The organism is Collinsella sp. LCP19S3_A7 (assembly GCF_052121995.1).
Taxonomy (GTDB): Bacteria; Actinomycetota; Coriobacteriia; order Coriobacteriales; family Coriobacteriaceae; genus Collinsella.
In genome coordinates, this window is record NZ_JBQKDE010000009.1 from 1 (window position 1) to 86,373 (window position 86,373).

The following is an 86,373-nucleotide window of genomic DNA, read 5'->3' on the forward strand; positions in this document are numbered from 1 at the left end:
ACATGCCGGGGGCGGACCGGGACGGGTTCAACGGCAGGCCCCGCCGACCGATTGCAAGCGGTCGGCGGGGCCATTGTGGCTCTTGACAGCGGATTGGGTCATATGAGCGAAAACCCGCCAGAGCGAGCAGGGTGCCTTGAAACGAGGCGGCATTGACCTTTTGGTCATGCCGCCGAAGTTGAAAGGCAGATTGCCGCTCTGGCGGGCTTGCAGCGTCGGCCCGTTACGGCGTTTGGTAAAACGTCGTAACTAAAAGCGGTTGCCGCGGAAGCCGCCGCCGTTGCGGCCGCCACGGTCGCCGCCTCGACCGCCGCGGTCGCCGCCACGGTTGCCGCCGAAGCCGCCACGGTTGCCACCGCGGTCGCCATAGCCACCACGGTTGCCGCCAAAGCCGCCGCGACCGCCACGATCGCCGCCACGGTCACCAAAGCCGCCACGGCCACCGCGACCACCACGGTCGCCGCCACGGCCACCGCGGTCGCCAAAGCCGCCGCGACCGCCACGGTCGCCGCCACGGCCACCACGGTCGTCACGGCCGCCGCGAGGACCGCGATCCTCGTCCAGACCCATGGCGACGAGCGGAGCGATAACCTTATCGAGCGCGGCCATCAGCTCGGTGGCCTCCTCGTAAGAAAGCTCGGGCAGGAGCTTCTCCTTCTTGTTGGCAAGCTCGACCAGGCCCTCAGCGGCATCCTCGGCAGCGAAGACGACGATCTTGCGCATATCGCCCTCGGCGTTGTCGATGCGGCCGACCAGATCGGCAGCCTCGGCCTCGGCCATCAGGCCATCGAGCTCACGAAGGCGCATGCCCAGCAGATCGGACATTTCCTTCTGCTCCATCTTGGGCTTGAGGTCAAGGAGCTTGATGGCGCGCTCGATGTTCGCCATACGCTCGGCCTTGGCCTCCTCCTCCTTGGAAATAGCAAAGCGACGGCTACGCAGCAGGCGGGCGGCCTTCTGCATCTTGTCCATCAGCTCTTCGTCATCGTAATCAACGGCGGCCTCGACAACCTCGGCCTCCTCCTCGGCGGAAACCTCGTCAGCAGCCTCAACCTCGGTAGCTTCGGTCTCCACGGTCTCGACTGCCTCGACCTCGGCAGCCATGGTCTCGTTCTCGGTCTCGTTCATGATCTCTTCGTTCTCGGACATGAGACTCCTTCTTGGCCCTCTCGGGCATCATCGCCCCATTCGCGGGGCCCGTCGCGCACTCTTTGCGCTTTAAACATTCATGCCTCTCGGCAAAACGTCCATTAGTTTATGGTGTCGCCATCCAATCTAGCTGCAGAATCTATATGCACACATTAATGCGACATGTCGCGGTATCATGGCCTGAACCAAACGTGTCCACCTTAAGGAGCCCGCCATGATTAAGCCCATCATGAAATCCGAGTTCTTTTTGCGCCTGCCTTCCGAAGACGCAGGGCCCGACGATGCCGTGATCGGGCAGGACCTCCTGGATACGCTCCACGAGCATGAGCACGAGTGCGTGGGGCTCGCCGCCAACATGATCGGCGTGCGCAAACGCATCATCTGCGTAAAGGACGGCAACAGGACGCTCCTGATGTACAACCCTCAAATTCTTGAGCAGGTCAATGCCTATCAGACCTGCGAAGGATGCCTCTCGCTGATCGGCGAGCGTCCCTGTACCCGCTATCGTCGCATTAAGGTGGAGTATTTGGACGGGAACTTCGTCCATCGCATCAAAAACTTCTCGGGCTACACCGCCGAGATCATCCAGCACGAAATCGACCACTGCAACGGCGTCGTTATATAGTTCCGCGAGTCAAGGAAAATGATCTGTTTTCCTCCGTCCCCTTTGGATCATGGTAACGACGCAGGCTGAGCACACGACAACGAGCGAGCCGCATTTGCGCCAAGGTGACGTGAAATGAGAGGGCGCTGACCTTCTGGTCGCGCCCTCGAAATTGAACGTCAGATTGGCGTGAATGCGGCTCGCGTAGCGTCAAGCGGTCCGCCGTTCGGTAGAACGGCGGAACCAATTAGGACTGGCGGTAGTGATCAAAGAAATCGGCGAGGTCTTCGAGCGACTCTTTGAGCACTTCCATGCGCGGCAGGTACACGATGCGGAAGTGATCGGGCTCAGCCCAGTTGAAGCCGCCGCCACGCGTGATGAGGATCTTCTTCTCGTGCAGCAGGTCGAGGGCAAACTGCTCGTCATCGGTAATGTTGAACTTTTTAACATCCATCTTGGGGAAGATATAAAACGCCGCGCGCGGCTTGACCACCGAGATGCCGTCGATCTTGCTGAGCGCCTCATACACAAAGTTGCGCTGCTCGTAGACACGACCACCGGGGCGGATGTAGTCGTTGACCGACTGATGGCCGCCAAGCGCCGTCTGGACGATCGACTGGGCCGGCACGTTGGAGCACAGGCGCATGTTGGAGAGCATGTTGATGCCCATGATGAAGTCGCTCATGCAGCGCTGGTTGCCCGAAAGCACCATCCAGCCGATGCGATAGCCCGCGATCATATGCGACTTGGACAGGCCGCTAAACGTAATGCAGGGCAGGTCGGGGGCGAGCGATGCAATGGAGACGTGCTCGTAGCCGTCCATGCACAGGCGGTCATAGATCTCGTCGGCAAAAATCATGAGCTGGTGCCTGCGCGCGATCTCTACGATGCCCTCGAGCACCTCGCGCGGATAGACCGAGCCCGTGGGGTTGTTGGGGTTGATGATGACGAGGGCCTTGGTCGCGCTCGTGACCTTGGACTCCATATCCTGCAGATCGGGATACCAATCGGCCTGTTCATCACACAGATAGTGCACGGGATGTCCACCGGCAAGAGTTGCGCACGCCGTCCACAGCGGATAATCGGGGCTGGGAATCAGAATCTCATCGCCATTGTCGAGCAGCGCGTTCATCGAAAGCTGAATGAGCTCGGACACGCCGTTGCCCGTGTAGATATGTTCCATCTGAACATTGGGCAGGCCCTTGATCTGCGAATACTGCATGATCGCCTTGCGCGCAGAGAACAGACCGCGCGAGTTGGAATAGCCTTCGCAGTCGGGCAGCTGCTGGCGCATGTCCTTAATGACCTCATCGGGCGTGCGGAAACCAAAGGGCGCCGGATTACCGATGTTGAGCTTGAGGATGCACTCGCCTTCGTCCTCCATACGGGCTGCCTCGTCGACAACGGGGCCGCGCACGTCATACAGAACGTTCTCGAGTTTGGTGGATTTAGAAAAAGTACGCATGGTGGTGCTCCTTGCAATTTGATCTGAGGGATGGGGTTCGGGCTTGGAAACGTTGTGGGTCGATGATGTCTCGCCTTGATCGGCGTCACCGGCGAGCAGCCAGGTAACATCGACCTCCAAAATGCGGGCAAGCAGCTCTGCCACATCGCGCCGCGGAATCGTCTTGCCGCTCACATATTGGCTCATCTGACTCTTGCCGAGTTTTTTGCCGAGCATCTCCGATGCGCGGATTACGTCCGACTGGCGAACGTCGCGATCGGACATAGCCTGTCGCAGGCGATCGCTAAACGTCTCTTGGGTCACAGGAACCTCCTTGCTGGCAAAGTTCAATTTATAGAACACGAATTGAACCAAGGTTCAATTTAGCAAGCAGTATAGCGCCGTGCTATTTCTAAAAGTTCAATTTCAAAAATAACATGACCCAAACCTCAAGATTTACCCCAAGGCGGTAACGACGTGCGCCCATTTAGAGGTATTCGAGAAAACGGGCGGCGGCAAGCGAAACATCGGCCGTTCGATATATGGCGTTGATCTGCCGATGGGGATGCCCTTCGAGCGGACGCACGGCAACATCGAACTGACAGCGGCGCATGATGAGCGCGGGAAGAATGCTCACACCCAGGCCGTCCTCGACCATAGCCATAATCGCATAGTCATCCCAGGTCGACAGTTTTGAGTGCACTGCCAGTCCCGCCCGACGAAACAGCGGCGTAATCTCGTCATCGGTGCCGCGTTCTAGCAGAATAAACTGCTCGTTGGCCAAGTCGGCAAGAGAGACGACCTCCGCCGTAGCAAACAACGAGCCTGACGGCACTACCGCCATTAACTCGTCGCGCACCAAAGGCAGCGATGTCATGCCGTTTTCTCGGGGCTCACGAGGGATAAAGCCCAGATCGCAGCGACCCTCTGCCACCCATTGTTCAATCTCTGAATAGTCGCCCATCAGCAACTCGTAATCGACGTCTGGATGATCAGCACGAAAACGCGCAATCACCGGCGGCAGCACGTGGGTCGCCACGCTCGAAAACGTACCGATGCAGATTTTGCCGCGCATGAGCCCGCGCATCTCATCCACCCGTCGCTGCAAGCGAACGAATTCCTCGCAGAGCGCCTCGACAGCCGGCATGACCTGCCGCCCGTCGGCAGAAAGAGCAACACCTTCACGACTGCGGTCGAGTACCTTAAAGCCCCAATCGGCCTCAAGATCGGCCACCATGCGGCTCACGCCCGATTGCGAGTAGCTCAGGCGCTCGGCAGCACGCGTAAAGCTTCCAGCGCGCACGGTCTCCAGCAGCACCTGCATCTTTTGAATATTCGTTTCCACGACATGCCTCCACCTTTGCATGAGTTTTTGTCATGTTTTCCATGCATTATATTCGCTTTTCTTCTAAAGCCAGTTCACCCATAGTGAACATGCACAGATATAGAGGGGACGGCAGCGCATGAACAACGGATTGATTACGTATTTAGCAGCATTGTTGTTGTTTGGCTCCAACGGCATCATCGCTGCGGCCATCGCACTCCCGAGCTCCGATATCGTGCTGCTACGCACTTTTCTGGGAGCCCTTTCGCTTGTCGCCATCCTCGCCATTACCCAGCGCCATAAGCTGCAGGCGCCTTCTCGCCCCCGCGAAGCCGCAGCCCTCCTCCTCTCGGGAGCCGCGCTGGGCGCCAGCTGGATTTTTCTGTTCCGCGCTTATCAGACGATCGGCGTCGGCGTTTCTTCGCTGCTGTACTACTGCGGCCCCATCATCGTCATGGCCCTCTCGCCGTTTATCTTTGGCGAAAAACTAACCGGTGGCAAAATCGCCGGGTTTATCGCAGTCGCCTGCGGCGCTTTTCTCATTGCAGCGCAAGGTCTAGGCGGCACTATGTCCATTGCGGGCATCGTCTGCGGAATCGCCTCGGCCTTCTGTTATGCATTGATGGTCATCGCCAGCAAGGGCGCGCCGCACATCGAAGGCCTCGAGAACTCCGCGCTCCAGGTGAGCGCCGCCTTTGTGACCGCGCTGGTCCTTACGCTCGTCACCCAAGGCACCCCCTCATTCCTGTCCGCCAGTATCGCCGCAACCATCGATTGGCGCGCCGTCGCTATGCTCGGCGTCGTCAACACCGGCATCGGTTGTCTGCTCTACTTTAGCGCCGTCGCCAAACTGCCCGTGCAGACCGTCGCTGTCGTCGGCTACCTCGAGCCGCTTTCGGCCGTCGTGTTCTCGTCCGCCCTTTTGGGCGAAGTCATAACACCGGTCCGCCTGATGGGCGCCGTGCTTATCATCGGCGGCGCGATCTTTTGCGAACTCGCCGGTAAACGCTCAGGCGCCAAGACCGGTATCGCTCAGGCAGCACGCGTCTAAAAGTTCCCTCTTCAGTTTCAAAGCAGGAGCGCGTCCGCGGTTATTACATTGCAGCAAAGCCATACAGCGGATGCGCCCCTGTTTTGAAATGCTACCTGCGTACATAAATAATCCCCAGCTGGGGATTATTGTCTAAAATTACCCGATGTGCCAAACAACTCTTCTATGTATAAAGACGGCATAAAAGTTATCTGTCCGAGACAGATAACCGGATGTCCAAGGGAGTCCACGTGGCGCACGCCAAACTGGAGGCAAACCTCCAAGACCAGCACGGTCAAGTACGTGGTAATCGCCATGAAGGCCGACAACCACAACGAGAGCGGCATCTTCGCCCTGTTTAGCCTGGTGCGCAAAGTGGCGCCGTGGCTGATCCTACCTGCCATGATCGGCGGCGCGGCGTTGCTCGCCAATAACTCCAGCTCGAAGTTCAGATCGAGGAAGCCGAGGAAATGGATGTCGATATCTTCTCGGACGAGCTTGGCAACGGCAACGAAGCCGGTAGGGACATGAACGTCGACCCCACCGAGCTGCTCGGGAGCGTCGCCGATACGCCCGAACAGCAACAGCTCGACGGCCTCGAGAGCGAACAACTCAACGACGCCAACTTCTAACGACGTCGCGCGTCGACGACAGCGGCCCTGCGCCTCACAGGAGGCGCAGGGCCGCTTTGCATTGCAGTAAAACCGCCGGCTACGAACGACGCGGCTCGGGAACCACGAGCCTATCGGGGCTCGCGCCCTCGGCATCCATCAGGCTCACGTAGCGAATCGACGGATCCTCATACGTTGAGTAATAGTAATTGCCCGTGCGCGCGCTAAAGCATCCGGTGTAGATAGTCTTCTCGAACTTGCCGTCACCCATCTTGGACGCACCCTCGATCATCGCCACCCCCTCGAGCGAGCGGAACATGCGAATGACGTTCTCGACCTCGTTGTCTTTTTGCGGGTAATTGGCATTGAGGTACGCCGCCTTTACAAAACGGCTCGGCGAATAGCAGTCACCCGGAATACCGCGCATGCCGGCACCCGCGCCATAGGGCTTGAGCTCGGCGCCACGCCATGTCGCCGTCTGAGGAAAATCGCTTGTGGCAGTGATATAGGTGCGCAGGTTTTCCATGTGCCACGGGAAAGTCGGCTGATTGGCAAGGGTGTCGACCGGATCGTCGTATACATGCAGACCGTCAGCCATCATCTCGACCACGATGCTGCGTCGGCTGTCGCCGATAATCCAATGGAGCAGCGACACACCCAGCCCCTCTCCGGCAGATTTGGCAACAATCACCGTGTCGCGCAGCGCAGCCTCGACCTCGTCGACCGTCGAGAACGTCGCTGCCACCCACAGGGGAAACTCATAGGCCGCGATATTGGTCTTGCCATCAACCGGGTCCTCGGCATACTCGGCATAACCGGGAAAGTTGAGCCCTGCCACAGCCAGACCCGCATCGTTACCACAGTCGAAAAACATAGGATAGTTCTTGTAATCGATGCACATGCCGATTACCGCGTGTGCCGCCGACGCATCGTCGATAAACGAATACGGGATATGGAACCCGCGGGGCATCACGCGAACCTGTTGACCGTAGCTAAAGCTCCAGTCGAGGTTGCGACCCAGATACATGTTGCCGGAATTATCGGTAAATCGAATGCTCGTGCACATGGCGCCTCCTAGCCATACGTCCTTGTTAAGCTCATTGTTACCAAACAAATAGGCGCTAAACACAAAAGCCCGGACATGACAATAACGTCACGCCCGGACCACACAAGCAAGATAAACTCAACCAAGTCAACCTCGCAGATCGTCTAAGGGGTCAAAGCACCGCAGGTTGCCACGAAAGAGGAGCGAAGCGTACTTAAGGTACGCGAGCGACGATTGAGCGGCAAGGTGCGGTACTTTGGTCCCCTTAGACCAACTTTCCAAGACAGTGATCGATCATATGCTGGATCATCTGTGCCTCAAAGCCCGTGTAGTCGCGGCGGCACTCCTTCATCTTGCCGTCGACGATCTGGTCAAAGGCAACCTTGCACTTGATATAGCGCGTGGACTTGGTGATTTCGTCGTGCGTCAGGCAGCTCTCCTCCATCTTGCTGGCGCCCAGGCCAAACACCAGACGGGGGTTGTAGAGCACGTGGGGCTCGCCGGCGTCGTCCAGATAGACGCAGACCTTCTTGGTGACGCCAATCTGGTTGGCGGCAAGGCAGCCGGCGTCCTCGAGCGACTTGATGGTATCGATCAGGTCCTGTGCGACCGACTCGTCCTCGACAGTCGCAACCTCGCAACGCTGGGACAGGATAGCCTCGTCGCGGCAGAGCCCTTTAATCATACGTTCCTCCAAAGAGTTTAATGTAACTGCTTAAGTATACGGTACCTACACATTTTCATGCGAAAAATACCGTCCGCCTGTTACAAAGCGCCGAACTTCAACATGCGAGAAGCATCGACCTTCCAAAGGCGATATAGTAGGTAAGTTCGTGTCAATCGGCCTAAACTCGGGGCCGAACAAGGAAAGGGTATGCATGGACGAACTTTTTCACGTCAGCGAGCGCAAGTCCACAATCGGGACCGAACTTCGCGCTGGACTGACAACATTCCTGGCGATGGCCTACATCATCGCCGTCAACCCTGCGGTGCTCTCGGGCGCTGGCATCGATGCGGGAGCGCTCGCCTGCGCCACCTGTCTGGGCGCCGGCATCATGACCATCTGCATGGGCATCTTCGCCAACCGCCCGCTCGCCTGTGCGTCGGGCCTGGGCATCAACGCCATGATTGCGGGTATCACCGCCACCATGTGCGGCGGTGACTGGCACGTTGCCATGAGTGTTATCTTCCTCGAAGGTATCATCATCTTGCTACTCGTCCTTTGCGGCCTGCGCGAGGCCATCATGGACGCCATCCCCGTGGTCCTGCGCCACGCCATCTCGGTGGGTCTGGGCCTGTTTATCGCCATGATCGGCCTGTGCGACGCCGGCATCATCACCGCTGGCGCCGGTACGCTCGTCGGCCTGGGCGATATCGCCTCCCCCACCTTTATCGTCGGCATCATCTCCATCGTCGTGACGGTTGCCCTTGCTTCCCGCAACGTGCCGGGCTCGCTGCTCATCGGCATCATCGTCGCCGTTATCGCCGGTATCCCGCTGGGCGTCACCCATGCGCCCGAGGGTCTCATCGCACCGCTCGACTTCTCGACCTTTGGCGCCCCGTTTGCCAGCACTGCTGATGGCAACATGGCCATCGTGAAGGTCCTGACCGACCCGATGCTGCTCGTCGTTGCCTTCTCGCTGCTCATGAGTGACTTCTTCGACACCATGGGCACTGCGATGGCCGTCGCCAAGCAGGGCGAGTTCTTGACCGAGGACGGCAATGTCGAGGACATCCGTCCCATCCTGGTCGTCGACTCCGTGGCCGCCGCTGCCGGTGGCTTTATGGGCGTCTCCTCCATCACCACCTTCGTCGAGTCCACCTCTGGCGCTGCCGACGGTGGCCGCACCGGCCTCACCTCCGTCACCACCGGTGTGCTGTTCATTCTCGCCGCGTTCTTCTCCCCCATCGTCACCATCGTTTCCAGCGCCGCCACCTGCGGTGCTCTGGTCTACGTCGGCTACCTCATGATGAGCGAGGCCTCCGAGATCGACTGGTCCGACGTGTCGCAGGGTTTCCCAGCGTTCATGATTGTCGCCGGCGTGCCCTTCACCTACTCCATCTCTGCCGGCATCGGTCTGGGCTTTATCGCCTACGTGGTCGTCGCGCTCTTTAAGGGCGAGGCCTCCAAGATCAAGCCGCTCATGTGGATCGCAGCACTCGCCTTCCTCGTCTACTTCTTTGTAGCGTAAGGGCAAAGCTGCCAAAGCAAAACCTCAAGGCGCAGAGTCGCATCAAGCGGCTCTGCGCCTTTCTTTTAGCGACGGTCCCTACGCCGACGTGCGACAATCGTATTTGTAGATGTCGAAATGCAGAGAGAAGCTTGTCATGGAAGCGCGTCAAAAGCAGATAACCATTCATTCAAAGCATGTCGAAAGCGCCCGTCATTTACCTTCCCGCGGTCATGGGTGATGGCACCGAGGTCTATAGCCGTTGTCTTGAGCTTGATTGCCCGCCATTCACCCTGGTCGCCATTGGCGAGCTCGATTGGAATCGCGAGCTGAGCCCTTGGGAATGCGACGGAACCGTGCGCGATGCCGAGCCCTTTGGTGGACAGGCGTCCGAGTTTCTCGATGAACTGCTGAATCGGATAATCCCAGAGGTCGAGCCATCACTTCCCTGCCCGCCTACCTGGCGCGGCATTGCCGGTTACTCATTGGCGGGCCTCTTTTCGCTTTGGTCGCTCTGGCAGACCGATGCCTTTAACCGTGCCGCAAGCGCATCGGGGTCCCTATGGTTTCCCGGATTTGTCGATTACGCACACGGGCACACGATGCCAGCCGCGCCCAACGCCGTCTATCTATCACTCGGCAAAAAGGAGACCAAGACGCCCAACCGCATGATGCGGCACGTACTCGACGACACACGCGCAATGAAAAAACTACTCAGCGACCGAGGCATCCCCGCGACCTTCGAGCTCAACCCCGGTAACCACTTTGCCCAAACCGATGTGCGCATGGCCCGCGGCATACACTGGATACTGACGCATTAAAAATGGCGCCCACGCGTACGCACGGGCGCCATTTTTTTGATTTAGCTGAACACAACTACTACTCGACAGTCTCCTCGAGTTCAGAAACGGCGAACTCAAAGTCGTTGCCAGGCAGAATCGCGTTGAGCACGATGCCCACCAGCGAGCCCACGGCAAGGCCCGAAAGCGAAATCGTCACGCCGCCCAGCTCCAGCACGATGGCACCGGCGGCGCTGTAGGCAATGCCGAGTGAAAGCACGAGCACCAGAGCGGCCACCAGCACGTTGCGGTTGTTCTGGAAATCGACCTGGTTCTCGATGAGGTTACGGACGCCCACGGCGCTGATCATGCCATAGAGCACGAGCGACACGCCGCCGATAACGCATGCCGGCATGGCGGCGATCACGGCAGCGAACTTGGGGCAGAACGAAAGCACGATGGCGCAGCACGCGGCAATGCGAATCACGCGCGGGTCAAACACGCGCGTCAGGGCGAGCACGCCGGTGTTCTCGCCATACGTGGTGTTGGCCGGAGCGCCAAAGAGCGAAGCCAGAATCGTGGCGAGACCATCACCGAGCAGCGTGCGATGCAAGCCGGGATCGGCGATGTAGTTGCGCTCGCAGGTGGAGCCAATAGCGGATATATCGCCGATATGCTCGATCATGGTTGCAAAGGCCAGCGGCATGATGGTGATGATGGCCGTCGTGGCAAGGCCGCTATCGAACTGCGGCCCAAAGAGTGCAAACACCGTGTTGTCCCACACGACAGGCAAGCCAAGCCAGGGAGCGGCTGCGACGCCGGAGAAATCGACCTCGCCCAGCGCAGCCGCAACGGCATAGCTCACCACGACGCCCAGTAAAATCGGCACGATCTTGACCATGCCGCGACCCCAAATATTGCAGATGACGATTACGGCGACGGCAACCACGGCAACGAGCCAGTTAGTCTGGCAGTTGGCAATAGCGGAACTCGCCAGGATCAGACCGATCGAAATGACAATGGGGCCAGTCACCACCGGCGGGAAGAAGCGCATGACGCGCTTGGCGCCAAACGAGCGGAAGAGCGCCGCAAGCACCGGGTAGAGCAAACCGGCGCAGGCAACGCCCAGGCAAGCGTAGGGCAAGAGCTCGGCCTCGCCGTTGGGCGCGATTGCGGCATAACCGGCAATAAAGGCAAACGATGAGCCCAAAAATGCGGGGACCTTACCGCGTGACAGGAAGTGGAATAGCAGCGTGCCCAAGCCAGCAAACAAAAGCGTTGCCGATACCGAAAGGCCGGTGAGCACGGGCACCAGCACCGTGGCACCAAACATGGCAAACAGGTGCTGCAGACCGAGCAGGAACATGCGCGGGCGGCCGAGCGACGAAGCGTCGTAGATGGCATCGGTGACGGCGGGCGTCGAGGACTGGGACATGGATGTCCTTTCGAATGGAAGGGCGCTCGGGCATAGCGGATAACCTGCCCGAACGATACGGTCCGAACCATTGTACGCGATACGCCATGTCTCGCACGCGCCGTCACTTGCAAACGGTACCGCTATTTCCAAACACGCTCGGCAATACGCTTGACCAGCGCGATCTTTGCCCACTGCTCGCCTTCGGTCAGCTTGTTGCCAATCTCGCAGCTGGCAAAGCCACACTGCGGAGACAGATACAGATTCTCAAGCGGCACGTACTTTGCCGCCTCATGAATACGCTCGACGGTCGCGTCCTCGTCCTCGAGCTCGGCTGCCTTGGTGGTCACCAGGCCCAACACGACCTTCTTACCGGGCGCAACATACTTGAGCGGCTCAAAACCACCGGCGCGCGGAGTGTCGAACTCCAGATAGAACGCGTCGACGTCCTCATGCGCAAACAGGTACGGGGCAATGGGATCATAGCCGCCCTCAAAGGCATAAGTAGAGTGGTAGTTGCCACGGCATACATGCGTATTGATCACCAAGTCGTCAGGCTTGCCCGCGATGGCAGCATTGTTGAGCGCCACGCCCAGCTCGCTCACCTTTTGCAGGTCAACCGGGCTCATGCCGGTCTTGGACACAAAGTCAGTATCGCAATAGATGCCCCAGGTGCAGTCATCAAATTGGATGTTGCGGCAACCCGCGGCATACAGATCGGCAATCACGGTGCGGTATGCTGCGGTGATGGCATCGGCGAGCTCTTCGTCGGTCTTGTAGACGGCGCGCAGGCTCTCCTGCTGGCCATCGCAGCGGTCGAGCGTGACTTCGGAGAACGTCTGGATCGGCGCCGGAATGGTTTGCCGCGCAACCTGGCCCTCGCCCTCAAGCGCCTTGACAAACTTGAAGTGCTCGACGAACGGATGGTTCTCGCCGCTAATAGGCCCGGTCACCACGGCGGTGTCGGCGGTAGTCTCCTCATCGTGGAACATATAGCCCGTACGCGAGGTGCGGCGCTCGATGCCGTTGAGACCCCACATAAAATCGAGGTGCCAGTAGCTGCGGCGGAACTCGCCGTCGGTGATGACTTGCAGGCCGGCGGCCTTTTGCTTTGCCACCAAATCGCGAATGGCCTCGTCCTCGACTGCCTTAAGTCCCTCGGCATCAAGCGCGCCTGCCGCATAGGCAGCGCGGGCGTCCTTTACGGCCTGCGGACGAAGAAAACTGCCGACGATATCGGCGCGAAACGGCGCTTTGAGCTGGGTGGAATTGCTCATAGGAATCTCCTTTTGCATGGAATGCTTTGGCGAGAAAGAGTATGAGCGCACTCCTGGTTATCGTAAAATATGCGTTTATATATGTTTGCCATATAGTTTTCCTATAGCCATTTCGACAGCTCAAGACAGCAACATCAAACGCTACCGGTTAGATATGCCTCCGGATGGCCTCGACATAAGCCTGTCCATAGCGCGTGAGCGTCGTATTCTTGCGCGTGATAATGCCGATCTCCATGTATTCATCCACATCGAGCGGAATCGAGATAATACCGGGGCCATTAAGCTCGTGGCTAATCACGCCCGAACACACCGTGTAGCCGTTGAGACCCATGGCTAGGTTGAACAAGGTCGCACGGTCGCGCACGCGGATATTCTTGCGGCGCTCAAACGTCGAGGTCAGTTCCTCGGAATAGTAAAACGAGTTGTAGCTGCCTTGCTCGTAGGATAGGAACGGATAGTCTTCCAAGTCCTCGAGCGTCACGCTGGCGTGGTCCGCCAGTGGATGGTCGGCGCATACAAAGACGTGCGGCGTGGCGCAGAAGAGTCCTTCGAATACGAGCTCGTTGGCCGCCAGCATGCGCTCGATAACCTCGCGGTTATGTTCGGATAAGTACAGAATGCCCAGTTCACTCTTCATGTGCGCGACATCTTCGATGATCTCGTGAGTCTGTTCCTCGCGCAGGGTAAAGTCGTAGCGCGCGGCATCGAACTCACGGATCACGTCGACAAACGCATTAACGGCAAAGGAATAATGTTGACAGCTCACACTAAAGTGCGGCACTTGCTCGGATGCGCCCTTGTACTTGCCCTCGAGCAGGTCGGCCTGATCGAGTACCTGGCGCGCGTAGCCCAAGAATGTCTCGCCTTCCTCGGACACAATGACGCCCTTGTTGGTGCGCTCAAAGATGTGCACACCCATCTCGTTTTCGAGATCGCGAATCGACGCGGTAATCGAAGGCTGCGACACAAAGAGCCGGCGCGAGGCCTCGGTAATGCTGCCGCATTCGGCAACCTTAACAACATACCTGAGCTGCTGAAGCTTCATGACTTTCTCCCTAGACGTTCGTGACGCCAAGACCCGTCGCGTCCATCTGGCGCATAAACGACGGCATCTCCCCCGTCACAGCGCAGGCGGCAATCTGATGCAGAGCCCCGGCAACCGCATCGTCTGCCGCAGCGCCGATATGCCAACGCGCGGCAGCCGTGACGGCCTCATTGGCATTGGCGACTGCAACGGAGTTGGGAACGGCATTAATCATGGGCAGATCGTTATCGGAATCGCCGAACACCGCCACCTCGTCGGGCGTTAGGCCCAAAGCACGTGCCAGCTCCAGCGTGGCACAGCCCTTGTCCCAACCAGCCGGAAGGATGTCAAACAGGCGCACTCGGTTGTTGGGAAACACAAGCGAGAGTTCCGGCACCTCGGCGGCAACACGCTCGCGTAACTCCGCGAGCCCCTCACGCGAACGGGCACTCCAGATATTCGCCTTGAACACCGGCGCGTCACCGACAACGGGACGGCACGGGGCCTCTTCGCCTTTGAGCCACGCGTTGCCGCCCGACTCCATAGCGCGACGCACGCGCTCGGGGTCGCTCGTCACGCAATAGGCGTCATTGTCCCAAAAGTCATCACCCAAGCTGTAGACCTTCAGATAGGTATCATCGGTCTCTTGCTCCAAGTAGTCAGCCAAGCGAATAAGGGCGGCGTTATCGGTCGCATGCGAGGCTACCACCTCGCCGTCGACAAACATGACCTGGCCGTTGCAGAACGCACCGGTCGAGAAGCACTCGGAACGATTACGAAACATCCAGCCCATCGCGGAAGGCTGACGGCCCGAAACCGGGCCAAAGTGCAGGCCCGCCGCCTGCATGGCATGAATGCCCTCGATGGCGTAGTCGCTGGCGCCGTCATGCCCGGCTGGAATCAGCGTATCGTCCATATCGGTCAGCACAAGTTTGATCATAGAGTCCCCCAGTCATTTTCACCGTATCCATTGTAGCGACCTGCCAATAAGGGACAGGTTTATTTTGGCAGGTTTTATCTGGGAAAATGCGACGCCCCAGTTACCACCTACCAAAATAAACCTGTCCCTTTTTGGCAGGTGCGCTAGTATAGGGAACAACAGATTCGATGCGGGAGTGCCGGCGGTGCAAACCACAAGGCTGAGAGGGCATGGGGCCCAATCCTTTGAACCTGTCAGTTAATGCTGGCGTAGGGAGCATGCCGCCTTTACAGGGGCGCTGTCTATGCACAGCGCCCCTTTTCTATGCCAAGGAGGCATGTGCAGTGATTGATTCGAAACAGCTTAAACAAAATGTGGTCAAGGCCGTGGAGGAGATTCGTGCCACCAACCCGATGGCCGGCTCCATCACCAACACGGTGACGATCGACTTTGTCGCCAACGCGCAGCTCGCCGTAGGCGGTTCGGCCGCCATGGTCTATCTGCCCGACGAGGGCGAGGCGCTCGTTGCCGGCGGCGGCGCCATCTATCTCAACATGGGCACGCTCTTCCCCATCTACGAGCAGACGATTCCCCGTGCGGCCAAAGCGGCGCACGACGCCGGCAAACCCTGGGTGCTCGATCCGGTGGGCCTGGGCATCGGTAGCCTGCGCACCCAGCTGGTAAACGAGCTCAAGCAGTACAAGCCCGCCATCGTGCGCGGCAACGCCTCCGAGATCATCGCGCTCGCCGGCCTGTGGGGTCTTGAAGGCGAGGCGGCTGACCTGAGCCGCGTGCGCGGTGTCGATACCACCGATACGGTCGACGCCGCCCGCGGCGCTGCCGTGGCACTCGCCCGCTACACCGGCGGCGCCGTAGTGGTCTCGGGCGAAGTCGACCTGATTACCGACGGCACGACCGTGGCCAAGTCCCACGGCGGCAGCCCGCTCATGTCCAAGATTACCGGCTGTGGCTGCTCGCAGGGCGGCGTCCTGGCCGTGTACGCTTGCGCCGCCGATCCGTTTACGGCAGCCATCTGCGGTACCGCTGTCTACAACGTTGCCGGCACGCGTGCCGCCGCTGTCGCTGATGCCCCGGCAAGCTTTAAGGTCGCCTTTATCGACGAACTCTACCGCGCGACCGCTCAGGATATTGCGAATAACCACCTCGAGCTCGAGGAGGCATAAGCCATGTCCGAACCCGCAACCGCTGCCGACATGAACACGCTCGTCGCCGTAGCTATCGCCCCGTGCGGCACAGGCGACGAGCTGTCCGCCGAGGTCGCCGAGGTCGTGCGCGTCATTCGCGAGAGCGGCCTTCCCAACCGCACCACCTCGATGTTCACCGAGATCGAGGGCGACTGGGACGAGGTCATGCAGGTCGTACGCGATGCAACCTTTGTGTTGGCAAGCAAGGGCATCCGCACCGAAATCGTGCTCAAAGCCGATATTCGACCCGGTTTTACCGACACCATGACCGGCAAACTCGAGCGCATGGAAGCGCAGATCAAAAAGCAGGAGGAAGCACGATGAGCATCCGCGACAACCTTGATATCTCGGCCTATCTGGTACTCGGCCCCGAAAACACGCTGGGACGTCCCGTGGGCGATGTGGTAGCGCAGGCGCTCGATGCCGGCTTTACCTGCATCCAGGTGCGCTCCAAGGTGGCAAGTGCCCGCGAGATCATCGCGCTGACGGGCGACGCCGCGCAGGCTATCGCTCGCGCCGGCAAGACCGGCAAGGTCGCCCTGCTTATCGACGACCGTCTGGACTGCGTACTCGCCGCACGCGAACAGGGTATCGCCGTCGACGGCGTGCATGTGGGCCAGAGCGATATTCCCGTCGAGGTCTGCCGCAAGCTTCTGGGCCCCGATGCCATCGTGGGCCTTTCGGCCCGTTGCGAGGAAATGCTCGAGTACGTCAAGACCGCCGACATGAGCCTAGTCGACTACCTGGGCATCGGCCCGCTCCACGAGACCGAGACCAAGCGCGACTGTGGACGCGCGGCAGATGGCTCCATCATCACCAAGAGCTTTGAGGACCTGGCCGCGCTCCATGCGGCAAGCCCCGTTCCCATCGTGGTCGGCGGCGGCGTCAAAAAAGCCGATCTGCCGCAGCTCAAGGCCACCGGCGTCGACGGCTTCTTTGTGGTGAGCGCCGTCTGCAGCGCTGACGACCCCCACGCCGCAGCCAAGGAGCTTGTCGACACCTGGCAGCAGGCATAGGCATAGGCCGAGCAGCTGATTCGCAGCCTCATATCTTCAATAGCGGAAAGCGCATCCCAGTTTGGACCTCCATTCTGGGATGCGTTTTCCATATAGAGAGTCAGCGGGAAACTGTGTCCCAGTCTAGACGTAGATTCCGGGATGCACTTTCCGGAATCCGCCGTCTGGGAAACTGTATCCCGTTCTGGGCGCAAATTCCGGGACACGCTTTCCGAAATCCGCCCAACGGGAAACTGTGTCCCAAACTACGGCCGAAAAGTGGGGCACGCTTTCCCGAGCGGTCTCCATGGGAAACTATGCCCCATTTCGAAGGCTCATTCTGAGATGCACTTTCCGCCGAGTCAGCGACCGTGGCTCTACCCTGCCAGATACACCTCTAGTGCGGGCAACGTGGCCTCCGCATCACGCCGACCGACCTGGTAGATACGTTCGAGCTCCTCTGGCTCACGACACAGCGATGGCACCTTCACCGATTCGCTCGGACGCACCACAAAAACCTCGTCGCCGGCCTCGCGACGCGTCAGGTCATCGAGCGTGGCGTTATAAACCTCGTGCCGGTGCTCAAGCGCCGCGACAAACTCTGGATAGCGGCGAAATACGCGGCGCAGCATAGGCATCAAGCTATTGGGTTGTTTCACAAAGCCCGCCGGCTGCGTCAGCACCACGATGTTACGGTCATACCCCTGCGCAAACAGCCATGCGCTGGGAATAGAATCGGCCACACCGCCATCCAGATATCGATGTCCATCAATCCAGACGGGCTTGGTCGCCACGGGAATCGCCGACGATGCCCGAATCCACTCGATATCGCGCTCGTCGCCATACGGCAGATCGTGATAGACGGCCTTGCCCGTCTCGATATCGGTACACACGCACGTAAATCGCATGGGGCAGGCGCGATACGCCTCCAAGTCGATGGGATCGCGCTCGATAGGCACCTCGTGATAGGCAAAATCGGCATTGAACATATCGCCGGTTCGCAGCCAGCTGGTCACGCTCGCATAGCGCTTGTCGGCACAATAGGCTTTGTTGTAGCGAATGGCGCGGCCGATCTGGCGCGACTTAAAATTGTACCCAAACGCCGCGCCCGCCGAGACACCCACCATATGATCGCAGGTCAAACCGTGCTCCATCCAAACGTCGAGCACGCCCGCCGTATACATACCGCGGTAGCCGCCTCCCTCGAGCGCAAGCCCCACTGTGTGTGATGTCTCCGGCTGTGCCATGCAACCATCTCCGTTCCCATGCTTTTGAACTCAACAAGTATATCTGTCAACGTATGCCGTCAAAAACGTGTTTATAAGCATTTATCGAACGTTTCCCAATGCATTCCCCATGCCGTACCGCAATGCCCCTAGATGGCCTTAGGCATGAACGCCCTTAAGAACGTTGCGGGATAAACATCGCCCGCACCATGCCAACGTCATCGCACGCAACGTGAGATAATTCTCAGCAGAATTCACCGATAGCAGAGGGAGTTTGTGATGAAGGTTCTTTTGGTCAATGGCAGTCCCAAGGCAAACGGCAACACCGCCCGCGCACTCGCCGAAGTCGCCGAGCAGCTCAATGCCGAAGGCATTGATACCGAGGTGTTTCAGCTGGGCGCCAAGCCCATTCGCGATTGTATCGGTTGCGGCCAGTGCGGCAAGCTTGGGGGTCGCTGCACCTTTGACGACGACGTGGTGAACGAGCTCATCGCTGCCGCTGAGCAGGCAGACGGCTTTGTCTTTGGCTCACCCGTCTACTATGCGCACCCCAGCGGACGCATCCTTTCGGCCCTCGACCGCGCCTTCTATGCGGGCGGGCACGCCTTTGCGCACAAACCCGGCGCCGCGGTCGCTGTCGCCCGTCGCGGTGGCACGTCGACCACCTTCGATGTGCTCAACAAGTACTTCACCATCAACCAGATGCCCGTGGTCGCCTCCACGTACTGGAACAACGTCTTTGGTCGCGTACCCGGCGACGCCGATGGGGATGCCGAGGGCCTTGCCACCATGCGCAACATCGGCAAGAACATGGCCTGGCTCCTGCAATGTATCGAAGCAGGACAGGCCGCCGGCATCAGCGCGCCCGAAGCCGATCGCGAGCGCACCAACTTCATTCGATAAGTCCAGCGGTGGTCACCTCGATGTTCTATCAATGTCAGCGAAAAGCCAGCTGATGAGGCAAGGTGCCTTGAAAGAGGAGGGCGCTGGGCTGTTGCCCGCGCCCGACGATTGAAAGGCAGATTGCCCATCAGATGGCTTTGCAGCGTCGAGGTGACCGCCGTTCGTTAGAACGGCGGAACATGCTATGAACGTGCAAATCTTCGGCACCAAAAAGTCCTTCGATACCAAGAAGGCCCAGCGCTATTTTAAGGAGCGCCGCATTAAGGTGCAGTTTATTGACCTTAAGGAAAAGGAGATGAGCAAAGGCGAGCTCACGAGCGTGATGCAGGCGGTCGGCGGCATCGACAAGCTGCTCAACCCCAAAGCCAAGGACGAGGAGACACTCGCACTTATCCAGCACCTCACTTCCAGCCAGCGCTTTGATAAGCTGCTCGAGAATCAGCAGGTACTGGCCGAGCCCATCGTGCGCAACGGCAAAAAGGCCACCGTCGGTTATTGCCCCGATGTATGGGGAGCCTGGGAGTAGCCTGTGTTATTTGCCGGCGCGTGGGTATAAGAGCAGGCGTTTGGCATAAGATTCAGCTGTAAGCCATATCTAACAAAGGAGGGCACATGCCCAACAAACCCGTGAAGATCATCATGCTTACCGGATACCTTGGTGCCGGCAAGACCACGCTGCTCAACCATATCCTCGCCAACGACGGCGGCATCCGCGCCGCCGTGATCGTCAACGATATCGGCGAGATCAACGTCGACGCCAGCCTTATCGCCGACGGTGGCCTTTCCGAGACCGACGACCTCATCCCGCTCACCAACGGCTGCATCTGCTGCACGCTTTCGGACGACCTGGCCAACCAGCTGCAGGGCATTGCCGATTCGGGCAATTTCGACTACATCATCATCGAGGCCTCCGGTATTTGCGAGCCTATCCCCATCGCCTACACCATCTCGAGCTTCTGCGACGAGGCCAAAGTGGGCGGCGAACCCAAGCTCGCGCTCGACAACATCGTTGCCGTGGTCGACTGTGCCCGCATGTACGACGAGTTCAACGGCGGTCGCGACCTGCTGGCCGAGGATATCGACGAGGACGACATCGAGAGCCTGCTCATCCAGCAGATCGAGTTTTGCTCCACGCTGATCCTCAACAAGACCGATACCGTGAGCCCTGAGCAGATCGCCGAGCTCAAGGCCATCGTGCGCAGTCTGCAGAAGGACGCCGTGATTGTCGAGGCTCAAAACGGCGAGGTCCCCATGGAGGAGCTGCTCGATACCGATCGCTTCGACTTTATGCGCGCCTACAACTCCGCCGCCTGGATCGAGGCCATGGAGCATCCCGAGGAGCACGACGACCCCGAGGTGCTCGAGTACGACATCGAGACCTTTGTGTACTCGCGCCGTAAGCCGTTTGACCTGCAGAAGTTCACCGATTTTGTTGAGCAGGAGTGGCCCGACGAGGTCATTCGCGTCAAGGGTCCGCTGTGGCAGACCGGCGATCCGGACATGTGCTACATGTTCGAGCAGGCCGGCCGCCAGATGCGCCTGATGGAGAACGGCTTGTTCGTTGACTCGGCGCCCGAGGGCGAGAAGCAGAAGATCATCGACGAGAACCCCGAGATCATGCAGATTTGGGACGACGAGACGGGCGACCGCATGACGAGCCTGTGCATCATCGGCCGTCACATGGACAAGGATGCGCTCATCGCCGCCCTTGATGCCTGCCTGACCGACTGGCACCGCGCTTAGGTTATCCAAGTGGGCGTTTTCCGCCCACGTAACCATCAAACCACCACGAAGGTACCCTTCGTGGTGGTTTTTCGTTCAATGCCAAGGAGATTCATGTTCAATATCGTGCTGTATGCTCCCGAGATTCCGGCCAATACGGGTAATATCGGCCGTACCTGCGTGGTCACCGGCGCCCGCCTGCATCTGGTGGAGCCACTGGGCTTTTCGCTCGATGACAAAACGGTGCGTCGCGCCGGCCTGGGCTACTGGCAAAACTTGGACGTGACGACCTATGCCAGCTGGGAGGATTTCCTTGCGCGCAATGACCTCTCCCCCGCCGACGACCGCTTGCATCTGCTGACCAAAAAGGCACGCCGAACCTATGCGCAAAGCACTTACCGTGACGGCGACTATTTGGTCTTTGGCAGCGAAAGCTCGGGGATTCCCGAAGGGCTGCTCGCCGCAGCGCCCGAGCGCTGCGAGCGCATCCCCATGCTGCGCGATTGTGACTCACTCGACAACGCCGAGGCCTGGGAAGCCCACGAGGAATCGCTCGGACATACCGAGGACGGCCATGAGGCCATCCTTCGGCAGGATATCTGCGGCAACTTCGTCAATCCGGACGACTACCGCATCAGTGCACTCAACCTCTCCAACAGCGCCGCCATCGTCCTCTACGAAGCCCTGCGCCAGACAGGCTTTCCGGGAATGTGACAAAGGAACTGCCCCTTTGTCACATTCAAGCGCTACGCCGATGGCACACACGCCTAATTGACGCTCTTGATAAAGAGCCCTTACTTTTAATCAGAATTAACTAAAGTAAAATGAAGTTAAACGGCGGTGTGAAAGGATGCTGAGGGAATCGATAGAGCCGTTCGCTCGATCTCTGGTTTTCCCTTCCTATTGCAACTCGTAGGCTACCGTGCCTGGGATCTCACAAGCGATTCGAAGGAAATCTCGTCACGCGACTTTGGCCTGGGAATCAAAATCGCGCGCGACGAGATGGACGACCGAATCCTCGCGGCAACCTATCGGGAACTCACGGCAGAGGACAAGCGATTCCTCATCGCCATGCTCGATGACGAGGAAGAATCCACCACCGCTGACCTTGTCGAGCGCCTTAAGCGTTCGCCGCAGCAGGTCTCCCGCTACCGACGCCGCATGATAGATGCCGGCATCATTGGAGAACGCGGGCGCGGAATCGTCGCTTTTGAATTGCCATTCTTCCGCGACTATCTCGCCGCTCAATGCGTGAAATAGGCATCAATGAGGCAAAGGGACTGTCCCTTTGCCTCATTGTCTATAGGTAGCGGCCAGTAATGCTCTTGGAGCAAGCAGCGATATCCGCCGGAGTGCCGGCGCAGACGACTTGCCCGCCCGCATCGCCACCGCCCGGCCCCATGTCGATCACATAATCGGCATTGCGGATAAGGTCGAGATCGTGCTCGATCACGATAACCGTGGCGCCCTTGGCGACGAGGCCGTCAAACACGTTCAGCAGCACCTGAACATCGAGCGGATGCAGGCCGATCGTGGGCTCGTCGAATACGAATACGGCATCGTCCTGCACACGGCCCATCTCGCTCGCAAGCTTTAAACGCTGTGCCTCGCCTCCCGAAAGCGCCGGCGTGGGCTCACCGAGTGTAAGATAGCCCAAGCCCAGGTCGTGCAAGGTCAGCAAACGCGCCTGAACCTTCTTGAGCCCCACCGTGGCGTCGAGAGCCTCGTCCACGCTCATGTCCATGAGCTGCGGCAACGTAAGCTTGCTCCCGTCCTTGCCCTCGCGATGGATATGCGAAGCCGTGTCTGCATAACGCGAGCCTCGACATGCTGGGCAGATGATCTCGACGTCGGGCAAAAATTGCACGTCGAGCGATATCGAGCCCGTGCCATCGCATGTAGGGCAGCGCAAGGCGCCAGTGTTGTAGCTAAAGGCACCCGCCTTGTAGCCGGCTGCCTTGGCCTCGGGCGTACGGGCGAAAGCGCGACGCAGCTCATCATGGATGTCGGCATAGGTCGCTACCGTCGAGCGCACGTTGGCGCCGATAGGTGTAGCGTCAATCAGGTTTGCGCGTGCGATGCCCTCGGCGTCGACCCAGCGCACATGGCTTGGCAGGCGCTCGCCAGCTGCCTGGGCCTTAAGCGCCGGGATGAGTGTCTCGAGCACCAACGTCGTCTTACCCGAACCCGAAACGCCCGTCACCGCGACAAGGCGACCGCGCGGTATATCGACTTCGAGCGGTTTGACGGTATGGATGGCATCGGTTGCCATGCGGATGTGGCCCTGGTCGAACATTTCGTCGTCAGTCACCTGCGGACGCATACGCTTGGGGTCTGCGCTCAAAAACGGGGCGATGCGGCTGCCCTTCGATTGTTCGACCTCGTCCACCGTGCCAGCGGCAATCACATTACCGCCGCCTGCTCCGGCAACGGGGCCCATCTCGACCAGATAGTCGGCTTCCACCAGCACACGTGTATCGTGGTCGACAACAACCAAGGTGTTGCCGTCATCAACCAGATCGCGCATCACGCCCACCAAGCCGTCGACATTGGCGGGATGCAAGCCGATTGAAGGCTCGTCCAACACATAGAGCACGCCCGTCGATCGGTTGCGCACCACGCGGGCGAGCTGCACGCGCTGACGCTCGCCCGTGGAGAGCGTGGCACCGGCGCGATCGAGCGAAAGGTAGTCGAGACCCAGATCGACCAGGCGACGGGCCGCGCTCAAAAACGAATCGCAGATATCCATCGCCATGGGCCGCATCTCGGCCGGCAAGGATGCGGGCACCCCGTGCACCCACTCAATCGCCTCGCCCAGCGTCATGGCCGCGGCCTGCGCCAGATTGATACCGCGCACCTGGGGCTGGCGCGCAGCCTCGGAGAGGCGCGTGCCGCCACAGTCACGACATGGCCCCTCGCGCAAAAAGCGCGCCACGCGTTTTAAGCCCTTATCGTCTTTGACCTTGGCGAGCGCGTTCTCGACGGTATAGACGGCATTGTAATAGGTAAAGTCGAGCGGCGTGGCGCCCTCGCCGTTTTTGGGAACGTAGAGAATGTGCTTCTTAACCGCCGGACCGTGAAACACAATGTCGCGCTCTTGAGGCGTGAGCTGGTTAAACGGCACGTCGGTGCGCACACCCATCTCGCCTGCCACCTGCTTCATCAGATCCCACATGAGCGTGCCCCAAGGAAGCACCGCGCCTTCGTTGATGGTCTTGGACTCGTCGGGCACCAGGCTCGCCTCGTCCACCTCGCGCATGACACCGGTGCCGCCGCAGGTGGGACACGCGCCGCCGCTGTTAAAGGCAAGGTCCTCGGCACCCGGCGCGTAGAACTCACGGCCGCACTCGGGGCACGTGAGCGACAGGCCCGCGGCCACGTTAAGGCTCGGCTCCACGCGCGCCCCGCAGTGCGGACACACGTGATGGGCGCAACGGCTAAAGAGCAGACGCAGGCTATTGTTGAGCTCGGTCATGGTACCAAAGGTCGAGCGCACACCCGGCACGCTGGGGCGCTGATGCAATGCGAGCGCCGCCGGTACGTGCAGCACCTCGTCCACCTGGGCATGTTCGGCCTGCGTCAGACGGCGGCGGGTATAGGTGCTAAGCGTCTCCAGGTAGCGACGCGAGCCCTCGGCGTAAAGAACGCCCAGTGCCAGCGAACTCTTGCCCGAACCCGATACGCCAGCAATACCCACGAGCTTTCCCAGCGGAATATCGATATCGATGTCCTTGAGGTTGTGCACACGCGCGCCACGTACCTCTATAGCCTGCGGGCTCATCTTCTGTTCCGTCACCTTTATCACCCTACTCATGCCATAAAACGCGGTCGCGAATGTATTCGCCCAGCATGGGCACGGTAAACCGGACGAGGCCGTATCCGGCAGCCTCGATGACGCGCTCGCGAATCAGGCTTGCGCGATATTTACTCGCCCAGCTTTGGGTGCGGTCGCAGCGCTCAATGATGTCAGCCATGCGCGTCGGCTTGCCCCCATCAGCCGCCATGGCCTCGATAAAGAGGCGCTGCGGACTGCGCAACCCGTAATACAAAGGAGCGTCCACTGCTTCATAGAACTCGGAGATGGCATCGGCGTAGCCAGCCTCGACATCGCACACTTCAATGACCCGCGAGTCACGCCGGACAGCAGACCTCCACATGTAATATCCCACCAGCTGAACCATATAGGGATGCCCCATGCTCTTACGCGCCGCAAGGTCCGCCGTCTCCGCATCAACGCAAAGACCAGTGCCTTTGACCGTCTGGATATATGAATCGCGCACTTTGGGCAAAGAAATCGCCCCCAGCGTACGCTGCTGGGCGCGGCGCAAAAACGTTACGCTCGGCTCTTCGAGCAAGTCATCAACCATGCTGGGCAAGCCGGCAAAAACCAGCGCAAGACCGTGCTGGTCTCTATCGGGCAAGCCCGTAGCATCCTGGTCTCCGAGCTGCTGCTGATAGAGAACGGCCAGCGCCGCCAGCTCCTCGATAGATGCCGATTGGGCCTCGTCAATCGCAAACAGTAAGCCCTTTCCCGGCCCGAGTTTCTTGAGGCGTTCGTTGACTAACCCGCGCAACGTCTCGCCTTTTGCCCGCGCCGCCTCGACCGACATCCGGCCAAGTGACGGCCCGAACTCCATTGACGTCGCAACCGACATATTCGAGCGAAGCGCATCGGCCAGGCGGTCGCATAGGCCAAGCGAGGCGGAATCAGAGACAACCGCCCATCCGCGCTCGCTAGCTAAACGCTGCAGCTCCCGCAAGAGAACCGTTTTGCCATAGCCGCGGTTTCCCGTAATGAGCATGAGCCTGCCCGGAGCTCCGGCGCCGTTATCGAGCCCTTCCTCGAAATCTTCGATGACCGACTCGCGGCCGATGAGTATCGGAGGCCGCTTGCCAGCCGTGGGCTTAAAGGGATTTGGATTCATGTCGGCCTCCTCGGATTGGCAAACCCTGGTAACAGTTATACCAACTTATACCGAGTTATACCAACAGGATGCGACAAAGAGACTGACCCTCCATCACCTATGGCCGAAAAACTCGACGTCCGCCGCTCGCCAGGGGCGGAAGGTGGCGGGATCGACCTTTACGTGCGCCGCGGCGGGCACGTCGTACCATTTGACCGTGTAGCCGGCGCCGTGAGAGCAAAAGACCGAGTCGGGCGTGTTGGGTAGATCGGCCTCGGGCTCATAGGCGGCCGTCTCGATGACGCGCTCGGCATCATGGCATGCCGCATAACCGGCGAACTCCAGGTACAGATGCCCGCGACCGCTCGTGTAGGCGGCCACCTCCAGCGCATAATCCTGCGCCTCGGATGCCGGCACGCGACCCACAAGCTTCGCCCGTTCGCCCGCCATCGTCGGCGGCTCGTACTCGGCACCCATGCGCGTGGCGTCTGACAACGCCCTGCCCACACACTCCCCCGGCACCTCGAGCTCAAAGCGATACCACGGCTCCAACAGCACCGCCGCGCCGGCCTCACGCGCCTGCATGAGCCCCTGGCGAATCGCGCGGTACGTGGCCTGGCGAAAGTCGCCGTCCTCGGTGTGTTTGGCATGCGCACGGCCACCTGTGAGCGTAATGCGCACATCGGTGATGGGCGAGCCGGTCAGCACGCCCAGGTGATCGCGCTCCATGGCGTTGGTGAGCGCCAGACGCTGCCAGTTAAGATCGAGCTCGTCAGTCGAGGTCACGGTGCCAAACTGCACGCCCGAACCCGCTGGCAACGGCTCTAGGCGCAGATGCACCTCGGCATAGTGGCGCAGTGGCTCAAAGTGGCCCACGCCCTCGACCAGCTGCGAAATGGTCTCCTTATAGAGAATGCCGCCGGGCTCAAACGAAATCGAAAGGCCAAAGCGATCGGCCAACACCCGCTGCACGACCTCGAGTTGCACGGCGCCCATCAGCTGCAGGTGAATCTGCTCCAGATGAGTATTCCAGCTTACGCCGAGCATGGGATCTTCGTCCGCCAACTCAGTCAGCGCTTTAAACACCGCGTGGACATCGTGTTCACCCGGAAGCACCGTATAGGTGAGGACCGGAGCGATGACGGGCGCATCACACACGGGCTCCGCACCCAAGGCGTCCCCTGGGCGAACGTGCGCAAGACCCGTCACGGCACAAATACCGCCAGCAGCAACTTCTTGGGCAAGCTCATACTTTTCGCCGTTATAGATGCGCACCTGATCGACCTTCTGCTCCCATGCCTCGGCACCGGAACGTCCGCTGATCATCTGTTTTGCACACAGCGTGCCGCCGGTCACTTTAACCCATGCCAAGCGCTCGCCGCGATCCCCGCGGCTGACACGATAGACGCGCGCGGCAAACTCCGGAATCCATATCTGTTCGCGCATCAGCACGCATATGCCATCCAGCAGCTCGCTCACGCCCTGGTCCTTGAGCGCCGAGCCGGCAAAGCAGGGAAAGAGCTTGCGCTCGGCAACCATGCGCGACAGCGTTGCGACGGAAAGCTCACCTGCCTCAAGAAACTCCTCGAGCGCCGCCTCGTCCAACGCAGCAGCGTCCTCCTGAACGGCGCCGCCCTCCAGCAGTTCGTTGGCATCCAGGCAGCCTTCGGAAAGACGCCGCCCAAGTTGTGCCAGCAAAACATCGCGGCCGGGATTCTCCAAATCGGTTTTGTTGATATAGATGAACGTCGGAATGTCATAGCGTGCAAGCAGGCGCCACAGGGTTTCGGTGTGCCCCTGCACGCCGTCGTTGGCGCCCACAACTAAAATCGCGTAGTCGAGTGCGCGCAGCGTGCGCTCCGCCTCGGCAGAAAAATCGACATGCCCCGGTGCATCCACGAGCATGACGCGGGTATCACCGTGGTCGAGCACGGCCTGCGACGAGAAAATCGTAATGCCGCGCTCGCGCTCGATCGCGTTAGTGTCCAGATGCGAATCGCCATCGTCCACGCGGCCGCGCTTACGAATGCGACCCGCATTGAACAGCATGGCCTCGGCCAGCGTGGTCTTGCCAGCATCGACATGCGCCAAGATTCCAACGACCGCTTGCTTCGACATGGCTCTCCTCTTATTGCAAGCCCGTCGCACGCGGAAACGGGCGCTCTCGTTCCACACTGGATGATACAATTTACGGGCCGGCGGGCGAAGCGGGCCCTATCCCCCGACTGAGCTCATCGCCCCGCGTTGCCGTGCGGCGATTTTCGTAGGTTCGCGCCTTGCGAAAGCCGGCACCTCCCCTTTTTGCCTGCCCGAGCTCATCCGGGGCGGCAACAACGCGAACCCCACAACAGCGAGGAGTCACCATGAAGACATTGCTCAACGAGTTCAAGGAATTCATCAATCGCGGCAACGTGATGGACATGGCCGTCGGCGTGATTATCGGCGGCGCATTCACCGCCATCGTGACCTCACTTACCGATAACATCATCAACCCGCTTATCTCCGTGATTGCCGGCGGTAGCGCTACCGAGATCTCGGGGCTGGTGGTGCCGGGCACTAATATCGACTTTGGCGCCTTTATCGGCTCGTGCATCAATTTTTTGATTGTGGCGGCAATCGTCTTTGCCATCGTCAAGGCATTCAACAAGGCGCAGGAAATCGGCGACAGGCTCGCCGGTGCCACCGCCGAGGAAGCCGCACCGGCGCCCGTCTGTCCGTATTGCCTGGAAGAGGTGCACGAAGGCGCGACCAAGTGTTGCCACTGCGGAAGCGAGCTGCCCCGAGCGTAGGTGCCTTAGAGCCGACAGCGAGCGACATCTACCACCTTGCAAAACAGCGCAGCGATCAAAAATGGCCCCACCCGGGGCCATTTTCGCTTACATGGAGCGTAGATACGCGCCCCCGCTCTTATGCCTCGCGCAGCCAGTCAAACGCAACACGCGGCGTGCCGTCCGACACATACACGACGCCGGCACGCTCAAACCCCGCTTTAATACTCGCGCCCTGCATGGGCAGGTTGTCCCGATGCGTATCGATACGCAGATGGTCGGCACGCTCTTTGGCAAAGGCGAACATCGCAGCCGCGATACCTTGCACGGTGCCGTCGGACGCCACACGGTGCAGCACGGCGTACGGAGTGTCGCTACGCCATTGCCCGTCCTCAATTACGTCATAGCACTCGTCCGGGCCCGGTAAAAAGGCAAACGTCGCCACCACGCGGCCGTCGACTTCGCACACATAGCTACCACCGGCAGCGATATCGGCAGCCAGCTGCTCGGCAGAAGGCGTGCCCTCGGGCCACTGCGTGGCGTTGCCATGCGCGCGCATAAAGGCACGGGCCGCGTCATAGATAGCCATGACGGCGGGAATGTCGGTATCGAGGGTTTTTCTGATCATCACGCGGCGACCTCACGTTTATTGGTATCACTTTGATTGAGCAATGATACCAGCGTTTGAAGAGGGGCGAGAAGCAGATGGGAAGCAAAAAGCGAGCCGCCTGGTCAAAGGCCAAAAGCGAGTTTTTGGGCGCTGCCACCGGTGGCGCTATGAGCGACCTGTTTGCGCGCGAGGACGAGCGCCGCGACGCCCTGAACGCCGAGCGCGATGAAGCCTGGCGCTACAAGTCGTGCGAGCGCAAAAACCGTTACGACACACGCGCCGAGGCCGAGGCCGTTATGGCCGACTGCGAAAACCGCGGGCGACGTGGTTTGGCCTGCTACAAATGCGAATACTGCGGCGGCTGGCACCTGACGTCGCACCCTTGGAAATAGACCCCGCATCGGCACGACACTGACGGAGCGCCAACCATCGCACGCAAGCTACGGGCGCGGCGGCACCAAAACATCGTAACGAACGGCCTTGCCCGCAAGTTGATAGCTCGGCTTAACGCCGGCAAGCAGCGGCCCCTTCACCGGCCGCTTGATAACGACCTTGCGCGGGCGCACCGCAAGCGCAGCTTCGACCAGCGTCTCCTCATCGGCACACGGCTGTTCCAGATGATGCAAGAGTTGGAACTTCTTTTTAACCGCCGCGCTCTTTGTGCGCTCGGGAAACATGGGGTCCAGATACACCACGTCGGGAGCGGTGAGCTCGCCCTGCCCGATCAACTCAGTTATATGGTGAAGGCCGGCAATGCTGTCCTCGCCCGCATGTAAGCGCATGCGGGCCACGGCAGTCGCAAGCGCCGGATTATCTGCCGCGCGCTCCAAGGCATCCTTGAGGAGCGCCGCGATCACGCAATCCTGCTCATACAGATCGACGGTAAAGCCCGCAGCCGCCAGCAGCAGCGAATCCTCGCCAAAGCCTGCCGTGGCATCAATCGCCCATGGGCACTCGACGCCTTTTGCGCGCGCAGCCTTTACCAACAGCTCTTGCTGCAGACGGCCCTGTTTGAGCCGTGGCAGCATGCGGACAAAATCGGCACGCAACTCCATCGTGCCGTCGGTGAGCGTGAGGCCCGCGGACTTCCCGGTCAGCTCAAGCCCCGCGGCCCGAGCAACAGAAAAGGGATCGACGACGCCCATGGGTACTCCTTAACAAGCAAAATGAATACGTGAGCGCCGTTTATGCCAGCACCCAACCGTCCGCTATTGTCCCACATGCGACATGGCCCACAGCATCCCAATGCAAAGCACCGCCATCAATCCCGTGCACACGGCAGCGATCACAGAATCGCCCATGCGCCTTCCCAACGACCGCGGCTCATGCACTCGCCCTGCTCCGTACATCATGGCTCCTCCTTAAGAACAGCTCCTTGTTACGGTCTCATCATCGCAGCGCCGCACATGAGCTGCCATCGATTTGGCTTACGTCCAGCTTTCCTTTTTGAAAGGTCGGATTGGGCTGCGCGGGCTCAAAGCGCTTTCAGGCGCACGCATCGCTGCGTTGAACTACAATGTGCTTCACCATATGTGCAGCACATGGGCTACGCCAGATCGGCGTACTCGTATCGAAAGGACCAGCCATGAGCTCCGCTCGCAAGACTCTCAAAATCCTTGCCCTCGTCTACTTTGTTTTGGGCATCGCCAGCCTCGTCATCGCCGGCATCGGTATCGCCAGGGGCAGCCTCGATTCCACGTACGGGTCGAACGCCATGCTCGCCGCGGTCGTGCTTGTCGTCAAGGGCATTGTCGATTTTTCCGCAGGTGTTGCGGGCATCAAGGGCGCCAACAAGCCCTCGCAGGTGGATAGCGCGTTTAAGCTCGGCATCGTTGCCGCAATCGCCACGATTGCGCAGGCCGTGCTCACGCTTCCCGCACTCGGCGGCAGCGCCGTCAATATCGGTGCCTTTGTCATCGTGGTCTACGACCTGTTCTTTGTTCAGCAGGCGCACGCCGTTAAGGCCGAGAACAAGGACCGCCTGTAGGCACTCGCTTCTCATAACCCCTGCAGCCAAGCAACTAACATGGGCCGATCGCGCAGTAACGCGGTCGGCCCTTTACATTTGCCCAGATAAAACCTGCCAAAATAAACCTGTCCCTTTTTGGCAGGTTGGTTAGCTGTGGCGGTACTCGGCAATGATGAAGTCGATGTCGGTTTTAAGGGTGTCCAGGTTTGCCAGGCGCTCTTTGTCGGTAGGGCGTGTGCGGTAGTAGTACGGCGTCATCTGGAACACCGCCTCGATGTCGGCCTGGGTCTGGAGCGTAATATTCGCGGACACCCGCTGTGTGCCGACCAGTTTAAGCTCCATCGTCTTCGGAAGCTTTTCGTCGTTGAGGTACGGCGTGTCGTAGAGCACCTCCTTGAGCCCAAAGAGATGACGGGCACCCGGCACCACGGTGTAGAGCGAACCCTCCGGCGCCAACACGCGGGCAAACTCGCGCTCGTTAAAGGGAGCAAAGAGCTCGGTCACCATATCGAAGGCGCCATCGGCCACTGGGATGTCTTTCATGTTGGCCACAAAATAGGTCGCATCGCCGCGCTTGGCGGCCAGGCGTACCATTTCTTTGCCCAGGTCAAAGCCATAAGCGTCCACGCCCGGCACCGCGCCCATGGCGCTGGTGTAGTAACCCTCACCGCAGCAAATATCGAGCAGCGTCATGGGACCGCCTGTAGACGCAGCACGCCCAGAAACCCGTTTGCGCACCAGCTCGACCATTGCATCGCGCAGCGGCGCATAGTAGCCACGGTTCAAAAAGTCACGACGGCTGCGTGCCTGCGACTTGGGATCGCCCATGGAGTCGCCGCTCTTGGACGAACGTAGCAGATATAGATAACCCTCGCGCGCACGGTCAAACCGGTGTCCGCCCGCGCATGCAGCACCGCGCTCGTCGTCCACCAACGGCTCATGGCAAACGGGACACAACAACATGGCAACTCCTTAGCGCGAACAACACAACGTATACCATTGTCGCACGCCTTCCCCACCTAGTCATTGGGGACGTTCTTGAATGACTAGTCGTTTAAGAACGCCCCCAATGACTAGGTGATTAGGAGTATCATCGTCTGCGCAAATAAGCACGAAATAGCACGTTAGAGATTGAGAGCGTATGGCTGATACCGCATCTAAGCACATCGACATGACCACCGGCTCACTGTGGCGCAATATCCCCCTGTTCGCCTTGCCCGTGGCCGCCACGAGCATCTTGGAGCAGCTGTCAAACCTCATCGCCACGGTCATTATCGGTAACTTCTCGGGCGACCAGGGAACCCTCGCCATGGCGGCAGTCGGCTCCAATGTTCCGCTTACCAGCCTTATGCTCAACCTGTTTATTGGCATGTCGCTTGGCTCCAACGTGGTCATCGCCAACGCTATCGGCCGCAACGATCAGAATATGGTCAAACGCGCCGTCCATACCTCGATTTTAATGGCGCTCGTGGGCTTTGTCGTCATCGCTCTGGGCGAGATCTTTGCCGAGCCCATGCTCGCCGCGCTCAACGTTCCCGCCGAGACCATGCCGCTCGCTTCGCTCTATCTACGCGTCTTTTTGCTCAGCATGCCCTCAATCTTGCTCTACAACTTTGAGGCCGCGATCTTCCGCTCCGTCGGCATCACCCGCATGCCGCTGCAAGCGCTTGCCGTGTCCACCGTCCTCAACATTGGCCTGGACCTCATCTTTGTCCCCGTACTCCACTGGGGCGTCGCGGGTGTCGCCATCGCCACCGTCATCGCCTACACCGTCAGCGCCGCTACACTCTTTATCCGCCTGCTCAAGACCGACTCCGTCGTCCGCGTCACCCCGCGCGACCTTGCTATCGACCCCGTCGCCCTCAAGCGCATCGTCAAGATCGGCCTGCCCGCCGGCATCCAAAGCGCCGTCTTTGCCGTCGCCAACATCATCATCCAGTCCGCCATCAACAGCCTGGGCACCGAGGTCATGGCGGCCTCGAGCGCCGCCATGAGCCTGGAGTACGTGTGCTACAACCTGCTCAACAGCTTTAGCCAGGCTTGCACCACCTTTGTGGGGCAAAACCACGGTGCCCGCCGGATCAACCGCTGCACCAAGACCCTTAAGGTCTGCCTGGTCGAAGGCGGTATCGTCGCGCTCACCACGATTATTGTTATTATCGGCCTGGGGCGCGAGATCTTGTCGTTGTTCAACAGCGATCCCAACATCGTCTCAATCGGCTATATCCGCGTGTGCTCGATCTTCCCTGCGTATGCCTTTAGCATGTTCTACGAGAACATGTCCGGCTACCTGCGCGGCTTTGGTATCTCGCTCATACCCGCCCTTATCACCATGATCTGCGTCTGCGGCATCCGCTTCTATTGGGTATTCTGTGTGTTCCCGCACTTCCGCACCTTTGCGAACATCATGATGGTCTACCCCATCAGCCTGGGCACCACGGCGTTCTTTATGGTCGTGGCGGTACTACTCTGCCACCCGACACGCACCTATCGCGCCACCCAAGCCAAAGCGACAGCCTGCTAAACACCGCACTCAACGCCACGCCAGTCATTAATTGACAATATGCGAGCTCATATAGTCGATAAAGCGCCTCGTGGCGATAGGCATGGTGTCCCAGCTGCGCCAGGCCGCCACTACGTCGCGCGAGGGGGCGTGCACGATGGGACGTACGCGAATATCGGCCTGCATGCCCTCAACGGTACGGCGATACAGCATGCTCACGCCCAGACCCTCCTCCACCATCGCCATAATGGTGTAGTCGTCAGTGACCTCGCTCGTCACGTGCGGCGACAGGCCATGCGCCGCGAATGCATCGAGCACCAGGCTCTGTTCGCCCTCATCCAGCAGCACAAACGGCTCGGAAGCCAGGTCGGCGAGCGTCACTTTTTCCTTTGCCGCCAGCGGATGCGCGACAGGCAACAGTGCCACCAACTCGTCGTGATAGACCACGCGCTTCTCGAGCCCTGCGGTAAACCCACGTGCCGTAAAGCAAAAATCCACTACGCCGTCGTGCACCCATTGGGCGTTGCGCGTGTAGTCGCCCTGCTTGAGGGTAAAGCGTACGCCCGGGTGCAGCGCCCCAAAGTCGCGGATCACGCGCGGTAACACGGTTCGGCTCACGTTGGTAAACGTCGCGATGCGAATATCGGACGACGAAAGCCCCAGCAGCTCCTGGCGCTTGCCCTCGAGCTCAGCCTCGGCAGTCACAATCTGGCGCAGATACGGCAGATATTGTTTACCGTCGCGCGTAAGCGAAACGCCCTGCTTACCGCGCTCGATAAGCGTGGTACCCAGCTCGCGCTCGAGTGCCTTGACGGCCTGGCTCACCGCACTTTGCGTATAGCCCAGCTCGTCCGCCGCGCCCTTAAGGCTGCCGCAATCGACCACCATACAAACAATCTGATACCGCGACGCCATCGTGCCTCCACAACAATGCAGCCGTAAAACGTTTTGCCAGTGCTTTTCCTAATGACATTAGCGTTTCTTAATCATACTGAAGATACATTCGCTTTACTACATCCAAATCTGGGAGCAGAATCCTTTTTACGAAACCGTTCTGCAACAAAAGGAGTCCCATGGATCGCAAGAAAGCAATCGCGCTCTCATTTTCCGTTCCCGTCGCATGGGGCTTTTCGTATCCCCTCATGAAGATCGGCATGGACAGCATGAACGCCACGAGTATCGTCGCGCTACGCTGCATCATCGCTTTTGTGGCCTGCCTGCTGCTCTTCCACAAGCGCGCGTTGCGCATTAACCGCGACCTTATGGTCCGTGCCGCCATCATCGGCGCCATCATGGCAACCGAGCTCACCTGCATGTGCCTGGGCTCCAGCCTCACCTCTGCCTCCACTGCCGGCTTTTTGCAGAGCCTGACGGTCGTGATCGTGCCGTTTGCCAACGCCGCCCTGCTGCACCGCGCCCCCGAGCGCAAAGTGCTCGTCGGCACCGCCATCGTCACCTGCGGTATGTTGCTGCTCTCGGGCGCCGACTTCACCAGCCTGAACCCGGGCGCGCTCATCATGCTGCTCTCCGCCTTTGTCTATGCCGGCCACATTATCGTGGCCAAGCGCTTTGTCGAAGAAGTCGATCCGCTTGCTCTGGGCGTTTGGCAGCTGGGCTTCGGCGGCTTATTCTCGGGCATCGCCGCATTCACCTTTGGCGGTTTCACACTCCCCGGCACGCCGGGCGAGGTCGTGGTCGTCGTCGCACTCGCACTCATCTGCTCTGCCTACGGCTTTATCACCCAGACGCTCGTGCAGCCCCACGTGCCCGCCGAGACCACCGGCTTTGCCTTCTCGCTCGAGCCAGTCTGCTCCGCCGTCTTTTCGTTCTTCCTAGTCGGCGAGGTCCTGAGCCCCATCGCCTTCCTGGGTGCAGCTCTCATCCTCACCGGCGTCATGGCGGCAACCGTCGAGCTTCCGCACCTCCGCGCACATGGACGCGCTCATATGGCAGGAGTGCCCGAGCGCGCCTCGTAGACCCCGCTCTTCATGCAGCCGCGGCATAAAGGCAACCGGTGCGCCTTTACAATAGATGCCAACATAGCATTTGCCATAAAGGAGCGCCATGAACACCGCAACTCGCGACCGCAACATAGCAACTTGGTTGGGCGATGCGCCGCAGCCGGTACGTGACACTACGAACCAGCTGCTCGAGCGCATCGCCCTTTTGCGTGCCGAGCAGACCATCTACCCGGCACAAGACGACATCCTCAATGCCCTCGCCTACACGCCGGCCGACCAGGTCAAAGTTGTCATCTTGGGCCAAGACCCCTATCACGGACCCAACCAGGCCATGGGGTTATCGTTCTCGGTCCCCGCGACGCAAACCAAGTTGCCGCCAAGCCTGCGCAACATCTATAAGGAACTCAAAGCCGATCTGAGTTGTCCCATTCCCGCCACGGGAGATCTGACGCCATGGGCACAACAGGGCGTCCTGCTCCTCAACACTACGCTTACCGTGCGCGAGCATGCCGCGAACTCACACGCCAAGCTGGGCTGGAGTACGCTCACCGACTACGTTATCGAACGCTGCTGCCAGCTACCCCAACCGGTAGTCTTTTTGGCATGGGGCCGCTTTGCCCAGCAGATGGTTGAGGGCAAGCTCGCCGCAATCGACGCGGGCAAAACAACCGGCAAGTTCTGCCTTGCCTCCACGCACCCCTCGCCGCTTTCGGCCAACCGTGCCACGGCAGAACTCCCCGCTTTTATGGGGTCGCGACCCTTCTCGGCAGCCAATCGGCTACTCGAACAGCACGGCTCGACCCCCGTTAACTGGACTTGTCTCGGCTAAAATCGATACATCAAAAATGCGCCCGACGGCTTTCCATCGGGCGCGTTTCCTATTCGGGCCAAATAAATTGTGTGCAGCCGGCCTCGCCACCATCAATGAGCAGGCTCTGCCCGGTCATAAACCGGTTGGTCACGCCCACAAAGTAGATCCACTCGGCGATCTCTTGGGCGGTTGCCCAGCGTTTAAGCGGTGTAAGCTCCATAATCTGGTTCCACAGGTGTTCGTCTTCCATCACGCAACGATTGAGCGGCGTGATAACGCCACCCGGGTCCACACTGTTGGCGATGGCCTGCGGTGCCAGGCGGTTTGCAAGGTTCTTGGTGTAGGCGATAACGCCGCCCTTGCTGGCAGCATAGGCGGGAAACTCCGATCCCGTATGCCCGCTCGCCGACCCCACATTGACCACGGATTTGATAGCGGGCGCCGGCTTGGCGACAAGCCCCTCCCCCACAAAAGCGTAGCGCTCGGTCACGTTGATGGTGCCACGCAGGTTGGCGGCGATATCGTCGACCGAATCCTGCGTACCCGCAACGTTCACGATCACTTGGGGTTCAAGGTCGCCTGGAAACGAGCCCGGCTCGCGGACATCAACAATCAGATGGCGGTAGCGCTCGTGTTCGATCACCGCCGGCAGCAGATCAAAGCCCACGACCTCGTGGCCCTCGTCCAAAAAGCGCTGCACGCACGCGGCTCCGATACCGCCCGAAGCGCCCGTGATCAAAACCCGCATACTTGCTCCTTAGGCGGTTGCGTGGCGCTCAAGGTACTCGGCGCCCACATTCTCACGCTCCCAGCCGCGCACGACCTTATAGCCCACGGGGCTCAGGAAGACCTCGCACAGCAGCTCGGCAACAGCGCCGGTCAGCGAGCACATAAGGACCTGCACCCAGGTCCAACCAAAGAACGTGTGGCTCACCACAATGGCAAAGACCAGGTTGTCGATAAACTGGCCAACACCCGTGGACACATAGGAGCGGAAGGCGAAGCTCGCAAAGTTATTCTTTTTGAGCATACGGCCGAGCGACTGGTTGAGCGTGGAGTTGACCACGGCAGAAACGAACATTGCCAGCGAAGAGCCCAGCACCACGTACCAGGTGCCGCCGATGGTGGCGTTAAGGGCGGTGTTGACCTCGATCATGCCCGTGTCGTAGTAGGCGCCCCACATACCGGGTGTGAGCGAGCACGCCCAAAAACACAGGCTCACGGCAAGGTTGACCGCCAGTGCGAGGATAGAGATTTTGATGGATGCCTTGGCGCCAAAGCGCTTGCAGATCATGTCCTGGCACAAAAACGAGACCCAGCTCACCACAAAGCCGCAATCGAGTGCCAGATACGGCAGGCTGATGAGCTCTTTGTTGGCCAGCAGGTTCATCATGATAACGCTCACGAAAAACAGCGAAACCGTTGCCGCGGGAATGCTCCGCAACAGGACCTTGTAGTCCTCCATGACCTTCTTGATCATTATGTACTCCTTTGGTTTTAGGTTTAACGAGCAGGATATCGGACCCGAACTGCTCGGACGCCCCGGTCTTGAGACGACGGTGGGCATGATAGCCGCTCGCGCGGTATCAGGCAAGCAGGCAGCGCGGCAGCCCCGCAGGGCCACCGCGCCGATGCGTTAAAAGACTACGTTGCCAAACTCAGACAGGATAAGGTCGGGATTGTGGTCGGTTGCCCAATCCACGTTCCACGGGCTCGTAAACAGCAACAGCTTGCCACCGCGCATGTCCTCGACGCGCAACGTGTCGCGCGTGAGCGAAAGGCCCGGGATATCGATGGTGTCGGGGTCGTTCTGGATCCAGCGAATGTCCGTATAGGGCAGCGGCTGACGACGAACCTCAACACGGTATTCGGCCTTGAGGCGGCGCTCGAGCACCTCAAACTGTAGCACGCCGACCACGCCCACGATGACGCTCTCCATGCCGGCACCCAGCTCGCGGAAGATCTGGATGGCGCCCTCCTGGGCAAGCTCCTCCATGCCCTTGACGAACTGCTTGCGCTTGAGCGTGTCGACCTGCGTAATGCGAGCGAACATCTCGGGGGCAAACGTCGGAATCTGCGGATACTGCACATGGCGCTTGCCGGAGCACACGGTGTCGCCGACGCTAAAGATACCCGGATCGAACAGGCCCACGATATCGCCCGCGTACGCCTCGTCCACGATGGCGCGGTCGTCGGCCATCATCGACGTGCCCGTGGCAAGCTTGAGCTTGCGGTTGCCCTGCACGTGGAAGGCATCCATGCCGCGCTCGAACTTACCCGAGCAAATGCGCACAAAGGCGATGCGGTCGCGGTGGTTCTTGTCCATGTTGGCCTGGATCTTAAACACAAAGCCGCTAAAGTCGTCGCGGCAGGGATCGACCGGTTCACTGGTAAGCGTATCGGTATAGGCACGCGGCGTCGGGGCCAGACGCAGGAACTCCTTAAGGAAGGGTTCCACGCCAAAGTTGGTAAGCGCCGAGCCAAAGAACGCCGGGCTCAGCTTGCCGCAGGCCACGGCATCCAAGTCGAGCTCGTCGCCGGCGCCATCGAGCAACTCGATGTCGTCCATCAGGTTCTTATGGTTCTCCTCGCCGATGAGCTCATCCATGGAAGAATCGCCCAGCTCGGCCTCGACCTCGGCGACCTTCTTGGTGGCGCTGGCGTGACCGTCGCCCTCAAAGGCAATGACGCGACGGGCCTGACGATCGAACACGCCGCGGAAATTGCGGCCGCTGCCGATCGGCCAGTTCATGGGATACGTATTGATGCCCAGGACATTCTCGATCTCTTCCATGAGCTCAAACGGATCGCGAGCCTCGTGGTCGAGCTTGTTCACAAAGGTGAAGATGGGAATGTGGCGCAGCGTACAGACCTTAAAGAGCTTCTTGGTCTGGGCCTCGACGCCCTTGGCGCCGTCGATGACCATGACTGCGGCGTCAGCGGCCATAAGGGTACGGTAGGTATCCTCCGAAAAGTCCTGGTGACCGGGGGTATCGAGGATGTTGACGCAGGCGCCGTTGTAAGTGAACTGCAGCACCGAGGAGGTGACGGAAATGCCGCGCTCCTTCTCGATGTCCATCCAGTCCGAGACGGCATGCTTGGCCGAGCTCTTGCCCTTGACCGAGCCGGCGGTCTGGATGCTGCCGGTATAGAGCAGCAGCTTCTCGGTAAGCGTGGTCTTACCGGCATCCGGGTGGCTGATGATCGCGAATGTGCGGCGCGACGAGATTTCATCCGACAGGCTTGCCATGCGGATCCTTTCTTGCATTGAGTGCATTACGTCGTTGTAGCCGTACTATTGTAGCCGCGAAATTCCGCTCTAGGGCGCCTATCAGGACAAATTCATCAGTTGGGGCCTGTGTAGCAGTCGATGACGGCACTCCGCAGCAGTTTGTCTCGATCAGTAACATCTAGACGGTTTTTGAACCTCTACCTGTTACAGATTTAGACAAACAGGTGGGCGTCCCAGAAAGATCTCGATCTGTAACATCTAGCAGCCAAAAACTTCTCCAGTTGTTACAGATTGAGACAGCCAGGTGGGGCCCACCAGCAAAATCTCAATCTGTAACAGGTAGCCGTCCAAATCGGTTCCAGATGTTACAGATTGAGATGAATGAACGAGCGGACAATCCCTATTTGGCTCTTGCATAACTGTGCATAGTGTATATATACTGTGCTTACCGGTTATATACACGTGTAGCCCAACAGCTAAGGAGCCGCTGTGGACATCATCCTATCCAATTCGAGCGACAAGCCCATCTATGAGCAGATAACCTCGCAAGTCAAAGCTCAGATCTTATCGGGCACGCTCGCTGCGGGAGCCAAACTCCCCAGCATCCGTGCACTCGCGAGCGACCTGGGTGTGAGCGTCATCACCACCAAGCGCGCCTACGCCGACCTAGAGCAAATCGGGTTTATCCGCACCGTGCAGGGCAAGGGCTGTTTTGTCGCCGAGGGCAACCAGGAGCTCTTGCGTGAAAACCAGCTCTGCCATATCGAAGACCTGCTTGCGAAAGCGGCAAGCCAAGCCGAAGCCTTGGGCGTCACGCGCGGCAAACTGCACGAAATGCTCGACCTGGTAGCCCCCGAAACCATGCAGTAGCCATCTGCAAGAAAGGCTATACCATGCAAAACTTGCTTGAACTCAAAGGCATCTCACGCGCTGTAAGCGACCGCTTTTCACTACGCGATGTCACGCTCGCCGTGGAGCCCGGCCAGATTGTTGGCTTTGTGGGCGCAAACGGCGCCGGCAAGACAACGACCATTCGCGCCGCGCTCGGGCTTATAAAGCTCGATGCCGGCGAGGTGCACCTGTTTGGGCAGTGCTGTGGCGCCGACGCACCCGGTGAAGTGCAGCGCTGCTTGCACGCCCGTATCGGCCTCGTGCTGGACACGTGTCCTTTCCCTTCCACACTCAAGGTGACCGAAGTTGAGGCACTCGTAAGCCCGGCGTACCCCACCTGGAGCCACGACACCTTCGCCAGCCTCATCGACCGATTTGGCTTGGATCCCAAGGCGAAGGTCAAGGACCTCTCCCGCGGCATGGGCATGAAGCTGCAGCTTGCCTGTGCGCTCAGTCACAAGGCCAAGCTGCTCGTTTTGGACGAAGCCACCGCGGGTCTTGATCCCATGGCACGCGAGGAGCTGCTCGATGAGCTGCTTGCCTTTGTCGCCGACGGCCAGCGCAGCGTGCTGCTCTCGAGCCACATTACGTCCGACCTCGATCGCGCTGCCGACCGCATCATTTGCATCGATAACGGCTCGATTGTGTTTGACCTGCCGCGCGAGGACATTACCGACCGCGCCGGCATCGCCCACTGTACCCAAGCGCAGGCCGCCGAGCTTATGGCTTGCGTCGAAGGCGCCCGTGCCGCCCACCACGCTTATAGCGTGGACGTGCTCGTGCCCAACCGTCGCGAAACGCTCGAGGCCTTCCCCGAGATTCCCTGCGATCGGGCAACCATTGACGATTATCTACGCCTCACGCTGAAAGGGGCTTCGAAATGAAACGCGCCTTTATGTCCGAGCTCGCCATCGTTCGCACGCTTGTCCCAAGCATAGCGGGCGTCGGCCTGTTCATATTCGTTGTGCTGACCCTCGCCAACACGTCAGGTGGCGACTCTGGCACAAGTGCCGGCGCCTGCGCGCTCAGCGCCATGTCGCCTATCATGGTCATGAGCTCGCTGGCAGGCTTCGACAATCAAAACGGATGGGAGCGTTATCGGGCAACGCTGCCCCTCTCGCGCAAAGACATCATCTGCGCACGCTACCTGAGCATCGTTGTCTTCTCGGCCGTCATGACGTGCGCCGCCACGCTTTTGAGTATCGTCGCCATCCCGCTCTTCAACAGCGCGGGCATTCCTTCGACGGGACAGACGGTCTTTGAAATCGCAATCGCCTCGGCAGCATCGATGCTCATCTCCCTCATGATGGTGTTTTTGGCGCAGCCGCTGTTCTTTCGATTTGGACACATGGAGGCGCTGCGCCTATCCGTTGGCCTGTTTGCCCTGCTCGGATGCCTTGCCATGGCCACGTTGAGCTCATCCAACCCCATCAGCAACTGGCTTATGTCGATTGCCGGGGCGAATCCCGATCCCACCGTCCTTGGCTGTCTGTGTGCAGGAACTGCCGTACTGGCGCTCGCACTATGTGTAATCAGCTGCGCTGTCAGCACCAAGGTTTATCGAGTACGCGATCTGTAATCGACGGCTAAAAAAGCTTAGGTGGTACCCCGCTTATTTTTTCAATGAAACGAGGCGGCATAGCGTCACCACCGCCCTTCACAGCAGGCCGTCTAGTTCTTGGCAACCAAAAAGACACCGTCAGCATATCGAAGGTGAATACTTTTCCGAGAAGTGAACGAGTAAAAACAGTGCCCTGTAGCATCGACATTTTTAAGGACTCAATTCCTGCGGTTTTTGTCTAAGAATCCTGCAGTTTTGTTCGAAAAAAGTGTACATGTTCCAGGGGTCCAGATTTACTCGTTCACTTCGCGGAAAACCATTCACCTTCGATTCGAGCCTTAACCAAATGCCCTCTCGAACTATGGCCCCTATCTCACCACAGCGGTATCAAAGCTTCATGGCGGGACGGTATCATCGGACGAGCGCCGTAAATCTGGCGCGGTCGTTCTTTGGGGAGGCATTTCACCCGTGTCGTGGGTCGCAGCAGCATTTGTGTCGGCTTTCTTTGCCGGCGTCACATCAGTCCTGGCCAAATGCGGCATCAAGCAGACCGACTCCGATGTCGCGACGGCCATTCGCACCTGCGTGGTGCTCGTTTTCGCCTGGGCAATGGCGGGCATTTCTGGATCCATTGGAACCATCGGCAGCATCGAGCCCAGATCTTGGCTCTTTCTCGTCCTCTCGGGACTCGCTACCGGTGCTTCGTGGATCTGTTACTTTAAGGCGTTGGGCATCGGAAACGTCAATAAGGTCGTACCGGTCGACAAGATGAGTACCGTACTCGCTGCACTGATCGCCATCGTGCTTTTTGGCGAGACGAGCAACCTTGCGGTTAAGCTCGTGGGAACCGCTGTCATCACCCTCGGTACGTTTTTAATGATCGAGAAGAAGCAGTCTGCCGGACCCGAGCGGCAGCAAGACCGGACCTGGCTCGCTTACGCCCTCGGCGCCGCCGTGTTCGCGGCGCTCACGTCCATCCTTGCCAAGGTTGGCATCGAAGGCGTCGAGTCCAACCTGGCCACGGCAATCCGTACCTGTGTGGTACTGGTTATGGCATGGGCAATCGTGGCAGCTAAAGGCAAGATGGACCAAGCCGTGCACGTAGACCGCTACGAACTCGTATTTCTCGCGGCATCGGGCATTGCGACTGGCGCATCGTGGCTGCTGTGCTACTACGCCATCGCCACAGGCCAGGTGAGCGTCGTGGTGCAGATCGACAAACTATCGATTGTCGTATCGGTACTATTTGCGCGCCTGGCATTCAACGAAAAACTCTCACGGTGCAGCGCCATCGGTCTCGCCTTCATCGTCCTGGGCACCGCCGCGCTCGCGATTTGGAAATAGCGCCGATGCCAAGCGAGATCTAGACGCTCGCAAATCCGTGACAAACGGCATATCCCGGCACGCCCGTGACGTTTTACAGTATAAACGTCACGGGCCTCGGCTCAGTCTCGATCATCCAAGGGGATGTCTTTTTGGTCATTGTTCTTTAGGGAACGGTCAATCGCATAGAACCACGAAAACGGCCGTCCAACGGCCGTGGTTTGTTGCGCCGTTCCGCCTCCGTCATCTGCCATTTTTGCACCTGATAGGAAAGAACAATGCAAACCCAGGAATCTCAATCCTTCCCAAAAGCAACTAGCTTCGGTGCGACACTCGTACGCTCTAAGATTATGGGCCCTAATCCCCTCAAGCTCTGCGAAGAGCTGCTTCGCGATGTGCATATCCCCTGCGGCGTCCGCGTCTGCGACCTTGGATCGGGCACCGGTATCACCAGCGCCCTACTCGCCCGCGAATACGGGTTTGACACCTACGCCGTCGATCTGTGGAGCGACCCCGTCGAAAACCGTGCGTTCTTCGATTCGCTCGGTATCTCGCGCGACACGATTCACCCTGTTAAGGCAGACGCCTCGCAGGGGCTGCCGTTTGAGCACGACTATTTTGATGCGGTCGTAAGTATCGACTCGTACAACTACTACGGCCGTGACCCACACTATCTGGGTGAGCGCCTACTCCCCTACGTAAAGCAAGGTGGGATGCTCTACTTAAGCATCCCCGGCATGGTTCGCGACTGCCACGACAACCTGCCCGTTTGCCTGCTCAAATCCTGGACACCCGAGCAGCTCGACTATATGCACGACATAGCCTGGTGGCGCGCCATGATCGAGCCGACCCCCGGCGTCGAGATTGTCTCGATGCAGCCTATGCTCTGCACGGACGAAGCATGGAAAGACTGGCTCGCCTGCGACAACGAGTACGCAGCAGGCGACCGCGCTGCCGTTGAAGCCGGCGCGCTCGAATACCTCAACACCATCGCCATTGTGCTGAGGAAGCTCTAAACATTAGCCGCGCAAGGCCGTAAACAAATGGCCTCGCGCGGCTTCTTCAAAACGAGTTCTGAACAAACGCAAAGCGCAATATGCTACTTGCGCAGCGGCTTGGGCAGCGGAATGCCGGCGGCGATGGCTGCGGCGATGATCATGCAGACGATGCCCTTGAGCGGGAAGCACATGAGCAGCAGGCCCACGACCATAACGGGTTGGCGCATGACGGCGCCCATCGTCGATGCCGTGCAGACGGCGACGCAAAAGACCGGATCGGCGCCGGTGAGGATGGCAAGGCCATAGCCCAGGCTTACGCCCGAGAAGATAACCGGGAAGAAGTGACCGCCACGCCAGCCCATATTGATGAGGGCGGGGGTCAGCATAGCCTTGACAAGACCGGTCGCGATAAGCACGCCGGCGGGAATGGTCAGATAGGTTTCCATGAGCACATCGGCCTGGGTCTCGCCGGCAAACATGGTGTAGGGCAGGAGCGTGCCACAGATGGCGAGCGCCAGACCGGCCATCATGGCCTTGACGACAGGACGCTCCCCTATTGCATGGGACAGCGCCTCGCTCGCGTGCTCGGAGACAAAGTACAGCCAACCGCAAACGGTGCCGAGCAACGCCAGCGGAATGAGCCAGGCAAGCTCCAGGTTGCCCACCTCGGCGGACTCGAACCTGGGCATGCCCATGCCGCCGCCCACGAGCTGGCCAAGCAACAGGTAAGTGCCCAGACCGCCGGCAATCGCAATGCCGTAGACCACGGTCTTTTGCGCCCTGGGCAGCTTGATGGTGATCTCGTCGGACGCGGACTCATCGTCGGCATCTTCGCCCTGGCCGTCGGCGCTACCGGCGAGCGGCGCCACAAAGCCAAACACAGGCGCGGTAAAGAGCGCCGTCAGGGCAGCCTGGGTACCCAGCAGCGTGAGCTCCCTAAACTCGGCGCCAAAGCGACGCATGCGGTCGCCGACCCAGCTGCACAGGCCCGCGATAACGCCGGTCAGGCCGGCCTCCGGTCCAATACTTCCGCCAAACAGCAGCGGCAGCAATGCCGCAAGCGAAAGCTTGCCCAGATTGTCGTACGGGTAGCGCCCATCTTGCTTGACCTTAGCCATCACCTGATTGAGGTTATCGGTCTTGGTGTCTGTCATCTTTTCGTACAGACCGATTAACAGGCCGCCCAGCAGGCAGACAAAAAACGGGTACGGCAGAAAGCCAAACGGGCCGCTGGCGAGCTCGGGCGAAGCGACGCCCAGTGCGTGCGGAATCTCGGTCCATAGATAGTCGATGCCGTGCTCCATCACAAAAAAGAACAGCCAGACCGCGGCACCTGCGAACGCACCGGTCACGGCAACGCTAACTAAAAACAGCGCGCGGTTTGTGGGTTTAGCGAGCTTATCCATCGGGTCCTCCCGCGGTCAAAGTCGACATAGATACGTTTTATTGTAGAGCGAGTGTGGCCCAGACGAGCCAACCGTCTGCGCTGCAAACGGAGCCACCGGGGACCACAGCGGGACAGGCTCAAGGCTTATCCGTTGATAATTGATGCGATTTCGTACAGATCCTCGGCAAAGTAAATGCCTTGCTGGCGCCGTGGGCTTGATAAGCCCTTATCAATCATGTGTACGAGCAGTGCCTTGAGGTCGCTGTAGTAACCGTCCAGGTTATACAGGATGCACGGAGCACTCAGGTGCCCCAACGACACCGCGGACATAACCTCGGCAATCTCCTCGAGCGTGCCCGTCCCACCGGGAAAGGCAATGAACGCATCGCCGAGCTCGATCATCTTTGCCTTACGCTCCGCCATATCGCTCGTCACGATGAGGTCGTCGATACCGTCATGTTGAAACTCGGCCTCGATAAAAAAGCTCGGCTCCACACCCGTCACGTGCCCGCCGGCATTAAGCACGCTATCGGCGAGCGCGCCCATCAGGCCCGATTTGGATCCGCCGTACACGAGCGCGTGCCCGTTGGCGCCAATCCAGTTGCCCAGCTCCTGCACCGCAGGCAGAAACGCCGGGTCATTGCCGATACTGGCACCCAGATACACGGTGATATTCAAATTCAGTCCCCCTCATCGTGACGCGCGGCGCCCGTTTTAGCGCTGGCGCCGGCGATATTCGCGCACGCGGCGCGACAGATCGGCGAGCTCGTCACGATCGAGCTCTTCCAAATGCTCAAGATCATCCATAAAGCGCGCCATAGTGTCCTTTTGATGCATCTTGATGAGCATATTGCAGTAGCTCACCGCCACGCCCGTGAGCATGGCAATGTAAAAAATGCTGATAACGCTCAGGACGACCGTGATGACACGGGCGACCGGCGTTTCGGCCGGAATGTCGCCAAAGCCGATCGTCGATACGGTCTCAAAGCTAAACCAAAGGCCATCGCCAAACGTAAGAGTTGTTGGCTCAGAGAGCCAAACAGCCATTGAACACAGAAGATAAAAGACGAGAAAAAGGCCCGTGATGCGCACGAAACCGGCTTGACGCAACACATCGGCCAGCGTCCTCAGCTTTTTCATCGAGACCCCCTTTTTTCAGGACAAGCAATCGCTTTTGGTCGGTATTGTCCCACGCCTCCCCCGCAAACGGAACCAGCCATCGAGAATGCCCCTAGACGACGAGTTGTGAGGGACAATCCTTCCACAACAAAAAGTGCGTTTCAATCTGCGACAAATAGGATGTTCCCGTCGGCCTCGCAGCCTGAACTAGTATCTTGATATAGACATACCACCCACCGCCGTGCACGCAGCACGCGGAAAGAAAGGAAACCCACGATGTTTAGACCTCTTCGTAGAAAGAAGCGTGCTATCACCGATCAAGAGGCACGAGAGCTGCTTGTTAATTGCAAACGCGGCATTTTTGCCGTCAACGGAGACGACGGCTATCCTTACGCCATTCCCGTTAACTACTACTTTGACCCCGAGCACGACAAAATTTACTTTCATGGAGCCAAGGCGGGGCATAAGGTCGATGCACTCAAACGCAGCGACAAAGTCTGCTTTACCGTCTATGGCAACGATTGGTACAAAGACGACGACTGGGCACCCTATGTTCAAAGCACTGTGGTTTTTGGCCGTTGCCGCCTCGTGAACGATGACCCGGCGTTTGTCGAAGACAAAGTCCGACAGTCTGCCCTCAAGTACTATCCTTCTGCCGAAGAGGTCGAAGAGGAGATCAAGCAAAGTATCAGGGGCGTCCAGCTGTATGAAATTACGGTTGAACACCTTTGCGGCAAGCAAATTCAAGAAAAGTAGCAAACGTGGAAAACGCGCTCGCAACCCTCTGCACCCTATGCGCCCACGCACGTTGACGACGCGGGCACAAGCCGCAGTACCCGAATCGTGCGACCCCTATACCCCAAAAACGTAACGGTCTAGGCGGTCGCACGCTTCCCTTACGCGCGAAAGCGGCAGCGCCAGATTCACGCGAATGTGGCAGGGGCCATGGAACGGACGTCCATCCTGATACCCCACGCCCACGCGTGCCCCCTCGTCGAGCAACCACTGAATATCGCGGCCATGCTCGCGGCACCACTCGGTGCAGTCCAGAAACACCATGTACGTGCCCTGCGGACGCGAATAGGACACGCCCTCAAAATGCTCGTCCACGTAATCGCAGAAGTACTCGATATTGTCGGCAAGCACCTGGTTGAGTTCGTCCACCCACTCGTAGCCCTGCGGTTGGTAGGCACCGATAAGCGCATGCATCGAAAGGACATTCATCTCGTTGTAATGGGTCTTGTTAGACACAGCGCACATGCGGTCGCGCAGCGTCTCGTTGTAGACAATGTGGTAGCTGCCGACCAGACCCGCCAGGTTAAACGTCTTGCTCGGCGCATAGAGGGCAACCGTGCGCATGCGGGCATCCTCGCTCACCGACTGCGTCGGGATGTGCTTGTGTCCCGGCAGAATGATATCGGACCAAATCTCGTCCGAGATCACCACGCAATCGTGCTCGCGATAAATGTCCATGGCGCGCTCGATCTCGTCGCGCTCCCATACGCGGCCGCAGGGATTGTGCGGCGAGCAGAACACTGCGGCATGGATGTGATTTTGGGCGAGTTTGCGCTCCATGTCCTCAAAGTCCATGCGCCACACGCTCTGGTCGTCGAGCTGAAGCGGGCTGTGGACAATGCGATAGCCCGCGGCCTCGATGGACTTGGTGAAGCCGATGTAGGTGGGGCTGTGGACCAACACCGCATCGCCCGGCTGGACATACGCGCGCAGCGTCGACACGACACCGCCCAGCACGCCGTTTTCGTAGCCGATATGCTCAGGCGCCAGGCCCTCGATGCCATTACGGCGGCTCTGCCATTCGATGATGCGGTCGAAGTACTCGGAACGCGGATTGAAGTAACCAAACATGGGGTGCTGGGCGCGCTGAATGATGTGCTCCTGGACCGTAGGCACCGTGGCGAAGTTCATGTCCGCCACCCACATGGGAATGCGGTCGAAGCCCTCGTCGGGTGCGTTCGGAGCCATACCGGGGATCTCGCCCCAAGAGTCAACGGCGATGGAGTCCATGCCGTGGCGGTCGATGATTGAAGTGAAGTCGTATTTCATGCTGAGCCCCCGTGCAGAGCGGAATGATTCGGTAGGCGTTATTGTCCACCAGCGCAGGCGATTTTGGCATGGGGTTTGGCGCTTAATTTGACGGGTGCGGACGAATGGCTGGTTAGTCTCGCGCGTCGTTGATGGCGGTTACCGTCAACCTGGCCCCGTCAACCGTAAACGATATGTCGAGTCCGGCGTAAGCCAAGTGGTAAACGCGGTTTGGCTCGTGCTTGCTGCCCGCGCGGCGCGGATCTTGGCGAAGAACCTCGACCAGGCCGGGGAGCTTTACGGGCGGGACCATGTCTTGAAGCGCTTGCGGGAACTCAACATCGAGCTCTTGCCACGGAGCACCCTCAATCCAGCCGCCGGTCGCATCCGGGTGGCAGTCCGCAAACGGGATGTAGGGCTTAATGTCGTAGATGGGCGTGCCGTCACGCAGGTCGGCCCCCAGTACATGGATGATGGGGCCGTCGTCGGTGCGCTCAACGCGGCTGAGCTTGACGCAGGTAAGACCGATGGGATTGGGGCGAAACGGGCTGCGTGTGGCATACACGCCCACGCGCTCGGCTCCGCCCAGACGCGGCGGGCGCACAGTCTTCGACCACTTGACGTTGGTGCCGGACCTGTCCTGCGTCTTGGCATCGGCAGCTATATCCTTAGCCGCGCCGCCGGGCGTTCCGTTTTCGAAGCGCCACAGCAGCCATAGGTGAGAGAAGGAGTCAAGACCCTCAACTGCTGCGTTGGAGGCAAATTCCGGCTCAAAGACGATGCGTCCCTGCAGATGGGGCGCCAAAAAGCTGTTGCGCGGAATGCCGAACTTCTGCGGCAGGTCGGTATGCATGTGTGCGATAGGTTCCATGCCGGTCATTGTACGGCATGGAGGTGTGGGGTGCAGCGCGCAATTCTTCGCCGCGGTCTCCCGTCGTGCAACCAACGGTTGCTTGGAAGGGCGCCGGCCGCCGCGTATGCTTAAGCCATCAACCAGCAGAAAGGAGTCGCTATGGCCTTTGCAGAAAAGCTCATTGCCATTCGCCGCGCCCATCACCTTACCCAAGAGCAGCTCGCCGCCAAGCTCTTCGTCACACGCCAAGCCGTCAGCCGTTGGGAACGCGGCGAAGTCACCCCGGGCATCGACATGATGAAGCTCATTGCCGCCGTAACCGGAGAACCGCTGTCCCACCTGCTCGAAATGCCCGAGCACTATTGCCAGAGCTGCGGCATGATACTCACACCCGACGACTGCGGCACCGATGCTGTGGGCGCCACAACCGACCATTACTGCAAGTGGTGCTACGACCACGGCCAGTACACCTACGACACCACCATGGAGGCGATGATCGAGGATTGTGCCCCGCGGCTGGCGCAAAACACCGGCATGTCGCTCGACGAAGCCGTCTCGCTCATGGGCGCCGTCCTGCCGCAACTGGAGCGCTGGCGCTCCGTGCAAGAAAACGAGGAGCGCTACGGCGCCGAGGCGCGGGCGCGCTACGGCGACGAGGCGATCGACGCAGCAAACGAAGCACTGCTGGACATGGACCCCGAGACATGGAACGACATGAAGGAACTTGAACGCGCTATTCTGGGCCAGCTTTCGATTGCCATGGGCGACGGCGATGCGGATGGAAGCGAGGCCCGCAAACTTGTCGCGATGCACCGTCGATGGATTGGCCTTAACTGGGGGCACAAGCCCCAAGACGAAGCATACCTGGGCCTCGCCCACGGCTATCTTGCTGACCAGCGCTTTATCGACTACTACGACAAGCCCTGCGGCACCGGAGCCACGGCGTTTCTGGTACAGGCCATCGAGTCGTCGTCAGCTCATGCATAGACCGCGGCGGCTTTGGGTATTTCAATCAAAACCTCAACCGATTGGAGACCTATGGCTACTAATCATGAGCTCACGCTGTACGTTATGACCGGCTGCCCGTATTGCATGAAGGTCAAGCGTTTCCTTGCCGATAACGGTGTGACCATCCCTGAGCGCAACATCTCGACCGACCCCGATGCCGAGCAGACGCTCATCGCCGTCGGCGGAAAACGCCAGGTTCCCTGTCTGTTCATCGACGGCAAGCCGCTCTACGAATCGAGCGACATCATCGCATGGGTACAGGAGAACCTGCTCTAGCGTGCGAGTACTCATTGGGGACGTTCTTAAATGAGTGGGTAGGGCTTCGGTTTCTCAAATATATAGAACATATGTTTGCTCTCTGTGTTATACTCATCCCAAGGCATGAGACTGGTCGAGAGCTCCTGCGGAGGTCCCCAATGACACGCTGGAGCGAGCTCGGTAAGTAAGATCGGTGGTTACCGCACTCGCCCATCTCAGACAGGCTGCGCTCCTGTTCGCCGTCGCCATCAAAGAACGGCACTCACAATCAGACTGTTTCTTTTCCGTGAGTCACACAGGAGCGCATCGCTATGGCAAAAAAGATACCAACCCTTTCACCCGACATTATTTCAAACACCTGCTCGGATATCAGCAGGATTGTCGAGGCCAAACACCTCGGCCAGAAAGGCACCGACCATGAGGCCTCTTCGGAAGGGGCTCTGCTCATCGGGCGCCGTCTCGAGCAAGAGATTGCCGGATACCCCATTTCCAATCTAAATGGCCTACTCTCGCCCATCGCTTGCCACCTCAAGCAGCACTTTAGCCCAAGCCTGGGCCCGACCTATCTCAAGCGTTGCATAAAGCTCGCACGAACTGTTCCGGAAGACATGAGTTTTCGACCAGAGCTTGATCTAGAACACTATCAGTCGCTCGCTCGCATCGCCGACAAAGATCTGCGCTTGGATCTGATGAACGTTGCCGCTGATAACCGTTGGAGCGCATCGCGCATCGATCGTCATGCCCGCTATCGAAGTCCGCAGGACGTTTTGGATGCTTGGGAGCGCCGTGTGCTTGAATCAAATCAAGAAGTACGGCGCTTCGCCCGCGCCTACACAGATGCCTGTGGAATCATTTTACTCGATGAACTTATTGAGCTCTACAACTCCTGTGCCCCCAATCCAGTCTCGAGATTTGAGATAAATGAAACTATTTGGCAAATCAGGAACGAATCGGGGCAAATCGACAATCCCTGCGTCATATCCAGAGATGGAAAACTCTATCTCATAGCGCCTGAGCTCGATGACGCTGTCGATGAAGCCCCTTATTACTACGATGACTACGGATACTCCTATCGAAAATATGAACGACGCAGCGAATACACCGGTGAGATGCGCGCGCTGCGCGAACGGCGCGTTGGCATCAGAGTGGCAGCCATCTTCGCCGGTCACGAACGTCTCCCAATCAAAAGGCTCAGTTATGACGAAGTCATCTGCGGGCATATAAAGTGCAGTCGATCTGTCGAACGACTCAAGCAGTACGTCCTGAGAGACCCTGAGATTAAGGCATCCGATCTCCATGCAAGAGAAGATGAGTTCGATTTCATCATGACAAAGCTTTTGCGTTCCGTTGGACTCAACGGTATGCCGACAGCACAGCAAATTACCGAAGACGCAGCTTTCTTATTGATTGTCGTACGGCCCGAGTTTTACGAACGCAAGAAAACAGCCGAAGTCTCCAAGCTCCTCTCGATAATCTATGAAAACGCTCTCCTCTGGGAGTTCAACGGACGTTCACATACCGAACTAAAAAGCGAAGGAGTAGTGGAGCCTCCGATGTCGGCTTTACATCGAAAAGTCCAATCAAAACAAGTCGCTTAAGCCTATTAACTGCTTGCATTTTTGTTTACAAAACTGTATACAAAAAGAGAGGCCCTTATGGAGCTCATCGCAATCCACCCCCACGCCCTCAAACACGGGCTGACGGAGACGGATATCACCTGCGCCTGGAACTCCGCTTTTGCATGGTTCAGGCGTGATCTTGAAAACGGAGGTATCGATTACGTTCTCGTTGGACTTGATGGAAGAAGCCGTCTCATGGAGCTCATCGCTCGATATTGCTCCAATCGAGATGGCTATATCATTTACCACGCCCTTGTCCCTCCTACGCGCAAGGTGCTCAGGGAAATCGGGATCGATCGATAGGAGGCGCTATGGACGCTAAGCAACTCGAAAAGATGATCGGATTTGCCCCCGGAGAGTTGGAGAAAGCCGCGGAGGCATACGAAAAAGATGAGTGGCCGAAGGGTCGCACCATCAAGCTGGGAAGGCCGTCGATCTCTGATGAGCCAAGCGTTGTTTTATCGGCACGTGTGGGTGAATCGGTTCTTGAAGCGTTTGACGAGAAGGCAAAGCGCCATGGGCAAACACGCACAGAGCGACTCAGAGAACTCATTACCCTTGACGCAATGATTGCCTAGTCCCCCACCGAATCCAAACATGTACGCCAGCATCCAAAGTCGACATTTTTCGATATCTTTGGATGCTGACGTACAGCTTTTGCAACATAGTCATTGGGGACGTTCTTAAATGACTAGCCGTTAAAGAACGTCCCCAATGACTAGCTAACCGTGGAAGCGGGCTATGGGCGCAAGTGGCTGCTCGCGAAAGACGCGATCGACGGCGGCGCGGTATTCGTCGACCTTTTTAGTCTTGCGTACGAGTTTGTGAACGGTAGCAGGATCGGCGAAGGCGCATTTAGCGTAGAACCACCACTCCTTCATGCGAAAGACCGCGTTGCCGCCAATCTCTTCTGCATATGCCGCAAACAGCATGTCGTGGAAGCGCTGCAGTTCGGCTGCCGTGGCAGCAGGGCCGCCCTTGACCATGCGAGCCAGCGCGGGGTTCGCAAGCAAGCCACGCCCCAGCATTACATGACGTGTGCCGGGATAGGCCTCCACCAGCGCCTCCATGTCCTCAAGATCAAAAATATCGCCGTTGTATGCCACCGGAAACGGTGCCCGCTCCAACGTCTCGCCATAAAACTCTTTGCGCGGCGAGCCCGTATAGCGATCCTTCTGTACGCGCGGATGCACGATCAACTCTGCCAGCGGCATGCGACAGTACAGGTCGAGCACGCGCTCGTATTCGTCGTCGCTCTCCAGCCCCAGCCTGGTTTTTACCGACACCGGCAACGGCGATCGCTCGCACACGTCACTCAAGAACACCTCGAGCTCGTCCAAGTTGCGCAAGAAGCCCGATCCTTTACCCTTGGCAACAACCGTACCCGAGGGGCAACCAAGGTTGAGATTAACCTCGCGGTAACCCATGTCGGCGAGCACGCGCGCCGCCCACACAAACTCATCCGCGTTCTTGGACATCAGCTGAGGCGCCACGTTAAGCCCTTGGTTGTTAGCCGGATCGATTTCCTTAAACGCCTTGCCGCCAAAGCGGTTGCCCACCCGCGGCGGCGGCAAAAACGGCGTGTAATAGCAGTCGAGCGCACCGAAGCACTCCGCATGCACGCGACGGAACACATGCCCGGTAATCCCCTCCATGGGGGCCAACGATAGAATCATCAACATCTACTCTCAAATCAATGCGGCAAAGGAACCGCCCCTTTGTCACATGCATTATGCCTTGTCCTTGAGGCGGCCCACAAGGCGGAGGCGGTTGCTTGACACCAACCAGCCCTCCGACCATCCCTGTGCAACGAAGGTGAATGGCGCCCGCAAACAGCAAGCAGGGCCGCCCCACAGCAGCTCCCTCACTCGCCACTTTTTCCTTGTCCAAAAGAGGACGTTCGCGATCAAGCGATCGCCAACAGCACGCTGCTGACCGCCATGTCTGAACAACAGACACCCTCCACTCATCTATACTCAAGAGCGTGTGCGCATCGCCCTCGAAAAACGATGAGAGTCGAGGCCCCATGCAGCTGCTCACCGAGCAAGAAAAGAAACGCATCCAGCGGTACTGCACGTACCCCAAGATCGCAGCGACCGCACTCGTCATGTCGTTCGTAGCATGCCTGTTGATGTTGCCGTTCCAAATGATCAACGATATCGCGTTCCACCAAAAGGAATTCCAACCCGCGGGCATGTATACCGCCATTGCACTCACCGCAATCGAACTCGTCATCTTTTGCTATTGCGCTCTTGCGCCGCGCTTTGGAATGCAGGGCAAACAGTGGAAGGAGCTACAGAGCAGGCTTGCGGTAGCCCAAACCAACAAAGACCGCTCCGCGGAGGTCGCCGGCGTGCTCGCCGCGCAAGATGCCTTGGAGCCCGTGTGCAAACGCGTCGCGGCAGACGACCCATACGAGTCGTATCACGACTACGGCTACCGCATTATCGGCTATCTGCGTGATAATGACCTCGGCGCTCAAGCAGCCTATGTCTACCTTTCTTTCGATGCAGATGGCATGCTCACGGACGTCGATTACACCAGTCAGATCGACCCCGAGGCAAGCCTTGCATACAACCTCGCCTGCAGCGAGCAGGATATCGCGACACTATACGCCCCCCGGTCAACGGGTTGGACATTTCCGTTGCCACACCGGGCCTCCTCACGCCATGCAGCCTGTCGGATAAATTTAAACAGGCATTTTTAGCCGGATCCCTATATGAAGAAATCAGCATCAAGACGGAGGACGAATCTATCAAGTCGTACTACACCTTTGACGCCGAGCCCAAAGAAGAGTTCGACAAGTACACCCATCCGGAAATTAGCCTCATGCTCTCCGCAAAGGAGGACTAGCAACTTACGCTCTAATTGACGCTCGCAAACGCCGTCTATATCTCAAGGTCTAATACTTTTCCCGAGAAGTGAACGGCTATATTTGAACCCCCGAAGCATCGACATTTTTAGACGCCAAACCCGCAGGATTTGGCTGGCAAAACCGCAGGAAATTACATCTCAAAAGTGTCGATGCTTCGGGGGTCCATTTTGACTCGTTCACTTCTCGGGAAAAGTATTAGACCTCGATTTACATGTCACTCAATGTGACAAAGGGACAGTCCCTTTGTCACATTATTCGGAGCGCAGGGCTTCCACGGGGTCTTTTTTGGATGCACTGCGGGCCGGCAGCAGGCCGGCAACGACCGTCAGCAGCACCGAAATTGCAATGAGCGCCAGCGCATCCTGCACGGGCAGGCTCATCAGATTGGGTACCTGTTTGGCAGCAAGCGCCCAGGCATTAACCGGAAAACTCACGAGCACCACAACGACAATGGCAAAGACACCGGCAATGAGGCCCTCGATAAAGGTCTCGGCATTGAATACGTTGGCCACGTTGCGCTTCGACGCGCCGATCGCGCGCAGGATGCCAATCTCCTTTTTGCGCTCCAGCACGCTGATGTAGGTGATGATGCCAATCATGATGGAGCTCACGACCAGGCTGATGCTCACGAACGCGATGAGCACCAAGCTGATGGTATTCACGATATCAGTCACCGAGCCCATGATGATGCCCATGTAGTCGGTGTACGAGATTGCCTGCTCGTCGTGGCCGGCGGCTTTGACCTGCTTGTTGTACGCATCGATATGGTCAAGTACGCGCTCCTTGGCCTCAAAGTCACGCGGGAAAATCTTGACCGAGATGGGATCCGCTTCATCCGCGTAGCCCAACGTGGTCAGATTGTTGTCGTAGGTGAGCTTCGACGCCTTGGCATAGCTCATCATGAGCGAGCTCAGGTCCTCGGCGTCCATGTTGAAGTGGATGGCACGAGCAAAGGCGCTCGCATCCACGCGCATGGCGCTCGCCAGGTTGGCAAAACTCGAAGACATCTGCGTCACCATCTGGTCCATGAGCCCTGCCGCGCCGGCCTTAAGCTGGGTCGACACGGTTGTTGCCACCTGCTCGCTGATCGCCTTCATCACCTGATCCATAGCCTGCTGCAGATACGGAGCCAACTGATTTTGGACATAGTCGGTCATCGCCTGTTGCAGGCGCTCGCCCAGGGCATCGCCGCCGAGCGCCTTGAGCTGCGCCAGGCACTGCTGCGCCACAACATCGTTCTCGAGATACGCCGAGAATGCGGCAGCAAGCTTTGACGCGTCTTTGAGATCTTCGGGTGACAGCGCCCTAAACTGATCAGACTGCAAAAAGCCCTCAAATAGTTGGTTGGCAAGCGTTCCCACCTGTTGCATTTGCTCGGGCGTGAGCTCCAGACCGTCAAAGATGCCCGAGAAATCGGGGGTCGGCGCTTTGGCCATGATGTCGCTTAAGTCGATGTCTTTGCCAACGCCCGAAAGATCAATATCCAGGCCCGACAAATCGATGCCCGAAAAATCCATGCCACCGGCAGCACCCGAGAGTGCAGACGCATCGAACGAGAACGCGCTCTTGAGCGCCGCCTCGTCCACACTGAACATACTGCCCAGATCCACGCCTTGCTTGGCCTCGCCTTGCAGTTCGTCGAAAGTTTTGCCCGTAAAGACATCCGTCTCGGGGTGGGCAAGTTGCTCTTGCACAATCTGCGAATCGGCGGCGCGCTCCATAAGCTGGCGAGTCAACGCATGCGTATAGGCAATGCCCGGAGATAACGCGCTCGCATTGGCCGTCTCGTTAGGTCGCACCACGCCCACAATGTGCACGTCAATACCGTCGGCAACCTTGGCCGTCATAAAGTCTGCGTCGCCAGACATGTCAGTCCACATGCCGGTCTCTTCGTTTTTGCGATAAGCATCGGCCGGCGACAACACCTTAAACGTCGTGGACAGCGCATCGTCGTAAGTAAAGTCGGCGCCGCTCTCAGGCGTCTCAATTTTACCGTCGGCGGCCATGGCACTGTTCACCAGGTCGTTGAGCTCATCGATATCCAGCGCACCGATGCTGTAAAGCGTATAGTCGCCCACCGTTCCACGGCTCGAAAGCACCATTACGGCTTCGTGAGCAGACGTAGGCCAATGGCCGGCGACGACATCGTACTGGCTGTCGAGCAGACTCTGATCGTCGATCATCTCGTTAAAGACCGAGGTCCCCATGGAGTCCATGCTCACCGTTGCCGCCGAGCTCGCACCACCGCTCATGGCCTCGGTCATAGCGTTGGGCACCAGCCGGACAGGCTTCTCATCGCCCTTGCCGGCACGATAGACAACCGGCGTCACGCCGTAACCGTACTGGATGGCATTGACCTCTTTGTCGATACCGTCGCCGCCGGCATCGAGCCATGCCTTAAAGCTCGTCATATCGTTGGACTTAACACTTGCAAACATGTCCTTTACGGCCGTGACCACGGGAATCTTTTTGGTTCCCTGAGCCTTGCCGTCGGCACCGTCGTCGGACGAACCCTCGTTCTTGGACGTATCGTCATCCGTGGCCCCCTGTTCGCCCATCATGGACGACAGGTCGTAATCCTGCTTGGAAATGGTAAGCGGGTAGCTCGAAAGCGTATCCTCCTCGACCTTTTTGATGTAGCCGTTTACGCCATTGGACAGCGCCAAAATCGCCGCGATGCCAATAATGCCAATCGAGCCCGCAAAGGCCGTCATGGCCGTACGGCCCTTCTTGGTCATAAGGTTTCGGGCAGAAAGCCCCAGCGCCGTCACAAAGCTCATCGAGGTTTTGCGCGTAGGCTTGGCCTCGCGGCGCGTGGCGTCAGCGACATCGAAAGGATCAGAATCGTCGGTAATCTTGCCGTCCGCCAGGTTGACGATGCGCGTGGCGTACTCGTACGCCAGATCGGGATTATGCGTGACCATGATAACCAGACGGTCGCGCGCGACGTCCTTGAGCAAGTCCATGACCTGCACGGACGTTGTGGAATCCAAGGCGCCAGTCGGCTCGTCTGCCAACACAATCTCGGGATCATTAATCAGGGCGCGGGCGATGGCCACGCGCTGCATCTGTCCACCCGAAAGCTGACTCGGGCGCTTGTTCACGTGCTCGCCCAGACCAACGGCCTCGAGCGCCTTGCGCGCACGTTGGCGGCGCTCGGCGTGCCCCACGCCCGTGAGCGCAAGCGCCAGCTCCACGTTTTCCAAAATGGTCTGATGCGGAATGAGGTTATAGCTTTGGAACACAAAGCCGATGCGGTTGTTGCGATAGGCATCCCAATCGCGATCGTGAAAGTCCTTGGTCGAAATACCGTCGATCAGCAGGTCACCCGAGTCAAAGTGGTCGAGTCCGCCGATAACGTTGAGCATCGTGGTCTTACCCGAACCCGAGGGCCCCAGAATGGCCACGAACTCGTTATCCCGAAAAGACAGGCTCACGCTGTCGAGCGCCACCTGCGTAAACGACTGCGTAACGTACCTTTTGCAAATTCCTTTGAGCTCCAGCATGGACGGCAACCTCTCCTGCGCAGGCACCTTGCCCGCTCTCCCCCGCCGTTCGTATTCGACGCGTTTGTCCTACTCTATCCCCATTTTTTACCGGCGCCAGTGAGGAATGTAACAAACCGCACCAAAAAACGAACGGGACGGCATGCCGCGTGGCGCGCCATCCCGCGCATACCGTCGATAATGTGACAAAGGAACTGTCACTTTGTCACATCTGCCCGACCCTTATTGGGGCACCCGATTCCCTATTGGATGATAAAGGACGGATGATACGGACACTTTTCGCCCATGCACACTGTATTGGCCGCATAGCTATCGCAGGCCGGCGTCTTCTCCCATGCTTTAAGCTGTGGTCCGCCGAGCGCGTTAAAAAACGAAACGGCCTCACGAATCGCCACGCGCGAATCTCGCTTGCAGCACCGTGGGCTTCCCGAGCGCGCGATGGCGGCAAGCAGCTCCGAAACCATTAACTGCCCCTCCTGCCAGCCTTCACTGCGCAGCGGCGCATTGCCGCGCACGATTGCATATGCCATGCCCGCAGACGCAGCTGCCCCGCACATGCCCCAGCGGGCACACGTTGCCCCCGGCACGCAATCCGAACGAGACATCAAATCGGCAAGATCGTCTTTGAGCATCGCATCTCGCTCCCCAGATGCTTCGGCGTTGCGCCAGCACGCAAGCAGCACCGCGCCCACAATAAAATGGTGGATGGGGCCAAAAGCCACGCAGCGCTCATCTGCCATAACCTCTTCCAAAAGAGCCGCGGGCGCCACCGACACACTGGCCATGAGCATCTCAACAATCCAGCCTGTTTGTTCGTCTTTTGCCATGCGGCATCCTCCTCTAAAACAAATTGTGCGCACACTCCATTATGGCCTTCTTCTGCCCGGAGCGCTCAATGCGAAACAACCTGCTTCGCTCGTGCCACCAACAAGCCCTGCTAGTTCTCGTCGCAAACCAGCCCTGCTCAGGAGCAACACCAGAGGCGATGACAAGCACGATGGAAAGTGGCAACACCACGACGGCAGCCCTTTTCGAAAAAGAAGGCCCCGCGCAATCGCGCGAGGCCTCCCCATTCATGGAACTATGATCAAAGCAGCCCAAAAAGCTTACTCCCACTCAACGGTGCCGACGGGCTTGGGCGTGAGGTCGTAGCACACACGGCAGATGCCGGGAACCTCGGCTGTGACGCGAGCGGTAATACGCTTGAGCAGTGCCCAGTCGAGCTCAGGCACCTCGGCGGTCATCACGTCGACGGTGTTGATGCAGCGGATGATGCAGGGCCAGTCGTAGGCGCGCTTGCCCTCGCGCACGCCGGTGGCACGGAAGTCGGGCACCACGGCGAAGTACTGCCAGATGGTCAGACCTGCCTTGTCGATCTCCTCGCGCACGATGGCGTCGGCTTCGCGCAGCGCCTCAAGACGGTCGCGGGTGATGGCACCAAGGCAGCGGACGCCCAGGCCGGGACCGGGGAACGGCTGACGCTCGACCATGTTCTCGGGCAGACCGAGCTCGCGGCCCACGACGCGGACCTCGTCCTTGTACAGCAGCTTGACGGGCTCGCAAAGCTCAAACTGCAGGTCCTCGGGCAGGCCACCCACGTTGTGGTGGGCCTTCACGCCATCCTGGGACTCCAGGATGTCGGGGTAGATGGTGCCCTGGGCGAGGAAGCTGACCTCGTCGCCAACCTTGCGGGCCTCCTCCTCGAACACGCGAATGAACTCGGCGCCGATGATTTTGCGCTTGGCCTCGGGCTCCTCGACGTCCACGAGCTTATCCAAGAAGCGATCGGTCGCGTCCACATAGACCAGGTTGGCGTCCATCTGGTTCTTGAAGACGTCGACGACTTGCTCGCTCTCGCCCTTACGCATCAGGCCGTGGTTCACGTGCACGCAGATAAGCTGCTTGCCGATGGCCTTGATGAGTAGGGCCGCGACAACCGAACTGTCGACACCACCGGAAAGGGCCAGCAGGACCTTCTTGTCGCCGATCTGCTCGCGGATTGCAGCGACCTGCTCATCGATGAACACCTGGGCAAGTTCGGAAGTGGTGATACGCACCATGTCGTCGGGACGCTTGTTGGAATCCATGCAAAGCTCCTTTTCGGTTCGATGGGAATGCGTCACACGTATGCAGACGCACCGTCATATGACCTCATTATATGCAGAACAAGATGTGTTTCCCATCGCTGCGACAAAGCTTTTTGCAGGGGTGGCAATTTTTCCTATTGTCGAGCTCAGCTAGGCTTCGGTAGCCACCTTGGCAGCATCGCCAATAGACTCTTCCTTTATACGTTCTGCGTAATCGTATGCCATACCCGCAAATTCCAGTCCCGAGTAACAGGAGTACAATTGCTGCTATTGTTGCCAGCTGTTGGGAGATGGAAGATGGACTGCGATGGCTACCCTTGCGTTCCCATGCCGTTGATGTGCACCGCCTTTGTGCCGGGGCAGATTGACGCTGCGGTTGCAGGCATTTCCGACCCCGATTCGCGCGCCATTGCCACGGCAGAAGCGCTGTACTTTCGCGGACAGGCCACCCTCGCTGCCAAGACGGCGCGCCCCTATCTTGACGCCACCGACCCCGCGCTGCGCTATTCCGCATGCTTTATCTGCGGATACGCCAGTCTGTCGCTCAACCGTATCGCCGATGCCCGCCGGTGCCTTACTGGCATCCTCGATACGCCGGCCGACGAGGAATCGCCTGCCGTCCACGCCATGCATATCCTGTTCGCCTCGGCCGCGAGCGTCCTGCTGCACTTGCCTTCCCCGTATTCCGCCGAAGAGTTTTATCCGCTTGCGGCGCATTTACCCGAAGGCCTGCGCCTGTTCGCCAGCTACGTGATGGCGCACGCCTTGTATCTGCGCGGCGAATACGGCCGCAGCCTGGGCATGGTGGAAAATGCCCTGATCATGAAACAGGGAAGCTATCCCATCTCGGAACTGTTCCTGCACCTGGCGGCTTCCATGGCATGCATGAGCCTCAAGGACATCGACGCCGCAAAGGCACATTTCGGAGCCGCTTGGGACAATGCGCGCCCCGACGGCCTTATCAAGCTCATTGGCGAGCACCACGGCCTTTTACAGGGGCTCATCGAGGCGTGCCTAAAAGCGCAATACCCTGACGATTTCGCACGCATCATCGAGATTACGTATCGATTCAGCTACGGCTGGCGGCGTATCCACAACCCCGATTCGGGCGAGGACGTGGCCGACGATTTAACGACCACGGAGTTCACCATGGCCATGCTCGCCTGCCGCGGATGGACCAACGCCGAAATCGCACGCCACATGGAAGTATCGCCGGGCACTGTTAAAAACCGCCTATCAGGAGTGTATGCCAAGCTTGGTATCGGAACTCGCGCCGAGCTGGTCGCGCATATGTTGCGTTAGCGACCGGGCTGCCAAGCGCATCGAACGCGTTCCGGAACCCGGCGCTTCGCTCGATCAATTTGGACATTTTGACCCTTGAACGGCACTACCGCCACGGGGCACCTTCTCGCAAAATAGGATTATTTCCTCCGTTATTTGCGGGATGGGAGCCCAAAATGCTTGATCGTCGTTCGCTACTTATCGCCGGAGCATCCTCGCTGGCAGGCATCATGCTGCCTCGCGTGCCGAGCAGCGCAAACGCCTTCATACTGCCATTCGCCCCCACCGAGGCCTATGCCGACGAAGAAGACCCCTTCAAGGTGCTCGTTCTCTCGCGCACCATGTTTGGTGTGGTCGTGGTCGACGTCGCCAACAAGAATATGCCCATCAAGGGAGCCCAGGTCACGCTCGCGTCGCGTTATGCCGCGGGCAAGCAGATCTCCGCCACTACCGACGACGAGGGCACGGCCATCTTTGAGGTCGCGCCGCTTTCGGAAGGCTACGTGGACCAGGCAACGCTTCTCGACGCGTACGACTTTAACGGTGGCATCTCCATCAGCATGGCGGGCTACCGTGATGTCGAGATCCCCCTCACGCGCATCCAGGGCGGCACCGCCATTACCGCGCCCACACGTCCGCTTTCCGACGGTGAGCCGTACTTTCGCCAGCTTACGTTCGACGAGTGGGACATCCAGTACGCCGACGCCACGTTCATGGCACTGCCGAAGGACGACGCCGGAAACGACCAACCCGACACGCACGCCTTTACCGTGCAGGCACATCTGCCACAGGGTGGACAGGCAACGCTGTGCATCAACAAGGTAATGCCCGCCACGAGCAGCTCATCCGAAACCGTCACGCAAATTGGCCAAGTCAAGGCCAGTGCATCGGGTTCGGATAATCTGGCAACGTTCACACTCGAAGACACGTTCCTCGATGCAGCTTCGGGCCTTCTGGAGGAAGGATGCAAGCTGCGCTTTGTCCTCGACTATCAGGGCAAGACCTATACACTCTCCTCCCCCATGGCCGTTGTCACCGCGCCGGCCGCAAAGGCAGAATCGGGCTCGACCACTATCGTCCCCACCACCATGGACCAAGAGATTACTCCGTTTGATTTCCCGGCGGCGTTTCCCGGCATCGGCGGCAATAAGTTCACGTGCTGGATGCCCTCGTTCCCCATTTTGTTCGATTTCTCTTTTGCCGGATACGTGCTGTTTGGCGGAGGATACAAACCGGTCGGCTACATGAACGATTCGGGCAATCCGGATCCGGAGTACTGGAAGAAGTCACCGCGCGAGTCGGGCGCCAAGCAGGCAAACCGCTACCTCGACGAGATGGAGGGGAAGTGGAATCAGTACAAAAGTATGAGTGCCGGTTCGGGCACCGATCCAAGGAACACTAAGCTGCTTCGTCACCACTGCACGCCGCGTTTTACGATGGATATCGCCACACAGCTGTACGGATCGCTCGCCTACGACTGGGTGGGCAAAACCTGGGGTGACAACAACGACCCCGCATTTGGCAATATTAAGGCCCTCTTCCAGGTAAGAACCGACCTCAATTGGACCGAGCAGTTTACCCTAGGACCGGTGCCGTTTTTCCTAAACGTCAACCCCTGGGTGCTGGCGAAGCTGGCGCTCGCCGTGGGTGCCCACACGCACGGCAGCGGCGCGGCGTTTTTTAAAAACATTTCGCTCGACTATTCAAACACCTCGGGCTCGTTCACCATCCAGATCGGGCTTGCCGTCACCTTTGGCGCCGGCGTTGCAGGCGTCGCTTCGTCTGCCGTGCGCGGCGCCGCATCCCTCACGCTGTTCATTGGGTACGAGAAGGCAGATGGACACCAGCTTCCGCGACTGCGCGTAGGTGCAGACGTCGATGTCGATGTGATACTCCAGTTCGTAATGTTCAAGTGGACCACCAAGGCTTGGTCGGGGTCGTGGCCCACACTCCTCGATTCGTGGAATATGTCGGTGAACAATGGCAACCAGTATGTGCTCCAGCGCTCTGAACTCGCATTGGGTGGAGATACGCCTTACACGTTGGATGCCCGCTTCGGCACGGCCGGCAACGCCGAGGCAGGCGGCGTGCCGCAATTTATCGCATCGGCCACCATCGTCACCAACGCCGAGCTGCTCGCACGCGCCGAGGTTAAGGCCACTGCCGTAAACGTCGCGCCTGTCGTGCGCGATTGGGATCAAGCGGTCACGCGCATTGAGCTCGAGGCGGATGCAGAAAGCGACGACACGGGACAGATCGAGCATTTCGTCCATACACTGATAGAAAACGCCGCGCCGATGTATGAGTACACCTATATCGGGCAGGCGAAGGACGCCGCTGCGGACCCCAACGCCAATTCTGCTGGTGTATCGGAGGACGAGCGTGGCGGCATAAAACCCTCGAGCGACAACGTGCTGTTTACTGGCGTGCTCAGCGAAGCTCACATGAAGCTGGCAATGATTGCCGGCGTAGAATGTCTGTTCCGTATCGCCTCGGTGCGCTACGGCGACAATGGCCGCTCGCGCCTGGTGGTGCACACAAAGGCAAACGGCACGTGGTCCGCTCCCACTCCCGTGGACTTTCCCCTTGGGTTTGGCGAGGGCGACGTGGAGCGCGACGGCATATTCGATTACGACTTCGACGTGGTGGAATATACGGACGGAAGAGGAAACCAGGACGCCTACGTGCTGCTGATCTCGGGCGAGCGCCCCGCAGGTGACAACACCCTTTTCGATACGGCAAGCACAGCCGGCATACTGTCCGTCGTGCGCCTGCGCATAAATAATAGCGAAGTTCGCGTGATGTCGTATACGTCGTGGCGCAGCATCTCGCGCGGCCGCCTTCAGGAGGATGGCTACCATTGTCTGCAGTGCCCGCGTATCACGGTGGGCAAGACGCTCGTCGACGGGCGCCTGTCGGGTGCCTACCTCCACCGCCGCGGAACCACCGCAGAAAAGGCGCTCGGCAGCGAGGCCGAGGTTGCGCTGGAATGCTTTACCTTGTGGTCGGATGATTTGGGCGACAGTCTCACGTTCCGTCAGGTCCTCCGCTTTCCGCAAGCACCGTCGAGTATCGAGCTGGGCGAGCCCGAGAATATCAACGGCAAAATGGTGGTGTCCGTTGCGTACGAGACCGCAGACGGTTGCGGCTGCGCATCGTACGCCGTGATCGGCCAGTCCATTGCGTGCTGGGACGTTATGTCACCAGACGCCACGGTACCTCATGCGGTGCCATGGCCACAACATTCGGGCTTTTTGGCAACCGTCAACGAGCAACTGCAGCATATTACTTGGACGCGAGGCGCATCGGCATTTGCAACGCAGCCCGTGGGTGCCGCAGGCTGTGGCCCGGCATCGTTTAGCGTAAGCAACAACGGCAGGTGCGTGCTCTATGTAGAGAACACCGATGGCAAGGTGGGACAAACCTACGACGAAGAAGGCAACCCGGTAGCAGTGATGGGCAAGCACTTCCGCATCTTCGCCAGCACCTTGGCAGGCGATCTGTTCACGGAGCCGTTCGTGATGTGCGAGCTGCACCATCCCGTCGACCAGATAACGACATTTTTGACGTCGGGAGGCATGCTCTCCGCACTCGCCACGCACATTGTGAGCGCGGAGAAGAGCGAGGCAGAGCTGCACGGCATCGAAGTGCCCTTGGTGGCGTGTGCCACTCCGACGGGCGCGGTCGCTACCTCGGGCGCGGTGGTACCCGGAGCAGCAGGCGAATCCTTCATGGTCACGGTGCGAAACGACGGCAACACCTTGCTGACCGCCGGCACGATCGATCTGTACCGAGAGGGCTCCAGCCAGCCGTTCTCCAGCGCATCCATCAGATTCGGACTGAACGCACGCATGGTTTCGATCTACGATCCAGAGCTTGCCGAGGATGCTTCGGCCAAAGACATGGCACACGTGAAGTACGCGCTCGAGACGCTGGGCGCACGTTTTGCAACGCACCCGCTGGTAGCCGACAACGGCAACGCCGTGCTGGCACCGGGTTGCACGGCACAGTTCCGCATGAGCTTCGCCATCCCCGAGAGCTGGAACGACGAAGTGGGCAAACGCGTAACGCTGTATGCGAAGGCGCATAATCTGGTGGCGCTCGATCCCGTAACGCTCGAGGAAATTCGACCGGGTGCAAACTCGGCGCTGGGTGCCGTACTGCACGAGCTTCATGTGCCCGACGCGGCATGCGAACGCTCAGAAGTTCAGGTCGGCGTATGCGACAGCGCGGATACGACGGGGCTTCACGATGCACCGATGACGGCGGACGACGGTGGCGGCTCGAGTGGCGGCGGTACTGACAAGGGCGGCGGCTCCGGCGGAAGCAGCTCCAGCAGCGGCAAGGACCACAACAATAGCAAGCGCCCCGGAAAAGCGGGCGCGCTTGCGGGCACGGGCGATACATGCGCTCCCCTTACGGCAGCCGCTGCAGCACTCGCCGCGGCAGGCGCCGGCCTCGTCGCCTACAGCGCCCGCCGCACGGCGCTCGAAGCCGATACCGCCAATGGGGTCAATTCGGATAGGCCCCGCTAGCTCCTAGTTACTTTTGTGAGAGACGCCGACTCGGCTCATTCGTCATCGCTATGCGGACATTACAACTTCGGTTCGCAATTCAAACTTACTCGCACAATACCGACTCGGTTTTGTGCGAGTAAACGAAACCTCATCGAACTCCGAACGATTGTTCGATGGATTTCGTGTTGGTTGGAATCGCCCAAGGGCTGGGCTATGCTACCTTGACTATCTATATGACTAAAACGCGGCAAAGGAGCATCGAGAGAGCGAGCATGGCAAAAAACACCGCAAACTATGGTAACGACAGTATTCGTCAGCTCAAGGACGAGGAGCGCGTACGCCTGCGCCCTGCCGTCATCTTTGGCTCGGACGGGCTCGACGGCTGCGCGCATGCCGCCTTCGAGATCCTGTCCAACGCCGTTGACGAGGCGCGCCAGGGCTACGGCAAGCTCATCACCCTTACCGCCTTTCGCGATGGCTCCATTCAGGTAGAGGACAACGGCCGCGGCTGCCCGCTTGACTGGAACCCCTCCGAGAAGCGCTTTAACTGGGAACTCGTCTTTTGCGAGCTTTACGCCGGCGGTAAGTACAACAACAACCAGGGCGGCGACTACGACTTCTCGCTCGGCACCAACGGCCTGGGCTCGTGCGCAACCCAGTACGCCTCCGAATACATGGACGTCACGGTTTGGCGCGACGGCAACAAGTACTCCCTGCACTTTAAGAAGGGCAAGGTCGTCGGCGCCAAAAAGAAGGCACTCGAGATTGAGCCCAGCGACGAGGACCGCACCGGCACCACCATCAAGTGGCGCCCCGATCTTGAGGTCTTTACCTCCATCAGCATCCCCCACGATTGGTATCGCGAGACCATGCGCCGCCAGGCCGTGGTCAACGCCAACGTGACCTTCCGGCTGCGCATCGAGGGCGACGACGGCGAGTTTTCCGAAGAGGACTTCTGCTACCCCAAGGGCATCGAGGACTACGTGCTCGAGAAGGTCGGTACCGACTACCTTACCGAGCCCTTCTTTATCGAGGCCGACCGTCGCGGTCGCGATCGCGAGGATCTGCCCGATTACAACGTAAAAATCACTGCTTGCATGTGCTTCTCGCGCACTTTCACGATGCAGGAGTACTACCACAACTCCTCCTGGCTCGAGAACGGCGGCTCACCCGAAAAGGCGGCCCGTAGCGCCCTCACCAGCGCCATCGATGCCTACATCAAGCAACAGGGCAAGTACAACAAAAACGAGAGCGGCATTAAGTGGCAGGACGTCCAGGACTGTCTGGTGCTGGTGACCAACTGCTTCTCCACCCAAACGTCCTACGAAAACCAGACCAAGAAGGCCATCAACAACCGCTTTATCCAGCAGGCCATGACGGCATTCTTTAAGGAGCGCCTCTCGACCTACTTGATCGAGAACAAAGATGCCGCCAACAAGATCATGGAGCAGGTGCTCATCAACAAGCGCTCGCGCGAGAATGCCGAGAAAACGCGCCAGAGCATCAAGACCAACCTGCAGCAGAAGACCGACATGGCCAACCGCGTGCAGAAGTTCATCGACTGCCGTTCCAAGGACAAGAGCCGCCGCGAGATCTACATCGTAGAGGGCGACTCGGCAGCAGGCGCCATTCGCACCTCGCGCGATGCCGAGTTCCAGGGCGTTATGCCCGTCCGCGGCAAGATCCTCAACTGCCTAAAGGAGGACTATCCGCGCATCTTTAAGTCCGACATCATCATGGACCTCATGCGCGTGCTGGGCTGTGGTGTGGAGATCAAGGACAAGCGCATCAAGAACCTGGGCGCCTTTGACCTGGACAACCTCAACTGGAACAAGGTCATCATCTGTACGGACGCCGACGTCGACGGTTATCACATCCGTACGCTCGTGCTCACCATGCTCTATCGCCTGGTGCCCACGCTTATCGACGAAGGCTACGTGTATATCGCCGAGTCGCCGCTCTACGAGATCAACTGCAAAGAAAAGACCTACTTTGCCTACACCGAGCTCGAAAAGAACGGCATTCTTAAGGAGATCGGCGACCAGAAGTGCTCCATCAACCGCTCCAAGGGTCTTGGTGAGAACGACCCGGACATGATGTGGCTCACCACCATGAACCCCGAGACGCGTCGTCTGATCAAGGTGGAGTCCGAAGACGTCACCAAGATGGAGACCATGTTCAACCTTCTGCTGGGCAGCGACGAAGCGGGCCGCAAGCGCCATATCTCGGAGCACGGCAAGGAATACCTGGACCAGCTGGACCTGCAGTAGCAGCAAATCGATAACGACGGCCCATAAGAAGTTCAAGAGGAAATCGTGGCAAAGAAGAAGACGAAGAACCAGCCAAAGAAAAAGCAGGTCAACGCCGAGAACGTCATCGGCCTGCACTCCGAGGTCACCAATCAACCGATCACGCAGACGCTCGAGGTCAACTACATGCCCTACGCCATGAGCGTCAACGTCTCGCGTGCGTTCCCCGAGATCGACGGTTTTAAGCCCTCGCACCGCAAGCTGCTCTACACCATGTACAAGATGGGCTTGCTCAAAGGTGAGCGCCAGAAGAGCGCTAACATCGTGGGCCAAACCATGAAGCTCAACCCGCACGGCGACGCCGCGATCTACGAGACGATGGTGCGCCTGGCCACCGGCAACGAGGCGCTACTCGCCCCCTTCGTGGAGTCGAAGGGCAACTTTGGCAAGTACTATTCGGGCGACCTGAGCTACGCTGCCTCGCGTTACACCGAGGCCAAGCTCGCCCCCATCAGTGCCGAGATCTTCAAGGACATCGACAAGGACCCGGTCGACTTTGTCGACAGCTACGACGGCGCCATGAAGGAGCCGCGTCTGTTGCCCACCACATTCCCCAACATCCTCGTCTCCGCCAACAAGGGCATCGGCGTCGCCATGGCGTCTGACATCTGCGGCTTCAACCTCAACGAGGTCTGCACCGCCACCATGCACTACCTGCAGGATCCTAACTGCGATCTGCTCGAGTACATGCCCATGCCCGACTTCTCGACCGGCGGTGAGATTATCTACCGCCGCGAGGAGATGGAAAAGATTATCGAGACCGGCCTTGGCAGCTTCCAGATCCGCTCCCGCTGGCGCTGGATTCCCGAAGAGCGCATTATCGAGGTCTACGAGATCCCCTACACCACCAAGACCGATGTCATCATCGATCGCATCGTCAAGCTCTCCAAAGAGGGCAAGGTCAAGGAGATCGCTGACATCCGTGACGAGACCGACCTCTCGGGCCTGCGTATCGCCATCGATCTTAAGCGCGGTGTCGACCCCGACAAGCTCATGGCCAAGCTTTATCGCTCGACTACGCTGCAAGATTCGTTCTCATGCAACTTTAACGTGTTGGTCGATGGTTACCCCCGCGTTATGGGCGTACGCCAGATCCTGCACGAGTGGGTCAAGTGGCGTATTGAGTCCACGCGTCGCCGCATTAACTTTGACTTGGGCAAAAAGTCCGAGCGCCTACACCTGCTGCACGGTCTTGAGGCGATTCTGCTCGACATCGACAAGGCCATCGCCATCATCCGTGGCACCAAGCTCGAGGCTGAGGTCGTGCCCAACCTTATGAAGGGTTTCGACATCGACGAGACCCAGGCCGAGTTTGTTGCCGAGCTTAAGCTCCGCAACATCAACGAGGAGTACATCCTCAACCGCACCAAGGACATCGCTAAGCTCGAGGGTGAGATTGCCGAGCTTGAGGAAATCCTCTCCAGCGAGGAGAACATCAAGAAGGTCATCAGCGACGAGCTGGCCGCGGTCAACAAGAAGTACGTGATGCCGCGCCGCACGGGCAGGATTGAGCCCCATGAGGTTATCGAGGTAAGCCTGGAGCCCGAGGTCGAGGAATATCCGGTTACCATCATGCTCTCGCGCGAGGGCTATCTCAAAAAGATGACCGACCGCGTGCTCAAGAAGGCGGCCACGCTCAAGTACAAGGACGGCGACAAACCCTTTATCGAGTTCCCGTCCTCCAACACCCACGAGTTGCTGGTCTTTACCAACAAGAGCCAGGTGTACAAGTGCAAGGTCGCAGCGTTTGAGGACACCAAGTCGGCCCAGCTGGGCTCGTACTTGCCCACCGACCTCGAGATGGAACCCGACGAGAGCGTCATCTGGGTCATCGACCCCGAGGACTACAAGGCCGACGTGCTGTTTGTCTTTGAGAACGGTCGTGTGGTGCGCGTCGCACTTGCCGGATACGTTACCAAGACCAACCGCAAGCGCCTCAAGAACGCCATCTACGGCGGCAGCAAACTGCTGTATGCACAGGTGCTCAAGGAAGACCGCGACATCGCGCTGGTCTCGAGCGACTACCGCCTGATGAACTTCAACACGTCGCTGCTCAAGACCAAGACGACCACCAACACGCAGGGCGTCCAGGCCTTTACCGCCAAGAAGGGTCGCTCGGTCACCACCGTCGGCACGACCGAGGAAATCCTTGGCGCCGGCGTCTCGGCCGAGAGGTTCACCGCGCAGAGTCTCCCCTCTGCCGGTGCCCTCATGAAGGAAAACGACATGCCGAGTTTGTTTGACTAGGACGACGGCAGAGCCGCCATAAACTCTCAAAACAGTGGGGCCCGGAGCGCAGTAAATGCCGCGCTCCGGGCCCCATGCATTACAGCAGTATCATCCCTATAGACAAAATGTCGCATAAAGTGGAACAGACATAAGCCCATCATTCATTCCAAAGGGCACGGCGGACAGCCTTTAGAGGTTCGATATCGACGAAAACGCCCGCTTTGAAACTCAAGTGCCTTTTCGTGTGCGAGCCGCCAGCTGCAATAGGAAGCGAATCAACGCAGGCGCCTTTCAAGCAGTTTGCAAAACTGCAGGTCGCAGGCCTTCATTGCTAGTAGGGGGAATGAGTAGTCTCAGGTGGCTTGCCCATGAGTTAGCGAGCAGGTTGGGGCTTCGTTGTTGGCGCAATCACTTCGTGCGCACTCGAAAGGTCTGTTTAACAAAAGACTAATCGGATGCGACTGGCCGCCCATACGGCGACGACGTTTCCCGTGCGAGCACAAACGGCCCTGCGTGCCCTATCGAGCGATATCCCCGTATGACGCTCAGAGCTCCTGCTCGCCGAGCAGTCACCTCGCGAGATCCAGCACGAGAACGCCCTCCCGGGTATAAGGCCCGCGCCTCGTGCGGGCGATGAGGACCTTCGTGAATGCATCCCTGATGGACAGAAGCGACGAGAGCCCCTTCTCGAGCGTCGACTCAGAGCTAACGACGTCTCTTGCTTAAACTCTCCTTCGCGGTTTCGAAACTCAAGGTCTTTTAAAGTTTCGAAACCGAGAAGACGATATGCGCAAGGGCGCGTCGGGTGGTAAGCCCCAACCATGTCATGTCGCCAGCGATGAAGGGCGCGTCTGCGCGTGCTACAATCCAACTACCAGAGATAAAAACACAGTCCCCGTCGGGTAGTCGTGGGCGTGCGGGGGTCCGCATCAGTAACCTGCCTCCTTGGTTGTCCCTTCTCTGCATGGTCATCTACATAAAGGAGGAACCAACCATGCAGATCAGTGTGTCGTCCACCCTGACCGTATATCACGACGGCCAATTCTGGGTCGGGCTGGCGGAGCATGTCGAGGACGGCAGATACGGCGTCGCCCGCATCGTCTTCGGCGCGGAGCCGTCCGATGAGGAGATCCTGCGATTCGTTGTCGGCAAATGGGAGAAGCTCTCGTTCTTCGGCGACAAGGCCACTGAGACAAGCAAGCCCACGAAGAACCCCAAGCGGCGCGCTCGCGAGGCAGCGAAAGCCCTTAAACGGCCCGCGGTGAGCACCAAGGCACAACAGGCGCTCGCGGCACAGCGGGAAGCGATGAAGCGGGAGTCGGCTCAAGCAAGAAGCCAGCGTCGCGCGGATGAGGCGGAGGCGCGCTTCGAGCAGCGGAAGTTGAAGCGTAAGCAGAAACATCGTGGGCATTGACCGGTGCCGACATGGGTCCAGGTGTGAACAGGGCTACGTCCCCTGTTCACACATACAGCAGCGGGCACGGATTCGATTGAAACCGTGCCCGCTGTCTGATGCTAAATTAATTTATCAAGCATGTGTTCTATTCCAGCGCAGTAATTAAATACGCTGGTACATGGATACTCCGATCAAGACGGCCGCGCTCGCAACCGGGAACTTTCGGCAATTGGATACGCGTCTGACCTGGGATATCCAAGCGAACAATAGGCCTAACCCGCGATAGGTCCCAGGCCAGGCGGGTATCCAATCGAAGGGGAGGGGCGCTCCGGTGTGGAGGCAGCGGAGCGCCCGGGGAAAGCCCGGCCGGCCAGCCAGGCGGCCCCGTTCGCCTGGCCGGCCGGGCCTCCGGGGTGCGGCGGACTCCCGTGAAAGAGGGGCGCCGCGCCCCGGCAAGCCAGGCTATTAGGCGGACGGCTCCTGCTGCGTGATGCAGTGGATGTTGCCGCCGCCGTAGACGACCTGGTCGGACTGGACGCCGACGCACTTGTAGACGCCCTCGCCCCAGACCTCGTCGTAGATCTCCTGGAGCGTGTCGACGGCCAGCCGGTCGTTCTCGTCGCCGTACTGCGGGACGATGACGCCGTGGTTGGTCACGAGGTAGTTCATGTAGGAGGCGATCAGCGGCTCGTCGGGGACGCGCGGCTCGGCGTTCTCGTCGGCGTCGATGGTGTCGCAGGAGGCCTGGTCCATGTACAGCGGCTTCACGGGCATGCAGAGCTTGTAGACCTTCAGCTTGCGGCCCTTGGCGTCAACCGCGCTGGAGAGGGTCTCGTAGGCGGCGTGGCACTGCTCGTAGAACGGGTACTCGGGGTCGTCGGTCCAGATGCAGACCATGACGCCCGGGGCGATGAAGGTGGCGACGTCGTCGATGTGGCCGTTGGTCTCCTCGGGGTCGATGCCCTCCTTGACCCAGATGACCTCCTCGACGCCGAGGTAGTCCTTGAGGTGCTCGGTCATGTACCCGCGAAGCTCCTCGCTCCAGGGCTCGAACTTCTTGCGGTACTTGGGCCAGAGGGACTCGGGGTCCTCCTCCTCCTCGAGCACCGCGGAGCAGGTGCGGCCGGGGGACAGGAGGCACTGGTCGGTGACGACGAGGGTGCCCTCGCCGTCGACGGTGATGGAGCCGCCCTCGAGGATCATGTCGTCGGGACGGTAGCGGCGGCAGCCGGAGAGCTCGGCCATCTTGAGGGCGATCTGCTCGTCCTTGTCCCACGGGAAGTAGAGGCCGTCGATGAGGCCGCCGTAGCCGTTGAAGTGCCAGTGGTTGGCGCGCTTCTCGCCCTTGCCGTTGATGACGTAGGTGGCGCCGGTGTCGCGGAACCAGGCGTCGTCGGTGGTCATCTCGACGACGGTGACGTTCTCGTCGTTCTCGAAGACGGCCTTGCAGTTGGCGTAGTCGACCTGGTTGGCGCACATGTAGACCGGGGTGAACTCGGAGATGGCGCGGGCGATGGCGGCATACTGCCTCTGGGCGGGCTTGGCGCCGTGGGCCCAGGTGTCGGTGCGGTGGGGCCAGCCCATCCACACGCGGTCCTGGGGGGCGAACTCGGCGGGCATGAAGAAGCCGTCGGCCCTCGGGGTGGACTCGGACTCGGTGATCGTACGCATAAGATTTCCTCCAAACCGAACGATCGTCTGCCGCGGGCGGGCTGCCCGCGGCCTAGGACCAAGAGATGGCGGGCGCCCGTCCCCCGGCAGGGGTCGGGGCGCCCGGCGCCGGTTTTCACGGGGTCGCACCGGCGGGCGACGACGTAGCCAGGTGCGCGGAGACGGGACGCACGAGGGATACGGGAGAGGGGTCGGGGCGGTCGGCGGCTGCCGGAGCTATCGCCCGCACCCGCCCCGGGGGATGGTTGGCGGACCCGTCGCCCGGGCACGCCCCCGGAGAGGCCGGGGTGCCCGGGGCCGGGTGCCCTAGTTCTCCTCGGCCTCCTCGGCGAGGCGCTGGGCGGCCAGCTCGGGGGTGAGGCCCTTGTACTCGGTCTCGCGGCCCTTGGCGCTGACGACGCGGACGACCTCGCCGATGAGCACGAGCACGATGAAGATGACGATCATCGGGACCTTCTCGCCGACCTCGGCGGCGGAGAACGGCACCAGCGTCGCGACGATGGCCAGGATCAGCTCGATGCAGGGGATGGCCAGCATGACCTTCATCATCGCGCCCTTGAACGGGAACGTGAAGATGCGCTCGCGGTTGGGGTCGTTCTTGCGGAGGTTGAGGAACGCCGGGAACATCGGGATGTAGGTGAGCAGCAGGAAGACGACGGAGGTGCCGAAGAGCATCCAGAAGACGCCGTTGGAGATGGCGTCGACGGGAACGAGCTGCAGGCAGAGGACCAGGGAGGCGACGACGGCGTTGACCAGGTTGGCGCCGTTGGGCATGTCGTCCTCGGAGACCATCGAGGCGAAGACCTTGGGCATGTTGCCGTGCTCGGCGGCGTAGCGGGCGACGGAGTTGACGCCGAAGGACCAGGCGGCCATGTTGGCGAACAGGGTGATCAGGAAGGCGATGCAGATGACCTTGAAGAGCACGGAATCGCCCACCATGGTCTGGACTGCGACGATCATGCCGTAGTCGGGGTCGATGGAGTCGGCCGGGATGGCGGCGCCGATGCCGAAGCCAGCGAACAGGTAGATGACGGCAATAGCCACGCCACCGACGACGATAGCCTTGGGGATATCGCGAGCGGGATCGGCCATGTCATCGGTCATGGTGCAGATAACCTCGAAGCCCATGAAGTTGAAGATGATGATGGACAGGTAGCCCAGGGCGTTGGTGTTGGTGAGCTCGGGCAGGAAGGTGGCGGCGGACATGTCGCTCGCGAAACCGTTCTCCATGGCATACCAGATGCCCAGGGCGCCGACGATGACGGCAACGGCGACCTTGATCAGGGCGCCACCGTTGAGGACCCACTCGGAGTCGGCCGCCTTGGAGCGGCCCATGAGGTAGACGATCCACACGAAGGCGAGCTCGATGCCCATCTTGGCGATCAGGTTGAACTCGACGCCAAAGACCATGCCCAGGATGTCGGGGAACATGGTCGCCAGCGAGGCGATCCACAGCGGGTAGTTGACCCAGTAGTAGTACGAAATGCGGGCGCCCCACTTGTCGCCCAGGCCATCGCGTACCCAGTCGTAAATGCCGCCCTCGCCGTCATAGGTGGTGCCGAGCTCGGCGACGACCATGCCGTAAGGGAGCAGGAAGGTCAGAATCAGGAAGATCCACCAGAAGAACTGCTGGTTGCCAATGGCAGCAGCGGGAGCGGCGGCCTCGCAAACGAAGACGACGCAGATGATGGTCGAAATGACCGTCAGGAAGGAAAGCTTTTTCTTTCCGTCACTCATATTTAATCCTTTGCTCAGTCGTTTTCAGACAGGGCGCCAGTGCTTACGCGCAGTGGCGCAGATGATGGGCGGCAAGAGACAAGCATCTGCTGCCGCCCATCAGAAAGCATCGTACAGGCCATACCACACGTCGGTGTAGATGAAGTCGGCGCCCTTGATGCACTCGGTTGTCGTCGGAGTCTTTGCAGTTCTCCTCTCCGATGGCCATGAGGTCGCCCATCTCCTGCGAAGGCGGGCGAGCCGTAGCTCGCCCGACCTGGTACATCTTACAGACCGTGCTTACCGAAAGCGGCCATGCGCTCATTGATGGTGGCGCGGTATGCCGCAGCCTTCTGCTCGTCGGGCTCGCTCTGGGGGCACAGAGTGGCCAGGATGGCGCGAATGGAGTGCTTGCGGTTCTCGGCCTCGACCCAGCACAGGGAGCGCTCGGGATCGTCCATGACCTCGTCGACGACTTCCTCGCCACGGTTGGCGGGCAGGCAGTGCATGAACATGCTGTTCGGACCGGCAACGTTCATCATATCCCAGGTCACCTGGTACTTCGGATAGAACACATCCATGTAGCTGGAGCTGGAGACTTCACTGTCGTAGAGGCCGTACCACACATCGGTGTACACGAAGTCGGCGCCCTCGATGCAGGAAATGTCGTCGGAAATGGTGATGGTGCCGCCGGAGACCTTGCAGTTCTCCTCGCCGATAGCCATGAGATGCTTGCCGAACTCGGCGCGCTCCTCATCGGTGCCTATATGCAGGCAGCCGTCGGGAATCTGATGCCCCTTCGGTCCGAACTGCACGAAGTCCATGCCCATCTTCGTGCAGATGAACATGAGCGACGCGCAGGTCTGGGTGGCATCGCCGATCCAGGCAAACTTGCAGTCCTCGATCTTCTTACCGGCGGGCAAGTTCTCGATCATGGTCATGAGGTCGCCGAGCTCCTGGGTGGGATGGTTGTACTCGCTCATGCCGTTGATGACGGGGGCCGCGGAGTACTTCGCCAAGCTCACTACATCCTTATGACGATCGACGCGGGCCATGAGGATGTCGACGAGGCTTCCCATAACGCGGCCGGAGTCCTCGATGGACTCATGGCCACCCAGCTGGATGGAGCCGGGGCCGAAGAATTGGGCGTGACCGCCGAGGTCGCTCATGGCCGTCTCGAAGGAGATGCGGGTACGGGTGGACACCTGCTGGAAGATCATGCCGAGGGTCTTGTCCTTCAGCAGGTGCGGGTACTCGCCGCCCTCCTTGATGAGCCCCTTCATGGCGATGGCCAGATCTACCATGCCGAGCAGCTCTTCTTTTGTGAAGTCGTTGGTGTCGATGTAATCTTTGACCATTGAAATCTCCTTCAAAATTCGTTGGCCGGACCGCCCCTTGCGGACCGCGCTCCCATGAAGCGCCCCGAAATGAGCGAGACGCTCCCTTGCGCCACACAGCATGGGGCGCACCCGTAGTTTTGAGAAGAAATAACCAGGATAATTTTCAGATTACATTAGCTCACCGCACACCTTACCCTGGCTAATCCTAGCTAATTCTAGCTAATCCTAGCTAGTCCTAACGCCTAGACGGATTGATATTGAACTGGTTTCTTCGCCCTGTGCGCCGCTGTCAACACCTTGCGCCTCCGTTCTAAGGAACCGACGCGCCCGACGCCCAAGAATACGTAGACGAGCTGCTCCTCGCCCTCTGCGAGCACTGTCACCTGACCGCGCGCGAGCGCGTCATCTTGAAAGAGGTGCTGCAGGGCAAGGACAACCAGAACATCGCCAGTTCGCCGCAACTGGCCCTGGGCACCGTGCAGGCCCATGTGCACAACATTCTGAAGAAAACCGGCACCACCACCCGCCAAGAACTCACCCAGCTGTTCTGGAAGGGATGAAGAACGGCCGAAGACGGCTGATCCCGTAGGGGGCGGCCGCAGCCGGTGTGAGGGAGATTGGATGCAGACTTATCGGAGTCGCCCCCGACGATGGTCAGCTTGGCATCGTCGATGTTCACGGTGAACTGGTCGGTCACATCGTTGCCGTCGGAATCGATGACGACAGCTTGGCCGGAAACCTTGACAGGGTACTCGCCTGCATCGGTGCCCGTTGCAGAAGCCTCAACGCCGGAAACGTAGAAGGTCTGACCATTGATCTGGAACTCCAGGGTCTCGAAACCGGATACGGACTTCTCGGTGCCGTCGTAGGTCACGGACTTGGAATTGGGAGTGAGGGTGATCTGGTACTTCTCGCTACGGTCGGCAACGGTCAGGGTTCCGTACGTCTTGTTGATCTGATAGTTGTCCAGATTGGTTCCCTCGTTGGGGATGCATTCGAATGCATTCTCGGAGGAGCCGACGATCTTCTGCGAGCCGGTGAAAGAATAGGTGGCACCTTGGCCATCGACCCAACCAGTGCCCCAGGCAGCCTCCCCAACGGTGACCTTGTGATTGGTCAGGGGCTCGCCGTCGTACTCCTTCGAACCACTCGCGGAGGTCAGGGTGACCGGACGCTTTTCGACCGTCAATTTACCTTCGTTCTTCACGATGTTGTAGTATTCGGCAATAGACGGGTCGAGCGTTACACGAATCGCATTTTTCGATGTGCCACAATCGGTCTGAGAACCTGCAAACTCTATTTCCATATGGTGAATAATAACCGAGTCTTTGTTGGCTATGCGTCGTTTGAATGCAATTACCCCTCTAATAAAACAATATTTGTTACTTTTCAGCACCATCAAACCAGATTCTGCCTCCTTCGAATTAGGCACCCACCCCATCAAGACCACGAAGCATCCCCGCCCTCAGCCTCGGCCTGCTAATCATGTGCCTGTTCACCTGGGAGAAAGCATGCCAAAGGCAGCGCTGGACCATGGTTTGCGGCCACACCTCCGCAACCGCGCGATGAGGACGACGAGGTCCCTGGCGAGGTATATGCCGTCGACGAAGACGACCCTGTGGACCTCGTCAACGCACTCGGGCATGGGCCAGACCTCCCGGAACTCGGCCGTCCTGCGCCTGAAGGCCCGCCTGCGGGAACGATAGGCAACCGGACACACATTCTGTCCGAGCGGTTAAAAGCGGGCACGGAATTCAAACGGCTGAAAAAGGGGCATCGACCTGCGCCGATGCCCCCAACGTGGACACACATTTTGTCCTATAAGCCAAAAAACATGGCCACCCGCAAAGAGTGGCCATGTAGATTCTATCTGCAAGAAATCTTTTGCGTGCGTGGTGTGCTTTCGCGCATTCAGTCATGCGCGCCTTCGCGCTTTCACACTCTAGCACGTTCATGCGTTCATGCGTTCATGCTTTCCGCATTCTCGCGTTCGCGCTTTCGTACTGGTCTATTCGCCTGTACGAATTACCACGTGCGGGAATTCATCTGGCGGAACTGAGCAACGGTTGGAGCGTGCGAATTCATGCCGCCGTCAACGTTGATGATCTGTCCCGTGGTGTAGGTGCTTTCATCGGAGCCAAAATATACGGCTGCATGAGCAATGTCTTCTGGGCAACCGTAGCGGTTAACCATGATGCTACCCAAGAAGATATCTTTGAGCATCTGAGGAACCTTCGCCTCGTTTTCTGGCGTAACAATCAAGCCTGGACGGATGCAATTGCAGCGGATGTTGTCTTTGCCGTATTGCAAGGCAACGTATTGCGTGAAGATGTCTACGCCCGCCTTGGCGCATGCATAAGCGGTAGAACCTAAGTCGCCTGCACATGATGCCATAGAGCCAATGTTTACGATTGCGCCGCCACCAATTTCTTTCATGTAGGGGATAGCGCACTTCGTTGCATAGAAGGTGCCGCGCAGGTCGCTTTCCAAAATAGCGTCCCACATTTCAAGGGTGAGCTCGTCAACACGACCGTCCTTGAGGGCAACGTTTGCTGCATTGTTTACCAAAATATCGAGCTTGCCGTATTGCTCTACAGTGTCTGCAATAAGCGCTTCGATGCTTGCTGGTTCGGTAATGTCGAAATAGTGGAAGCTTGCCTTGCCGCCTGCTTCAACAATTTGATCAACTACAACTTGGCCTTTTTCGGCACGACGACCACTAATAACAACCGTTGCGCCCTCGGCTGCGTATACCTTTGCGATACCGATGCCAATACCGCTGGTGGAGCCCGTTACGATAGCAACTTTGCCTTCGAGTCTACCCATTGTGTTCCCTTTCTCGTTCAAATAATCGATAAGGTATTTTTATTCCTTTTTCGCGTGTTTGTGAATATTTGCATAGAAAAAGCGGATGGCAGGCGTGTGGATTTCGGCAGGAAGGGAAGGGGCCGGCCGAGTTGCGTGCACTGCCGTATTCTTTTCTGCAGGAAAATATGTTGAGCTGCTCGTTTTTCTGTTTGAATAGTAGACAGATTTAGCATGGTCAGAGGCTGCTGGCAAACAATTTACTCCCTCAACAAAACGCTTGCTCTCTGACATGCCATGCTCGGCGCACAAAGTTGGCACCTTCCCAGACGGGAAGGTGCCTTTTCTGATTATCTTAGCGCTTCATTTCAATGGAGCTGCACCAATGGTATCCGTGCTTATTTATAGTTGTTGCGCTTTCTGAACGTGAAGAGCGCCCCAGCACCGGCAGCGATCGCAACGCCGCAGATGCCCATTGCATAGAGGGCGGCGCTATCGCCGGTGTGAGGGAGATTGGATGCAGACTTATCGGAGTCGCCCCCGACGATGGTCAGCTTGGCATCGTCGATGTTCACGGTGAACTGGTCGGTCACATCGTTGCCGTCGGAATCGATGACGACAGCTTGGCCGGAAACCTTGACAGGGTACTCGCCCGCATCGGTGCCCGTTGCAGAAGCCTCAACGCCGGAAACGTAGAAGGTCTGACCATTGATCTGGAACTCCAGGGTCTCGAAACCGGATACGGACTTCTCGGTGCCGTCGTAGGTCACGGACTTGGAATTGGGAGTGAGGGTGATCTGGTACTTCTCGCTACGGTCGGTAACGGTCAGGGTTCCGTACGTCTTGTTGATCTGATAGTTGTCCAGATTGGTTCCCTCGTTGGGGATGCATTCGAATGCATTCTCGGAGGAGCCGACGATCTTCTGCGAGCCGGTGAAAGAATAGGTGGCACCTTGGCCATCGACCCAACCAGTGCCCCCGACGATAACATCGTCGTTGGTCAGCGGCTCGCCGTCGTACTCCTTGGAACCACTCGCGGAGGTCAGGGTGACCGGACGCTGTGCGACATTCAATGGGGCATAACTAATGGTAATAGCGTAGTGTTCCTTGAAGTATTCCTCACTATCCGAAGGAAACTCTACGTCAAACGTATTATCCGATTCGCCAGCATTCGTCTGAGAACCGGTCATCGTGTATTTAACTCTGTCTCTGTCAGCAGAAATCCAACCCTCCCCATCTTCATTAATTCCTGTGACAGTAAGAGGGGTGCCGTCATAGATCTTTTCGCCATACGAGGAAGACAAACGTACGGTACGCTTTCTAATCTTGATTCGAATTGTCTCTTCATCCAAATCACCTCCCGAAACCTTCAAAATCACGCTGCCGATTTCAGTTCCCGTCACAGTAACGCGAGATGGATCATCCGTTTCCGTCACAGTGATAGCTCCAGTTTCGCCGTCCTTTTCCCAGCTCCAATCATAACTTGACCTTTCTGTCAAGTTTTGATAGCTCGTTATTTCATACCAAAAAATCGGGTCTGTTTTGCCTTTTATTCCCTTAAGCTCGGAGTCGCCTCCCGTATCAGCGAAAGCTGCGACGGGCAGAAAAGATGCTGCCAGCACTGCCGCCAGCATCACCCTCGCAAATCTTTTCGCAAGCGATTGGGAGAGAACTGCAGTTTCGACCTCTCCCCATTTGGAGAATTTGGAATCCATGAAGCTCATGTCTGCTCCAATCGCATCAAATTGAACCAACGTAAAACGCAACACGACGTACAGTGTGTTGCTGCGTTTTTTCGATTTGGTAAAGAATAACCGAGTCTTTGTTGGCTATGCGTCGTTTGAATGTAATTACCTCTCTAATAAATCATATTTGTTACTTTTCTGCACCATCAAACCAGATTCTGCCTCCTTCGAATTAGGCACCCACCCCATCAAGACCACGAAGCATCCCCGTCCAGAGCAAGCCCGAGCCGAGCAAGGGACATGCCCGAAAATAATTCTCTGTTAACATGAAATGCAATGTTGCAATAGGGAACGCACGCTTGAATTGGAGGATACGATGAAGATACAGGTTAAAGAGACCTTGGCCAGGCGCCGGACGGTTTTCGTCCTCACGCTCGCAGCCATCGTCGGCGTTTGCGCCTTCACCTTCTCCGGCACCCAGAATTACGCCTGGGCTGAAGGCGAAGGACCCATTGCCACTTGGAATAGAGACCTAACGCCGGGAGATGTCGTTCCAGCAACAGGTGGAAAGAACCTTCCGCTTGAAATAAAAGTAGCTAGCTCGGGCGATCACCTGGAGGCCCATATCACGAATAACGGCGGAGATATAATTCCCCCATCTGTCCTTGAGTTGACAACGAATGATGGACAAACATTAATCGCCAAATTTACAGACCCTATTCCTAATGGCGGCCAAACCGGAGCATCTTCCATTGAAGGCTCGGATGCCAATACCCGATTCACTAAAGCAGAGCTTTATGAAACCGTCACCGTGACCTTCAATATGAACAGCCACGGAACCCAGATCGACCCCATTAAGGTCAAGAAGGGGACGTCCGTCACCCTGCCCGAGCCCACCGATACCGACTATGACTTCGGCGGCTGGTTCACCGATGAGAGCCTCACCACCTCGTTCAACGGCACCGCCGCTACGAACATGACCGTCTACGCCAAATGGACCGAAAAGGAAAAGGTCACCGTTTCCTTCGAATCCGAATTCGGGACCGCACCTGAAGCCGTGACCGTGAACAAGGGCCAAGTCGTCGAACTCCCTGACCTCGGCACTGACGGCGACTACACATTCGTTGGCTGGATTCCTAAGGGCTCCGAAGGCACCGATCCCCTTAAAGGCGAATACACCGCTAAAGAAAACATCACTTTCACGGCTGTCTGGGAAACTCCCACCATCGAAATGGTCGATGTCACCTTCGACATGAACGGCCACGGCGACAGTGTGACCAAGCAGACCGAGAAGGGCAAGCCCATCACCCTTATCTATGATCCCACCGCTGAAGGCTACACCTTCAAGGGCTGGACCTACGACAAGGAAGGCAAGCAGGCCTTCGACCCCAAGAAGAACGCAGACCAGGACACTACCCTGTACGCCCAGTGGGAGAAGAATGCCGACTCCGCTCCCACCAACTCAACAATCCCTCGGACCGGTGACAACCAGATGGCACTCCTGGCATCCCTCTGCTTCAGTGCAGCAGCCCTGATCGCAGTCGGCATCGCGTTAACCGCGTATCGCAAATGCAAGCACGCATAAAGCATACGTGACGTTACCGTTCTAATTCTCGATCTAAACAGAGGGGAGTCCCGCGGGACTCCCCTTCCCATTCGCGTACCTAATTACGCTGTTCCTACTAAAATTGGGAATTCTATTCCCAGTTTTCTCCTATTCCCACTCGTTGTTGGGCATCATATTTAACGGATTTTGCTTCATAAATTTGATACCTCATTTTTTTGATTATTTGATGTGTCCATATTATCCAGCCCTATACGATGGGCTGTTATCAAATTGTTATCGGTGGTGATAACGGGGGGTAGCAGGGTTGTTGTTTTCTCTGGTGGTTTACAACTACACTTGCTGTGGCGTATCAAGGAATCTTACTGAACATATGGCGCACCTTGTCCAGGCGGCTGTTTGGACGGCGGGGCTGGATGACTGGCTTGCCGACAGCGGCCTGATACCCTTTCAGTTCTGTAAGGCATACGCTCTGCCCGTTGGTGTAAAAGGCCAGATCAGTACGGTATGCCTGTATACAGCGGGCGGGAATCTCGCCAGTAAAGACAACTTCATCCTTTTTTACCTGGACCGTTTCGATGGTGGCACAGTATTTCGGTGCATCATGATAAGCCCTGGAAAGATATTCCCGGGGCGCATAGAGGGTGAAGGAGAGATAAGGTTCCAGCAGTTGCGTCCCTGATTCCTTCAATGCCTGTTCCAATACAATCGGGGCCAATGAGCGGAAGTCCGCCGGCGTGCTGACCGGACTGTAATAAAGCCCGTATTCAAAGCAAATCTTACAGTCCGTTACGTTCCAGCCGAACAAGCCCTGCTCCAGCCCGTAACGGATACCATCCCTGACAGCGTTTTGAAAACTCTGGTTCAAGTATCCCAGCGAAACCCGGCTCTCGTATTGTACACCGGAGCCAAGCGGGAGTGGTGTAACAGACAGTCCGATGGATGCCCAAAACGGGTTGGGCGGCACCTCGATATGGATGGTGTGGCTGGCTGCTTTGAGCGGCCGCTCCATATAAATGACGGTGGGTTCCTTTACCACTGTTTCAAGCTTGTATTTTTCCGACAGCAAAGCGGAAACAACCTCCAACTGCACCCGGCCCAAAAAAGAAAGAATGATCTCATGGGTGATGGAATCCACCTCGCAGCGCAAAAGCGGGTCAGTATCCGCAAGTTGCGTAAGAGCGTCCAGCAGCCGTTCTCTTTGCGCTGCCGTTTTCGGCGCAATCGACGTCCGCAGCATGGGGAGGGGGTCCTCACGCCACCTTTTACGAGGGAGCCGGGTTGGGTCCCCCAATACGTCGTTTAATCCCACGCTGTCGCTGGGAAGGATGACAATTTCGCCCTTATGGGCGGTGTCTGTCCGAACAATCTCCCCTTTGGATGGAATACGCATCTCTGTGATTTTCAGCTTTTCTCTCCCGGCCAGGGCCACCGTATCCCGCAGGCGCAGCGTTCCGCTATATAGCCGCAGATAGATGAGCCGCTGGTCACAATCTGTATACTCCACCTTGAAAACGCTGCCGCATAGGGCGGCGCTCCCCTGTTCCCCAATCGGTTGGAACAGCCCTGTCACCGCATCCATCAACGGTTGAATGCCAAGGCCCTTTTTGGCGCTGCCATGATAGACCGGGAACAGGGAGGCGTCTTGAACCCGCCGCTGTTCCTCCCGCGCAAGTTCTTCCCGGCTGATTGGTTCTCCTGCGATATACTTTTCCAATAATTCATCGTTATTTTCAATGACCGCATCCCATGCTTCTATGTCGGTATTTTCCTCCAGGACTATTTCCGGGGACAGCGACACCGTCTGCTTGATGATAATATCGGCGGAGAGCTTATCCCGAACAGACTGATACACGCCTTGCAAATCAACGCCAGTTTGGTCAATCTTATTGATAAAGATAACGGTGGGAATGTCCATTTTCCGCAGGGCATGGAACAGAATACGGGTCTGGGCCTGCACGCCATCTTTAGCGGAGATCACCAAGATGGCCCCATCTAAAACAGCCAAAGAGCGGTACACCTCCGCCAAAAAATCCATGTGGCCGGGCGTATCCACAATGTTGACTTTACATCTGTGCCACTGGAAGGAAGTGACTGCCGCTTGAATGGTAATCCCACGCTGCCGCTCCAAAAGCATGGTGTCCGTCCTCGTTGTCCCTTTTTCGACGCTCCCCGGTTCTGAAATGGCTCCGCTGGCATATAGCAGGCTCTCCGTCAAGGTTGTCTTTCCAGCGTCTACATGGGCAAGAATCCCGATATTGATAATGTTCATGTCTATCCTCCATACAAGGCCCAAATGGGCGCAAAAATCCCCAGCGGCTAATACTTTTACCGCTGGGGATCATGACTTCGGACAAACAGAAGTATGACGGCTTACATGAGCCGCTGTCCGTCACGATATTTACTAAAAAGGCAAAAGTATTCTTAAATTGGGTACAAAAACTAAGCCCCTGCAAGGGGCAATCATTTTTGCGCCCATTATCAAATTTTATTTAAGAATACCTTGCCGCATATTTGGTAGACTCCTTTGGTAGACTCCTCAAATCAGGATAATAGCAGTATATCATAGTACGCTCTAAAAAACAAGAAATTATTTTACCCGATTCCCCAAATAACCTTGACCTTGAGTATCAACTTTATCCGAACACCTCCCACATTCATCCGTACATGTGCGGATGAATGTGGGAACCCGATACCCTGAGGGCCGGATCGGCCGGCCCCGGGAGATCGGA

At 58.6% G+C, this 86,373-nt stretch carries 73 protein-coding genes, 1 pseudogene and 1 riboswitch; of the genes and pseudogenes, 39 read left to right on the forward strand and 35 right to left on the reverse strand.

The window, feature by feature from the left end:
* Positions 1–249: 249 nt before the first annotated feature.
* Positions 250–1,149, reverse strand: coding sequence for a hypothetical protein (locus ACTQV3_RS05390; protein WP_427719775.1), 900 nt, complete (start codon positions 1,147–1,149; stop codon positions 250–252).
* A 214-nt stretch (positions 1,150–1,363) separates the two neighbouring features.
* Here ACTQV3_RS05390 and ACTQV3_RS05395 point away from each other — a divergent pair, with 214 nt between their 5' ends.
* On the forward strand, positions 1,364–1,774 hold the full coding sequence (locus tag ACTQV3_RS05395; protein ID WP_441069380.1) for a peptide deformylase: 411 nt from the start codon (positions 1,364–1,366) through the stop codon (positions 1,772–1,774).
* Positions 1,775–2,000: 226 nt separating this feature from the next.
* On the opposite strand, the gene ACTQV3_RS05400 is transcribed toward ACTQV3_RS05395, so the two are convergent.
* The gene (locus tag ACTQV3_RS05400) at positions 2,001–3,482 is read right to left on the reverse strand and encodes an aminotransferase class I/II-fold pyridoxal phosphate-dependent enzyme (RefSeq protein ID WP_441069384.1); all 1,482 of its coding nucleotides are present in this window, start codon (positions 3,480–3,482) and stop codon (positions 2,001–2,003) included.
* 202 nt (positions 3,483–3,684) lie between these two features.
* A complete protein-coding gene (locus ACTQV3_RS05405) occupies positions 3,685–4,542 on the reverse strand; it encodes a LysR family transcriptional regulator (RefSeq protein ID WP_370450624.1) in 858 nt (285 codons plus the stop codon).
* A gap of 118 nt (positions 4,543–4,660) precedes the next feature.
* Here ACTQV3_RS05405 and ACTQV3_RS05410 point away from each other — a divergent pair, with 118 nt between their 5' ends.
* The 3 genes and pseudogenes from ACTQV3_RS05410 (at position 4,661) to ACTQV3_RS05420 (ending at position 6,183) form a co-directional block, all read left to right on the forward strand.
* A complete protein-coding gene (locus ACTQV3_RS05410; RefSeq protein ID WP_441069382.1) occupies positions 4,661–5,572 on the forward strand; it encodes a DMT family transporter in 912 nt (303 codons plus the stop codon).
* 267 nt (positions 5,573–5,839) lie between these two features.
* Positions 5,840–5,983 (forward strand): annotated as a pseudogene (locus ACTQV3_RS05415) (KUP/HAK/KT family potassium transporter); the annotation flags it as partial.
* Between the two features lie 38 nt (positions 5,984–6,021).
* Positions 6,022–6,183, forward strand: a complete 162-nt coding sequence (locus ACTQV3_RS05420; protein ID WP_441069386.1) for a hypothetical protein — start codon at positions 6,022–6,024, stop codon at positions 6,181–6,183.
* A 79-nt stretch (positions 6,184–6,262) separates the two neighbouring features.
* On the opposite strand, the gene bsh is transcribed toward ACTQV3_RS05420, so the two are convergent.
* Both bsh and ACTQV3_RS05430 read right to left on the reverse strand, forming a co-directional pair.
* Positions 6,263–7,228 (reverse strand): choloylglycine hydrolase, encoded by a 966-nt coding sequence (bsh, locus tag ACTQV3_RS05425; protein ID WP_441069321.1) that lies wholly within the window; start codon positions 7,226–7,228, stop codon positions 6,263–6,265.
* A gap of 244 nt (positions 7,229–7,472) precedes the next feature.
* Positions 7,473–7,892 (reverse strand): peptide deformylase, encoded by a 420-nt coding sequence (locus ACTQV3_RS05430; RefSeq protein WP_441069323.1) that lies wholly within the window; start codon positions 7,890–7,892, stop codon positions 7,473–7,475.
* A 193-nt stretch (positions 7,893–8,085) separates the two neighbouring features.
* Here ACTQV3_RS05430 and ACTQV3_RS05435 point away from each other — a divergent pair, with 193 nt between their 5' ends.
* Positions 8,086–9,399, forward strand: coding sequence for an NCS2 family permease (locus ACTQV3_RS05435; RefSeq protein WP_427794951.1), 1,314 nt, complete (start codon positions 8,086–8,088; stop codon positions 9,397–9,399).
* A gap of 176 nt (positions 9,400–9,575) precedes the next feature.
* Positions 9,576–10,199, forward strand: coding sequence for an alpha/beta hydrolase (locus ACTQV3_RS05440; RefSeq protein ID WP_441069325.1), 624 nt, complete (start codon positions 9,576–9,578; stop codon positions 10,197–10,199).
* Between the two features lie 58 nt (positions 10,200–10,257).
* Here ACTQV3_RS05440 and ACTQV3_RS05445 read toward each other — a convergent pair whose 3' ends face one another.
* From ACTQV3_RS05445 to ACTQV3_RS05460, 4 genes are all read right to left on the reverse strand, one after another.
* Positions 10,258–11,592 (reverse strand): uracil-xanthine permease family protein, encoded by a 1,335-nt coding sequence (locus tag ACTQV3_RS05445; RefSeq protein WP_427747882.1) that lies wholly within the window; start codon positions 11,590–11,592, stop codon positions 10,258–10,260.
* Between the two features lie 122 nt (positions 11,593–11,714).
* Positions 11,715–12,848: a 5-methyltetrahydropteroyltriglutamate--homocysteine S-methyltransferase gene (locus tag ACTQV3_RS05450; RefSeq protein WP_441063698.1), complete on the reverse strand. Its 1,134-nt coding sequence runs from the start codon at positions 12,846–12,848 to the stop codon at positions 11,715–11,717.
* A 148-nt stretch (positions 12,849–12,996) separates the two neighbouring features.
* On the reverse strand, positions 12,997–13,893 hold the full coding sequence (locus ACTQV3_RS05455) for a LysR family transcriptional regulator (protein ID WP_427796141.1): 897 nt from the start codon (positions 13,891–13,893) through the stop codon (positions 12,997–12,999).
* Positions 13,894–13,903: 10 nt separating this feature from the next.
* Positions 13,904–14,812 (reverse strand): HAD-IIB family hydrolase, encoded by a 909-nt coding sequence (locus ACTQV3_RS05460; protein WP_441069327.1) that lies wholly within the window; start codon positions 14,810–14,812, stop codon positions 13,904–13,906.
* 161 nt (positions 14,813–14,973) lie between these two features.
* Positions 14,974–15,084, forward strand: a riboswitch (TPP riboswitch).
* Positions 15,085–15,135: 51 nt separating this feature from the next.
* Between ACTQV3_RS05460 and thiM the strand changes: the two genes are divergently transcribed.
* From thiM to ACTQV3_RS05475, 3 genes are read left to right on the forward strand one after another with little or no spacing between them, the layout of a single operon-like run.
* Positions 15,136–15,975, forward strand: coding sequence for a hydroxyethylthiazole kinase (gene thiM, locus ACTQV3_RS05465; RefSeq protein WP_370450622.1), 840 nt, complete (start codon positions 15,136–15,138; stop codon positions 15,973–15,975).
* A 3-nt stretch (positions 15,976–15,978) separates the two neighbouring features.
* Positions 15,979–16,320: a thiamine-binding protein gene (locus ACTQV3_RS05470; protein ID WP_441069329.1), complete on the forward strand. Its 342-nt coding sequence runs from the start codon at positions 15,979–15,981 to the stop codon at positions 16,318–16,320.
* Complete coding sequence (locus ACTQV3_RS05475) at positions 16,317–17,012, forward strand: thiamine phosphate synthase (protein WP_441069331.1); 696 nt, start codon at positions 16,317–16,319, stop codon at positions 17,010–17,012. Before ACTQV3_RS05470 ends, ACTQV3_RS05475 begins: the two co-directional genes overlap by 4 nt.
* A gap of 356 nt (positions 17,013–17,368) precedes the next feature.
* On the opposite strand, the gene ACTQV3_RS05480 is transcribed toward ACTQV3_RS05475, so the two are convergent.
* Entirely contained in the window at positions 17,369–18,238 is an 870-nt protein-coding gene (locus ACTQV3_RS05480; RefSeq protein WP_427719865.1) for a patatin-like phospholipase family protein, read from the reverse strand.
* A 258-nt stretch (positions 18,239–18,496) separates the two neighbouring features.
* Between ACTQV3_RS05480 and ACTQV3_RS05485 the strand changes: the two genes are divergently transcribed.
* From ACTQV3_RS05485 to ACTQV3_RS05505, 5 genes are all read left to right on the forward strand, one after another.
* Positions 18,497–19,120 (forward strand): flavodoxin family protein, encoded by a 624-nt coding sequence (locus ACTQV3_RS05485; protein WP_427728306.1) that lies wholly within the window; start codon positions 18,497–18,499, stop codon positions 19,118–19,120.
* 184 nt (positions 19,121–19,304) lie between these two features.
* Positions 19,305–19,646, forward strand: a complete 342-nt coding sequence (locus ACTQV3_RS05490; RefSeq protein WP_161115304.1) for an arsenate reductase family protein — start codon at positions 19,305–19,307, stop codon at positions 19,644–19,646.
* 86 nt (positions 19,647–19,732) lie between these two features.
* Positions 19,733–20,863, forward strand: coding sequence for a GTP-binding protein (locus tag ACTQV3_RS05495; RefSeq protein WP_427747510.1), 1,131 nt, complete (start codon positions 19,733–19,735; stop codon positions 20,861–20,863).
* 93 nt (positions 20,864–20,956) lie between these two features.
* Positions 20,957–21,556 (forward strand): tRNA (cytidine(34)-2'-O)-methyltransferase, encoded by a 600-nt coding sequence (locus ACTQV3_RS05500; RefSeq protein ID WP_441068575.1) that lies wholly within the window; start codon positions 20,957–20,959, stop codon positions 21,554–21,556.
* Positions 21,557–21,745: 189 nt separating this feature from the next.
* Positions 21,746–22,102: a winged helix-turn-helix transcriptional regulator gene (locus ACTQV3_RS05505; RefSeq protein WP_441056305.1), complete on the forward strand. Its 357-nt coding sequence runs from the start codon at positions 21,746–21,748 to the stop codon at positions 22,100–22,102.
* Positions 22,103–22,142: 40 nt separating this feature from the next.
* Here ACTQV3_RS05505 and ACTQV3_RS05510 read toward each other — a convergent pair whose 3' ends face one another.
* The 3 genes from ACTQV3_RS05510 to ACTQV3_RS05520 all read right to left on the reverse strand — a co-directional run bounded on the left by ACTQV3_RS05510 (position 22,143) and on the right by ACTQV3_RS05520 (position 27,864).
* Entirely contained in the window at positions 22,143–24,656 is a 2,514-nt protein-coding gene (locus ACTQV3_RS05510) for an excinuclease ABC subunit UvrA (protein WP_441535971.1), read from the reverse strand.
* Positions 24,649–25,767 (reverse strand): AAA family ATPase, encoded by a 1,119-nt coding sequence (locus ACTQV3_RS05515; RefSeq protein ID WP_441068579.1) that lies wholly within the window; start codon positions 25,765–25,767, stop codon positions 24,649–24,651. The genes ACTQV3_RS05510 and ACTQV3_RS05515 overlap by 8 nt, the downstream gene beginning before the upstream one ends.
* 93 nt (positions 25,768–25,860) lie before the next feature.
* Positions 25,861–27,864: a GTP-binding protein gene (locus tag ACTQV3_RS05520; RefSeq protein ID WP_441535972.1), complete on the reverse strand. Its 2,004-nt coding sequence runs from the start codon at positions 27,862–27,864 to the stop codon at positions 25,861–25,863.
* 245 nt (positions 27,865–28,109) lie between these two features.
* Here ACTQV3_RS05520 and mscL point away from each other — a divergent pair, with 245 nt between their 5' ends.
* The gene (gene mscL / locus ACTQV3_RS05525) at positions 28,110–28,535 is read left to right on the forward strand and encodes a large conductance mechanosensitive channel protein MscL (protein ID WP_154517006.1); all 426 of its coding nucleotides are present in this window, start codon (positions 28,110–28,112) and stop codon (positions 28,533–28,535) included.
* 118 nt (positions 28,536–28,653) lie between these two features.
* Here the strand turns inward: mscL and ACTQV3_RS05530 are convergent, their stop codons facing one another.
* Complete coding sequence (locus ACTQV3_RS05530) at positions 28,654–29,142, reverse strand: GNAT family N-acetyltransferase (RefSeq protein ID WP_441068583.1); 489 nt, start codon at positions 29,140–29,142, stop codon at positions 28,654–28,656.
* A gap of 77 nt (positions 29,143–29,219) precedes the next feature.
* Here ACTQV3_RS05530 and ACTQV3_RS05535 point away from each other — a divergent pair, with 77 nt between their 5' ends.
* Positions 29,220–29,516 carry a hypothetical protein gene (locus ACTQV3_RS05535; protein ID WP_427747514.1) on the forward strand — a complete coding sequence of 99 codons (297 nt, stop codon included), beginning with the start codon at positions 29,220–29,222 and terminating at the stop codon, positions 29,514–29,516.
* Between the two features lie 48 nt (positions 29,517–29,564).
* Here the strand turns inward: ACTQV3_RS05535 and ACTQV3_RS05540 are convergent, their stop codons facing one another.
* Complete coding sequence (locus tag ACTQV3_RS05540; RefSeq protein WP_441068585.1) at positions 29,565–30,269, reverse strand: class I SAM-dependent methyltransferase; 705 nt, start codon at positions 30,267–30,269, stop codon at positions 29,565–29,567.
* Between the two features lie 440 nt (positions 30,270–30,709).
* On the opposite strand from ACTQV3_RS05540, the gene ACTQV3_RS05545 reads away from it, so the two are divergent.
* Positions 30,710–31,111, forward strand: coding sequence for a hypothetical protein (locus tag ACTQV3_RS05545; protein ID WP_441068587.1), 402 nt, complete (start codon positions 30,710–30,712; stop codon positions 31,109–31,111).
* Positions 31,112–31,240: 129 nt separating this feature from the next.
* Here the strand turns inward: ACTQV3_RS05545 and ACTQV3_RS05550 are convergent, their stop codons facing one another.
* Positions 31,241–32,056, reverse strand: a complete 816-nt coding sequence (locus ACTQV3_RS05550; RefSeq protein ID WP_154516992.1) for a putative RNA methyltransferase — start codon at positions 32,054–32,056, stop codon at positions 31,241–31,243.
* A 178-nt stretch (positions 32,057–32,234) separates the two neighbouring features.
* Here ACTQV3_RS05550 and ACTQV3_RS05555 point away from each other — a divergent pair, with 178 nt between their 5' ends.
* Positions 32,235–33,617, forward strand: coding sequence for an MATE family efflux transporter (locus ACTQV3_RS05555; protein ID WP_441068589.1), 1,383 nt, complete (start codon positions 32,235–32,237; stop codon positions 33,615–33,617).
* A gap of 27 nt (positions 33,618–33,644) precedes the next feature.
* On the opposite strand, the gene ACTQV3_RS05560 is transcribed toward ACTQV3_RS05555, so the two are convergent.
* Entirely contained in the window at positions 33,645–34,511 is an 867-nt protein-coding gene (locus ACTQV3_RS05560) for a LysR family transcriptional regulator (RefSeq protein ID WP_441068590.1), read from the reverse strand.
* 158 nt (positions 34,512–34,669) lie between these two features.
* Here ACTQV3_RS05560 and ACTQV3_RS05565 point away from each other — a divergent pair, with 158 nt between their 5' ends.
* Positions 34,670–35,572: a DMT family transporter gene (locus ACTQV3_RS05565; RefSeq protein WP_441063997.1), complete on the forward strand. Its 903-nt coding sequence runs from the start codon at positions 34,670–34,672 to the stop codon at positions 35,570–35,572.
* Between the two features lie 88 nt (positions 35,573–35,660).
* Positions 35,661–36,386: a uracil-DNA glycosylase gene (locus tag ACTQV3_RS05570; protein ID WP_427719354.1), complete on the forward strand. Its 726-nt coding sequence runs from the start codon at positions 35,661–35,663 to the stop codon at positions 36,384–36,386.
* A 49-nt stretch (positions 36,387–36,435) separates the two neighbouring features.
* Here ACTQV3_RS05570 and ACTQV3_RS05575 read toward each other — a convergent pair whose 3' ends face one another.
* From ACTQV3_RS05575 to ACTQV3_RS05585, 3 genes are all read right to left on the reverse strand, one after another.
* A complete protein-coding gene (locus ACTQV3_RS05575) occupies positions 36,436–37,116 on the reverse strand; it encodes an SDR family NAD(P)-dependent oxidoreductase (RefSeq protein WP_441068593.1) in 681 nt (226 codons plus the stop codon).
* A gap of 9 nt (positions 37,117–37,125) precedes the next feature.
* Positions 37,126–37,848, reverse strand: a complete 723-nt coding sequence (locus tag ACTQV3_RS05580) for a VUT family protein (protein WP_427728338.1) — start codon at positions 37,846–37,848, stop codon at positions 37,126–37,128.
* Positions 37,849–38,004: 156 nt separating this feature from the next.
* A complete protein-coding gene (locus ACTQV3_RS05585) occupies positions 38,005–39,618 on the reverse strand; it encodes a peptide chain release factor 3 (protein WP_441535973.1) in 1,614 nt (537 codons plus the stop codon).
* Between the two features lie 471 nt (positions 39,619–40,089).
* On the opposite strand from ACTQV3_RS05585, the gene ACTQV3_RS05590 reads away from it, so the two are divergent.
* The 5 genes from ACTQV3_RS05590 (at position 40,090) to ACTQV3_RS05610 (ending at position 44,391) form a co-directional block, all read left to right on the forward strand.
* Positions 40,090–40,470 carry a GntR family transcriptional regulator gene (locus ACTQV3_RS05590; protein WP_441068595.1) on the forward strand — a complete coding sequence of 127 codons (381 nt, stop codon included), beginning with the start codon at positions 40,090–40,092 and terminating at the stop codon, positions 40,468–40,470.
* A 23-nt stretch (positions 40,471–40,493) separates the two neighbouring features.
* Entirely contained in the window at positions 40,494–41,375 is an 882-nt protein-coding gene (locus ACTQV3_RS05595) for an ABC transporter ATP-binding protein (RefSeq protein WP_441068597.1), read from the forward strand.
* The gene (locus ACTQV3_RS05600) at positions 41,372–42,070 is read left to right on the forward strand and encodes an ABC-2 transporter permease (protein WP_441068599.1); all 699 of its coding nucleotides are present in this window, start codon (positions 41,372–41,374) and stop codon (positions 42,068–42,070) included. The genes ACTQV3_RS05595 and ACTQV3_RS05600 overlap by 4 nt, the downstream gene beginning before the upstream one ends.
* Positions 42,071–42,520: 450 nt before the next feature.
* Complete coding sequence (locus ACTQV3_RS05605; RefSeq protein ID WP_441068601.1) at positions 42,521–43,396, forward strand: EamA family transporter; 876 nt, start codon at positions 42,521–42,523, stop codon at positions 43,394–43,396.
* A 257-nt stretch (positions 43,397–43,653) separates the two neighbouring features.
* Complete coding sequence (locus ACTQV3_RS05610; RefSeq protein ID WP_427747524.1) at positions 43,654–44,391, forward strand: SAM-dependent methyltransferase; 738 nt, start codon at positions 43,654–43,656, stop codon at positions 44,389–44,391.
* An 83-nt stretch (positions 44,392–44,474) separates the two neighbouring features.
* Here the strand turns inward: ACTQV3_RS05610 and ACTQV3_RS05615 are convergent, their stop codons facing one another.
* The 3 genes from ACTQV3_RS05615 to ACTQV3_RS05625 form a co-directional block, all read right to left on the reverse strand.
* Entirely contained in the window at positions 44,475–45,779 is a 1,305-nt protein-coding gene (locus ACTQV3_RS05615) for a chloride channel protein (protein WP_441068603.1), read from the reverse strand.
* 125 nt (positions 45,780–45,904) lie between these two features.
* Positions 45,905–46,438 (reverse strand): TIGR00730 family Rossman fold protein, encoded by a 534-nt coding sequence (locus tag ACTQV3_RS05620; RefSeq protein WP_441068605.1) that lies wholly within the window; start codon positions 46,436–46,438, stop codon positions 45,905–45,907.
* Positions 46,439–46,474: 36 nt separating this feature from the next.
* Positions 46,475–46,900: a potassium channel family protein gene (locus tag ACTQV3_RS05625; RefSeq protein WP_154516963.1), complete on the reverse strand. Its 426-nt coding sequence runs from the start codon at positions 46,898–46,900 to the stop codon at positions 46,475–46,477.
* Positions 46,901–47,155: 255 nt separating this feature from the next.
* Here ACTQV3_RS05625 and ACTQV3_RS05630 point away from each other — a divergent pair, with 255 nt between their 5' ends.
* The gene (locus tag ACTQV3_RS05630; RefSeq protein WP_441068608.1) at positions 47,156–47,635 is read left to right on the forward strand and encodes a pyridoxamine 5'-phosphate oxidase family protein; all 480 of its coding nucleotides are present in this window, start codon (positions 47,156–47,158) and stop codon (positions 47,633–47,635) included.
* Positions 47,636–47,731: 96 nt separating this feature from the next.
* On the opposite strand, the gene ACTQV3_RS05635 is transcribed toward ACTQV3_RS05630, so the two are convergent.
* Positions 47,732–48,943 (reverse strand): MalY/PatB family protein, encoded by a 1,212-nt coding sequence (locus ACTQV3_RS05635; RefSeq protein WP_441068610.1) that lies wholly within the window; start codon positions 48,941–48,943, stop codon positions 47,732–47,734.
* Between the two features lie 112 nt (positions 48,944–49,055).
* A complete protein-coding gene (tsaA, locus tag ACTQV3_RS05640) occupies positions 49,056–49,793 on the reverse strand; it encodes a tRNA (N6-threonylcarbamoyladenosine(37)-N6)-methyltransferase TrmO (protein WP_441068612.1) in 738 nt (245 codons plus the stop codon).
* A gap of 141 nt (positions 49,794–49,934) precedes the next feature.
* On the opposite strand from tsaA, the gene ACTQV3_RS05645 reads away from it, so the two are divergent.
* The 5 genes from ACTQV3_RS05645 (at position 49,935) to ACTQV3_RS05665 (ending at position 53,238) form a co-directional block, all read left to right on the forward strand.
* Positions 49,935–50,762, forward strand: coding sequence for a TipAS antibiotic-recognition domain-containing protein (locus ACTQV3_RS05645; RefSeq protein ID WP_427794277.1), 828 nt, complete (start codon positions 49,935–49,937; stop codon positions 50,760–50,762).
* A 51-nt stretch (positions 50,763–50,813) separates the two neighbouring features.
* Positions 50,814–51,059: a glutaredoxin family protein gene (locus ACTQV3_RS05650; RefSeq protein WP_154516949.1), complete on the forward strand. Its 246-nt coding sequence runs from the start codon at positions 50,814–50,816 to the stop codon at positions 51,057–51,059.
* Between the two features lie 293 nt (positions 51,060–51,352).
* The gene (locus tag ACTQV3_RS05655) at positions 51,353–52,639 is read left to right on the forward strand and encodes a hypothetical protein (RefSeq protein ID WP_441535974.1); all 1,287 of its coding nucleotides are present in this window, start codon (positions 51,353–51,355) and stop codon (positions 52,637–52,639) included.
* A 57-nt stretch (positions 52,640–52,696) separates the two neighbouring features.
* The gene (locus ACTQV3_RS05660) at positions 52,697–52,963 is read left to right on the forward strand and encodes a hypothetical protein (RefSeq protein ID WP_154516943.1); all 267 of its coding nucleotides are present in this window, start codon (positions 52,697–52,699) and stop codon (positions 52,961–52,963) included.
* Positions 52,964–52,971: 8 nt separating this feature from the next.
* Complete coding sequence (locus tag ACTQV3_RS05665; protein ID WP_154516940.1) at positions 52,972–53,238, forward strand: ribbon-helix-helix protein, CopG family; 267 nt, start codon at positions 52,972–52,974, stop codon at positions 53,236–53,238.
* 144 nt (positions 53,239–53,382) lie between these two features.
* Here ACTQV3_RS05665 and ACTQV3_RS05670 read toward each other — a convergent pair whose 3' ends face one another.
* Positions 53,383–54,336, reverse strand: a complete 954-nt coding sequence (locus ACTQV3_RS05670) for a tRNA dihydrouridine synthase (RefSeq protein WP_441068616.1) — start codon at positions 54,334–54,336, stop codon at positions 53,383–53,385.
* A 350-nt stretch (positions 54,337–54,686) separates the two neighbouring features.
* Here ACTQV3_RS05670 and ACTQV3_RS05675 point away from each other — a divergent pair, with 350 nt between their 5' ends.
* Entirely contained in the window at positions 54,687–55,367 is a 681-nt protein-coding gene (locus ACTQV3_RS05675; RefSeq protein WP_441068618.1) for a hypothetical protein, read from the forward strand.
* A gap of 419 nt (positions 55,368–55,786) precedes the next feature.
* Here ACTQV3_RS05675 and ACTQV3_RS05680 read toward each other — a convergent pair whose 3' ends face one another.
* From ACTQV3_RS05680 to guaA, 3 genes are all read right to left on the reverse strand, one after another.
* Positions 55,787–59,041 carry an ABC transporter ATP-binding protein/permease gene (locus ACTQV3_RS05680; protein ID WP_441068620.1) on the reverse strand — a complete coding sequence of 1,085 codons (3,255 nt, stop codon included), beginning with the start codon at positions 59,039–59,041 and terminating at the stop codon, positions 55,787–55,789.
* Positions 59,042–59,283: 242 nt separating this feature from the next.
* Complete coding sequence (locus tag ACTQV3_RS05685; protein WP_441068622.1) at positions 59,284–59,868, reverse strand: DUF5714 domain-containing protein; 585 nt, start codon at positions 59,866–59,868, stop codon at positions 59,284–59,286.
* Positions 59,869–60,147: 279 nt separating this feature from the next.
* A complete protein-coding gene (guaA, locus tag ACTQV3_RS05690) occupies positions 60,148–61,128 on the reverse strand; it encodes a glutamine-hydrolyzing GMP synthase (RefSeq protein WP_427794284.1) in 981 nt (326 codons plus the stop codon).
* 297 nt (positions 61,129–61,425) lie between these two features.
* On the opposite strand from guaA, the gene ACTQV3_RS05695 reads away from it, so the two are divergent.
* The 5 genes from ACTQV3_RS05695 to ACTQV3_RS05715 all read left to right on the forward strand — a co-directional run bounded on the left by ACTQV3_RS05695 (position 61,426) and on the right by ACTQV3_RS05715 (position 72,878).
* Entirely contained in the window at positions 61,426–62,430 is a 1,005-nt protein-coding gene (locus ACTQV3_RS05695) for a helix-turn-helix domain-containing protein (RefSeq protein WP_441068624.1), read from the forward strand.
* Between the two features lie 155 nt (positions 62,431–62,585).
* On the forward strand, positions 62,586–66,944 hold the full coding sequence (locus ACTQV3_RS05700) for a hypothetical protein (RefSeq protein WP_441068626.1): 4,359 nt from the start codon (positions 62,586–62,588) through the stop codon (positions 66,942–66,944).
* 254 nt (positions 66,945–67,198) lie between these two features.
* Positions 67,199–69,196 (forward strand): DNA gyrase/topoisomerase IV subunit B, encoded by a 1,998-nt coding sequence (locus tag ACTQV3_RS05705; protein WP_441068628.1) that lies wholly within the window; start codon positions 67,199–67,201, stop codon positions 69,194–69,196.
* 45 nt (positions 69,197–69,241) lie between these two features.
* Positions 69,242–71,482 (forward strand): DNA gyrase subunit A, encoded by a 2,241-nt coding sequence (locus ACTQV3_RS05710; RefSeq protein WP_441068630.1) that lies wholly within the window; start codon positions 69,242–69,244, stop codon positions 71,480–71,482.
* 976 nt (positions 71,483–72,458) lie between these two features.
* Positions 72,459–72,878, forward strand: coding sequence for a YjdF family protein (locus ACTQV3_RS05715; protein WP_441068632.1), 420 nt, complete (start codon positions 72,459–72,461; stop codon positions 72,876–72,878).
* Positions 72,879–73,325: 447 nt separating this feature from the next.
* Here ACTQV3_RS05715 and ACTQV3_RS05720 read toward each other — a convergent pair whose 3' ends face one another.
* From ACTQV3_RS05720 to ptcA, 3 genes are all read right to left on the reverse strand, one after another.
* Positions 73,326–74,531: an agmatine deiminase family protein gene (locus tag ACTQV3_RS05720; protein WP_441068634.1), complete on the reverse strand. Its 1,206-nt coding sequence runs from the start codon at positions 74,529–74,531 to the stop codon at positions 73,326–73,328.
* 306 nt (positions 74,532–74,837) lie between these two features.
* Positions 74,838–76,268, reverse strand: a complete 1,431-nt coding sequence (locus ACTQV3_RS05725) for an APC family permease (protein WP_441068636.1) — start codon at positions 76,266–76,268, stop codon at positions 74,838–74,840.
* A gap of 266 nt (positions 76,269–76,534) precedes the next feature.
* Complete coding sequence (gene ptcA / locus ACTQV3_RS05730; protein ID WP_441068638.1) at positions 76,535–77,605, reverse strand: putrescine carbamoyltransferase; 1,071 nt, start codon at positions 77,603–77,605, stop codon at positions 76,535–76,537.
* 398 nt (positions 77,606–78,003) lie between these two features.
* Here ptcA and ACTQV3_RS05735 point away from each other — a divergent pair, with 398 nt between their 5' ends.
* Positions 78,004–78,147, forward strand: a complete 144-nt coding sequence (locus tag ACTQV3_RS05735) for a LuxR C-terminal-related transcriptional regulator (RefSeq protein WP_441044900.1) — start codon at positions 78,004–78,006, stop codon at positions 78,145–78,147.
* A 1,465-nt stretch (positions 78,148–79,612) separates the two neighbouring features.
* Here the strand turns inward: ACTQV3_RS05735 and ACTQV3_RS05740 are convergent.
* Together ACTQV3_RS05740 and ACTQV3_RS05745 are read right to left on the reverse strand one after the other, a co-directional pair.
* Positions 79,613–80,413 (reverse strand): SDR family NAD(P)-dependent oxidoreductase, encoded by an 801-nt coding sequence (locus ACTQV3_RS05740; RefSeq protein WP_123220203.1) that lies wholly within the window; start codon positions 80,411–80,413, stop codon positions 79,613–79,615.
* 377 nt (positions 80,414–80,790) lie between these two features.
* A complete protein-coding gene (locus ACTQV3_RS05745) occupies positions 80,791–82,116 on the reverse strand; it encodes an LPXTG cell wall anchor domain-containing protein (protein WP_441068640.1) in 1,326 nt (441 codons plus the stop codon).
* 337 nt (positions 82,117–82,453) lie between these two features.
* On the opposite strand from ACTQV3_RS05745, the gene ACTQV3_RS05750 reads away from it, so the two are divergent.
* Positions 82,454–83,662 carry an InlB B-repeat-containing protein gene (locus tag ACTQV3_RS05750; protein ID WP_441068642.1) on the forward strand — a complete coding sequence of 403 codons (1,209 nt, stop codon included), beginning with the start codon at positions 82,454–82,456 and terminating at the stop codon, positions 83,660–83,662.
* 331 nt (positions 83,663–83,993) lie between these two features.
* Here the strand turns inward: ACTQV3_RS05750 and tet(W) are convergent, their stop codons facing one another.
* Positions 83,994–85,913, reverse strand: coding sequence for a tetracycline resistance ribosomal protection protein Tet(W) (tet(W), locus tag ACTQV3_RS05755; RefSeq protein ID WP_441042591.1), 1,920 nt, complete (start codon positions 85,911–85,913; stop codon positions 83,994–83,996).
* Positions 85,914–86,373: the final 460 nt, after the last annotated feature.

Bases quoted from the DNA above. Each gene is read 5' to 3' on its own strand.
- ACTQV3_RS05390 (WP_427719775.1), bottom strand. From the start codon at position 1,149: ATGTCCGAGAACGAAGAGATCATGAACGAGACCGAGAACGAGACCATG.
- ACTQV3_RS05395 (WP_441069380.1), top strand. From the start codon at position 1,364: ATGATTAAGCCCATCATGAAATCCGAGTTCTTTTTGCGCCTGCCTTCC.
- ACTQV3_RS05400 (WP_441069384.1), bottom strand. From the start codon at position 3,482: ATGTCCGATCGCGACGTTCGCCAGTCGGACGTAATCCGCGCATCGGAG.
- ACTQV3_RS05410 (WP_441069382.1), top strand. From the start codon at position 4,661: ATGAACAACGGATTGATTACGTATTTAGCAGCATTGTTGTTGTTTGGC.
- ACTQV3_RS05420 (WP_441069386.1), top strand. From the start codon at position 6,022: ATGGATGTCGATATCTTCTCGGACGAGCTTGGCAACGGCAACGAAGCC.
- bsh (WP_441069321.1), bottom strand. From the start codon at position 7,228: ATGTGCACGAGCATTCGATTTACCGATAATTCCGGCAACATGTATCTG.
- ACTQV3_RS05430 (WP_441069323.1), bottom strand. From the start codon at position 7,892: ATGATTAAAGGGCTCTGCCGCGACGAGGCTATCCTGTCCCAGCGTTGC.
- ACTQV3_RS05435 (WP_427794951.1), top strand. From the start codon at position 8,086: ATGGACGAACTTTTTCACGTCAGCGAGCGCAAGTCCACAATCGGGACC.
- ACTQV3_RS05440 (WP_441069325.1), top strand. From the start codon at position 9,576: ATGTCGAAAGCGCCCGTCATTTACCTTCCCGCGGTCATGGGTGATGGC.
- ACTQV3_RS05445 (WP_427747882.1), bottom strand. From the start codon at position 11,592: ATGTCCCAGTCCTCGACGCCCGCCGTCACCGATGCCATCTACGACGCT.
- ACTQV3_RS05450 (WP_441063698.1), bottom strand. From the start codon at position 12,848: ATGAGCAATTCCACCCAGCTCAAAGCGCCGTTTCGCGCCGATATCGTC.
- ACTQV3_RS05455 (WP_427796141.1), bottom strand. From the start codon at position 13,893: ATGAAGCTTCAGCAGCTCAGGTATGTTGTTAAGGTTGCCGAATGCGGC.
- ACTQV3_RS05460 (WP_441069327.1), bottom strand. From the start codon at position 14,812: ATGATCAAACTTGTGCTGACCGATATGGACGATACGCTGATTCCAGCC.
- ACTQV3_RS05470 (WP_441069329.1), top strand. From the start codon at position 15,979: ATGTCCGAACCCGCAACCGCTGCCGACATGAACACGCTCGTCGCCGTA.
- ACTQV3_RS05475 (WP_441069331.1), top strand. From the start codon at position 16,317: ATGAGCATCCGCGACAACCTTGATATCTCGGCCTATCTGGTACTCGGC.
- ACTQV3_RS05480 (WP_427719865.1), bottom strand. From the start codon at position 18,238: ATGGCACAGCCGGAGACATCACACACAGTGGGGCTTGCGCTCGAGGGA.
- ACTQV3_RS05485 (WP_427728306.1), top strand. From the start codon at position 18,497: ATGAAGGTTCTTTTGGTCAATGGCAGTCCCAAGGCAAACGGCAACACC.
- ACTQV3_RS05490 (WP_161115304.1), top strand. From the start codon at position 19,305: ATGAACGTGCAAATCTTCGGCACCAAAAAGTCCTTCGATACCAAGAAG.
- ACTQV3_RS05495 (WP_427747510.1), top strand. From the start codon at position 19,733: ATGCCCAACAAACCCGTGAAGATCATCATGCTTACCGGATACCTTGGT.
- ACTQV3_RS05500 (WP_441068575.1), top strand. From the start codon at position 20,957: ATGTTCAATATCGTGCTGTATGCTCCCGAGATTCCGGCCAATACGGGT.
- ACTQV3_RS05510 (WP_441535971.1), bottom strand. From the start codon at position 24,656: ATGAGTAGGGTGATAAAGGTGACGGAACAGAAGATGAGCCCGCAGGCT.
- ACTQV3_RS05515 (WP_441068579.1), bottom strand. From the start codon at position 25,767: ATGAATCCAAATCCCTTTAAGCCCACGGCTGGCAAGCGGCCTCCGATA.
- ACTQV3_RS05520 (WP_441535972.1), bottom strand. From the start codon at position 27,864: ATGTCGAAGCAAGCGGTCGTTGGAATCTTGGCGCATGTCGATGCTGGC.
- mscL (WP_154517006.1), top strand. From the start codon at position 28,110: ATGAAGACATTGCTCAACGAGTTCAAGGAATTCATCAATCGCGGCAAC.
- ACTQV3_RS05530 (WP_441068583.1), bottom strand. From the start codon at position 29,142: ATGATCAGAAAAACCCTCGATACCGACATTCCCGCCGTCATGGCTATC.
- ACTQV3_RS05535 (WP_427747514.1), top strand. From the start codon at position 29,220: ATGGGAAGCAAAAAGCGAGCCGCCTGGTCAAAGGCCAAAAGCGAGTTT.
- ACTQV3_RS05540 (WP_441068585.1), bottom strand. From the start codon at position 30,269: ATGGGCGTCGTCGATCCCTTTTCTGTTGCTCGGGCCGCGGGGCTTGAG.
- ACTQV3_RS05545 (WP_441068587.1), top strand. From the start codon at position 30,710: ATGAGCTCCGCTCGCAAGACTCTCAAAATCCTTGCCCTCGTCTACTTT.
- ACTQV3_RS05550 (WP_154516992.1), bottom strand. From the start codon at position 32,056: ATGTTGTTGTGTCCCGTTTGCCATGAGCCGTTGGTGGACGACGAGCGC.
- ACTQV3_RS05555 (WP_441068589.1), top strand. From the start codon at position 32,235: ATGGCTGATACCGCATCTAAGCACATCGACATGACCACCGGCTCACTG.
- ACTQV3_RS05560 (WP_441068590.1), bottom strand. From the start codon at position 34,511: ATGGCGTCGCGGTATCAGATTGTTTGTATGGTGGTCGATTGCGGCAGC.
- ACTQV3_RS05565 (WP_441063997.1), top strand. From the start codon at position 34,670: ATGGATCGCAAGAAAGCAATCGCGCTCTCATTTTCCGTTCCCGTCGCA.
- ACTQV3_RS05570 (WP_427719354.1), top strand. From the start codon at position 35,661: ATGAACACCGCAACTCGCGACCGCAACATAGCAACTTGGTTGGGCGAT.
- ACTQV3_RS05575 (WP_441068593.1), bottom strand. From the start codon at position 37,116: ATGCGGGTTTTGATCACGGGCGCTTCGGGCGGTATCGGAGCCGCGTGC.
- ACTQV3_RS05580 (WP_427728338.1), bottom strand. From the start codon at position 37,848: ATGATCAAGAAGGTCATGGAGGACTACAAGGTCCTGTTGCGGAGCATT.
- ACTQV3_RS05585 (WP_441535973.1), bottom strand. From the start codon at position 39,618: ATGGCAAGCCTGTCGGATGAAATCTCGTCGCGCCGCACATTCGCGATC.
- ACTQV3_RS05595 (WP_441068597.1), top strand. From the start codon at position 40,494: ATGCAAAACTTGCTTGAACTCAAAGGCATCTCACGCGCTGTAAGCGAC.
- ACTQV3_RS05600 (WP_441068599.1), top strand. From the start codon at position 41,372: ATGAAACGCGCCTTTATGTCCGAGCTCGCCATCGTTCGCACGCTTGTC.
- ACTQV3_RS05610 (WP_427747524.1), top strand. From the start codon at position 43,654: ATGCAAACCCAGGAATCTCAATCCTTCCCAAAAGCAACTAGCTTCGGT.
- ACTQV3_RS05615 (WP_441068603.1), bottom strand. From the start codon at position 45,779: ATGGATAAGCTCGCTAAACCCACAAACCGCGCGCTGTTTTTAGTTAGC.
- ACTQV3_RS05625 (WP_154516963.1), bottom strand. From the start codon at position 46,900: ATGAAAAAGCTGAGGACGCTGGCCGATGTGTTGCGTCAAGCCGGTTTC.
- ACTQV3_RS05630 (WP_441068608.1), top strand. From the start codon at position 47,156: ATGTTTAGACCTCTTCGTAGAAAGAAGCGTGCTATCACCGATCAAGAG.
- ACTQV3_RS05635 (WP_441068610.1), bottom strand. From the start codon at position 48,943: ATGAAATACGACTTCACTTCAATCATCGACCGCCACGGCATGGACTCC.
- tsaA (WP_441068612.1), bottom strand. From the start codon at position 49,793: ATGGAACCTATCGCACACATGCATACCGACCTGCCGCAGAAGTTCGGC.
- ACTQV3_RS05645 (WP_427794277.1), top strand. From the start codon at position 49,935: ATGGCCTTTGCAGAAAAGCTCATTGCCATTCGCCGCGCCCATCACCTT.
- ACTQV3_RS05650 (WP_154516949.1), top strand. From the start codon at position 50,814: ATGGCTACTAATCATGAGCTCACGCTGTACGTTATGACCGGCTGCCCG.
- ACTQV3_RS05655 (WP_441535974.1), top strand. From the start codon at position 51,353: ATGGCAAAAAAGATACCAACCCTTTCACCCGACATTATTTCAAACACC.
- ACTQV3_RS05660 (WP_154516943.1), top strand. From the start codon at position 52,697: ATGGAGCTCATCGCAATCCACCCCCACGCCCTCAAACACGGGCTGACG.
- ACTQV3_RS05665 (WP_154516940.1), top strand. From the start codon at position 52,972: ATGGACGCTAAGCAACTCGAAAAGATGATCGGATTTGCCCCCGGAGAG.
- ACTQV3_RS05670 (WP_441068616.1), bottom strand. From the start codon at position 54,336: ATGATTCTATCGTTGGCCCCCATGGAGGGGATTACCGGGCATGTGTTC.
- ACTQV3_RS05675 (WP_441068618.1), top strand. From the start codon at position 54,687: ATGCAGCTGCTCACCGAGCAAGAAAAGAAACGCATCCAGCGGTACTGC.
- ACTQV3_RS05680 (WP_441068620.1), bottom strand. From the start codon at position 59,041: ATGCTGGAGCTCAAAGGAATTTGCAAAAGGTACGTTACGCAGTCGTTT.
- ACTQV3_RS05685 (WP_441068622.1), bottom strand. From the start codon at position 59,868: ATGGCAAAAGACGAACAAACAGGCTGGATTGTTGAGATGCTCATGGCC.
- guaA (WP_427794284.1), bottom strand. From the start codon at position 61,128: ATGGATTCCAACAAGCGTCCCGACGACATGGTGCGTATCACCACTTCC.
- ACTQV3_RS05695 (WP_441068624.1), top strand. From the start codon at position 61,426: ATGGACTGCGATGGCTACCCTTGCGTTCCCATGCCGTTGATGTGCACC.
- ACTQV3_RS05700 (WP_441068626.1), top strand. From the start codon at position 62,586: ATGCTTGATCGTCGTTCGCTACTTATCGCCGGAGCATCCTCGCTGGCA.
- ACTQV3_RS05705 (WP_441068628.1), top strand. From the start codon at position 67,199: ATGGCAAAAAACACCGCAAACTATGGTAACGACAGTATTCGTCAGCTC.
- ACTQV3_RS05715 (WP_441068632.1), top strand. From the start codon at position 72,459: ATGCAGATCAGTGTGTCGTCCACCCTGACCGTATATCACGACGGCCAA.
- ACTQV3_RS05720 (WP_441068634.1), bottom strand. From the start codon at position 74,531: ATGCGTACGATCACCGAGTCCGAGTCCACCCCGAGGGCCGACGGCTTC.
- ACTQV3_RS05725 (WP_441068636.1), bottom strand. From the start codon at position 76,268: ATGAGTGACGGAAAGAAAAAGCTTTCCTTCCTGACGGTCATTTCGACC.
- ptcA (WP_441068638.1), bottom strand. From the start codon at position 77,605: ATGGTCAAAGATTACATCGACACCAACGACTTCACAAAAGAAGAGCTG.
- ACTQV3_RS05740 (WP_123220203.1), bottom strand. From the start codon at position 80,413: ATGGGTAGACTCGAAGGCAAAGTTGCTATCGTAACGGGCTCCACCAGC.
- ACTQV3_RS05745 (WP_441068640.1), bottom strand. From the start codon at position 82,116: ATGAGCTTCATGGATTCCAAATTCTCCAAATGGGGAGAGGTCGAAACT.
- ACTQV3_RS05750 (WP_441068642.1), top strand. From the start codon at position 82,454: ATGAAGATACAGGTTAAAGAGACCTTGGCCAGGCGCCGGACGGTTTTC.